Origin of the sequence: Actinoplanes couchii, from assembly GCF_016862075.1 — a bacterium.
Taxonomy (GTDB): Bacteria; Actinomycetota; Actinomycetes; order Mycobacteriales; family Micromonosporaceae; genus Actinoplanes; species Actinoplanes couchii.
Genome location: NZ_BOMG01000051.1, coordinates 57,279 through 162,389, shown reverse-complemented (window position 1 = coordinate 162,389; position 105,111 = coordinate 57,279). Strand labels below are relative to the sequence as shown.

At 70.9% G+C, this 105,111-nt stretch carries 90 protein-coding genes and 1 pseudogene (1 of these 91 cut by a window edge); 60 read left to right on the top strand and 31 right to left on the bottom strand.

Going from position 1 to position 105,111, the window contains the following annotated elements; all coding sequences use genetic code 11:
* Positions 1 to 460 precede the first annotated feature (460 nt).
* Entirely contained in the window at positions 461 to 763 is a 303-nt protein-coding gene (locus tag Aco03nite_RS20000; RefSeq protein WP_041832981.1) for a WhiB family transcriptional regulator, read from the top strand.
* Between the two features lie 18 nt (positions 764 to 781).
* On the opposite strand, the gene bagB is transcribed toward Aco03nite_RS20000, so the two are convergent.
* From bagB to Aco03nite_RS19985, 3 genes are read right to left on the bottom strand one after another with little or no spacing between them, the layout of a single operon-like run.
* Entirely contained in the window at positions 782 to 1,924 is a 1,143-nt protein-coding gene (bagB, locus tag Aco03nite_RS19995; protein WP_203796886.1) for an ArsA family ATPase, read from the bottom strand.
* Positions 1,925 to 1,961: 37 nt separating this feature from the next.
* Entirely contained in the window at positions 1,962 to 2,912 is a 951-nt protein-coding gene (gene bagA, locus Aco03nite_RS19990; protein ID WP_203796885.1) for an ATPase BagA, read from the bottom strand.
* A 23-nt stretch (positions 2,913 to 2,935) separates the two neighbouring features.
* Positions 2,936 to 3,655, bottom strand: coding sequence for an Rv0361 family membrane protein (locus Aco03nite_RS19985; RefSeq protein ID WP_203796884.1), 720 nt, complete (start codon positions 3,653 to 3,655; stop codon positions 2,936 to 2,938).
* Between the two features lie 134 nt (positions 3,656 to 3,789).
* Between Aco03nite_RS19985 and sp36 the strand changes: the two genes are divergently transcribed.
* The 5 genes from sp36 to Aco03nite_RS19960 all read left to right on the top strand — a co-directional run bounded on the left by sp36 (position 3,790) and on the right by Aco03nite_RS19960 (position 9,916).
* Positions 3,790 to 3,948: a Sp36 family protein gene (gene sp36 / locus Aco03nite_RS19980; RefSeq protein WP_203796883.1), complete on the top strand. Its 159-nt coding sequence runs from the start codon at positions 3,790 to 3,792 to the stop codon at positions 3,946 to 3,948.
* Positions 3,945 to 4,403, top strand: a complete 459-nt coding sequence (locus Aco03nite_RS19975) for a RidA family protein (RefSeq protein WP_203796882.1) — start codon at positions 3,945 to 3,947, stop codon at positions 4,401 to 4,403. Before sp36 ends, Aco03nite_RS19975 begins: the two co-directional genes overlap by 4 nt.
* Positions 4,404 to 4,498: 95 nt before the next feature.
* On the top strand, positions 4,499 to 5,293 hold the full coding sequence (locus tag Aco03nite_RS19970; protein ID WP_203796881.1) for an MBL fold metallo-hydrolase: 795 nt from the start codon (positions 4,499 to 4,501) through the stop codon (positions 5,291 to 5,293).
* Positions 5,290 to 8,886: an adenylate/guanylate cyclase domain-containing protein gene (locus Aco03nite_RS19965; protein ID WP_203796880.1), complete on the top strand. Its 3,597-nt coding sequence runs from the start codon at positions 5,290 to 5,292 to the stop codon at positions 8,884 to 8,886. The genes Aco03nite_RS19970 and Aco03nite_RS19965 overlap by 4 nt, the downstream gene beginning before the upstream one ends.
* Positions 8,887 to 8,917: 31 nt before the next feature.
* Positions 8,918 to 9,916, top strand: a complete 999-nt coding sequence (locus Aco03nite_RS19960; RefSeq protein ID WP_203796879.1) for a serine/threonine-protein kinase — start codon at positions 8,918 to 8,920, stop codon at positions 9,914 to 9,916.
* A 504-nt stretch (positions 9,917 to 10,420) separates the two neighbouring features.
* On the opposite strand, the gene Aco03nite_RS19955 is transcribed toward Aco03nite_RS19960, so the two are convergent.
* The 3 genes from Aco03nite_RS19955 to Aco03nite_RS19945 form a co-directional block, all read right to left on the bottom strand.
* Positions 10,421 to 12,427 carry an ATP-binding protein gene (locus Aco03nite_RS19955; RefSeq protein ID WP_203796878.1) on the bottom strand — a complete coding sequence of 669 codons (2,007 nt, stop codon included), beginning with the start codon at positions 12,425 to 12,427 and terminating at the stop codon, positions 10,421 to 10,423.
* Between the two features lie 11 nt (positions 12,428 to 12,438).
* A complete protein-coding gene (locus Aco03nite_RS19950) occupies positions 12,439 to 13,785 on the bottom strand; it encodes a carboxyl transferase domain-containing protein (protein ID WP_203796877.1) in 1,347 nt (448 codons plus the stop codon).
* Positions 13,786 to 13,945: 160 nt separating this feature from the next.
* Positions 13,946 to 14,623 (bottom strand): Crp/Fnr family transcriptional regulator, encoded by a 678-nt coding sequence (locus tag Aco03nite_RS19945; protein WP_014447921.1) that lies wholly within the window; start codon positions 14,621 to 14,623, stop codon positions 13,946 to 13,948.
* A 205-nt stretch (positions 14,624 to 14,828) separates the two neighbouring features.
* Between Aco03nite_RS19945 and Aco03nite_RS19940 the strand changes: the two genes are divergently transcribed.
* The 5 genes from Aco03nite_RS19940 to Aco03nite_RS19920 are packed head-to-tail and all read left to right on the top strand — an operon-like array spanning position 14,829 to position 19,294.
* Entirely contained in the window at positions 14,829 to 15,998 is a 1,170-nt protein-coding gene (locus Aco03nite_RS19940; protein ID WP_203796876.1) for a CapA family protein, read from the top strand.
* Between the two features lie 18 nt (positions 15,999 to 16,016).
* Complete coding sequence (gene nth / locus Aco03nite_RS19935; RefSeq protein ID WP_275415881.1) at positions 16,017 to 16,832, top strand: endonuclease III; 816 nt, start codon at positions 16,017 to 16,019, stop codon at positions 16,830 to 16,832.
* Positions 16,829 to 17,377 (top strand): TlpA family protein disulfide reductase, encoded by a 549-nt coding sequence (locus Aco03nite_RS19930; RefSeq protein ID WP_307837651.1) that lies wholly within the window; start codon positions 16,829 to 16,831, stop codon positions 17,375 to 17,377. The genes nth and Aco03nite_RS19930 overlap by 4 nt, the downstream gene beginning before the upstream one ends.
* A complete protein-coding gene (locus tag Aco03nite_RS19925; RefSeq protein WP_203796875.1) occupies positions 17,374 to 18,087 on the top strand; it encodes an NUDIX hydrolase in 714 nt (237 codons plus the stop codon). The genes Aco03nite_RS19930 and Aco03nite_RS19925 overlap by 4 nt, the downstream gene beginning before the upstream one ends.
* A 28-nt stretch (positions 18,088 to 18,115) precedes the next feature.
* The gene (locus Aco03nite_RS19920) at positions 18,116 to 19,294 is read left to right on the top strand and encodes a MarP family serine protease (protein ID WP_203796874.1); all 1,179 of its coding nucleotides are present in this window, start codon (positions 18,116 to 18,118) and stop codon (positions 19,292 to 19,294) included.
* Positions 19,295 to 19,909: 615 nt separating this feature from the next.
* Here the strand turns inward: Aco03nite_RS19920 and mycP are convergent.
* Together mycP and eccCa are read right to left on the bottom strand one after the other, a co-directional pair.
* Complete coding sequence (gene mycP / locus Aco03nite_RS19915; protein ID WP_239145288.1) at positions 19,910 to 21,148, bottom strand: type VII secretion-associated serine protease mycosin; 1,239 nt, start codon at positions 21,146 to 21,148, stop codon at positions 19,910 to 19,912.
* Positions 21,149 to 21,617: 469 nt separating this feature from the next.
* The gene (eccCa, locus tag Aco03nite_RS19910) at positions 21,618 to 25,565 is read right to left on the bottom strand and encodes a type VII secretion protein EccCa (RefSeq protein ID WP_203796873.1); all 3,948 of its coding nucleotides are present in this window, start codon (positions 25,563 to 25,565) and stop codon (positions 21,618 to 21,620) included.
* Positions 25,566 to 25,721: 156 nt separating this feature from the next.
* Between eccCa and eccD the strand changes: the two genes are divergently transcribed.
* Positions 25,722 to 27,149, top strand: a complete 1,428-nt coding sequence (gene eccD / locus Aco03nite_RS19905) for a type VII secretion integral membrane protein EccD (RefSeq protein ID WP_203796872.1) — start codon at positions 25,722 to 25,724, stop codon at positions 27,147 to 27,149.
* A 120-nt stretch (positions 27,150 to 27,269) separates the two neighbouring features.
* Here eccD and Aco03nite_RS19900 read toward each other — a convergent pair whose 3' ends face one another.
* Complete coding sequence (locus Aco03nite_RS19900; protein WP_203796871.1) at positions 27,270 to 27,773, bottom strand: inorganic diphosphatase; 504 nt, start codon at positions 27,771 to 27,773, stop codon at positions 27,270 to 27,272.
* A gap of 3,787 nt (positions 27,774 to 31,560) precedes the next feature.
* Between Aco03nite_RS19900 and dacB the strand changes: the two genes are divergently transcribed.
* From dacB to folE, 6 genes are all read left to right on the top strand, one after another.
* A complete protein-coding gene (dacB, locus tag Aco03nite_RS19895) occupies positions 31,561 to 32,982 on the top strand; it encodes a D-alanyl-D-alanine carboxypeptidase/D-alanyl-D-alanine endopeptidase (RefSeq protein ID WP_373872614.1) in 1,422 nt (473 codons plus the stop codon).
* Between the two features lie 60 nt (positions 32,983 to 33,042).
* Positions 33,043 to 34,083: an Rv3626c family coenzyme F420 biosynthesis-associated protein gene (locus tag Aco03nite_RS19890; protein ID WP_203796869.1), complete on the top strand. Its 1,041-nt coding sequence runs from the start codon at positions 33,043 to 33,045 to the stop codon at positions 34,081 to 34,083.
* 2 nt (positions 34,084 to 34,085) lie between these two features.
* Positions 34,086 to 35,060, top strand: a complete 975-nt coding sequence (gene tilS, locus Aco03nite_RS19885) for a tRNA lysidine(34) synthetase TilS (RefSeq protein WP_203796868.1) — start codon at positions 34,086 to 34,088, stop codon at positions 35,058 to 35,060.
* A 64-nt stretch (positions 35,061 to 35,124) separates the two neighbouring features.
* The gene (gene hpt / locus Aco03nite_RS19880) at positions 35,125 to 35,700 is read left to right on the top strand and encodes a hypoxanthine phosphoribosyltransferase (RefSeq protein WP_203796867.1); all 576 of its coding nucleotides are present in this window, start codon (positions 35,125 to 35,127) and stop codon (positions 35,698 to 35,700) included.
* Positions 35,701 to 35,984: 284 nt separating this feature from the next.
* Positions 35,985 to 38,012: an ATP-dependent zinc metalloprotease FtsH gene (gene ftsH / locus Aco03nite_RS19875; protein WP_203796866.1), complete on the top strand. Its 2,028-nt coding sequence runs from the start codon at positions 35,985 to 35,987 to the stop codon at positions 38,010 to 38,012.
* Between the two features lie 5 nt (positions 38,013 to 38,017).
* On the top strand, positions 38,018 to 38,656 hold the full coding sequence (folE, locus tag Aco03nite_RS19870) for a GTP cyclohydrolase I FolE (RefSeq protein WP_239145287.1): 639 nt from the start codon (positions 38,018 to 38,020) through the stop codon (positions 38,654 to 38,656).
* A 16-nt stretch (positions 38,657 to 38,672) separates the two neighbouring features.
* Here the strand turns inward: folE and Aco03nite_RS19865 are convergent, their stop codons facing one another.
* The 3 genes from Aco03nite_RS19865 to Aco03nite_RS19855 are packed head-to-tail and all read right to left on the bottom strand — an operon-like array spanning position 38,673 to position 42,244.
* A complete protein-coding gene (locus Aco03nite_RS19865) occupies positions 38,673 to 38,933 on the bottom strand; it encodes a hypothetical protein (RefSeq protein WP_092551607.1) in 261 nt (86 codons plus the stop codon).
* Between the two features lie 24 nt (positions 38,934 to 38,957).
* The gene (locus Aco03nite_RS19860) at positions 38,958 to 39,641 is read right to left on the bottom strand and encodes a hypothetical protein (RefSeq protein ID WP_203796865.1); all 684 of its coding nucleotides are present in this window, start codon (positions 39,639 to 39,641) and stop codon (positions 38,958 to 38,960) included.
* Complete coding sequence (locus Aco03nite_RS19855; RefSeq protein WP_203796864.1) at positions 39,638 to 42,244, bottom strand: FtsK/SpoIIIE domain-containing protein; 2,607 nt, start codon at positions 42,242 to 42,244, stop codon at positions 39,638 to 39,640. The genes Aco03nite_RS19860 and Aco03nite_RS19855 overlap by 4 nt, the downstream gene beginning before the upstream one ends.
* Positions 42,245 to 42,434: 190 nt before the next feature.
* Between Aco03nite_RS19855 and Aco03nite_RS19850 the strand changes: the two genes are divergently transcribed.
* The 5 genes from Aco03nite_RS19850 (at position 42,435) to Aco03nite_RS19830 (ending at position 45,021) form a co-directional block, all read left to right on the top strand.
* The gene (locus Aco03nite_RS19850) at positions 42,435 to 42,764 is read left to right on the top strand and encodes a hypothetical protein (protein WP_203796863.1); all 330 of its coding nucleotides are present in this window, start codon (positions 42,435 to 42,437) and stop codon (positions 42,762 to 42,764) included.
* Positions 42,761 to 43,096 (top strand): hypothetical protein, encoded by a 336-nt coding sequence (locus Aco03nite_RS19845; protein WP_203796862.1) that lies wholly within the window; start codon positions 42,761 to 42,763, stop codon positions 43,094 to 43,096. Before Aco03nite_RS19850 ends, Aco03nite_RS19845 begins: the two co-directional genes overlap by 4 nt.
* 74 nt (positions 43,097 to 43,170) lie before the next feature.
* Entirely contained in the window at positions 43,171 to 44,166 is a 996-nt protein-coding gene (locus Aco03nite_RS19840) for a WXG100-like domain-containing protein (RefSeq protein ID WP_203796861.1), read from the top strand.
* 72 nt (positions 44,167 to 44,238) lie between these two features.
* Positions 44,239 to 44,466, top strand: a complete 228-nt coding sequence (locus Aco03nite_RS19835) for a hypothetical protein (RefSeq protein ID WP_203796860.1) — start codon at positions 44,239 to 44,241, stop codon at positions 44,464 to 44,466.
* Between the two features lie 66 nt (positions 44,467 to 44,532).
* Positions 44,533 to 45,021 (top strand): hypothetical protein, encoded by a 489-nt coding sequence (locus Aco03nite_RS19830; RefSeq protein WP_239145286.1) that lies wholly within the window; start codon positions 44,533 to 44,535, stop codon positions 45,019 to 45,021.
* 2 nt (positions 45,022 to 45,023) lie between these two features.
* Here the strand turns inward: Aco03nite_RS19830 and Aco03nite_RS19825 are convergent, their stop codons facing one another.
* From Aco03nite_RS19825 to Aco03nite_RS19795, 7 genes are read right to left on the bottom strand one after another with little or no spacing between them, the layout of a single operon-like run.
* Complete coding sequence (locus Aco03nite_RS19825; RefSeq protein WP_203796859.1) at positions 45,024 to 45,611, bottom strand: hypothetical protein; 588 nt, start codon at positions 45,609 to 45,611, stop codon at positions 45,024 to 45,026.
* Entirely contained in the window at positions 45,611 to 46,729 is a 1,119-nt protein-coding gene (locus Aco03nite_RS19820; protein WP_203796858.1) for a M23 family metallopeptidase, read from the bottom strand. Before Aco03nite_RS19820 ends, Aco03nite_RS19825 begins: the two co-directional genes overlap by 1 nt.
* Positions 46,726 to 47,268 (bottom strand): hypothetical protein, encoded by a 543-nt coding sequence (locus Aco03nite_RS19815; RefSeq protein WP_203796857.1) that lies wholly within the window; start codon positions 47,266 to 47,268, stop codon positions 46,726 to 46,728. The genes Aco03nite_RS19820 and Aco03nite_RS19815 overlap by 4 nt, the downstream gene beginning before the upstream one ends.
* Before the next feature lie 3 nt (positions 47,269 to 47,271).
* Positions 47,272 to 49,266 (bottom strand): MFS transporter, encoded by a 1,995-nt coding sequence (locus Aco03nite_RS19810; protein ID WP_203796856.1) that lies wholly within the window; start codon positions 49,264 to 49,266, stop codon positions 47,272 to 47,274.
* A gap of 1 nt (position 49,267) precedes the next feature.
* Positions 49,268 to 52,744, bottom strand: coding sequence for an ATP-binding protein (locus Aco03nite_RS19805; protein WP_203796855.1), 3,477 nt, complete (start codon positions 52,742 to 52,744; stop codon positions 49,268 to 49,270).
* A 37-nt stretch (positions 52,745 to 52,781) separates the two neighbouring features.
* Positions 52,782 to 53,144, bottom strand: coding sequence for a hypothetical protein (locus tag Aco03nite_RS19800; protein WP_203796854.1), 363 nt, complete (start codon positions 53,142 to 53,144; stop codon positions 52,782 to 52,784).
* Position 53,145: 1 nt separating this feature from the next.
* Positions 53,146 to 53,409, bottom strand: coding sequence for a hypothetical protein (locus Aco03nite_RS19795; RefSeq protein ID WP_203796853.1), 264 nt, complete (start codon positions 53,407 to 53,409; stop codon positions 53,146 to 53,148).
* A gap of 364 nt (positions 53,410 to 53,773) precedes the next feature.
* Here Aco03nite_RS19795 and folP point away from each other — a divergent pair, with 364 nt between their 5' ends.
* The 8 genes and pseudogenes from folP (at position 53,774) to Aco03nite_RS19755 (ending at position 60,356) form a co-directional block, all read left to right on the top strand.
* Complete coding sequence (folP, locus tag Aco03nite_RS19790) at positions 53,774 to 54,586, top strand: dihydropteroate synthase (RefSeq protein WP_203796896.1); 813 nt, start codon at positions 53,774 to 53,776, stop codon at positions 54,584 to 54,586.
* Positions 54,587 to 54,833: 247 nt separating this feature from the next.
* A pseudogene (gene folB, locus Aco03nite_RS19785) lies at positions 54,834 to 55,190 on the top strand (dihydroneopterin aldolase); the annotation flags it as partial.
* 89 nt (positions 55,191 to 55,279) lie between these two features.
* On the top strand, positions 55,280 to 55,804 hold the full coding sequence (gene folK, locus Aco03nite_RS19780; protein WP_203796851.1) for a 2-amino-4-hydroxy-6-hydroxymethyldihydropteridine diphosphokinase: 525 nt from the start codon (positions 55,280 to 55,282) through the stop codon (positions 55,802 to 55,804).
* Positions 55,801 to 56,307, top strand: a complete 507-nt coding sequence (locus Aco03nite_RS19775; RefSeq protein ID WP_239145285.1) for a DUF3180 domain-containing protein — start codon at positions 55,801 to 55,803, stop codon at positions 56,305 to 56,307. Before folK ends, Aco03nite_RS19775 begins: the two co-directional genes overlap by 4 nt.
* 115 nt (positions 56,308 to 56,422) lie before the next feature.
* A complete protein-coding gene (locus Aco03nite_RS19770; protein ID WP_203796850.1) occupies positions 56,423 to 57,655 on the top strand; it encodes an ABC transporter permease in 1,233 nt (410 codons plus the stop codon).
* Between the two features lie 14 nt (positions 57,656 to 57,669).
* Positions 57,670 to 57,951: a hypothetical protein gene (locus Aco03nite_RS19765; protein WP_203796849.1), complete on the top strand. Its 282-nt coding sequence runs from the start codon at positions 57,670 to 57,672 to the stop codon at positions 57,949 to 57,951.
* Between the two features lie 97 nt (positions 57,952 to 58,048).
* Positions 58,049 to 58,540, top strand: a complete 492-nt coding sequence (locus Aco03nite_RS19760) for a hypothetical protein (RefSeq protein ID WP_203796848.1) — start codon at positions 58,049 to 58,051, stop codon at positions 58,538 to 58,540.
* 157 nt (positions 58,541 to 58,697) lie between these two features.
* Positions 58,698 to 60,356 carry a hypothetical protein gene (locus tag Aco03nite_RS19755; protein WP_203796847.1) on the top strand — a complete coding sequence of 553 codons (1,659 nt, stop codon included), beginning with the start codon at positions 58,698 to 58,700 and terminating at the stop codon, positions 60,354 to 60,356.
* Between the two features lie 37 nt (positions 60,357 to 60,393).
* Here Aco03nite_RS19755 and Aco03nite_RS19750 read toward each other — a convergent pair whose 3' ends face one another.
* Together Aco03nite_RS19750 and Aco03nite_RS19745 are read right to left on the bottom strand one after the other, a co-directional pair.
* Entirely contained in the window at positions 60,394 to 61,518 is a 1,125-nt protein-coding gene (locus tag Aco03nite_RS19750) for an NADH-quinone oxidoreductase subunit D (RefSeq protein ID WP_203796846.1), read from the bottom strand.
* A 59-nt stretch (positions 61,519 to 61,577) separates the two neighbouring features.
* Positions 61,578 to 62,552 (bottom strand): SAM-dependent methyltransferase, encoded by a 975-nt coding sequence (locus Aco03nite_RS19745; protein WP_203796845.1) that lies wholly within the window; start codon positions 62,550 to 62,552, stop codon positions 61,578 to 61,580.
* Positions 62,553 to 62,749: 197 nt separating this feature from the next.
* Here Aco03nite_RS19745 and Aco03nite_RS19740 point away from each other — a divergent pair, with 197 nt between their 5' ends.
* From Aco03nite_RS19740 to Aco03nite_RS19690, 11 genes are all read left to right on the top strand, one after another.
* On the top strand, positions 62,750 to 63,622 hold the full coding sequence (locus Aco03nite_RS19740) for a Rossmann-like and DUF2520 domain-containing protein (protein ID WP_373872615.1): 873 nt from the start codon (positions 62,750 to 62,752) through the stop codon (positions 63,620 to 63,622).
* Positions 63,619 to 64,452: a pantoate--beta-alanine ligase gene (gene panC, locus Aco03nite_RS19735; protein WP_203796843.1), complete on the top strand. Its 834-nt coding sequence runs from the start codon at positions 63,619 to 63,621 to the stop codon at positions 64,450 to 64,452. The genes Aco03nite_RS19740 and panC overlap by 4 nt, the downstream gene beginning before the upstream one ends.
* Positions 64,452 to 64,871: an aspartate 1-decarboxylase gene (gene panD / locus Aco03nite_RS19730; protein ID WP_203796842.1), complete on the top strand. Its 420-nt coding sequence runs from the start codon at positions 64,452 to 64,454 to the stop codon at positions 64,869 to 64,871. Before panC ends, panD begins: the two co-directional genes overlap by 1 nt.
* 148 nt (positions 64,872 to 65,019) lie before the next feature.
* Positions 65,020 to 65,940 (top strand): septum formation family protein, encoded by a 921-nt coding sequence (locus tag Aco03nite_RS19725; RefSeq protein ID WP_203796841.1) that lies wholly within the window; start codon positions 65,020 to 65,022, stop codon positions 65,938 to 65,940.
* Between the two features lie 62 nt (positions 65,941 to 66,002).
* On the top strand, positions 66,003 to 67,649 hold the full coding sequence (locus tag Aco03nite_RS19720) for an L-aspartate oxidase (RefSeq protein ID WP_203796840.1): 1,647 nt from the start codon (positions 66,003 to 66,005) through the stop codon (positions 67,647 to 67,649).
* Complete coding sequence (nadC, locus tag Aco03nite_RS19715) at positions 67,646 to 68,710, top strand: carboxylating nicotinate-nucleotide diphosphorylase (RefSeq protein ID WP_373872613.1); 1,065 nt, start codon at positions 67,646 to 67,648, stop codon at positions 68,708 to 68,710. Before Aco03nite_RS19720 ends, nadC begins: the two co-directional genes overlap by 4 nt.
* 55 nt (positions 68,711 to 68,765) lie before the next feature.
* A complete protein-coding gene (locus tag Aco03nite_RS19710) occupies positions 68,766 to 69,524 on the top strand; it encodes a type III pantothenate kinase (protein WP_203796839.1) in 759 nt (252 codons plus the stop codon).
* 67 nt (positions 69,525 to 69,591) lie between these two features.
* Positions 69,592 to 71,100: a lysine--tRNA ligase gene (lysS, locus tag Aco03nite_RS19705; RefSeq protein ID WP_203796838.1), complete on the top strand. Its 1,509-nt coding sequence runs from the start codon at positions 69,592 to 69,594 to the stop codon at positions 71,098 to 71,100.
* 121 nt (positions 71,101 to 71,221) lie between these two features.
* Positions 71,222 to 71,578, top strand: a complete 357-nt coding sequence (locus Aco03nite_RS19700) for a histone-like nucleoid-structuring protein Lsr2 (RefSeq protein WP_203796837.1) — start codon at positions 71,222 to 71,224, stop codon at positions 71,576 to 71,578.
* Between the two features lie 391 nt (positions 71,579 to 71,969).
* Positions 71,970 to 74,492, top strand: a complete 2,523-nt coding sequence (locus tag Aco03nite_RS19695; RefSeq protein WP_203796836.1) for an ATP-dependent Clp protease ATP-binding subunit — start codon at positions 71,970 to 71,972, stop codon at positions 74,490 to 74,492.
* 456 nt (positions 74,493 to 74,948) lie between these two features.
* Positions 74,949 to 75,539 (top strand): DUF4291 domain-containing protein, encoded by a 591-nt coding sequence (locus tag Aco03nite_RS19690; protein WP_203796835.1) that lies wholly within the window; start codon positions 74,949 to 74,951, stop codon positions 75,537 to 75,539.
* Positions 75,540 to 75,989: 450 nt separating this feature from the next.
* Here Aco03nite_RS19690 and Aco03nite_RS19685 read toward each other — a convergent pair whose 3' ends face one another.
* Positions 75,990 to 76,886 (bottom strand): iron-sulfur binding domain-containing protein, encoded by an 897-nt coding sequence (locus Aco03nite_RS19685; RefSeq protein WP_203796834.1) that lies wholly within the window; start codon positions 76,884 to 76,886, stop codon positions 75,990 to 75,992.
* 211 nt (positions 76,887 to 77,097) lie between these two features.
* Here Aco03nite_RS19685 and Aco03nite_RS19680 point away from each other — a divergent pair, with 211 nt between their 5' ends.
* Both Aco03nite_RS19680 and Aco03nite_RS19675 read left to right on the top strand, forming a co-directional pair.
* Positions 77,098 to 77,850, top strand: a complete 753-nt coding sequence (locus tag Aco03nite_RS19680) for an adhesin (RefSeq protein WP_203796833.1) — start codon at positions 77,098 to 77,100, stop codon at positions 77,848 to 77,850.
* A 1-nt stretch (position 77,851) separates the two neighbouring features.
* The gene (locus Aco03nite_RS19675) at positions 77,852 to 78,361 is read left to right on the top strand and encodes a 2'-5' RNA ligase family protein (protein ID WP_203796832.1); all 510 of its coding nucleotides are present in this window, start codon (positions 77,852 to 77,854) and stop codon (positions 78,359 to 78,361) included.
* Between the two features lie 520 nt (positions 78,362 to 78,881).
* On the opposite strand, the gene Aco03nite_RS19670 is transcribed toward Aco03nite_RS19675, so the two are convergent.
* Positions 78,882 to 79,448: a helix-turn-helix domain-containing protein gene (locus tag Aco03nite_RS19670; protein WP_203796831.1), complete on the bottom strand. Its 567-nt coding sequence runs from the start codon at positions 79,446 to 79,448 to the stop codon at positions 78,882 to 78,884.
* Between the two features lie 65 nt (positions 79,449 to 79,513).
* On the opposite strand from Aco03nite_RS19670, the gene Aco03nite_RS19665 reads away from it, so the two are divergent.
* Together Aco03nite_RS19665 and Aco03nite_RS19660 are read left to right on the top strand one after the other, a co-directional pair.
* Positions 79,514 to 80,269 carry an SAM-dependent methyltransferase gene (locus Aco03nite_RS19665; RefSeq protein ID WP_203796830.1) on the top strand — a complete coding sequence of 252 codons (756 nt, stop codon included), beginning with the start codon at positions 79,514 to 79,516 and terminating at the stop codon, positions 80,267 to 80,269.
* Positions 80,266 to 80,754, top strand: a complete 489-nt coding sequence (locus tag Aco03nite_RS19660; RefSeq protein WP_203796829.1) for a DinB family protein — start codon at positions 80,266 to 80,268, stop codon at positions 80,752 to 80,754. The genes Aco03nite_RS19665 and Aco03nite_RS19660 overlap by 4 nt, the downstream gene beginning before the upstream one ends.
* Here Aco03nite_RS19660 and disA read toward each other — a convergent pair.
* The 4 genes from disA to Aco03nite_RS19640 all read right to left on the bottom strand — a co-directional run bounded on the left by disA (position 80,751) and on the right by Aco03nite_RS19640 (position 85,162).
* A complete protein-coding gene (disA, locus tag Aco03nite_RS19655) occupies positions 80,751 to 81,923 on the bottom strand; it encodes a DNA integrity scanning diadenylate cyclase DisA (protein WP_203796828.1) in 1,173 nt (390 codons plus the stop codon). The genes Aco03nite_RS19660 and disA overlap by 4 nt on opposite strands.
* 87 nt (positions 81,924 to 82,010) lie before the next feature.
* Positions 82,011 to 83,423, bottom strand: a complete 1,413-nt coding sequence (radA, locus tag Aco03nite_RS19650) for a DNA repair protein RadA (protein WP_203796827.1) — start codon at positions 83,421 to 83,423, stop codon at positions 82,011 to 82,013.
* Between the two features lie 44 nt (positions 83,424 to 83,467).
* Positions 83,468 to 84,163: a hypothetical protein gene (locus Aco03nite_RS19645; RefSeq protein ID WP_203796826.1), complete on the bottom strand. Its 696-nt coding sequence runs from the start codon at positions 84,161 to 84,163 to the stop codon at positions 83,468 to 83,470.
* A gap of 138 nt (positions 84,164 to 84,301) precedes the next feature.
* The gene (locus Aco03nite_RS19640) at positions 84,302 to 85,162 is read right to left on the bottom strand and encodes a UbiA family prenyltransferase (protein ID WP_373872612.1); all 861 of its coding nucleotides are present in this window, start codon (positions 85,160 to 85,162) and stop codon (positions 84,302 to 84,304) included.
* A 15-nt stretch (positions 85,163 to 85,177) separates the two neighbouring features.
* On the opposite strand from Aco03nite_RS19640, the gene Aco03nite_RS19635 reads away from it, so the two are divergent.
* The 4 genes from Aco03nite_RS19635 to Aco03nite_RS19620 are packed head-to-tail and all read left to right on the top strand — an operon-like array spanning position 85,178 to position 88,614.
* Positions 85,178 to 85,918 carry a methyltransferase domain-containing protein gene (locus tag Aco03nite_RS19635; protein WP_203796824.1) on the top strand — a complete coding sequence of 247 codons (741 nt, stop codon included), beginning with the start codon at positions 85,178 to 85,180 and terminating at the stop codon, positions 85,916 to 85,918.
* A complete protein-coding gene (locus tag Aco03nite_RS19630; protein WP_203796893.1) occupies positions 85,908 to 87,062 on the top strand; it encodes an acyl-CoA dehydrogenase family protein in 1,155 nt (384 codons plus the stop codon). The genes Aco03nite_RS19635 and Aco03nite_RS19630 overlap by 11 nt, the downstream gene beginning before the upstream one ends.
* A 41-nt stretch (positions 87,063 to 87,103) precedes the next feature.
* The gene (locus Aco03nite_RS19625) at positions 87,104 to 88,168 is read left to right on the top strand and encodes a type III polyketide synthase (RefSeq protein ID WP_203796892.1); all 1,065 of its coding nucleotides are present in this window, start codon (positions 87,104 to 87,106) and stop codon (positions 88,166 to 88,168) included.
* Complete coding sequence (locus Aco03nite_RS19620; RefSeq protein WP_203796823.1) at positions 88,165 to 88,614, top strand: DUF6023 family protein; 450 nt, start codon at positions 88,165 to 88,167, stop codon at positions 88,612 to 88,614. Before Aco03nite_RS19625 ends, Aco03nite_RS19620 begins: the two co-directional genes overlap by 4 nt.
* 189 nt (positions 88,615 to 88,803) lie before the next feature.
* Here the strand turns inward: Aco03nite_RS19620 and Aco03nite_RS19615 are convergent, their stop codons facing one another.
* Positions 88,804 to 89,607 (bottom strand): hypothetical protein, encoded by an 804-nt coding sequence (locus Aco03nite_RS19615; RefSeq protein ID WP_203796822.1) that lies wholly within the window; start codon positions 89,605 to 89,607, stop codon positions 88,804 to 88,806.
* 350 nt (positions 89,608 to 89,957) lie between these two features.
* Between Aco03nite_RS19615 and Aco03nite_RS19610 the strand changes: the two genes are divergently transcribed.
* The 6 genes from Aco03nite_RS19610 to Aco03nite_RS19585 all read left to right on the top strand — a co-directional run bounded on the left by Aco03nite_RS19610 (position 89,958) and on the right by Aco03nite_RS19585 (position 96,483).
* Positions 89,958 to 90,443, top strand: a complete 486-nt coding sequence (locus Aco03nite_RS19610; RefSeq protein WP_014447856.1) for a CarD family transcriptional regulator — start codon at positions 89,958 to 89,960, stop codon at positions 90,441 to 90,443.
* A gap of 205 nt (positions 90,444 to 90,648) precedes the next feature.
* Complete coding sequence (gene ispD, locus Aco03nite_RS19605) at positions 90,649 to 91,308, top strand: 2-C-methyl-D-erythritol 4-phosphate cytidylyltransferase (protein WP_239145291.1); 660 nt, start codon at positions 90,649 to 90,651, stop codon at positions 91,306 to 91,308.
* 53 nt (positions 91,309 to 91,361) lie between these two features.
* Complete coding sequence (ispF, locus tag Aco03nite_RS19600; RefSeq protein ID WP_203796820.1) at positions 91,362 to 91,850, top strand: 2-C-methyl-D-erythritol 2,4-cyclodiphosphate synthase; 489 nt, start codon at positions 91,362 to 91,364, stop codon at positions 91,848 to 91,850.
* 19 nt (positions 91,851 to 91,869) lie between these two features.
* Positions 91,870 to 93,093 carry a tetratricopeptide repeat protein gene (locus Aco03nite_RS19595; RefSeq protein ID WP_203796819.1) on the top strand — a complete coding sequence of 408 codons (1,224 nt, stop codon included), beginning with the start codon at positions 91,870 to 91,872 and terminating at the stop codon, positions 93,091 to 93,093.
* A 1,110-nt stretch (positions 93,094 to 94,203) separates the two neighbouring features.
* Positions 94,204 to 94,869 (top strand): hypothetical protein, encoded by a 666-nt coding sequence (locus Aco03nite_RS19590; RefSeq protein ID WP_307837650.1) that lies wholly within the window; start codon positions 94,204 to 94,206, stop codon positions 94,867 to 94,869.
* Between the two features lie 318 nt (positions 94,870 to 95,187).
* Positions 95,188 to 96,483, top strand: coding sequence for an outer membrane protein assembly factor BamB family protein (locus Aco03nite_RS19585; protein WP_203796818.1), 1,296 nt, complete (start codon positions 95,188 to 95,190; stop codon positions 96,481 to 96,483).
* Between the two features lie 355 nt (positions 96,484 to 96,838).
* Here the strand turns inward: Aco03nite_RS19585 and Aco03nite_RS53015 are convergent, their stop codons facing one another.
* Positions 96,839 to 98,611: an ROK family transcriptional regulator gene (locus tag Aco03nite_RS53015; protein WP_239145284.1), complete on the bottom strand. Its 1,773-nt coding sequence runs from the start codon at positions 98,609 to 98,611 to the stop codon at positions 96,839 to 96,841.
* A 48-nt stretch (positions 98,612 to 98,659) separates the two neighbouring features.
* Between Aco03nite_RS53015 and Aco03nite_RS19570 the strand changes: the two genes are divergently transcribed.
* Positions 98,660 to 99,874 carry an MFS transporter gene (locus tag Aco03nite_RS19570; protein WP_203796817.1) on the top strand — a complete coding sequence of 405 codons (1,215 nt, stop codon included), beginning with the start codon at positions 98,660 to 98,662 and terminating at the stop codon, positions 99,872 to 99,874.
* Positions 99,875 to 99,937: 63 nt separating this feature from the next.
* On the opposite strand, the gene hisC is transcribed toward Aco03nite_RS19570, so the two are convergent.
* Positions 99,938 to 100,990, bottom strand: a complete 1,053-nt coding sequence (gene hisC, locus Aco03nite_RS19565; RefSeq protein WP_203796816.1) for a histidinol-phosphate transaminase — start codon at positions 100,988 to 100,990, stop codon at positions 99,938 to 99,940.
* Complete coding sequence (locus tag Aco03nite_RS19560) at positions 100,987 to 101,955, bottom strand: RDD family protein (RefSeq protein ID WP_203796815.1); 969 nt, start codon at positions 101,953 to 101,955, stop codon at positions 100,987 to 100,989. The genes hisC and Aco03nite_RS19560 overlap by 4 nt, the downstream gene beginning before the upstream one ends.
* Positions 101,956 to 102,136: 181 nt before the next feature.
* On the opposite strand from Aco03nite_RS19560, the gene Aco03nite_RS19555 reads away from it, so the two are divergent.
* From Aco03nite_RS19555 to Aco03nite_RS19545, 3 genes are all read left to right on the top strand, one after another.
* Positions 102,137 to 102,622, top strand: coding sequence for an Lrp/AsnC family transcriptional regulator (locus tag Aco03nite_RS19555; RefSeq protein ID WP_203796814.1), 486 nt, complete (start codon positions 102,137 to 102,139; stop codon positions 102,620 to 102,622).
* A gap of 62 nt (positions 102,623 to 102,684) precedes the next feature.
* Positions 102,685 to 103,986 (top strand): hypothetical protein, encoded by a 1,302-nt coding sequence (locus tag Aco03nite_RS19550; protein WP_203796813.1) that lies wholly within the window; start codon positions 102,685 to 102,687, stop codon positions 103,984 to 103,986.
* 47 nt (positions 103,987 to 104,033) lie between these two features.
* Positions 104,034 to 105,111, top strand: partial view of a fumarate hydratase gene (locus Aco03nite_RS19545; RefSeq protein WP_203796812.1) — the 5' portion only. It continues 587 nt past the right edge of the window; the window shows 1,078 of its 1,665 coding nt (coding positions 1–1,078); its start codon is at positions 104,034 to 104,036; its stop codon lies beyond the right edge, outside the window.

Here is a 105,111-nt window from a genome sequence, read left to right as displayed (position 1 = left end):
TTACCGCCCGCCTTGGCTGCCAATCCGGTCATGGCCGCGGCGGGGAAGGCGGCAGCCGCCACGACGACACCCGCTAGCAGGCCACAGACCAGTAGTGAGGTGGCGTTCGTGAAGATGTTGTGATCGCGTCTGCGAAACCAGGAGGTCACCCGAGAAGGGTACGCGACGCGCGCACGCGTATGCCCGTCGAGAAGGGCTTTCTCGACCGTTACGAGTGTGGCCTGTCACCCCTGTCGGCGGAGCGAAATTCGGCATCTGCACCAAAGATACCCCCGTTCGGCCGGTGTTCCTTGGCCGCTATGCCCGGAACTACCGGCCTATACGTATTTGAGGGACAACGTTGCGTAATCACCCAACTACAGAGCATGATGGGTCCGCGAGTACACGGACGCCGGCACCGGCCTGGGGGAACAGGGAAGCCGCCGGCGTCAGGGGGTGACAGCAAGGGGGGACGTTTACCGTGGGGATGATCAGCGATTGGCCGAGCATGGCGGCGTGTCAGAGTGGCGACCCTGACGCGTTGTTCGTGCAAGGCGCCGAGCAGAACGTGGCGAAGAGGATCTGCCGCAGCTGCCCGGTCCGCTACGAATGCCTCGCCGACGCCCTGGACAACCGCATCGAGTTCGGCGTCTGGGGAGGCATGACGGAACGGGAGCGGCGGGCACTTCTGCGCCGGCACCCGCATGTGGCGAGCTGGCGGAAGATGTTCGAGGCCGCACTGCGGGAGAAGGGCGCCGACAAGGTGCTCGTCTCCACCCGCTGATCAGGCACCGCCCGCCCATCAGGCGAGCAGTGCTCCGATCGTTCGCAGCCCGTCGACGTCGTGGACGTCGGCGGGCTGTGCCGCGACCGAGGTGGCCGGCACCGCGGGGAACGCCTCGGTGAAACCGGCCGCGACAGCGGTCTCCCGCTCGCCCTGCCGCAGCAGCGCCGCGTGGATCCGCAGCACGTCCGCGGCGTCCTGGTGATCGCCCTCGCGCTCCAGCCGCTCCGCCGCCTCCTGCGCCTCGTCGGCGGTCAGCCCGGCCGACTCGGCGCTGTGCATCCGGTTGAGCACCAGCCCGCCGAGCGGCATCCGCTCGGCCACCAGCCGCTCCGCGAAGTAGGCGGCCTCCCGGATCGCGTCCCGCTCGGGCGCCGCCACCAGCAGGAACGCGGTCTGCGGGTCCTGCAGGATCCGGTACGTCTGGTCGGCGCGCTGCCGGAACCCGCCGAACATCGAGTCCAGCGCCGCCACAAAACCGGACAGGTCAGTGAGCAACTGGGCGCCGAGGACCTTCTGCACGGTTTTCGAGAACAGTCCGAACGACGCGGTGACCAAGCTGAAAACGCTCCGGCCGCCGGTCCGCGCGGGCGCCAGGAACATCCGCAGCATCCGGCCGTCGAGGAACCGGGAGAGCCGGGCCGGCGCGTCCAGGAAGTCCAGCGCGGACCGGGACGGCGGGGTGTCGACCACGATCAGGTCCCACTCGTCACCGGCCCGGAGCTGACCCAGCTTCTCCATCGCCATGTACTCCTGCGTGCCGGAGAAGGTCGAGCTCATGGCCTGGTAGAACGGGTTGGCGAAGATCTCGGCGGCGCGCTTCGGGGTGGTGTGCTGCTCGACCACCTCGTCGAAGGTGCGCTTCATGTCCAGCATCATGGCGTGCAACTCGCCACCGCTGGCCTCCACGTCGATGCCCTTGACCTGGCGCGGGGTGTTGTCCAGCTCGGTCAGGCCCATCGACTGGGCGAGCCGGCGGGCCGGGTCGATGGTGAGCACCACGGTGCGCCGCCCGTGCACCTCGGCGGCCCGCAGCCCGAGAGCCGCGGCCGTGGTCGTCTTGCCCACCCCGCCGGCCCCGCAGCAGACCACGATGCGGATGGCCGGGTCGGCCAGGAGAGCGTCGATGTCGAGCCGGGGAGCCGTCACGTCAGCCACCATTTCAGGGTAGTGCGTCTTGATCGGACATTCCCTTCGATCAAGCTCTCATCAAGCGAACTGCCAGGTCGGCGAGACCGTCGCGGTCGACACCACCGGGCAGCTGCGGAAGCTCGATCAGCGGGCGGCCCAGCTCGGCCAGCTCCAGCCGCAGCGACTCCTCCAGCTCACGCCGGGTCAGATGCGCCTGCGCCTCGGTGGCCAACTGGTTCACCGTCGCGGCGCCGGCCGCCAGCCCGGCGGCGGTGAGCCCGCGTTTGATCTCGGCCTTGGTGATCCGGCCGCCGGCCAGCAGCGGGGGCCGGGCGCTGTTCACCACGATCCGCCCGACCGGGATGTTCAGCCCGGACAGCTCGGTGATCGCGTCCAGCGTCTCCTGGACCGGCATCTCCTCCAGCAACGTCACCACGTGCACCGCCGTCATCGGCGAGCGCAGCAGCGACGCCACCCCCTCGCTCTGGGTCTTGATCGGCCCGACCTTGACCAGCTTGCGGGTTTCCTCGGTGACGTTCAGGAAGCGGCCCACCCGGCCGGTCGGCGGCGCGTCCAGCACCACCGCGTCGTAGACCCGGCGACCGTCCTGCGAGCGGGTGGTCGCCTCCTTCACCTTGCCGGTGAGCAGCACGTCGCGCAGCCCGGGGGCGATGGTGGTGGCGAAGTCGATGGCGCCGACCTTGCGCAGCGCCCGCCCGGCCGCGCCGAGCTTGTAGAACATGTCCAGGTACTCGAGGAGGGCCTCCTCGGGATCCACGGCCAGCGCGCGGACCTCGCCGCCGCCGGTGGTGGTGGCGACCCGGCGCTCGGCGTACGGCAGCGGGTCGAGCCCGAACAGCTGGGCGATGCCCTGCCGGCCCTCCACCTCGACGAGCAGGGTGCGCCGGCCCCCGGCCGCGAGACCGAGCGCCAAGGCGGCGGCCACGGTGCTCTTGCCGGTGCCGCCCTTGCCGGTCACCACGTGCAGCCGCTCCGGCCAGTTGCGGTGTTCGCCCATACGTCCCACGTTACGGGCACGTGTCAGCCGGAGACCTCGCAGACCAGCCAGCCGTTCTTCCGGACGACCGTGAAACGCAGATCCTGAGCGGCGGCTTTCTCGTCGGCGGTGGACATGACGACCCGGACGTCGACTCGGGCGCGTTCTTCGTCACGGTCGGCCACGGCCGGGTCGTCCCAGCGGAAGACCGGACCGTCGTACCCGTCGGCGTACGCGCTGATCTGCTTCACCCGGGTGGAGAGTTTCCCCTCGTCCCGGGACTGGCTGCAGACCAGATCCCGGGCCGCGGTGGCGTCCTGCTGGGTGTAGATCGCGGTCAGGAACCGGTTGACCGCCGTCGTCGGGTCCGGTGAGCCGTTGTTGTCGACGTCCTTGAGCAGGTAGTACGCCGAGACCGCCCCGCCGCCGCAGAGCGCCAGGGTGGCGACGAAGGCCGCGGTCAGGAAGATCGTCGAGCGCTTCTTGGAGTCGCCGGCCGGCTCGACCGCCCAGATCGGGTCGGGCGGCGGGGGCGCGGGCGGCTGCTGCCACTCGTGGGTGGCCGAAGTCACCTCGGGCGGGACCGCCGGGTGCTCGGCCGTGGCGTCGAAGTCCCCGAACATCTTCATCCGCAGGGCCTGCACATGCGGCGGTTCCGGGAGTGGGATCGGCTCGTCGGGCGGGATCGGCATCGGCGGTTCCGGCTCGGGCAGCGGTGGTGGTTCCGGGTGCCCGCCCGGTCCGTTCCATCCGTAGTGCGTCATGTCATCCTCCACTCAGTCGCACCAAGTGTTGGCATGAGTACGTTAAGTACACATTTCCCGCTCAGCCTAGCCAACCCGCCGCCCGCCCGCGTCCTAAGCTGTTGCGCGTATCCGACGTGAGGAGATCGTCAGCCATGCAGAAGTGGGAATACTCCACCGTTCCTCTGCTGATCCACGCGACCAAGCAGATCCTCGACACCTGGGGCGAGGACGGCTGGGAGCTCGTTCAGGTCGTCCAGGGCCCGAACGGTCCCGAGCAGCTGGTGGCCTACCTGAAGCGGCCGAAGGCATGAGTGCGGCCGCGGAGAAGCTTGCCGAGCTGGGCATCACCCTGCCCGCCGTGGTTCCGCCGGTGGCGTCCTACCTGCCCGCCGTGCAGTCCGGCAACCACGTCTACGTCTCCGGCCAGCTGCCGTTCGTGGACGGCAAGCTGCCGCAGACCGGCAAGGTCGGCGCCGAGGTCACCGCCGAGGACGCCCAGGCCCAGGCCCGGACCTGCGCGATCAACGCGCTCGCCGCGCTCGACGCCCTGGTCGGCCTGGACCGGGTCGTGAAGATCGTCAAGGTGACCGGTTTCGTGGCCTCGGCGCCCGGCTTCACCGGTCAGCCCGGCGTGGTCAACGGCGCGTCCGACCTGTTCGCCGAGGTGCTGGGGGAACAGGGCCGGCACGCCCGCAGCGCGGTCGGGGTCGCCGAGCTGCCCCTGGGCGCTCCGGTCGAGGTCGAGGTCATCGCCGAAGTGGCGTGATCTTGCGGTGGTTCGGCAGTATTTGCTCACCGATGGTGACCGGATCGGACATCGTGTCTCGGTCAAGGTCGTCGGCCCGACGTACGATTCGGGTCATGGGGGGTGCTGAGCCCGAGTCGGCCGAGGTCGACCGGCTACCGGGTTGGGTGACGCTGTTGCTGGCGCCCAACCCGGGGCCGATGACGCTGGACGGCACCAACACGTGGATCGTGCGGGCGCCGGGTTCGGACCGGGCGACCGTGATCGATCCGGGGCCGCTGGACGAGAGCCACCTGCGCCGGATCGCCGGGCACGACGGGATCGAGCGCATCCTGATCACGCACGGTCATCATGATCACGTGGAGGGTGCCGCCCGGCTCTCCGAGCTGCTCGACGGTGTCCCGGTGCGAGCCGCGTCACCGGCGCACTGCGTCGGCGGCGAGCCGCTCCGGCCGGGGGAGTCCCTGGACGGGATCCTGGTGCTGCGGACGCCGGGGCACACCAGCGATTCGGTGTCCTTCGTGGTCGAGCGGGAGGACGGGTCAGCCGTCTTCACCGGTGACACCATGCTCGGCCGCGGCACCACGGTGGTGGCCCCGCCGGACGGCGATCTCGGTGCCTACCTGCGGAGTCTGGAGCTGCTCAGCGCGTACCCGCAGATGCTGATGTTGCCGGGCCACGGACCGGCCCGCAGCGACACCGCCGAGCGTGCCCGTTTCTATCTGGGTCATCGCCGGCAACGGCTGGCGCAGGTGGCGGCCGCGATGGCGGCCGGCGCCGAGACCCCCGCGGCGGTCGTCGACCTGGTCTATCCCGACCTCGATCCGGCGCTGCGGTTCGCCGCCGAATGGTCCGCGGCGGCCCAGATCGACTATCTCCAGCAGGAGAACAACCAGGAGAAGAAGCCGTGACCTGCCCGGTCTGCGGGACCGTTCCGGTCCCCGGCGCCCGTTTCTGCCACCACTGCGGCGCCGCCCTCCCGTCCGCCGCCCTGCTCCCGGCCGCCGAACGGCGCATCGTCACGGTGCTCTTCGGTGATCTCTCCGACTTCACCTCGTTCTCCGAGGACCTCGACCCGGAACGGGTCGGCGCGGTCACCGACCGGGTGCTGGCGGCGCTGGCCGGCGCGGTCAAGACGTTCGGCGGGCACGTTGACAAGCTCACCGGCGACGGGATCATGGCGGTCTTCGGCGCCCCGGTGGCCCACGAGGACGACGCCGAGCGTGCCGTCCGGGCCGCCCTGAGCATGCAGCGCGCGGTCCGGCGGGTCCTCGACGACGAGCGCGGCGGCGGCGCCCCGGTCGGCCTGCGGGTCGGGCTGAACACCGGCGAGGTGGTGGCCGGCATGCAGGCCGGCATCGAGTACACCGTGATCGGCGACACCGTGAACACCGCCGCCCGGCTGGCCGACGCCGCCGCGATCGGCACGGTCTACGCCGGTGAGCGCACCAGCGGCGGCACCCGGCACGTGGCCTCCTGGCGGCAGCTGCGCCCGCTGCGGCTCAAGGGCAAGCGTGAGCCGGTGCCCACCTACGAGCTGCTCGGCCTGCACGACGCCCCGGGCACCCGCTCCGGGCTCGGCGACGAGGCGCCGTACGTGGGGCGGGAGGCCGAACTGGGCCGGTTCTCCGGCCGGCTGGCCGAGGCGATCGACACCGGCACCCCGAAGATCCTGGTGATGACCGCCGAGGCGGGCATCGGCAAGTCCCGGTTCGCCGGCGAGGTCAAGCGCCTGGCCGCCGACTACTCCGGCCACGGCGCCCGGGTGCTGCGGGTGCGCTGCCGGGCGTTCGGCGAGCGCCGCCGGTACGCCCCGCTCGCCGACATCGTCCGCAAGGCCGCCGCCCTGCCCAAGGACGTCGCCACCACGGTCGCCCGGACCGTCGTCGAGGAGCGCCTGCGCAAACTCGCCGGCCGGCTGAACGTCACCCTGGACACCGACCGCCTGCTGGCCCTGCTCGGTTACAGCGACGCCCAGGACCGCCCGGTCGGCCCGGCCGCACCCGCCGACCGCCCCGGCAGCGGCCGCCGGATCGACGCCGAGGCCATCGCGGAAGCCGTCGCCGAGCTGCTCAACGCGCTCGCCGCGGAGGAACCGCTGGTGGTGATCGTGGACGACCTGCACGACGCCACCGACACCACGCTCGACGCCATCGGGCGCACCCTGAGCCTGCTGGAGGGCCCGGTCGTCGCGCTGCTGCTCGGCCGCCCGGAGCTGGTCCGCTCGGGGGCGATGAGCCGGCTCGCCGACGCCGAGGTGCACGCCCTGCCGCCGCTGCGCGGGGCCGACGCGTCCCGGCTGCTCACCCTCTACCTGCACGGCGGCAAGCTGTCCCCGGCCGACAGCGACCGGCTGCTCGCCAACGCCCAGGGCAACCCGTTCTACCTGGCCGAGATGGTCACCCTGCTGATGGAGCGGGGGGCGCTCACCCCACCGCCGGACGCCCCGGCGGCCGGCCGCTGGCAGCTCGCCGCCGGATCCCTCGGCAGCCGGCTGCTCTCCCGTGATCTGGCCGCCGTCCTGGCCGCCCGTATCGACGCGCTCTCGCCCGAACCCCGGTCGGTGCTCCGGGACGCCTCGGTGGCCGGGACGACCGTGCCCAGTGGCGTCCTGGAGGCGCTGCAGGAGCGCCGGGCGGCCGCCGACACCCGGGCCGGTGTGGTGGTCGCGGTCGAGCTGGACCGGGCCGTCGACGAGCTGCTGCAACGCCGCATGCTGCACCGCTCCCGGGGCGGGTTCCGGTTCACCACCCCGCTGATGCGGGAGGCCGCCTACGCCGGGATCGGCAAGGGCGACCTGGCCGAGCGGCACGCCTACCTGGCCGGCTGGGCCGCGCCGGAGACCGTCGACCGGCCCGGGCACGACGGCGCGGTGCGGCTCAACCTGACCGACGGCGAGCGGGACGCGTTTGTCGCCATGCACGCCGAGACCGCCGTCGAACTGGCCGACGCGGTCCGGCTGAGACCGGACGCGGCGGCCCGCGAGGTGGCCCCGCTGGGTGTCGCGGCCCTCGGCCGGATGGCCCGGCGCGCCCTGGCCGACATCGAGCCGGCCGCCGCCATCGAGTACGCCGACCGTGCCACCGCCCTGGCCGGCGGTGACCTGCCGCTGCCCGACCAGCTCGTGCTGGCCCGCGCCCAGCTGCGTCTGGGCCGGGCCGACGAGGCGCTCGCGCTGGGCGAGAAGATCTCGGCCGGATCCGCCGACGAACCGGTCTGCCGGGCCGAGGCGCTGATCGTGGTCGGTCGCGCCCACGAGGCGCTCGGCGACTACGGGCGGGCCGTCGCCGCCTGGCAGGAGGCGCTCGAGGTGGCCACCGAGGCGCAGCTGCTGCCGGAGCGGGCCAACGCGATGCGCCGCCTCGGCATGGCCGACTTCCTGAACGGCCGGCTGAGCCAGGCGAGCAGCCGGTTCGCCGCCGCCTACCAGGTCACGCTCGCCGCCGGGGACCGGCACGGGCAGGCCTGGGCGCTGCAGAACCTGGCCTGGGTGACCACCACCCGCGGGGACTTCGCCGGCACCGACGCGGTGCTGGGCCGGGCCGCGCGGCTCTTCGCCGAGCTGGGCGACCCGGTCGGCCGGTCCTGGCTGCGCGGTACCACGGCGTTCGCCCGGCTGCTGGCCGGCCGGCTGCAGGAGGCCCGGCGGCTGGCCCGGGTGTTCCTGCCGTTCGGGGACCGGGTCGGTGAGGGCTGGGCGGTCGGCACGCTGCGGGTCGTCGAGGCCTACGCCGCCGCCGAGCTGGGTGATCTGGGGGCGGCCGACGGGCAGGCGCGCCGGGCGTACGGCGAGTTCCTGGACGTCAACGACGACTGGGGCTGCGGCCTGGCCCTGGTGGTGCGGGGTGCCACCGCGCGTGGGCTGAACGAGCCGGATCACGCGTACGACCTGCTCACCGACGCCCTGTCGTACGCCGACCGGACCGGGCACCCGCTGCTGCTCGGGATGGCCGGCACGCTGCGCGGGTTCGTCGCCCTGCAACGCGGCGACCTGGAGACCGCGGAGGCCGACGCCCGCCGGGTGATGACCTCGGTCGAGCCGCACAACCCGATGGCGCCGGCCCAGGTCGGCCCGCGGGTGCTGCTGGCCGAGGCGCGGATCCGGGCCGGGGACGCGGCGACCGCGATCGGGCTGCTGGCGCCGATCGCCACCGAGAACGCGACGCCGTCGCTGCTGTTCTCCCGCCGGCACATGCTGGCGTCGTACGCGTCGGCGCTGCTCGCCGACGGCCGGGTCGACTCGGCGGTCAGCTGGATCGAGCGGGCCTGCGCCGCGCCGGCCGAGGACGTCCGCAGCGGTGTGATCTCCGCGATGGTCCGGGCCCGGGTGATGGCCGCCGCGGACCGGTGCGAGGAGGCCCGGGCGGCGGCCGAGGAGGCGGTCCAGCTGGCGTATTCGACCGAGCAGTCGAGCGAGCGGGTACCTGCCGAAGAGCTGCGTGCGGCCCTCGCGACGACCGTCGTGGAGGAAACTGTCGCGTACGCGTCTGACGTGCCCGGATGATCTTTCAGAAGGCTGGCGTATTTTCTATCTCGTGACGGAGACTCCGCCTGGTGCCATGCCCGTACCATACGTGCCGGGGATGTCCGGTTTGTCCGTCATGGCACGTGGTGGTTATGCCACCGTGTACCGCGCGACACAGGACTCCGTCGGCCGTGACGTCGCCATCAAGGTGGAGAACCGGACCCTGGACAACGCCCGCGACCAGGCCCGGTTCCTGCGCGAGGCGCGAGCCGCCGGCCGCATGTCGTCGCACCCGCACGTGGTCGACCTCTTCGATGTGGGCGTCACGGTCGATCAGCATCCGTACCTGATCATGGAATTGTGCGACGGCTCCTACCTGGACCGGATGCGCGTCTCCCCGCTGAGCCCGGTGGAGGCCCGCGACGTCGGCCTGAAGATCGCCGACGCGCTGGTCCACTCGCACGCCAACGGCGTCCTGCACCGCGACGTGAAACCGGCCAACATCCTGTACTCCGAGTTCAACGCCGCGGTCCTGGCCGACTTCGGCCTGGCCGTGCTGGGCGAGATGCGCGACTCGTCGGTGACGCTGGAGGTGCTGACCCCGGCGTACGCCCCGCCGGAGATGTTCCGCCACGACAGCCCGTCCGGCGCCGCCGACGTCTACGCCCTGTGCGCCACGCTGTACGCGGTGATGAGCGGCCGCCCGCCCCGCTGGGACAGCAACCGGAGCCCGAGCATCCTGACGCTGATGGACCTGTTCAACCACCCGATCCCGGAACTCCCCGGCGTCCCCCGGGGCCTGACCGAGGTGCTCCGCTACGGCATGAACAACGACCCGGGTTCCCGCCCGTCCGCCGAGGAGCTCCGGGACCTGCTCAACAACCTGCACCTGGATCCGTCGACACCCCAGCCGCCGCCGACGGTCTATCGCACCACCCGCCCCAACCACGTGCCCCCACCGCGGCCGCGCCCGATCCCACCGGCCACCCCCACCCTGGACGAAACCCCCACGGTGCACAACAATCCGGACCGCAAGGGGTTCTTCCAGAAGTGGTTCCTGGGAAACTGAAGATCAACCCCGCTCTTCCGGTACGAATAGCGGGGCCAGTCGCAGAGCTACCCCTCGAGCCTCGTCGACGCGGGAGAACGACGCCCTGACGGCCCCCGCGCGCCCGCCGGGCGTATGCGACCCTCCCGGCACACCCGCAACCCCAGGACATCCTCGTGCCCACCACGGTCACCAGTGGCGGCCAGTGCGGGCGACCCCTCCCGGACTGAGAAGTCGGCCCGGCCCCGCCTCTTTCCGTCCTGGTCCGTGCGGCTCTGCTCCGCGACCGTTCCGCACACTCGCTCGACACCCGGGGCTGGCTCGGGCTCGTGTGCGGGGTTCGCGGTGGGCTTCGGGTGGGCGGCTCTGGTGGGCGGTGAGTGGGGATCGGCGCCCGGCGGGCGCGGGGTGACCCGGCGCCGTGACCACGTCGCGGGGTGGCCACGGGAGGGGTAGCTCGGCGAAGTGCCCGGTAGGCGTACCAGAATATGGGTATTTTTCGGCAGTTGAAGTTAAAAAGAGGGGCTACTCGGGGTCCAGGACGGCCAGGAGTTCGCCGGTGTCGACCTTGGCTCCGGGCTGTACCGGGAGGGACGCGACGACGCCGGCCGCGGGGGCGTGGACCGGGTGTTCGAGTTTCATCGCTTCCAGGGTGAGCAGGAGTTCGCCGGCCCGGACCCGCTGGCCGGGGACCACCAGGATGCGGCGGACCGCACCCGGCAACGGGGCGATCAGTGACGATTCGACCGCCTCGGGGGCGGGCAGCGGGAAGCGCGGGATCTCCCGCAGCGCCACCGATCCCTCGGGGCTGTCCACGTAGGAGACGTCGCCGACCCGGTGCACGTGGACGGCCAGGCGGATGCCCTGCACGTTGAGGACCACCCGGTCGCTGTCGGCCTGGACCACGACCACCGGCGGGTGCTCGTCGTTGACGGGGGCGTGCCCGAGGCCGGCCAGGTCCAGTTCCTCGGGATCCACGGCCCGGACCCACCAGCCGGCCAGCTCGCCGTGCCGGTTCATCCGGTAGCCCACCTCGACTGGGCCGGTCGGGCCGTCGTAGACCGCGTTCTGCGAGCCGGAGGGCACGTTGCGCCAGCCGGACGGCAGCGAGCTGAGCACGGGTGCGGCGGCACGTCTCGCGGCGGCGCCGGCCAGGGCCGCGGCCAGGCACGACAACCGCACCGCGTCCACCGAGGAGAGCAGCGGCGCGAAGACCTCGGGATGCCGGTCCAGGAATCCGGTGTCGACCTCGCCGGCCCGGAACGCGTGGTGCCGCAGCACCCGGACCAGCAGGTCCCGGTTGGAGACGACACCGTGCAGGTGGGTACGGGCCAGCGCGGAGGCCAGCATCCGGGCGGCCTCCTGGCGGCTCGGCGCCCAGGCGACCAGTTTCGCCAGCATCGGGTCGTGGTGCATGCCGATCACCGAACCGTCGGTGACTCCGGCGTCCAGGCGCAGGCCCGGCTGGGGCAGCGGGCGGAACCAGCCGGCGATGTCCGGGACCGCGAACTTGTGCAGCGTCCCGGTGGCGGGCAGCCAGGCGTAGGCCGGGTCCTCGGCGCAGATCCGCACCTCGATGGCGTGCCCGCGGATCGGCGGCGGGCCGGGCATCGGCACACTGCCGCCCTCGGCCACCAGCAGCTGCAGACGGACCAGGTCGTAGCCGGAGACACACTCGGTGACCGCGTGGTCGGCCTGCAGGGTCGGGGTCAGCTCCAGGAACCAGAAGTCGCCGTGGTGGTCGAGCAGGAACTCGACCGCGCCGGCGCCGACAAAACCGAGGGACTGGACCGCGACGATCGCCGCCCGGCACAGGTCCTCGCGCAGCGCCGGATCGACCACCGGGGACGGCGTCTCCTCGACGATCTTCTGGTAGCGGCGCTGCACCGAGCACTCCCGCTCACCGAACGGCACCACCGCGCCCTGGGCGTCGGCCAGGATCGGCACCTCGATGTGCCGGACGTTGCCCAGGTACGGCTCACAGAACACGTCCCCGCCGACCTCGCGCCGGGTGGAGGCGACCGCCTCGGCGAGTGTCCCGGCGTCCCGCACCACCCGCAGGCCGTGGCCGCCGCTGCCGGTGGCCGGCTTGATCAGCACCGGGAACGCCGGCACCTGCTCCGGGTCGGTGAACGTCGGCAGCACCGGCACCTGCGCCTCGGCCACCAGCCGTTTCGTCTCGGCCTTGTCGGCCAGCACCCGCAGGGTGCCCGGCGGCGGGCCGACCCAGATCATCCCGGCGTCGACGACGGCCTGGGCGAACCCGGGGTCCTCGGCCAGCATCCCGATGCCCGGGTGCACGGCGTTGGCCCCGGCCCGCTGGGCGGCCGCGATCAGCGCCCCGGCCTGCAGGTAGGTCGCCGACGCGGTGTTGCCGGGCAGATGAACCGCGTAGTCGGCCTCGATCACGTGCGGAGCGTCGGTGTCGACGTCGGAGTAGACGGCGACCGTCTCGATGCCGACCAGCCTGCACGTGGCGAACACCCGGCGGGCGACCTCACCGCGGTCGGCCACCAGAAGTCGTCGGATCACTGGTCTACCTTTCAAGGTCGGAACACACCGACGTGTCCGGCGCCTTCCACGGCCGCGCTGTGCACGGCGGAGAGGCAGAGGCCGAGGACCGTCCGGGTGTCGCGGGGATCGATGACACCGTCGTCGGCCGGTGCGGCGCCGACTGCGGGCCAGCTGAATCGGAAACGGGGCTCGTCGGTGCGTTCGCCGGTGGCGTCGCCGACCGTGAGAGCCAGGTGCGGCACGGTGGACCGGGCGATGGCGTGGGCCATCGGTGCGTCGTGCACCTCGTCGGCCGTCCCGTTGAACGGCGCGCCCGCATGCCGGAGGAAGAGCATCGGGGTTGCCGTGGCGTTCGCCAGGTGCAGGAAATGCACCACCTTCTGAGCTTCGACCGCCGAACAGGAGCGGATCGGGGCGGCCAGGACACCCAGCGGATATCCGTGCAGTTCGCCCCACCCGGCCACCAGCGCGGTGCCGTGCCCGGGTTTGAACTCGTCGAAGTCGCTGTCGTCGAGGATCCGGGCGAACACCTCGCGGGCGTCGAACGCGGCCGGATCGGTGGCGGCCAGGGTGAGCAGGCCCTCCGGGTCGTGGCGGGGCGCCCGGGGCCGGGGTGTCCGCGGCGGCGGGCCGTGTTTGCGCCAGTTCAGCCGGCGCACACTCTGCCGGGCCAGCCGCAGCCCGTCCCGCTCGTCCTCGGCCAGCTGGTCGGCGGGCCCGTCCGGACCGGCCGGCACCACCGGGGTGGCCCGCACGTCGACGCTGGTGTGACCGTTTATCGGCTGCGGGTGGATGGTCAGCACCTTGGCGTGACCACGGACCCGGATGGTGTAGTCGCAGAGCGCCGGCAGATAGGCGGCGTCCCCGGTGGCGGCCCCGAAGACCACGCAGATCGAGGGCACCCGCTCCGGCGGGAAGAGGCCGCCGGCGGCGCCCGCGTCACCCGCCGACTCGACCAGGCCGACCATCGGCAGCCGGTTCGCCGAGGCGATCGTGGTCGCCCGCCGGATCTTCTCCACCGTGTACGGGTTGACCGCGCCCTCGTCCACGGTGGGATCGTTCGCCACCACCACACACTCGACGCCCTCGACCACGCCGATGCCGGTGACCACGCTCGCCCCGACCGGGTACTCCGAGCCGCGCGCCGCGACCGGGCACAGTTCCAGGAACGGGCTGTCCTGGTCGAGCAGCATCTCGATACGTTCGCGGGGCAGGAGTTTGCCGCGGGCGTGATGCCGCGTCACGTTCTTCTCGCCACCGCCGGCCCGGGCCTCGTCGAGAGCGGCCTCCAGGTCGGCCAGCAGCTCCAGAGTGGTGCTGCGCCCCTGGAGGTAGGCGGGGTCACGCGGGTCCAGCGTGGTGTCGAGCACGGTCATCTCGCCACACCCCTGCCTGCCTTCAATGCCGCGCCCTTCCCGTCCCTGCCGATGCCTCCTCGGCCACCTCCGTAACGAGTGGCTTAGGGGATGCGACACGGACCGGTCAGAGGGCACGACTCAGGGGCTGCCCTTTCGGACAGCCCCTGGAAAAGCAGTGTCAGACGCGGGCGCGACGGGCCAGGCGCTCCGGGTCCAGGATGATCACACTCTTGCCGTCCAGGCGCAGCCAGGCACGCGAGGCGAAGTCGGCGAGCGCCTTGTTCACGGTCTCCCGGGAAGCGCCGACGAGCTGCGCCAGCTCCTCCTGGGTGAGGTCGTGGGTCACCCGCAGGACGCCGCCGTCCCGGGTGCCGAACCGGCCCGCCATCTGCAGCAGGTTCTTCGCGACGCGACCGGGCACGTCGGTGAAGATCAGGTCGGCGAGCGCGTCGTTCGTCCGGCGCAGCCTGCGGGCCAGCACCCGGAGCAGCTGCTCGGCGATCTCCGGCCGGTTGTTCAGCCAGGGGCGCAGCGACGACTTCTTCAGCCGGGCCAGCCGGCTGTCGGTCACCGCGGTCGCGGTCGCCGTCCGCGGGCCCGGGTCGAACAGCGACAGCTCACCGAGCATGTCCGACGGCCCCATGATGGAGACGAGGTTCTGCCGGCCGTCAGCGGCCCGGCGCCCGAGCTTGATCTTGCCGGACAGAACGATATACAGGCTGTCGCCGGCCTCGCCCTCGTTGAAGACCACGTCGCCCTTGCGGACTTCGATCGTGTCCATCTCCTTGGCGAGCGCCTCTGCGGCTTCCGGGTCTACTCCCTGGAAGATTCCGCTGCGAGCCAGTACCTCATCCATCGCCGCACCTCCGAAAACGCGCAACGTCTGCGCTCGATCAGTCTAGGCGCACGCGGGCGGGAAACGGGCGGCCACCCCTTGATCCAGATACTGGACGGTAACAGGTTCGCCATGACAGCCGGTGACAATTCAGCGGTCCGGGCATATCAGGACGGGCCTTTCGTCTGTCGATTCCGCTTGCAGGCCGACGGTATCGTCCGCGTCGATGAATGCGCAGCCCCCCTCTCATCGCAAGAAGTCACCCGTACTAGGCGTGACAATTGCTGTTTTCGCCCTTATCGGCGCTGGTTTGGGGGGATTTGTTCTAACTCAGCGCGGAAGTGAAGAACCGGTCTGGAGCATGCCTTCCGGATCGGCGCCCGCCACCGCCTCGTCCCGGCCGCCGGTCGAGGAATCCGCCGCGGTCGAGTCGATCAGCCTCTCCGCCACCGGCGACATCATCATGGGCGATGCCCCGAACAAGCTGCCCGCCAAGGACGGCGACGGCTTCTTCGACTCGGTGGCCTCCAGCCTCACCTCCGATCTGGTGATGGGCAACCTCGAACAGCCGCTCACCGGGGACACCGGCACCTCCAAGTGCGGCACCCCGAAACGGCCCAACTGCTTCGCTTTCCGGTCGCCGCCGGCCTACGCCGGGCACCTGAAGGAGGCCGGGTTCCAGCTGCTCAACACGGCCAACAACCACTCCAAGGACTACGGGCCGCAGGGCTACCAGAACACCGTGGCCGCGCTGGAGGGCGCGGGCCTCGCGCACACCGGCGCCGAGGACCAGATCACCGTTGTCGACGTCAAGGGTGTCAAGGTCGCGGTGGTGGGCTTCTCGCCGTACGCCGGAGCCAACAACGTGAACGACCTGCCCGCCGCCGCTGCCGTGGTCTCCGCCGCCGCGGAGAAGGCCGACCTCGTCGTGGTCCAGGTGCACATGGGCGCCGAGGGCTCGGACAAGAACCACGTGAAGTCCGGCAACGAGACCTACTTCGGGGAGAACCGGGGCAACCCGATCAAGTTCAGCCGGAACGTCATCGACGCCGGCGCCGACCTGGTCGTCGGGCACGGGCCGCACGTGCTCCGGGGCATGGAGTTCTACAAGGGCAAGCTGATCGCCTACAGCCTCGGCAACTTCGCCGGGGGCGGGCGCACCCTCTCCCGCGACGGCATCCTGAAGTACTCCGGGGTGCTGCACGTGTCGCTGACCAAGGAGGGGGCGTTCACCGGCGGGAAGTTCGTCTCCACGTACCTAGACGACCTCGGCGTCCCGACCCGGGACAAGACCAACGAGCGGGGCCGGAAGATGGTCGCCGACCTGTCCGGCAGCGACTTCGGCGACGACGCGGCGGTGATCGGGGCGGACGGGAGCATCAAGGCTCCGGCGTGACCGACGTACTCTTTACCGGTGACCCGACCCAGCACAGCCGCGGAGACGGCGCTCGGGCGCAAGCGGCGGGCCCGGAAAATGGCTCGGGTGCTCGCCGACACACACCCCGACGCGCACTGTGAGCTGGATTTCACCGATCCGCTCGAGTTGGCCGTCGCGACGATCCTCTCGGCGCAGACCACCGATGTGCGGGTCAACCAGGTCACCCCACGACTGTTCCGGAAATACCGGACCGCGCCCGACTACGCCGGGGCCGATCGGGCCGAGATGGAGGAGATCCTCCGGCCGACCGGGTTCTTCCGGGCCAAGACCAACTCGCTGATCGGGCTCGGGCAGGCGCTGCTGGAGCGCCATGACGGGCAGATCCCCGGCAAACTGGACGAGCTGGTGAAACTGCCCGGCATCGGGCGGAAGACGGCGAACGTGGTGCTGGGCAACGCGTTCGGGGTTCCGGGCATCACCGTGGACACCCACTTCCGGCGGCTCACCAACCGGTTCGGCTGGGTCGACGAGCAGGACGAGGTGAAGATCGAGTTCCTGGTCGCGGACATGATCGAGAAACGCGACTGGACCATGCTGTCGCATCGGGTGATCTTCCACGGGCGACGGGTGTGCCACGCTCGGACGCCTGCTTGTGGGGCTTGCACGCTGGCCGCCCTGTGCCCCTCCTACGGGACCGGGCCCACCGAGGCCGCGCCGGCCGCGAAGCTGCTCAAGGGGCCGCGGGCGCGTGAGCTGGCGGTGGCCGCCGGGGTTTCGCCCGACCTGGTGCCCGGGGTTTCTCCCGGCCCGGTGCCCGGGAACGATGCTTCGGTGCCGGAGAACGACGCGTGATCCGACCGTTGGCGGCGGTGGCCGTGGTTCTGGCGCTGGCCGGCTGCACCGCCACGGTCGAACCGGGTGATCCGGACATTCCATCGCCGTTCGCGGCGTGTGGCAACCTGACCGGCAGTTCCGACATTTCAGAAATGCCGGAACTTGCCCTCCCGTGCTTCACCGGCGGTACCGACATCCGGCTCCGCGGTCTGCCCACCCCCGCCGTGATCAACATCTGGGGATCCTGGTGCGGCCCGTGCCGCGAGGAGCTCCCGGTCTTCCAGGGGCTCGCCGACCGCGCCGACGGCCGGTTCACCGTGATCGGCGTCGACAGCAGGGACACCCGGAACCGGGGAGCCGAATTCGCCACCGACAAGAGTGTCAGCTTTCCGACGCTCTTCGATCCGGAGATGAAGTTCGCCGGACAGCTCGGCGTGACGATGCTGCCCGCCACCGTCTTCATCGATGCCGACGGGGGAGTGAACGTGCATCGTACCGCCATGGACGTCGACGAATTGATCGAACAGGTGCGGGAGAACCTCGGCGTTACGGTGACCCGATGAGCCGGGGCGAGGTCCTGAGGCGGCCCGACGGCCTGCCGGACTGGTTCGAGCCGCTGCTCACCCGGGTCGCCGAGTGCCGTACCGAGGATTTCACCGCCCTCCGCAAACCGATCGGCGGCACCGGCCGGGCCAGCGCGGTCCTGGTGTTGCTGGGTGAGGACGATCAGGGCCGGCCGGATCTGCTGATCCTGCAGCGCGCCGCGACCATGCGTAATCACGCCGGCCAGCCCGCCTTCCCGGGCGGCGCCACCGACCCGGAGGACACCGACGCCGCGGCCACCGCGCTGCGCGAGGCCGGTGAGGAGGTCGGGCTCGACCCGTCCACGGCCGAGGTGCTGGCCCTGTTGCCGGACCTGTGGATCCCGGTCAGCGGCTTCGTCGTCACCCCGGTCCTGGCCTGGTGGCGCAAGCCGCATCCGGTGCATCCGGTGCAGGAGACCGAGGTCGCCCACGTCGCCAGGTTGCCGATCAGTGAACTCGCCGACCCGCGGAACCGTATCCGGGTGCGACATCCGAGCGGTTGGATCGGGCCTGCCTTCCAGGTCCGGGGACTGCTCGTCTGGGGTTTCACGGCGGGGGTGATCGCGGCGTTGCTGGACATGGCGGGCTGGACGATCCCCTGGGAGCCGGGTCGGGTCGTCGAACTTCCGGACGCCACCGCACCCGTTCCCGCCGCCCGGGGCGGGGCCCCCGACGAGGTGGTGCCGTGAGCTGGCAGCCGACTTCTACGCTGAGTGAGTGCCCGTGGTCGATGTACTCCTGATCTTGCTCATGGTGCTGTTCGCGATCAGCGGATATCGCCAGGGTTTCGTCATCGGCGCGCTGTCGCTCGGTGGGTTCTTCAGCGGTGTGCTGATCGGCCTCCAGCTCGGCCCGCTGCTGGCCCGCCAGTTCGAGAACGGCACCGTGCGGCTGGTCGTCGCGCTCGGTGTCATCCTCGTGCTCGCGGTCCTCGGGCAGACGCTGGCCGGGTGGCTGGGCACCAATCTGCGGCAGGTGATCCAGAGCCGCCCGATGCAGTACCTGGACGACGCCGGCGGCGCACTCGTCTCGGTGGTCGCGGTGCTGTTCGCGTCGTGGCTGGTGGCGGTGCCGTTCGGCTCGACACCGTTCCCGGCGATCAACGCCGCGGTCCGGGACAGCGCCATCCTCGGCGGCGTCACCGAGCTGATCCCCGACGAGGTGCGCGCGCTCTCCTCGGGCCTGCGCGACACCATCGACACCAACGGCTTCCCGGACGTCTTCGGCGGCCTGGCCCGCACCCAGGCCCGCGAGGTCGCCGCCCCCGACCCGGCGCTGGCCGGTTCCAAGGTGGTCAAGGACTCCCGCAGCTCGGTCCTGAAGATCCTCGGCTCGGCCCCCAGCTGCTCCCGCCGCATCGAGGGCACCGGTTTTGTCTACGCCCGCGAGCGGGTGATGACGAACGCGCACGTGGTGGCCGGCACCCGCGAGGTGGTCGTGGAGAGCGGCGACCGTCAGCTGGAGGCCCGGGTCGTGGTCTACGACCCCAAGCGTGACCTGGCGGTTCTCTACGTGCCCGGTCTGCGCGCCCCGGTGATGGACTTCGTCCCGAAGCAGGCCGCGAGCGGCGCCAACGCGATCGTGCTCGGCTACCCGCAGGACGGTCCCTACGACGCGCAGTCCGCCCGCATCCGCGACGTGAGCCGCATCACCGGCCCGGACATCTACGAGTCCGGCGACGTGACCCGCGAGATCTACACGATCAAGTCCCTGGTCCGCAGCGGCAACTCGGGCGGCCCGCTGATCGACCCGTCCGGCAACGTGATCGGCGTGATCTTCGCCGCCGCCGCCGACGACAAGTACGTCGGTTTCGCCCTGACCGCCGACGAGGCCTCCTCGGTGGCCACCGCCGGCAAGGCCAACACCCGCACGGTCCGAACCGGCGAGTGCGCCTGACGTCCTTTAACGAACCTTCACACTTTCTGCGGACGTCTGCGGGGGACCGGGTCTCTTCCGGACCTCTGCGGGGCCGGGTCTTTTCCGAACCTCTGCGGGGCCGGATCTCTTCCGGACCTCTGCGGGGGACCGGGTCGGCTGGTCGGCGTCCGGTTCCTACCGAACTTCCTTTTGTTACGAGCCACGACCCGACAACCGCAGCCGACCCAACTCGTGGCAGCACGCGAGGTCCGCGGCCCCACCAGACCGAAGCGCGACCGCCGGGCGGATGCGACCGTCACGCGACCGCCGGGCGGATACGGCCCTCACGCGAACGCCGGGCGGATGTGGCCCTCACGTGACTGCCGGGCGGATGCGGCCCTCACGTGACTGCTGGGCGGATGTGGCCCTCACGCGAACGCCGGGTGGATGCGGCCCTCACGTGACTGCTGGGCGGATGTGGCCCTCACGCGAACGCCGAGCGGATGCGGCCCTCCTGCGACTGCTGGGCGGATGTGGCCCTTATGCGACCGCTGGGCGGATGTGACAGCCGCAGCGGTGCCCCGCGCCCGCGCCGAGGCGACGCCCCGGTTCGGTCCGGGCATGCGTGAGGTGTTGTGCTCGGGGCCTGGGTGATCAATCGGTGGTGGCGAACCGCCGGATGGTGAAGGCCGCGGCTATCGCGGACAGGGCCAGCAGGGCGAACGCGATCCACCGGGCCACCGGGACGCCGCTGTCGGCCGTCGGTTTCTGCTCCGGGGCCGCCCAGCCGCCCACGTTGCCGCCGGGGACCTTCTCGGCGTTGGTCAGCGGCCGGACCGACTCCTGCGGCGCCGACTGCGCTTCCCCGCCCGCGGGCGCGCTGCCGAACCGGGCCACCCCCGCCGGTGGGGTGTTGTCCAGCGGATTGGTCACGGTGTAGGGCACGTCCGCGGTCAGCGCACCGACCGGATCGATCATGCCGAAGCCGAACTCGTCGTCGCGGCCGGGCGCACCCCGGTCCTGGGCGGTGCGGATGATCCGGTTGACCACGTCACCGGCGGGCATGTCGGGCCAGCGGGACCGGATCAGGGCCGCGGTCGCCGACACCATGGGCGCGGCGAAGCTGGTGCCCTGGACCCGCCAGTACCCACCGGGACGAGCACCGACCAGTTCGGTCGCCGGCGCGGTCACCACCGTCTCCTTGCCGCGGATGGAACCGGTCCAGAGCGCCTGACCGTCACGCTGCATGCCGCCGACGGCGATCACCCCGGGTTCGCGTGCCGGGTACCACACGCCGACCTTCGTGGTCTGCGTGGTGGAGGTGCCGGTGGAGTTCCCGGTGCAGGCGACCACGACCACGTCCCGGGCGAACGCATAGTCGATGGCGGCAGCGAGCGCGGGGCTGGAGCCGCTGCCGCCGAGCGACAGGTTCACCACCTTGGCCCCGTGGTCGACCGCCCAGCGCACACCCTTGGCGACGATCAGGGCGTCGTCGTAACGGTTCTCCTCGTCCAGGACCCGGACCGGCAGGATCTTGGCTTTCGGGGCGATGCCGACGACACCGAGCGCGTCGTCGGGCCGGCCCGCGATGATCGCCGACACGGTGGTGCCGTGCCCGACCGGATCGGTGGTGCCGTCCCGGTCGTCGTCGACCAGGTCGACGCCGGGCAGGACCTGACCCTCCAGGTCGACGTGGTGGGCGTCCACTCCGGAGTCGATGACCGCGACCGTGACCCCGGTGCCGTCCGCGTAGTTCCACGCGTCGGGCAGCTTGAGCGCCCCCAACTGCCACTGGTCGTTGCGAACCGCGTCCCCGGTGAGACTGATCGGCGCGGTCAGCGGCCGGGCCGACGCCGCTGAGGCGGGCACTCCGAACGCGACCAGGCAGGCCATGGCAGCGAACCCGACCCGCCGCCCACGCCGGGGAGGGGCCGATGGCCGGAGCCATGCGCCCGTCTCGGGGAGCCGGGACGGCTCACTGCTCGGAACTCGGCGGCTCAGCACCGGACACCACCGACGGGCTTCCCCCATCGCGGCCTGCCCGGCCTGGCCTCGCTGCTCACACTGCTCACGGGTCGGCGTCGCCATTCTGAGACGGTCGGTCGATCTGAGACGAGTCAGTCGAGTCGAGTGATCTGTTCGCGTCGGTCAGTCGAGGGTCAGTCGAATGCAGTCTGTCGAGTCGAGTGGTCGAATCGAGTCGAGTGGTCGAATCGAGCCAGGGGTCGAATCGGGTCGAGTGGTCGACTCGGGTCGAGTGGTCGAATCGGACAGCCGGGTCGGTCAGTCGATGGAGGGAGATTACTCCCCCGCACCGGCGTGTCGGTGCGATCCTCCGCGCCTAATCGCACCGGGAGTCTGTTCATTTTCCCGAATCCTGGAACGGCGGCTGGTGTGCCAACTGGATCAGTCGGGTGCCTTCACGGCGCGTGATCAGGCGGCCACGACCCGGTGGCATCGGCATCGGTTTGACGTTGCCGATGAGCGCGCCCTCCTCCGGCGAACCGGACATCACCAGGCCCGGCATCGACAGCTCGCGCAGTTTCTGGATGACCGGCTCGTAGAGCGACCGGCTCGCGCCACCGGACCGGCGGGTCAGCACCAGGTGCAACCCGATGTCCCGCGCCTGGGCCAGGTAGTTGACCAGCGGCGTGAGCGGGTTGGTCGGTCCGGAGACGACCAGGTCGTAGTCGTCGACCAGGACGAACAGCTCCGGTCCGGTCCACCAGGACCGGTCTCGCAGCTGCCGGGCGGTGACGTCGGGGCCGGGCAGGCGGCGCTCCATGTAGGCCGCCGCCGACTGGATCAGCTGGAGTGTGGGCTCGGCCTGCATGCCGTACCCGATCCGGTGTTCGGTCGGTGGAATGTCGATCAGGCTGCGCCGGTAGTCGACCAGGATGATCCGGCACTCCTCCGGCTGGAACCGGTTGGTCAGCGTGGTGACCATCGAGCGCAGGAACGACGACTTGCCGGCCTCGGCGTCACCGAACAGCAGGAAGTGCGGGTCGCCGGCGAAGTCGATCTCGACCGGCTGCAGGTTCGCCTCGGCGATACCGATCGGGATGCGCAGGCCACTGCCACGTTCCGCGTGGAGAGCGCTGTACGGCACCGACGGCGGCAGCAGGCGCACCCGCGGCGCCGGTTTGCCCTCCCACGCCGTCGCGATCGCCTTGACCAGGCCGGCGGTGTCGCCCAGCGAACCGACCTCGGGCCGGACGGTGAGCAGGTGCAGGCCCTTGGCCCGGTTGGTGGGGTGCACGATCATGCCGCGCCCCGGGGTGTCCTCGGGCACGTCCTTCGCCGCGCGGTGGTTGATCACCGAGTCGGTCGGGTCGCCCAGCCGCAGCTCCAGCCGGGAGCCGAAGAGGTCACGGACCCCGGACCGGAAGTCCATCCAGCGGGAGGACGCGGCCACCAGGTGGATGCCGTAGGACAGGCCACGGGTGGCCAGGTCGGTCAGGACCGGCTCCAGCTCGTCGAACTCCTTACGGATCGTGCTCCAGCCGTCGATCACCAGGAACACGTCACCGAACGAGTCGTTGGCCGGCCGCCGGCTCCGGTACGACGCCATCGAGTCCACCCCGAGCTCGGCGAACCGGGCCTCCCGCTCGGCCAGCAGGGTGATCATCTCGCCGGCCGTCCGCCTGATGCCCTCGGTGTCCAGCCGGGAGAACACCCCGCCCACGTGCGGCAGGTCCCGCAGCGTGCCGAGCGAGCCACCACCGAAGTCCATGCAGTAGATCTGCACCTCGGCCGGGGTGTGGGTGAGCGCCAGCCCGCAGATCAACGTGCGCAGCGCCGTCGACTTGCCGCTCAGCGTGCCACCGACCACCGCCACGTGCCCGGCCGCGCCGGCCAGCTGCAACCACATCACGTCCCGCAGCTGCTCGCGGGGCTTGTCGACGATCGCGATCGGCACCTGGAGCCGGTTGTGCACCGACGGGTTGGTGAAGGTCAGGCCCCGGCCCGGCATCACACCGACCGGGCCGAGCAGCTCGTCGAGTGTCGACGACTCCTCCAGCGGCGGCAGCCACACCTGGTGCGCCGGCGGACCCTGCCCGACGATCCGGTCCACCATCATGTCGGCCAGCTTCGGCCCGTCGTCCTGTTTCGCCGCCGGTTTCGGCTCGACCACCGCGGTCTCCAGCACCGCCACGTGCTGGGTCGACCAGGGCAGCACCCGCGGACCGTGTTGCTGCACACGCGCGCCGGACGGGCCGCGGGTGCGGACCGACCCGCTCACATAGGCCGCCTTGAACCGGACCAACGGCTCCATGCCGAACTTCAGGTAGCCGTTACCCGGGGCCTTGGGCAGCTCGTACGCATCAGGCACACCGAGCACCGCCCGTGACTCCAGAGCCGAGAACGTGCGCAGACCGATCCGGTACGACAGGTGGGTGTCCAGCCCGCGCAGCCGCCCGTCCTCCAGCCGCTGACTGGCCAGCAGCAGGTGCACACCGAGCGAACGACCGAGCCGGCCGATCTGCAGGAAGATCTCGATGAAGTCCTGCTTCTTCTGCAGCATCTCGGTGAACTCGTCACAGACGATGAACAGCGTCGGCAGCGGGGCCAGCGGGGCGCCACCGGCACGGGCCCGCTCGTAGTCGTACAGGCTGGCGTAGTTGCCCGCCTTGGAGAGCACCTCCTGGCGCCGGGCCATCTCGCCCTCGAGCGCGTCGAACATGCGGTCCACCAGCGGCAGCGCGTGTTCCAGGTTGGTGACCACGGCGGCGGTGTGCGGCAGCCGGTCCATCGCCGAGAACGCCGCGCCACCCTTGAAGTCGATCAGGATGAAGTTGAGCACCTCGGACGAGTGTGTCGCCGCGAGCGCCAGCACCAGCGTCTTGAGCAGCTCCGACTTGCCCGAACCGGTGGCGCCGATGAGCAGGCCGTGCGGGCCCATGCCGTCCTGTGCGGACTCCTTGATGTCCAGCTCGATCGGCATCCCGTCGGCGCTCACCCCGATCGGCACCCGCAGCATGTCCCGCGGCGCGCGGGCCGGCCAGCCGTTGGCGACGCTGAAACTCTCCGCGTCGGCGAGACCGATCAGCTCGGGCAGACCGGTCTCGGTCGCCGTCGACGACCCGCCCGGATCAGCCGCGACCGCCAGCCGCAACGGCGCCAGCCGCCGGGCCACCGCCTCGGCCCCGGCCACGGTCAGCCCGTCGGCCCGGCCCACCTCGCTCTCATGATCCATCGTCCAGGTGCCGAGCACCCCGTCGGTGCGCACCTCCAGCACCAGCGCCGACCGGTCCAGCAGCCGTGGGGGCGCGGTGTCCAGGTCGAGCACGGTCAGGCCGTCCAGGGCGTCGTCCAGCCGGGTGGTGGCCGGCTCCGCCCCGTCGATGACCACGAGCACGTGCGGCGTGCTGCCGGCGCTCTCCCCGGGGTGGAACCGCGGGCGGTTGCCCAGCACGTCCTCGAGCATCTCGGCCAGCTCCGGCTCGGCCCCCGCGACCAGCCGGACCGGGCCCAGAGCGTCGTTGCGCCCCGGATGCCCGGCGTGCGGCAGCCACTTGACCCACTCCCAGTGCGAACGGGCGCCCTGACCGGCGCAGACCGCGATCACCAGATCGTCCGGCGCGTGGAAGACCGCGAGCTGGGTCAGCACCGCCCGGACCAGCGCCCGCGGGCCCTCCGCGCCGGGCGCGTCACCGCGCACGTAGATCCGGGAGAAGCCGCGCAGCGACATCGCCACCGGCAGGTCCGGCACCACCGAGTAGGCGTCCAGGAACCGGCGCAGCGCACCCGCGGTCATCGGCTCCAGCTCGTCCAGCGGGCGGGTCACCGGCGGCACCAGCGGGGTGGCCAGCGTCTGCGGGCCGACACCGACCCGCACCACACCGAAGTCCGGGTCACCGGCCCGGCGCTCCCAGACCCGGTGGCTGCCGACCGTCGACCAGAGCCGCTCCGGATCGGGGTGCCGGTAGAGCAGCCCGACCCGCTGCATCCGGGCCGTCTCCCGGACCCGTTTGCGCAGCGAGGCGAGATGCCGCAGGTACTCCCGGCGGGCGGACATCATCTCCGCCTTGCGGGGTGCGCCCTGGGCACCGAACGAGGTCATCATCATGGCCAGCGAGGAGACCCCGAAGAGGCCACCGATGACGTACGAATACGCGCCGCCCCGGTTCGAGCCCATCATCATCGCCATGGCCAGCGTGCCGCCCAGCATCGGCAGCGCCATCAGCCACTGCTGCCAGCGGGCCGACACCGCCTCCGGGATCTCGGGTGGTGGCTCGACCACCAGTTGCTCGGCCGGGATCTCGGGTGCGGGCCTGCGGGCCGCCCGCTTGACCACCACGGTGCCCATTGCGCCCCCTACACTGTGCAGCTCAGCAGCCCCGAAGCTTGCGGGACGTCATGACCGGCTCATGCTAGGTAAAGTTCCGTCGATCCCGCAGCCTCGGGGGCCGGAGATGTGGATAAACCCGCTTTCCGGGCTGTGGACAACCGGAAGGATTACCTGGTGAGCGTCGGTCTGGCCCGCGTGACGATCAGCGCGCCGCAACGTCGCGTCGACGTCGCCCTCCCCGAGCAGGTCCCGCTGGCCGAGCTGCTGCCGGAGGTGCTCCGCTACGCCGGTGAGGGGCTCGCCGACGAGGGCGAACGGCACGGCGGCTGGGTGCTCCGCAAGGGCGACGGTGTGGTTCTCGCCACCGGTCAGGGCCTGCACCCCCAGGGTGTGCGCGACGGCGAGGTGCTCCATCTGGTCCCGGCCGGCGACGCCTGGCCCGAGCTGGAGTACGACGACGTGGTCGAGGCCATCGCCGAGGGCGCCCGACGCCGCGGCGGGGTCTGGACACCCGCGTCCAGCCGCACCGCCAGCCTGGCCGCCGCCGCGGTGCCACTCGCGCTCGGCCTGCCCGCCCTGCTCGCGGGCAGTGCGAAGGGCAGCTGGCCGGGGATCGCCGGGCTGGTCGTGGCGGTCCTGCTCGCCCTGGTCGGGACGGTGGCGTCCCGGGCGTTCGGGGACGGCCGCGCCGGGGTGGCCCTGGGTGGCTACGCGCTGCCGTACGCGTTCGCCGGTGGCGCGACCCTGGTCACCTCGTACGACAAGGGTGGGGTGTTGTCGCCGGTGCCCTGGCTCGGCGGCCCCGAGCTGCTGGCCGGCTCGGTCGCGATCCTGTTGATCTCCGCACTCGCCGGGGCCGGTGTGGCGGCCGGGGCCCGGTTCTTCACGGCCGGGGCGACGGTCGGCCTGCTGGGCGCGCTCACCGCCGCCACCGGGCTGTTCACCGACGCCGCCGGCGGCGCTGCCGTGCTGATCTCGGTGCTGGTCTGCGGGATCGGGGCGCTGCCGCTGCTCGCGGTCCGGTTCGGGCGTACCCCGCTGCCGCCGGTCAGCCTGCCGCCCGGCACCGACGCGCCGTCGACCGTCGAGGACCCGTTCCGGCAGGGCCTCGGCGACTCGGTGCGCCGCCTGCCGGAGCGGGCCGCGGTGTTCGCCGCCGTGACCCGGACCGACGAACTGCTGGCCGGCATGCTCCTCGGCCACTCGGTGCTCGCGGTCGGCGCCTTCGCGGTGCTCGCCACCGACGGCACCTGGGCCTCCCGGGCCCTGCTCGCGGTCGGCGCGGCCTCGCTGCTGCTGCGCTCGCGGCTCTTCGTCTCCCGGCGGCACCGGGTGCCGGTGCTCACGGCCGGCCTGGCCGGGGGTGCCGCCCTCGGCTTCGACCTGCTCACCGACGCCGGCAACGCCCTTCCGGTGGTGATCGCCGGAGCGGTCGCGGTGGCGCTGATCACGGTCGCGGCCGGAGCGCGATACGCCGAGAAGCCCCCGTCGCCCTACCTCGGCCGGGTCGCCGACATCATCGACACGCTCGTGGTCGTCTCGGTCATCCCGGTCGCGTGCGCCGTGATGGGCCTCTACACCGCCGTCTCGGGCCTCGGCTGAACTGCCCGGTTCGATCTCGCCGAGTTGTGAGATACGTCTCGTAAATGCAAAACGACCGCACCTGCGGGGCCTTGTGAGCCTCGCAGGTGCGGTCGTCAGCGGTTTTGCGGGAGCGTGTGGTCAGTGCTCTCCCTCTTCGGCCTCGGCGGCCTCGGCGCGCTTGAAGGAGGCGCGGATCTCGGCCTCCGCCTCGATCCGCCCGGTCCAGGTCGCGCCCTCGACCGACTTGCCCGGCTCCAGGTCCTTGTAGACCGTGAAGAAGTGCTGGATCTCCATCCGGTCGAACTCGCCTAGGTGGTGGATGTCGCGCAGGTGCTCCTGACGCGGGTCCTCGTAGGGAACGCAGAGGACCTTGTCGTCGCGGCCCTTCTCGTCGGTCATCCGGTACATCCCGATGGCGCGGGCCCGGACCAGGCAACCAGGGAAGGTCGGCTCCTGGATCAGGACCAGGGCGTCCAGCGGGTCGCCGTCCTGGCCCAGGGTGCCCTCGATGTAGCCGTAGTCCGCGGGATACTGTGTCGCGGTGAAGAGGGTCCGGTCCAGCCGGATACGTCCGGTCTTGTGGTCCACCTCATACTTGTTGCGCTGCCCCTTGGGGATCTCAACCAAGACGTCGAAATCCATTATTCGCTCCCCTTTTGCTTGCCCGCTTGAATAGTCCGGTCCGCCGGGCGGGAGCGGGGCATGGAAGCAGGGCCCGCAGGATCCGCGCGCAACGGTGTGCCGGATGTCGCTAGTCTCCCCTAAGTCTGACGCCACGGGCGAGGAGGGGCGTGTGACGAGGCAAGATTCACATGACGGTCCGAAAGAACACGGCGTGTCGGGTTCGCAACCCGACCCGGTAGGGGGTAGACGGGCAACCGACCCGCCATCCTCAATTCCGGCCTACCCGCATATTCCGGACAATACCCAGTCGCCATCGTCTGGTGCCGGGTCATCGGCCGGTCGTGCCACGGTTTCCCCACCAACGGGTGAGCAACGTCGCCCGTTCCCCTGGCAACACGACGACCCGCGGTCGACCACCCCTACGCCACCCGGCGGAACCTCCAACCGGCCAGGCACCTCCAACCAGGCAAGCGGACCCGGTCAGACCACCGCGCCCGGCCAGGCCGCAGCGTCGGGCCAGGCGGCCGCGGCGCGATCGTTGCTTTCCGGGTCCGGGCAACCGACCTCTCCTCAGCCCTCAGCGACATCCGCTCCGCCGGCGTCACCGACCTTTGGCCAGGCCTCCACGTCACCGGCACCGGGAGCTGTGTGGCCTGCCACACCCCAGGCGCCGGGGACCGGACAGCCTTCCGTGGCCCAGGTGTCGGGAACCGGGCAGCCTTCCGCGGCCCCGGTGCCGCAAGCTGAGCGGCCTTCCATGTCTCAGGCACCACAAGCCGGGCGGTCCTCCATGTCTCAGACGCCACCAGACGAGCGTCCCTCCACGCCTCAGACGCCGGTCGCCGGATCGTCGTCCGTGGCACCGTCCTCGCCGCCGGGCGGTGGGCAGGGGCCGGTCGTCCAGCCGACCTCCCCGGCGCAGCAGCCCGGACGAGCGGAGATTCCGTCCGCAGGCGGTCAGCCGAGTTCCGGTTTCCCGGCCGCGGGCCCCACCTTCTCCGGACCGAATCGCCCGGCCACCGTGCAGTTCTCCGCAGCCCAGCCCGACGCGACGGCAACGCCCGGTTCGGCCGCGCCAGGTTCGGCCGCGCCCCCCGGTTCGGCAGCTCAGCCCAACTCTGCGCCTCAGTCCGGCTCTGCGCCTCAGCCCGGCTCTGCGCCTCAGCCCGGCTCTGCGCCTCAGCCCGGCACTTCGGCGACTCCGGGCAGTCCGGCCACTTCCGGTGGTTCTGGCGTTCCGGTTCCCACACCCCAAAGATCAACTTCCGGCGGCGGTACGGGTATCGAGTCGCCTGAGCCCGGCCAAGCAGGCAGAGGCTCTGGAGCCAGCCCATGGTCAACCGCTCCGGGTGGATCCGGTGGGGCCACCGCCCCGGGCCCGGTCCCGCGGGCTGGTTCGGGTTCGCCGACAGCACCTACCAGCAGTTCCGGCCAGGCATCCGTGCCTCCGGCAGGCCAGGGACCGGTTCCGGCAGCAGGTCAGGGCTATGTCCCCAGCACAGGCCAGCCCGCGGCGAACCAGCCACCGGCAGGTCAGTCGCCGATGGGCCCGTCACCGGCGGGTCAGCCGACAGGAGGTCCGGCTGCTGGACGGATTCCCGGGCAGGCCGTCGGGGGGCGTAGCGCGGGAAATCAGGCTTCCGACCACGGGACGGCCTCTGCGCCCTCTGCGGCCGGGCAGTTCTCCTTTCAGCATGGATCCGGGCAGGTTTCGCCTGGTCCCGGGCAGGTCTCCTTCCAGCCGGGTTCCGGACAGGCCGAGGGACGACCGGGTTCGGGGGAGGGACTGGAAGTTCGCAAGGCAGCGATTCCGGAACAGAAAAAGCCGTCGGCATCCGAACAAGGTGAGCCGGTCGGAGCCCAGCCGTCCACAACTCCTCCGAAGACTTCTGCCGGAGCACAGAGCACCCCGTCCAGTGGCCAACAGCCCATTAGCCAACAGCCCGGATTCGGTGCGCAGAACACCCCGTCCAGTGGCCAGCGGCCCGGATCCGGTAGCCAGCAGAGCACCCCGTCCGGTGGTCAGCAGCCCGGGTCCGGTGGTCAGCAGCCCGGGCGGGCGAGCGTGCCGCAGGGTCCGACGGCACCGGGTCGGGCAACCGTCCCGCCCGCGGTGACTCCTTGGTCCAGTCCCCCTGCGGAGTCGCCACGTCCCGGTGCGGGCGGCTCTGGCACGTCATGGCCCGGATTCGGCCCTACGGGGCCAACCGCGAAAGCTCCGTCTGATCCGTCCCATTCCGAATCGGCCGGTTCGACTTACGGAGGGCCAGGTACCAGCGGCGCGAGAACAGACGGGTCCGGGACCAGCGGTTCGACCCCGGCCACGCCGAGTGCGGACGGAGCGAATCCTGGCGGTACGGGCTCTGGCCGGCCGAATTCCGACGGTCCGAGCTCGGGTGGTGCGAATTCCGGCGGCTCGGCCTCTGGCAGTACGCCGTGGGGTTCGGTCCCGGGTGGAGCTGCTGGGGGTGCGGCCGGGGCGGCGGGGCTGTTCGGTTCGGCTGGTCGTGGTGGGCAGGATGCGGGCCAGGGCGGTGGCCCGGGGCCGAACTATCCGCCGAGCGGGCCGGACCCGGTGGGGAACTGGCCGGGTACCCCGCCGGAGCAGCCCACCGTCCGGGGCGCCTGGGGGGCGGGACCGCCCGAGGTGACTGTCGCCGGTGCGGGCTTGGACCCGGGCCCGACGACTCCCTCCGGGCAGGACCGGGCGACATCGTCCGTTCAGGGACGGGCCGCGGCCTCCGGACCGGGATCCGACCAGGGGCGGGCGACTCCGTTCGGGCAAGGCAAAGGCCAGGGCCAAGGACAGGCAGCGTCGTCCGGGCCGGGGTCCGCCGATCAAGGGCGGACGTCGTCCTCCGGGCTGGGGGCTGACCAGGGGCGGACACCGTCATCCGGGACGGGAGCCGAAGAGGGGCGGACTACTCCGTTCGGGCAGGGTTCGGATCCGGGGCGGACTGCGAATCTGAACATCGATCCGGAACGTACGGCCAACATCGGCCTGCCGTCTGGTGGCACGCGGCCGGGCGGTGGTGCCGGTGGTTCGGTGCCGGCGGATTCGGGACGGGGCGGCTCGGCGGCCGGTAGCGGCGGTGGTGCGGGGGCCGGTGGCAGTGCCGGGGCCAGTGGTAGTGCCGCGGCCAGTGGTGGTGCCGGGGCCGGTGGTAGTGCCAAGGTTCCCGGAGCGTCGGGATCGGCTTGGAGCTCTGGGGCCGGTGGCTCTGCCCGGGTGCCGGGATCGTCCGGTGCCGCCCAAACGCCGGGTTCGGCTCAGACTCCTGGCTCGGCCGGGTCCGCCAAGGTCTCCGGCACGGCCATGGGTTCCAGCGGAACCTCGGCCTCCGGTGCGCCCTCGACCTTCGGGTCTGCCGGCTCGCCCTCGACCTTCGGGTCTGCCAGTTCGCCCTCGGCCTTCGGGTCCGCCGGCGCGGCCAGAGTTCCGGGGCTCGGCGGGAACGGGATCGGGAACGGAGCCGGGTCCGGAAGTGGAGCCGGGTCTGGAAGTGGGTTCGGAAGCGGAGCCGGGACCGGGAACGGAGCCGGGTCCGGAAACGGGTTCGGAAGCGGAGCTGGGACTGGAAGCGGGTTCGGGAACGGGGCCGGGTTCGGGAACGGGGCTGGGGAGCAGCGGGACGGCGGCGGTACCTATGGGCGGGCCGTCGCCTCGTCCGGGGCTGCGCGGGCGGCGGTTCCGTCGGCGTCTCCACCGCATCCGCCCGGCGGTGGCGGGTCGGTCGGGACCAGCGACGGCGAAGGGCCTTCCGAGACGGGTGCCCGGCGTAAATCCCGTACAAAATTGGTTCTGGTGGGGTTGATCGTCCTGGCCTTGGTGGTGGCCGGGGTCGTGATGCGGCCCGGACCGGTCGACGGGTGGATCACCGCGCTGACCGGGGAGACGGCCGCGACGCCCACGCCTACCGCGACCACGCCGGAACCCTCGCCGACGCCGGTTCTGGTGGCCGCGGAGTCGGACGGCGCCGCGCCCGATCCGGCAAGTGTCAAGGAGGCGCTGGATCCGCTGGTGGCCGCAGGTGCGCTCGGGTCGACCGTGCACATCCAGGTGGTCGACGTGTCCACCGACACCCTGCTCTACGCGCGGAACGCGGACAAGAAGACCACGCCGGCCTCGACCACGAAGGTGCTGACCGCGGCCACCGTGCTGGCCGCGCGGGGTGCGGCGCACCGCCTGGAGACCCGGGTGGTGGCCGGTGCCACGGCCGGTGAGGTGGTGATCATCGGCGGTGGTGACGCGACGATGGCGGTGGAGAAGGGCGACAAGGACCTCTTCCCGGGTGCGGCGCGTCTGGACGATCTGGCCGCGCAGGTGAAGAAGGCGCTCGGCACCACGAAACCGACCCGGGTGACCGTGGACACGTCGCTGTTCGAGGGGCCGGAGACGGCCACCGGCTGGGGGTCGGCGGACATCTCGCCCGGTGGGCAGGTGGCCCGGATCCAGTCGCTGATGACAAACGCGGGCCGGATCGAACCGGTGCACAACGAGTTCGGCGGGGATCCGCGGTACAACGATCCGGCCGTCTCGGTGGGCCGGCTGTTCGCCGAGATGATCGGTGCGCCGGACGCGCCGGTGAAGCGGGGTACCGCGCCCGAGGCCGCGCCGACGTCGGCGTCCGCCGGACCGGGTGCCGGGATCGCGCCCGGCGCCGAGCTGGGCAAGGTCCAGTCGCCGCCGCTGGTGCAGATCGTCGACTGGATGCTGCAGCAGAGCGACAACGTGCTGGCCGAGGTGCTCGGGCGGCAGGTGGCGCTGGCAGCCGGGGAGGAGGCCAGTTTCGAGGGCGCCGCGAAGGCGATGACCGACAAGCTGACCGAGCTGGGGCTGCCGTCCGGGCAGGCCACCCTCTACGACGCCAGTGGACTGTCCAACCGCAACGGGATCACCCCGGACCTGCTGGTCCAGACGTTGCGGCTGGCGGCCGGCGGCACCCTGCCGGAGTTGACCAACATCTTCAACGGGCTGCCGGTGGCGGGCTGGTCGGGGACGCTGGAGACCCGGTTCGCGACACCGAGCGACAACGCGACCGCGCAGGGGATCGTCCGGGCCAAGACCGGGTCGCTGAGCGGGGTGAGCACCCTGGCCGGCGTGCTGGTGACCAAGGAACGGCAGATCCTGGCGTTCGCGATCATGGCCAAGGGCGGGGCGAACGCGATCACCGCCCGGCAGGCGATCGACAAGATCGCCGCCCGGCTGGTCGACTGCGGCTGTTGACGGAGGTCTCCGGGGTTTCACCTGAGTGCGGTCTGGAACCGCGCGGGTACGGTGGGCTGCATGGCGCAGTTCGTTGACTGGGATCTGGCGGCGGCCACGGCGGGCGCGCTCGCCAAGACGGGGCCCGCGGTCTCCTACGAGGAGGCCACTCAGGTGGTGTCCGATCTGAGGGCGCTCACCGATGAGGCGGCCGGGCACGTCGCGGCTTATACGGGTCTGTCCTCGCAGGTCGAGGTGCCACCGGTCCGGGTGGTCGACCGCAAGGACTGGGCGAAGGTGAACATCGCCGGGCTCCAGCGGGTGATCGGCCCGCTGGTGGCCCGGCTGTCCGAGGGCAAGGAGCCTGGGCCGCTCGCCGACGCGATCGGTTCCCGGGTGACCGGGGTGCAGGCGGGGACGGTGCTGGCCTATCTGTCCGGCCGCGTCCTCGGGCAGTATGAGGTGTTCTCCGGCGAGCCGGGCCAGCTCCTGCTGAACGCTCCGAACATCGTCGAGGTGGAACGCAAGATCGACGCCGACCCCCGTGACTTCCGTCTCTGGGTGTGTCTGCACGAGGTCACCCACCGCACCCAGTTCACCTCGGTCCCGTGGATGCGGGGCTACTTCCTCGGCGAGGTGCAGGCGTTCGTCGACGCCTCGCAAGGCGGCGAGCACATGCTGGAGCGGATGCGCCGGGGGGTGGCGACGCTCTCCGACGCGCTGAGCAACCCGGAGAGCCGGGTGTCGATGCTCGACGTGGTGCAGACCCCGGGGCAGAAAGCCGTGCTGGACCGGCTGACCGCCCTGATGACGCTGCTGGAGGGGCACGCCGAGTTCGTGATGGACGGGGTCGGCCCCGAGGTGATCCCGTCGGTCGAGTCGATCCGGGCCAAGTTCAACCGCCGCCGGGAGAGCGGCAACCCGCTGGAGAAGGCGATGCGCCGGGTGCTCGGCATCGAGGTCAAGATGCGGCAGTACGCGGAGGGCCGCAAGTTCGTCCACGGTGTGCACGAGCGGGTCGGCATGGACGGCTTCAACAAGATCTTCGAGTCGCCGCTGACCCTGCCCCGGCTGGAGGAGCTGGGCGACCCCGACGCCTGGGTGACGCGGGTGCATCACTAACCATGGCCAGGATCCCGCCGCCGGTGGCGGCAGTGCGCATGGCGGTGCGCCGGGGTCTGGCCGATCTTCCCGAGGACGCCCTGATCCTGGTGGCGTGTTCGGGCGGAGCCGATTCTCTGGCACTCGCCTCGGCGGCCCGGTTCGCCGGCCGCCGTACCGGCCTGGTCACGGTCGACCACGGCCTGCAGGAGGGCTCCGACCGGCGGGCCCGGTCGGTGGCCGCGTGGGCACGTGACGCCGGGTTCGACCCGGTCCGGATCGAGACCGTCTCGGTCGCCGGGCTCTCCGGCGGCCCGGAGGCGGCGGCCCGCACCGCGCGCTACGACGCTCTGACCACGGCCGCCGCCGAGCTGGGCGCGGCCGCCGTGCTGCTCGGGCACACCCGCGACGACCAGGCCGAGACGGTGCTGCTGGCGCTGGCCCGCGGCGCCGGCCCGCGTGGGCTGTCCGGCATGCCGGCCCGGCGCGGTGTCCTCCGCCGGCCGCTGCTCGACGTGGCCCGGGCGGACACCCGCAAGGCCTGCGCCGCCCTGGGCCTGGCCCCCTGGGAGGACCCGCACAACACCGATCCGGCGTACGCCCGGTCCCGGGTCCGCGCCTCGGTCCTGCCGGTGCTGGTCGACGCGCTCGGTGCGGGTGTCCTGGGCAACCTGGCCCGGACGGCGGCGCTGGTGGCGGCGGACAACGCGGCCCTGGACGAACTGTCCGCGGCGGCCCTGGAGGAGGCCCGGTCCGAAGTCGGCCTCGCGGTGCCACGACTGGCCGCGATGTCGCCGGCGATCCGCGGGCGGGTGCTGCACCGGTGGGCGCGGGAGCTGGGGGCGGCCGGCGGGGCGCTGGCCTACGGGCACGTGACCGCTCTGGACGCCCTGGTGACCGATTGGCACGGTCAGGGAGCGGTGCATCTGCCCGCCGGAATCGGTGTGGAGCGCCGTTCGGATGACCTCGTTCGGGTGGTTCCGAGCCATATCAGTTGAGGGATCCGGATCGGAATCCGGCCCCGTTCGCCGAACGGTAACCTCCATGCGGCAGGCTAGGCCCATGGCTGATGGCACTTGGTATGACGCTGACATCGACCACGTGATCATCTCGGAGGAGCAGATCCGGGAAAAGATCGACGAGCTCGCTGCGAAGGTGTCCGTGGACCACGCCGATGCCGAGGACGGCATCCTGCTCGTCTGCGTGTTGAAGGGCGCGGTCATGTTCATGGCCGATTTCGCCCGCTCGCTGGCCAAGCAGGGCCCCTCGACCGAGATGGAGTTCATGGCCGTCTCGTCGTACGGGCAGGGCACCACCTCCTCGGGTGTGGTGCGCATCCTGAAGGACCTGGACCGGGACATCGCCGGCCGGCACGTGCTGGTGGTCGAGGACATCGTCGACTCGGGTCTGACCCTCTCCTGGCTGATGAAGTACCTGGAGTCGCGTCAGCCGGCGAGCGTCGAGGTGGTGGCCCTGTTCCGCAAGCCGGACGCGGTCAAGGTGCAGGTCCCGGTGAAGTACGTGGGCTTCGACATCCCGAACGAGTTCGTGGTGGGCTACGGCCTGGACTTCTCGGAGCGTTACCGGGAGCTGCCGTTCGTCGGCGTTCTCAAGCCCGAGGTGTACGCCCGCAGCTGAATCACTTTCTCAGCGGGTTCTCAGTAATGGGTCGTTATGGGCGTTTTTGCACCTAAATAACCCTGATTTTACGAGCCGTACATGTAGTCGGCCCTGCGGGCTCACGGGTTCGCAAACCGCACCTACGGTGTACCGTCGAGTGACCGATGGCGTGGTGTCATGAGCGCTGGAGGGGCTAGAGACCGGCAGCCGCCGGTCCTCGGCGGCCGCCGTTGCCGGCGGCTACGTTGAGGTGACCAGGACGCCGATCAGGAGGGTCCGGGCGCTTGGCGCCCGACAACAGTATGGAACGTACGCGTTTCTTCCGCCGCCCGGTGGTCTGGATCATTCTGGTGATCATCGGCGTTGTGGCGTTGAGCTCTTTCTTCACCAATGGTCCCAGCTACCAGAGGGTGGACACGTCCATCGCTCTCGACCGGCTGAACCAGCCGGGCATCAAGAAGGTCGTCCAGAAGGACAAGGAACAGACTCTCGAGATCGACCTCGAGAAGTCCGAGGAGTTCGCCGGCAAGCAGACCGACAAGATCGAGACGCAGTACCCGTACGAGCTGACCGATGAGGTCTGGGCTCAGGTGCTGCAGGCGAAACAGCAGAACCGGATCTCCGGCAATGTGAACGCCACGGTCTCCGGCGACAACATCCTCCTCAGCATTCTGATCAACCTGCTCCCGATCGCGATCCTCGTGGTCCTGCTGCTGCTGTTCATGTCGCAGATGCAGGGCGGCGGCTCGCGGGTGCTCAACTTCGGCAAGTCCAAGGCGAAGATGATCACCAAGGACACGCCGAAGACGACGTTCGCCGACGTGGCGGGCTCGGACGAGGCGGTCGAGGAGCTCCAGGAGATCAAGGACTTCCTGCAGAACCCGACGAAGTACCAGGCCCTCGGCGCCAAGATCCCGAAGGGTGTGCTGCTCTTCGGCTCGCCCGGTACGGGTAAGACGCTGCTGGCCCGGGCCGTCGCCGGTGAGGCCGGGGTGCCGTTCTATTCGATCTCCGGCTCGGACTTCGTCGAGATGTTCGTCGGTGTCGGCGCGAGCCGGGTCCGCGACCTCTTCGAGCAGGCCAAGTCGAACGCTCCGGCGATCGTCTTCGTCGACGAGATCGACGCCGTCGGCCGCCACCGCGGCGCCGGCATGGGCGGCGGTCACGACGAGCGCGAGCAGACGCTCAACCAGCTGCTCGTCGAGATGGACGGCTTCGACACCAAGGGTGGCGTGATCCTGATCGCGGCCACCAACCGGCCCGACATCCTCGACCCGGCGCTGCTGCGTCCCGGCCGGTTCGACAGGCAGATCCCGGTCGACAACCCGGACATGGAGGGCCGCAAGGCGATCCTGCGGGTGCACGCCAAGGGCAAGCCGTTCACGCCCGACGTCGACCTCGACTCGGTGGCCCGCCGCACTCCCGGTTTCTCCGGCGCCGACCTGGCCAACGTGATCAACGAGGCCGCGCTGCTGACCGCCCGTAACGAGAAGCGGGCGATCTCCAACGAGTTCCTCGAGGAGGCGATCGACCGGGTCATCGCCGGCCCCGAGCGCCGCACCCGGGCGATGAGCGACAAGGAAAAGAAGATCACCGCGTACCACGAGGGTGGACACGCGCTGGTCGCCTACGCTCTGCCGCACTCGGCTCCGGTGCACAAGGTGACGATCCTGCCGCGTGGCCGTTCGCTCGGTCACACGCTGGTGCTGCCGACCGAGGACAAGTACACCCAGACCCGCGCCGAGATGATCGACACCCTGGCGTACGCGCTGGGTGGCCGGGCCGCCGAGGAGCTGGTCTTCCACGAGCCCACCACCGGCGCCGGCAACGACATCGAGAAGGCCACCAACCTGGCCAAGGCGATGGTCACGCAGTACGGCATGAGCTCCAAGCTGGGCGCCGTGAAGTACGGCAGCACCGGTGACGAGCCGTTCATGGGCCGCAGCATGGGCCACGAGAAGTCGTACTCGGACGCCGTCGCCGCCGACATCGACGGTGAGGTCCGGGCCCTGATCGAGCTCGCGCACGACGAGGCCTGGGAGATCCTGGTCGAGTACCGCGACGTGCTCGACAGCATGGTCCTGGAGCTGATGGAGAAAGAGACCATCACCCAGGACGACATGAACCGGATCTGTGCCCGGGTGGCGAAGCGCCCGCCGATGTCGCCGTTCAACGGCTTCGGCAAGCGTCTCCCGTCCGAGGCCCCGCCGGTGCTCACCCCGGCCGAGCGGGACAAGCTGAAGGCTCAGGCCGAGGCGGACGGGCAGATCGCGGTCGGTAACGGCCCGACCGTGGGCAACAGCTCGAACAGCTCCGAGAGCAGCAACTGATCACCTTGCACGACGAACTGGATTACCTCGCCGCCCGTCTGGTCGACGGCAAGCTCACCGGAACCCCGGTCGAGCAGGCCGTCGACCTCGGGCGGATCGAGAAAGCGGTCCGGGAGATCCTCATCGCCGTCGGTGAGGACCCGGACCGTGACGGTCTCCAGAGCACCCCGGCCCGGGTCGCCCGCGCCTACGCGGAACTCTTCGCCGGCCTGCGAGTCGACCCGGCGACCGTCCTCACCACCACCTTCGAGGCCGACCACGAGGAACTGATCCTGGTCCGGGACATCGAACTGCACAGCATGTGCGAGCACCACCTGTTGCCGTTCAAGGGCGTGGCGCACATCGGCTACATCCCGGGCACCGACGGCCGCATCACCGGCCTGTCGAAACTCGCCCGCCTCGTCGAGGTCTACGCCCGCCGGCCCCAGGTGCAGGAGCGGCTCACCTCGCAGATAGCCGATCTGCTGATGCAACAGCTCGGGGCTCGCGGCGTCACCGTCGTCCTGGAGTGTGAGCACCTCTGCATGGAGATGCGCGGCATCCGCAAAGCCGGGGCCCGCACGGTCACCTCCGCGGTGCGCGGCGGCTTCCAGACCGACGGCAAGCTCCGCGCCGAAGTGATGGCTCTGATCAACGCGCGCTGATGTTTTCCCAAGGCCCTCAGATCATGCTGCGGAACTGGTTCGCCGAGTCCACCGCCGCGTGGGTGAGCTGAACCGCCTCGTCCAACCGGGTTCGCGCCTGCTCCAGATGCGCGATCGCGGCAGCCGCCGCCGGATGGAACGACCCCACCGCGGCCAGCCGGAGCCGGGTCAGCGCCTCGTCCAGCTGATCCGAAACGGCCTGCGCTCCGGCCACCGCCCGCTGCGCGCCGTCCACCGACGCCGCGACACTCAGCTTGACCTCTTCGACGTTCGCCATTCTCGGACTCCTGGCCTCGGACTGCTAGCTGAAAAGTGCCTGTAGACCGGTCCCCGCGCAGGTCAGCAGCACCGGGGAGAGACACGAGACGATGCCGAGCACCGGAGTCCGGTCCACCTCGACACCGTCGCCACCGTAGACGAAACCGATGGTCGCCCAGCCCAGCCCGAACGCCAGCAGCGGCATGCTCAGCCCGCACAGCAGCATGTAGGTCGACGGCGAACCCGGCGGCGCCACCAGGAACAACAGCACCTGCACCAGCAGCACCACGGCGGCGAACGGCCCGTACACCACCAGATTGCGCATCCACGGACGGTTGTCGCCGACCGGGCCCGGCCCGACGAAGGCGGCATCCGCGGCATCCGCGGTGGCCCGGGCCTCCCGCAGCGCGGCCAGCACGGCCGGCGGCCCACCGGCCACCCGTTCCATCGCCGCGGCCTGGTCCGCCGGTTGCGGTGACAGATCATTTTCCGGTACGCGGAAATCGCGGCCCAGCCTCGCCCGCTGCGGTGACAACCGGGCCCGGACCGAGCCCAGCTCCTGACGGGCGGCCTCGACCGTCGCCGCGTGCTCACCCGCCACCGCGCTCGCGGCCCGGCGGATCGCGTCCAGCTCCCGGGCCGCGGCGAGGTAGTCCTCCCATGGGCCCGGCACCGGTGGACCCGGCTGCACCGGGATCGTCCCGTGCTGTTCCGCCTGCTCGGTCACGGCTCGTCACCCTCCACCGGATCCACGAAGGGCACCACCGTCACCGTACGGTCGGCGTGGCGGTCGTGCAGCAGCGCCCGGTTGGCCCGGGGCTGCCAGTCCACCGGCCGGCCCAGCATCAGCGACACGTCGGACTGCGGCACGTTCAGGAACAGCAGCCCGGCCACGTCCTCCCGGCCCATGCTGCCGCCGGTCTCCTCACTGAACCGCCGCATCCCCCGCCACCAGGACAGCAGGTGCGAACCGCGGCTCGGGCCCTCCCGCAACAGCTGCCGCAGCCCGCTCAGACTGCCCGGAGGCGCCGCGTCCATCCCGAACACCACCCGGTAGCCGGGACGCTCCGGATCGAGCTCAGCGGCCAGCCCAGGGGCCCCGACGACCTCCACGTCCTGCCGCTGCCCGATCTCGGCGGCCAGCGCGGCCGCCGGAGCGTCACCCTCGGCCACCAGCGACACGATGACGAACCGGGCCGTCCGGGGCGGATGACACGCCGCCAGGCTCCGGGCCGCGGCCACCAGCGCGCCCGCGCCGGCCGTCTGCGACCCCAGGATCGCCAGGTGCCGGCCCGGCGACGAGTCCAGCGGGAACGCCGCGGTGGACAGCGCCACGTCGATCACCCGGCCCAGCATCGCCGCCGGCCGGGACACCCGCCCGGCCAGTGCCGCCCGGTACGTCGGGTCGTCGGCCAGGTGCTGCTCCGCGTACCCGGCGAAGATCTTCGGGGGTTGTGCCTCCGGATCCCGCGCGCCCCACAGCCGGTGCCGCAGGTCGCCCAGCAGCCGCTGATCGGCGTGCGGGTCGGGGAAACGCACCACCCGCTCGTGCGCCCGGGTCGCCCCCCGCGGGCCGCCCAGCCCGCCGGCCGTGTTGGCCACCGCGCTGCCCATCGGCAGGCCGGCCGCCGAATCGTTCGTCGGCTCCAGCACGTCACCACCGCCCGGCAGCGCGATCCGCACCGGGAACTGGCCGAAGATCGAATCGCGTTTCGCGTAGAGCGCCTCCACGCCGAGCACCGTCTGACTCGCCAGGACCAGATGGATTCCATAAGACCGGCCCTTGCGTGCCAGCGACTCCAGCAGCGCCACCGCCTCGGCGGCCATCGGGTCGTTACCCGCCAGCAGCACCTGGAACTCGTCGATCACGCACAGCACCCGGGGCAACGGACGGCCCCGGCCCTCCTCCGCCGCGACCGCCCGCAGATCGGCGAACCTGGACACACCGGCCCGCTTGTACGCCAGTGAACGGCGGCCCATCTCGGCGTCCAGCTCGCGCAGGACGGCCAGGCCGTACTCCCGGTCCGACTCGACACCGACGGCCCGCGCGTGCGGCAGCCACGTCCGGTCCCGCTGGGTCGGGACGAACTCGGCGAACGACACGCCCTCCTTGAAGTCCAGCAGGTAGAGGGCCAGTTGATCGGGGCTGTACCGGGCACCGAGCCCGTACAGCACGTTGATCAGGAACGCGGTCTTGCCGCCACCGGACCGGCCGCCGACCATCCAGTGTGGTGTCAGGTCGTTGAACCGCAGCACCAGCGGCACGTCACCGTGATGCCCGACCACCGTCTCCACACCGGCCGCCGCGTCCTGCGACCACAGCTCCTCGGCCGGCTCGGGCAGCAGATCGGACAGCGTCACCCGGGACGCCTCGGCCGAATCGGCCGCCAGCTCCCGGCAGACCGCGTCGATCAGCCGGGCCGGCGGATCCTCGTCCAGGAACACCGGCGCGTTCAACCACGACGTCTCCGGACCCGAACCGAACGTGCCGCCCGGCGGGTCGCCGACGATCGCATAGGGATTACGCACCGACAACGCGGTGGTGCGCGGCAGCGGCGCCTGGGTGGCCTCGGATGCCAGCGGAGGCGGCGGCCAGCCCGCGACGATCAGGTGCAGACCGGAATCCGGGCCCTGCTGGGCCAGCGCGGCGATCCGCCGCAGCTCCTCACCCTCGGTCATCTCCGGCAGGCTGGCGATCACCACCAGCAGACTGCGGTCCCGCCGGGCCCGCCGGTTCGCCGGGGCGCCCGTCCGGGCCGGGCGCAGCCATTTCTCCGCCTCGGTCAGCACGTCCCGCAGACCCTGCCGATCGGTCGCCGGCGGCGCCATCAGACCGGCGTCGGCCAGCTCCTCGAACGGGGCGAACACCGCGCCCCCACCCAGCCCGTCCACCGCGCGCACCAGCAACGACCCCGGCGGCGAGGCCGCCAGCAGGCGCAGCAGCAGCGACCGCAGCAACCCGAACACCCGGGGATCGGTGGCCGCCGCGTCGATCGTCAGATGGCCGGTGCCCAGCAGCGGGACCACCGCCGGGAACCGCACGTCGTCCAACGGCTGGGCCAGCCCCACCCGGACGAACTGCGGCACCGCCGGCCCGCCCAGCGGCCCGACCGGGGACAACGCGTCCAAGGTCGCACCCAGCCAGCCCGGAACCAGCTGGGCCGCCGCCATCCGTAACCGGTCGGCGAGGCGATGCTGCTCGCGTGGGTCGGCAGCGGCTGGGGCGAACGCCTCCAGCGCGACAGCGGCAGCATCCGCCGTCGCCACCGCCTGCCGGTGCAGAGCAGCGGCCTGCCGGACCCGCAGAGTCGAATCCGCCACTGCCGTCACCTCCTGTCCGCGAATAAAACCTATCCCAGACCCGTCCGGTAGCCGCGTTGCGTCCCCGGTGCGACTTTCGTGCCGGACCCGGCCGCATCCGTCCAATCTCGACCTCGAGGAAAACGCACCGTGCCGGTTTGAACTCGGAGCGTGTATCAGCGGTATGCGCAGACAAGGAACCGCGCGAGGGGAGACCGAGATGGGCGTCACCCGTGAGACGGACAACGTCGATTACATCGCCTCCACAGGTGAGGGCGCCGACGGGCTGGTCCGGATCGAACTCGACGGCGCGGGACGGCTCTGGGACGTCGTCCTCGACCCGGAGGTCACCGCACTCCCCGTCGACCAGCTCCGTACCGCCCTCTTCGACGCGATCACCGCCGCGCAGGCCGCTTTCGAACCTCCGGTGTCCTTCGAAACGGCCGTCTCGGACGCCACCGGCGCGGCCTCCGAGGCCACCGGCGCGGCCGAACGGCGGTTCGCGGAGATCTCCGAGGCGCTGCACGTCATATCCCGGAGGCGGCGATGAATTTCCCGGAGGCGGCGATGAGCGAACAGCTGAAAGTCGACCCGGACGCGGTCGCCGAGTCCGGCCGCACCCTCGCCGGGATCGCCCAGCGGATGGCCGACGACGTCGCCGTCCTGGAAGCAACCGTGCACGGCCCCGGGAACCCGTGGGGCGAGGACGAGAGCGGCAGTCTGTTCGCGGTCGCCTACCAGCAGGTTCTCGGGCACGCGCTGCAGGCTCTCGGATCGTACGTCCAAGAGGTGGGTGAGGCCGCGGTCACGCTCACCGAGACCGCCCGGGCCGTCGCGGCCACCGACGACGCCGCGGCCACCGCCATCCGGGGGCCGGCATGACCACCGCCATTTGGGGGCCGGCATGACCACCGCCATTTGGGGGCCGGCATGACTACCGCTATTTGGGGGCCGGCATGACCATCGAGCTGCCCGCCGCCCTCACCGAACCCCTCGCATGGATCGGCTTCGACTGGCCGCAGGCCGACGAGGACCGGCTCCTCGCCGACGGTCAGGCCTGGATCGAACACGGCACCCGCCTGCGCCGGCACGCCGCCGAGGCGGATGCCGCCGCCCGGCAGGTCTGGCTGGCGAACGAAGGCGCCGGTGTCGACGCCTTCGAACGCTGGTGGAACGGCGCCGACGGCCCCGGCCGGCACCTCGACGACGCGGCCACCGCCGTCGAACTGATCGGCGCCGGCCTGATCGCCATGGCCGGGGTCACCGTCGCCCTCAAAACCGCCTACATCACCCAGCTGACCCTGCTCACCTTCCAGGTAGGCCAGGCACTCGCCACCGCCGCCCCCAGCGGCGGCGCCACCCTCGCCGAGATCCCGATCTTCGTAGGCATCGCCCGGGTCGCCTGCCGCCAGATCCTGCACCGGGCCCTGCAGTCCGTTGAGGGCGAGATCGCCCAGCTCTTCAAACAGGCCGCCGACCTGCTACGCACCGCCGGCACCCGAGCCGCCGCCCAGCACGCCGGCCAGCTGGCCCGCCACTTCGGCCAGAACTCCGAATTCCACCGCTTGATGCGAGAGGTCGAAAAAGCCGACGTCCGAAGCCCTTACAACGGCGCCAACTTCTACTCCGGCAAGGCGGACGACGGAACACCGATGCGTGTCTACGCGGAGAAGCACGCCGACGGTGTCACCCGGGTGACCCTGGAACAGACGCCCGGTGGTTCGCGGTTCGACGACATGCTCCTGTTCGAGAACGGATCACCGGTCCGCCGGGACCACGCCGTGGACGTATGGGCGAGGCTTTCCGAGCGGTACGCCCAGAATGCCGGGGGCGAGGTGACAGCGTGGTCGCACAACCCGCGCGCCGACGGGATCTGGAACACCGTCGAAAAACCGGCCTTGGACCGGAACACGGCAGTGACGAAGATAAGTGTCATCGATCCCGCGGCGTGACAACGGATGGAGGCCGGGATGGGTGTTCAGGCGTTGGGCAGTCAATCGGCACGTACCAGCACCGGAGTAGTGGTGAGCAGCGTCGACCGGGAGAATCTGCGGGCCGACTATCGCGGGCGCACCATGCCGGTGCCCGTCGACCAAGGACTCGGCAGTATCGGCGTCTACCTGCACCGGACACCGCTCTGGGACGACGGGGAGCCGGTGGCGGCGGACGATCTAACCGTGATCCGGGAGGCGGTGGTCGACGTCCTCCGGTTCTGGGGATTCGACACCGAGTTCGTCGAACTGGGCGGGTGAGGCCGAACGATTACTGTCGTACACATGCGACCCAGTGAGCCAGTCGACGAACCCGAGAGTGAGCCCGTGACGATCGCGCCCTCGCCTCGTCGACGGACCGGAGCCCTCCAGAACCGCCGGGTTCGGTTGGCTCTCGCCCTGGGCAGCGGCATCCTGGCCCTGTTGTGCCTGGGTGGTATCGGCCTTTTCGTGACCCTCTACGACAAGGCCACCGAGATCAAGCGAACCGCGCCGGATGCTGTGGTCGATAGCTTCATCCGCGCCTATCTGGTCGATCGGGACGAGAACCAGGTGGCGCTGTACGCCTGCAAAAGCGGTGCGGACTTCGCCGAGATCGCCGCGTTCCGTGCTGATCTGATCGCGCGCGAGGCCAAGTATTCGGTCACCATCAACGTGACCTCGGGCAAACTCGTGGTCGCGACCGCGGGCGACCAGGGAACGGTTCAAGTGGAACTGACTCGTTCAATCGACGACAGTGAGCACCTGACGGATAGTTGGACGTTCCGTGTCGTCGATCAGGACGGCTGGCGGGTCTGCAGCGCGACGAAGGGCTAGCGTTACTCGACCCAGATGAGGTGCGCCGGGACCTCGAGGGTGCGGGGGAGCTTGCCGGACCAGCCCCATCGGTACCAGTCGAGTTCCTGGGCCACCCGCACGGTGACCGTGCCGTCGTCGCTGACATGCGACTCGGTGACGGCCCGCAGATCCCGGCGTTCCTCACCGTCGTCCAGGACCTGTGTGACCCGTCGCCCGGTCAGTGAATCGGCGTCGATCGCCGACACCGGTGGCCGTCGGGGCGGCTCGTCGAGCGAGACCAGCTGGTTGACCTTGGCGCCGGGCGTGCTGGTGCCGGCGAACCCGAGTTCCTCGACCCAGACCCGTTCGACCGGGACCAGAGCGGCGAAGACCTCGGTCCGTTCCGCCTCGGCCCGGTACCACTCGCCCTCCGGCATCACCGGGATGTAGGTCCGGCTGCCCTGGACCACCTTCTCGTCGGCCCGGAGATCACCGCGCCAGCCATAACCCGGCAGGCCGACCAGCACTCGGCGACCTCGCAGGTCGCCGGCCATCATGGCGGGTGTGGGCACGATCGGTCGGGGTGAGTCCAGTGCGCTCTCCCGGCCACTGCTGAACGGATCCGGCATCATCCCTCGTTGCCCAATGGCGCGCCCTGCTGCTGCATGAACCGCACCGGGTTGACCGCGCCGGAGCTGGACCGGTCGTTGTTCAGGTGCACCTCGAAGTGCAGGTGCGGACCGGAGGAGTTGCCGCTACTGCCGATGCGGCCGAGCACGTCGCCCGCGTTGACCTGCTGGTTCTCTCGAACGAAGGGCCGTTGCACCATGTGACAGTAACGCGTCATCACATCGCCCGCGTGAATGATCTCGACCATCCACCCGCAGCCGCCCTTGCCCGGATAACCGTCCACATTGCAGGTCTTCCGTCCGCGGAAGTCCTCATCGCACTTGACCAGCGACACGACCCCGCTGGCCACCGCGATGATCGGCCGGTACTTCTCCACGATCAGGTCGACACCCTGGTGGGTGGGCCGTTCCGGGCTCCGGAACCCGGAACCCACCGGCGCCTTCACCGGGATCGTCCAGCCGGAGGCCGCGATCTGCCCGGCCGCCGCGCACTCCAGGTTCGCCGAGTTGCCGACGGCCTGCGCCGCCCCGTCGGCAAGCGAGTTCACGATCTCGGTAGCCAGTGGCTCGTGCTTCGCGTATGCGTCGGGATAGGCGCTGATCTGGACCTTCTGCGCGGCCCGGGTCAGCGACATCGACTCCCAGCCGTCGATCGTCTTGAGCTTGTTGTAGAACTTCGTACTCGCGTAGACCGGATCCTGGACCTGCTTCGGAGTTCCCCAGCCGGTGCTGGGCCGCTGCTGGAACAGCCCGAGCGAGTCGTGGTCGTTCCGGGTGCCCAGGTGGCCGAGGTTGCTGAGCGAGGACTCCTGCATCGCGGTTGCCACGGCGATCACCCAGGCCCGCGGTGGCAGCTTCAGATCCGCGCCGACGTTGATGATGATCGCCGCATTGCGGATCTCCTCCGTGCTGTAGGGCCGGATCCGGGGCAGGCTGGAGTCGGGGTCCACGACCCCACCTTGGCCGCAGCCGAACGATGCGTTGAGAAGCCGATTGTCGTCGTTGCTGTTGAGCCCGTTGAGCAGGAGAACCGTGAGGCCGCCCCCGCAGCACAGCAGCACGAGCGCGACGGCCGTAGCGACCAGGAGGACGAGTTTGCGGGGCCGCCGGAACGTCACGCCGGCTCCCAATCGATGCCGTCGACAAGCCAGGAGCCGTCCGGGGCGACGAGCCGGAGGCCGAGCTTGCCGGTGTCCATGGTCACGGTCGCGTTCACCATGGTGTCGGTGACCGCGAGCAGGGTCGGCCGGCCGATCACCCGGTCCGCCGGAACCGCGGACGGGTCGACCTCACGCAGTTGCTCCTCGAGGTTCTTGGTCGAGTTCGGCTGCAGGCGGGTGAGCCACTTCTTCGCGGTGACGTCCTGGTGGGAGACCCAGGCCGACGCGAACGCGTAGGCGACCGCCTCGGGCTGAGCCCGGCCGGGACTGGTGCGCGGGGTGGGCGGTGGTTCCGGCGAGACCACGCTGTCGTTGTCCGACGGGTTGACGCTGATCGCTGGGAGCGGGCTCTCGCTACCCAGCGACGTGGAGTCCAGGCCGTCGGAGAAGAGCCGGCCGATCCCCACCACCGCCAGCACGATGACGGTGAGGACGACGGCGATGCCCCACCGCGACCGGAAGATCCCGGTGAGGCCACGCTCGATCAATCGGGGCATTCGTCACCTCGTCTCGGAGCGCACCCGCGGACTCGCCGGTTCCTCGGTGGTCGCGCGGGTTTCCGGACGGTAGATCGAGTACGACGTGGGCTTCTCGGTGACATCGGGCTCGGCCCAGTCGGGGCTGACCCGCGCACGCCGGGAAGCACTCCGGGCCGGCGGCTTCTCGGGGGACGACGGCGAAGAACCTTCCCGGCGGACGACGTTCTCCCGGCGGACGACACCATCCCGGACGACGGTTTCTTTACCGTCGGGCCGTGCCGTCTTTCCCGCCGCGACAACCTCGGTGCGTTCGATCCGCGACCCGGACCCGTGTGCGGGATCCTCCAGGCGCGCCTCGGGGCGGAGGTTGCGCTGTTCGAAAGTGCGGGTGCCCTTGCTGATGCCGTCCCTGCCGTTGCGTCCGTCCCGGCCGTCGCCGCCCTCAGAGTCGATCTTGGCAGCCTCCCGCACGTCTCGGAAGAAGCTTCGGCGCCAAGAGCCGCCAGTGGCTATGTCCCGTGCGCCGTCCTTGCCGCCGAGCTGGGTAATGCGCCGGTAGGGGCGGAGAAGGATCCAGCCCGCGACGCCACACAGACCGACCAGCACCACCTGGAGCCAGCCAGGTAGGCCCGAGGTATTCATGATCAGGTCGACGGCAAACAGGTAGATCGCCGCTCCGGTACCGAAGATGGCGATGTTGAAGACGGCGGCGACCACCGCATTGCCGAGACGCCGGATACCACCGCTGGCCGGACGCAGGAGACCGATCGTTCCCAGGAGCGGAGCCGCGATGACGGCCCAACGGAAGATCAGGAACCCGAGCAGGACCAGGATCGAGGCGGTGATGTCGAACAGCGCGTACATGAACGCGGCCAGCATGGCGATGAAGCCGGTGCCGATGCGATCCATGCCGTTGATGCCCTGGAGGTACTGGTAGGCCTCGGGGTCTTCGGTCTTGATCTGTGCGGCCACCGTGTGCCACTGGTCGTTCTTCGCCTTCAGGAAAGCATCTCGTGTCTCCGGGTTCGCGCGGAGCTTCTCCACCTCGTCCCACTGCAGAGAACGAGCGTCGTAGAGCGCCCGGCCGTATTTCTTGGCCGTCTCGCTCTCGGCGGAGCCGAGGATTCCGCGAAGCCAGTTGCGGTAGAGCATGGTGTCGGTAGCTGTGTCGCTGGCCCGGACGGCCGGGGGCCGCTGATCCTTGCAGGCGTCGGCTGAGCCGAGGCGGCACTCGCTCGCGCTCTGGTCCTGTGGACGTGGACCGACCGCGCTGTGTACAGCGCTGAGGCCGGTGATCAACGTCTGATCGGCGACGCTCGCAGACTTCACCGGCCAGGCCGCGATCGCGGTGACGGCGACCATCACGAGTAGCGCCCAGCCGATCGTCGTGGTGGCGGCGCCCATCTCGGCTTGGCGGGACCGCCAGATCAGGTAGACACCGATCACGGCGAGGGTGATCGTGCCGAAGACGGTGAAGACCTTCTTGTAGACGGCGTCTGTGGTCTCCTCGACCAGAGTGTCGGCCCAGCCCCACAGACTCTGTGGCTCCCAAGCACGTTCCCGGAGAGCGTTCGAGGCTCCGACGATTGCGGTGGCGATCATGAACTCGCCGTTGGCAACAGTGGTCTCGATCTTGAAGTCGGGGTCGACCAGGGTTGCGGCGCAGCCACTGTCCAGGTCATACGTGGTGTAGGTGTAGCCCGCGTAGCCGTACTTGCTGTAGATGCCTTTCGGTCCGTTCAGCGTGGAGGACGCGGGGCGTTCGGCAAACCAGCCGGCCAGACCGGAGTCAGGTGTGCTCGGGGTCGGGGCCGTCAGGCACTTGGTGGCCGAGTCGGTGACTTTCGGCAGGGCTTTGATGCAGCCGACCATGTCCTGGCCCCACTCCTCCACGGAGCAGAGCTGACCGGCTGGCGGCGCGGCGGAAGCCGGGGACGGTGATGCCACCGCCCAGGCTATCGATGCGACGACCAGGACGAACAACGTCGTGAGAAACGCCAACCCCCGCCGCACCATCTCAGACCTCCAGGTCGGACGGCAGAGGCACCACCTGCGGTGGCACCACGCCCGGTGTCGTATCCAGGTGTTCGAGCAACCCGTCGACATAGGACACGTCGACACGTACCTTCTGGACCCGGCCGTCCACGTCGCGCATCACGAACTCGCGGAAGCCGAGTCGCTGCTGGGAGGACGAGTCAACCTGGGAGAGGGACGCCAGCGTCGCCTCGTACCCGTCGTGGACCGGAACCCGCAGCAGCCGGAGCGCTTCGGAGGCGATCTCCTGGTCCTCGGCGATCCGGCCGACGAAGACGGTGGAGACGAGGTTCTGGACGTCGAGGCCGAGGATGTCGCGCGGGTTCTGTGAGGCGACGAGGGCGGCCAGGTTCCATTTACGGGAGTCGCGGGCGAGGCGTACCAGGAAGGAGCGGCCGGACCGCCAGCCTTCCATGAAGTGGGCCTCGTCCAGGCCGACCATCTTGCGGGACGTCATCGAGCCGCCGTAGCAGCGGCGGACGGCGAGCCGGTGCGCGGTGTGCAGCATCGGCAGGGCCAGGGACTCCTCGGCCGACCAGTACTCACGCTCGATCTTGAGGTCGGGCAGTCGCAGCCCGGCCATGGTGATCACGGTGAGGGCGGAGTCGGCGCCGAGCAGGTGCGGCGGCGGGTGGCCGAAGAAGAGCATCGCCAGCGGCATCTCTGCGGTGTCCAGGAGCAGGTTGGCGAGTTCGCGGCCCTCGTCGTCGAGACCCTGGAGGGTACGCACGACGTCGTCCAGCGTCGACGTCTCCTCGGCGGGCACCTGCCGGACGGCGTGCCGGAGCAGGGTCGCGGTGGACGCCTCCTTGGCGACCTGCGGCGGCACCAGCATCGAGCAGATGTCCTGGACGAGCATGCGGCGTTCGGCGCGGGCGTTGGAGACGGCGATCTCGTACTCCCGGTCGCCGGCCGGCCCGGTCGGGAACTCGGCCCGTACCGGGGTCGGGATCAGCGAGTACGGCGCCAGCGTCCCCTGTTCGGAACCGGTCAGGTTGAGCACCCGCGAGTACGGCCGGAGTTCCGGCATCTGGCACAGCCGGGCCAGCGGGCCGGACGGGTCGAGCAGGGTCACCTGGACACCTCGGCGGGCGTTCAGGTAGCCGAGGGCGCCCATCAGGGTCGACTTGCCGCCTCCGGGCTCGGCCACGAACACGCCGAGTCCGGAACGCTCGCGCACTTCCATCGGGAAGTGCAGGTCCAGGAAGACCGGCCGCCGGCAGGTTCCCGCGGTACGCCCGATCAGGTCCCCACGCCGGTCACCGACGTTGGAGGCGGCCTGTGGCAGGGCGGCGGCCAGCAGCTTGACCGGCATCCGGCGGACGTAACCGGTGTTGGCGATCGGTTCGCCGGGGATGAACTCGCGGGCCAGCTGGTCCTGGTTCTTCGGGTGCTGCAGTGAGATCCGCAGCTCGCGCGAGTAGAGCTGGATGAGCCGCCGGGCCCGTTCCAGGCATTCTTCGCGGGTGGCGCCGCCGACCGCGATCCGGTGCCAGCCGTGTGCCCGGGCCGAGTCGGTGGGCAGGCCGGTGGTCATCTCGTCGCCGATCACCAGGGCACGTTTGGCGAGCCGCTCCAGTTCCGGCGGCGCGTCGATGCCGTGCTCGGCGTAGTCGAGCTGCTGGGACCGGATCATCCGCAGCCGGTGCTCGAGATTCTTGAACGAGCTGTTGGAGCCGAGGATGTCGATCCGGGAGGAGAGTTCCATCGGCCAGGGCAGCCGCTCGTGGAAGTGCATCCACGGCTCGTGTTTCTCCGGGATCTCCAGTGGCTCCATCCGGCCGACGGACAGGACGGCGACGTGCCGTTCCTCGCCGGTCATCCGGTTGACGAGCTTCACCGTCGAGCCGTACGGCGTGCGGTACCGCTCGACCGCCTCGGTGAGCGCGAGCAGGTCGCCGGTCTCCCAGTGCCCGTTGGAGATGGGGGAGAGGAGCCCGGGCGGGGCCATGCCGAGCGCCACCGACCGGTAGAGCAACCATTCCAGTTCCTGCGGGGTGACCCGTCGCCCGCGCATGCCGAACGCGTTGAGCACCTCGTCGAACTGTTCCACGGTCCGGCCGAGTTTGCGCCGCTCCCCGTCGGAGGTGCCCTTGCCGAACGTACGCAGGATCCGCTCGGAGAGCGTGTCACCCAGCGAGCGCCGGGCGAAGGTCACGCCGAGGAACGTCTGGCCCTCGGCGTGATTGACCGACAGCAGGTGCCGCTGGGCCGCGACCAGGTGGTCCGACCAGGAGGTGGAGCCGTGCACGTCGGGCAGCGGCTTGGCGGTGAACGAGTCGACCGTGCGGGCCCACTCGTCGGCCGGGAACGGGCGCGTGGTCCGGCGCAGGTGCAGCCGGAACCCGGCCAGCCCGGCGTACTGCTCGGAGATGGCGCTGAGCAGCGCCTCGCGCTCCGCGTCCGGCCGGAAGGCCCAGCGCACCTCGGGCAGGTAGTACCAGGCCGTCACGGTGCTCTGGGTGAACGTCAGGTGCCCGGCGATCTCGCTGATCGCCAGCTCGACGCTGGGGTCGCGGTCGTTGAACTTGAGCTTCTGCGGCCGCAGCGGAGCGGCTTTCGGCTCCTTCGGCTCCTTGCGTTTCGCCGGAGCCTTCTCCCGGCGACGGGCCGGTGCCTTCTCCGGTACGGGTACCGGCAGCGGCGCGGGGGCGGTCGTGGCGGGCGCGGCGGCCAGTGGCGCGGGGGTGTCGTCCCACAGCGGCGCCGAGGTGGTCCGCCCGGCCTGCGGCGGCCAGTCCTCGAAGTCGGTCCACTCGTCGTCGGCCGGCGGCGGCTCGCCTTCCAGCGGCAGGGTGTGCCGCCCGTTCCCGTTCTCCTGGAAGAAGTCGGGTTCCGGCCCGACCGGCGCCCGGGTGAAGGACTCACGCGACCGCTCGGGCGCGGACTCACGGGGACGCTCAGGAGCGAGCGAACGGAAAGCCTCAGGAGCGGGCGACCGGAAGGCCTCGGGAGCGGGCGACCGGAAGGGCTCCGGAGTGACCGGCGCCGGAGCGACCGGGGCAGCCTGGGCCGGCGACACCGAGACGGGGCGGGCCGCAGGCTCGGGAAGCGGACGGACCGGAGGCGCCGAGACCGGGCGTGCCGGCGGCGCGGAGACGGGACGGGCCGGAGGTGTGGAGACGGGCGCGGCGGAAACCGGCCGGACCGGAGCAGAAGGCACCGGATCGGGGGCGACCGTCGGGAAAGGATCACTCTTCCGGGGAGCCGGTCCGCCACCGAAGAGATCAAGGAAGGGCGAGTCGATGTCCATGTCGCCCTCCAGGCCGGAGGGTCGCGGGCGCACCGGCTGCGGCGCCTGGAACACACCCACTCCACCGTGGCCGGGCGCGGCGACGAGTTCCTCGGCGTCGTCGAGCGAACCGGGCGAAGAGTAGTTGTCCGAACGCACACCGTTACTCTGCCTGTCCCGGGACGAGGCGTCCGCCCGGGGATGCCCGTGCGGATGGGGTCCGGTCATGCGTGGACCTCGTGTGCGCGGACGACCTGGCAACTGGTCATACCAACTCCTCCCGGACGCGGATGCGAGTGGCGACGAGTCTCGGATCGCGTTGCTCCACGGCGGGCTCGCGGGTGCGGCGCCAGTCGGTGAGCGCGGTGCGGATGACGACGCGGGCCGGGCGGTCCGGGTCGACATGGCGGAACACGTACGACGTCGACACCATGGCCAGCGATATCTCCCAGGCCGGGAACGGGTCGAACTCGAGCGTGATCAGGTAGTGGATGACCATGAAGAGCGGCACCAGGACCACGAACATCCCGTACTGCGCGTACGGCAGATGAATGGGCAGGGTGTACCCGGGCGGGCCGAGATAGACCAGGCGCGCCCGGTAGATGTCGTCGTCGGTCCGGAGCCGCATCTCAGTTGAAGATCAGGTCGATGATCGACTCGCCGACGAAGAAGAGCGTGGCCGCGCCGGCGATGAACGCCAGGCCCACGATCGCGATCGCCGAGCTGGTGAGGACCTTCGAGATCTCGCCACGGCCGGCGCGACCGATGAAGATCACGCCGAGCACCGCGAGCAGGATCGGTGCGATGTTGCTCGCGAAGAAGGTGACGATGCCTTCGGTGTTGATGCTGCCTGTCGGCTCAGCCGCCAGAATGACGAGCTCGGTGGCGATCATCGGTAAACCTCCCCGTGTCCGGTATGGGGGGTACGGACACGCTGCAGTTGTGAAGCCGTACGGCAACGCCCATATGGTGCTACCTCTGACCCACCGCGTCGAGTGAGCCGTTCGGGCACTGCCATGCTCGTCTCTGCTCTCTTCGGTCACTTCATGATGCCCAGTTCCGAAGAGTACGGCCCGTACTTGCGAGCAACAAGCGCCCGTTTCGTTACCCAAGGTGAAGGAGTGCATGAATCTCGGTCACGTGGCATCGTACACGTGTTCGAATCACCGCTGCCCCTACTCTTTCCCTGTGTCCACTTCGCCGACAGAGTCGCAGCTCACAGGGGCTGAGCTGCTCCGCCGGGATCACCCGGTCGTGATGGGTGTCCTCAACGTCACGCCGGACTCGTTCTCTGACGGTGGTAGATACACCGACCTCGAAGCCGCGGTTCAGCACGGCGTCGCACTTTTTCGGCAAGGTGCCCACGTCATCGACGTAGGTGGCGAATCGACCAGGCCGGGCGCGGGCCGGGTGGACGCGGAGACCGAGATCGCCCGGGTGGTTCCGGTGATCACCCGCTTGTTCGCCCAGGGCGTACCGGTCAGCATCGACACCACCCGGGCCGCCGTCGCCGAGGCCGCCCTCGCCGCCGGCGCCGTGGTGATCAACGACGTCTCCGGCGGACTCGCCGACCCGGCCATGGCATCGGTCGCGGCCGCCGCCGGCTGCCCCTGGATCCTGATGCACTGGCGCGGGCACTCCCGGGACATGCAGAAGCTGGCCGTCTACCAGGACGTGGTCGCCGAGGTCCGGGACGAGCTGCGGGCCCGCGCCGACGAGGCGATCGCCGCGGGTGTCGACCCGGCCATGATCGTCCTGGATCCGGGCCTCGGTTTCGCCAAGCTGCCCGAGCACAACTGGGCCCTCAGCGCCCACCTGAGTGATCTGGTCGATCTCGGTTTCCCGGTGCTCTTCGCCGCCAGCCGCAAGACCTACCTGGGCCGGTTGCTCGCCGGCCCGGACGGCACGCCGCGCCCGGTGGACGGCCGCGAGTCGGCGACCCTGGCCACCTCTCTGCTGGCGGTCGCCGCCGGCGCCTGGGGCGTCCGGGTCCACGAGGTGCGCGCGACAGCCGACGCCCTGGCGGTCTGGCACGCGACCGGCGCCCCCCGCTTCCCCGCCACCGGGTGAGAGCCGCCGCGGTCAGAGCCGCCGCGGTCAGAGACGACACGGTCAGAGACGACACGGTCAGAGACGACACGGTCAGAGGCGACGCAAAACCCGGACAAGAACCCGGACCCAAACCCGGACAAGATCAAGGACCATCTTCCGGTACGCGCCGACAACCGTACAAAAGCAAGGATCGTCTTCCGTGGCGCGGTGAGCACCGGAACGCGAACGATCATCAATACGGCGCCACCGACGACGGGGAGAACCGATGACCGGACGGATCACGCTGAGCGGGCTGCGTGCCCGGGGCAACCACGGCGTCTACGACTTCGAACGCGAACAGGGCCAGGACTTCGTGGTGGACGTGACCCTGGATCTGGACCTGGCCCCAGCGGCCGCCAGTGACGACGTAGCCGACACCGTGCACTACGGCGAACTGGCCGGCGCCCTGGTCGGCGTGCTGACCGGCGAGCCGGTGAACCTCCTGGAGCGCCTCGCCGACCGCCTGCTCGACGTCTGCCTGGCCGACCCACGGGTGACCGCGGCCGAGGTGACCGTGCACAAGCCACAGGCCCCGATCCCGCACGAGTTCGCCGACGTGGCCGTCACCATGAGCCGGAGTGCGGGGGAGAACAGCCGGCGCGCTGGAGAGAGCCGGGGCGCGAGGGAGGACAGCCGGCCCGCGGAAGAGAGCCGGGGCGCGGGGGAGGAGCAGTGACCCGCGCCGTCCTGTCGCTGGGCGCGAACCTCGGCGACCGCCTGGCCCACCTGCGCGCCGCGGTCCGCTCCCTGGGCCCCGGGCTGGTCCGGGTCTCCGGCGTCTACGAGACGCCGCCGTGGGGAGACAGCGCTCAACCGTCGTACCTCAATGCCGTGGTCCTGATGGACGACCCGGCCGCGACCGCCCGGGACTGGCTGACCCGCGCCCAGGCGTGCGAACGGGCCGAAGGCCGGGTCCGCGACCCGGACCGTCGCTTCGGCCCGCGCACCCTGGACGTGGACGTGATCGCGGTCTGGGACGGCGACCGGCCGGTGCTCGACGACGACCCCGAGCTGACGCTGCCGCATCCGCGCGCGCACCTGCGGGCGTTCGTCCTGGCCCCGTGGCTCGCCGTCGACCCGGACGCCGAACTGCCTGGTCACGGCCCGATCGCGGCGCTGCTGGACACGCCCGGCCCGGCCGCGGACCTCGCCGGGGTGCGATCACGTCCGGAGCTGTCGTTAGAGTCGATGGAGTGAGCGTCAACCCGGAACGCCAGACCGACCCGTCGCTGCGACCGACCAGTGTGTCCACGCTGGTGGTGGCCGCGTTGGCGGCAGCCGCCACCGCCTGGCTGTTGATCTCCACGAGTGACCTCTTCTACCGGATCTCGCCGCTGCCGTGGACCGGGGCGGGTGTGCTGGCCGTGCTGGCCATCGCCGAGGCCTATCTCGCGCAGAACACCAGCGCCCGGATCCAGCGCAAGCCCGGTTCGCTGCCGGTGCACGCCCTGTCGGTGGCCCGGTTCGCCGCCCTGGCCAAGGCGTCCTCGCTGGTCGGCGCGCTCTCCTCGGGGTTCTCCGCGGGGCTGCTGCTCTGGCTGGTGATGGAGCCGACCGACGAGGCCGGATCCAGCGTTCCGGTCGCCGCCACCACTCTGGTCACCGCGGTCGCGCTGATCGCCGCCGCGCTCTGGCTGGAGCGGTCCTGCCGGGTGCCGGACAACCCGGAGAACGAGGGCGACGAGACCGGCCGCCGTTGACGCATCTGTCGATGGTTGTCGAAGAGTCTTAGGCTCTGAACTGAGAACCTCTCGGATCCGTATGCTTTGCGGCGGGCGGCCACAGCGCTCGTGGAGGCGTTAGGAGGCGCGGACCATGGCGTACGACGACACGGCCTACCGCCGCACCGGTGGCGAGCAGACCGATCCCGATCCGGCCGCCTACCGACGCCGCGTGCAGTACGACGACACCACCGCGAGCACCCTCGACCAGTCGCTGCGCGCCCCGGTCACCACCGGCGCGATCCCGGCCGTCGAGGAGGACGGGCGCGACCGGCTCGGCATCCATCTCGGCTGGGAGGTCATGCTCCTGGTCGTCGCCGGGGTGATCGGCTTCCTGCTGTGGCGGGAGGACTCCGCCGCCCTGCAGCGCCCGGCGCTGGACGCCCTGCTGGTCACCGGCGCCGCGATCGGCGCGCTGACCCTCGCCGCCGGCCTGACCCTGCGCGCCGGTGTGCCGAACCTGGCGATCGGCCCGATCGCGCTGGCCTCCGCGCTGCAGTTCGCCGAGAACGGGGACGACGGCGTGCTCCAGGCGCTGGTCCCGGCCCTGATCATCGCCGCCGCCGGTGGCCTGGCCGTCGCCCTCGTGGTGGTGGTCCTGCACGTGCCCAGCTGGGCCGTGACGCTGGCCGGTTCGCTCGGCGTGATCACCTACGTCCAGTTGCGCACCGGCCCGGTCGCGGTGCAGGGCGACTGGGATCCGACCTCTCTGGCGTTCGTGCTGTTCGGCGCGTTCGCGGTGCTCGCGGTGGTGGGCGCGGCGATCGGCGCGCTCGGCCCGGTGCGCCGGTTCGTCGGCCGGATGCGGCCGGTGTCCGATCCGGCCCGCCGCCGGGGTGCCGCCGCCGCGGTTCCGGCCGTGCTCGCGCTGGTCCTGTCGTCGCTCTTCGCCACCGGCGCCGGGGTGCTGATCGCCGCCCAGTCGCCCGGCCCGATCCCGCCGGCCACCGGCCTGGAGTGGACCGGTGTCGGCTTCGGCTTGGCCCTGCTCGCCGGGACCAGCGCCTACGGGCGGCGTGGCGGCATCTTCGGCACGCTCTTCGCGGTCACCGCGCTGACCCTCTTCCTGCGGTACGAGGAACTGCGCGACCTGGACATCGCCCTGTTCGCCATCGCGGCCAGCGTCTGCACGGCGGGCCTGGTGGTGACCCGGTTCGTCGAGTCGTACGGCGCCCCGTACACCCCGGGTTCCGGCGAGGAGTGGAACGCCGCCCCGTCCGGTGGTCCGGCCTGGTCACCGACCCTGCCGGAGACCTGGAGCACCCCGGCCACCCCGGCGCCCCGCAGCGAGCGCTGGGACGACGGCCCGTGGGGAACCGCTCGCTGATCTATGCTTGTCGTATGACTTCGCCCAGCTTCGCCGAACTGGACGCACTTTCCACCGACGCCCTGCGCGAGCAGGCGTTCGCGAAAGCCCGGGAGAAGCGGGACGTCGCCTTCTTCTGGTCGGTGTTCAAGCACTTGCCGGACGCCGCCGACGCCGCCTCCCTCGACGGCGCACCGAACTCGATCGGCCCGACCGTGGACGAGGCCGTCGCCCTGTGGCGGGAGTTCGAGGGCCACGACCTGGGCGAGCAGGAGCCGCTGCTCCGCGCCGCGTTCATCGACTACCTCAGCAGGTAACGAGCGCCAGGCCCTATGTTGTGGATCCCGGCGCGCGGGATCCGCAACATAGGGCCTGGTCGTTTGAAAAACGTACCCGGCTGGGAATTTGCTGGGTATGGCTCTCGGTAACCGATACAAGTCCGCACCGGGTGCGGGCACGCTTGCCGCACTGATACTCGTCCTGGTCTTCGGCAGTCCGTGGTACGCCGAATGGGCCCAGGAGAACACGAACGCCAACACGGCCGGCGGCTGGTGGATGCGCCTGCTGTCCTGGCCGCGCTGGAGTTTCGACACCGACGACTCGCTGCGTGACGTCATCGTCGGCGACCTCAAGGCGATCCTGCTGGTCGTCCTGACCGCCCTCTTCCTCTACCTGCTGCCCGGTTCGCAGCTGGCCCGGGCGCGCGGCACGATCAGCCAGTTCCTGGCCGGCTGGGCCGCGTACGTCTTCGCCGGCTCGTTCGCCGCCCTGCTCGCCACCCTGTTCTTCACCAACCCGTCGCTGCTCGGCGCCTTCAACGCGGCCGGCTCCGGCGCCCAGTACGGCTTCTTCGTCGGCTGGATCGTCGGACTCGCGTCGCTGGGCGGCTGGCGCGGCACCCGCTGAGACACCGCGCCCCCGATATAGCGGCACCCGCTGAGACACCGCACCCCCGAAGGAGACGAAGGCCGGCCCGCTCCCCCGGGCCGGTCTTCCCCTGGTTATCGGCTGTACCCCGATCGACTGTTTTGCCGGAGACGCACTCTCGGTAACATCTGCGCCCATGCCGGAACGGGACACCCAAGCGGGACACAGCGCGCGGCTGCTGCGGGGCCTGGTGTGGGCGGGCGTAGTGCTCGCTCCCATCGCGGCCGCCGTCGTGCTGATCGGCGGAAACTCGACCTCGGTCCGGTTCGCGGTGCTGCTGATAGCCGTCAGCGTGGTGCTGATCGGGGCTTCGGTGCTGATCCGCGCGGATCCGGTGCTGCTCCGGATGGACGTCGAGGACCGCGTCGCCGAAGAGGTGGAGTCGCTGCGCCGCGAGTTGCGGGCCGAGTTCGCCGCCGCCGAGCCGGAGGCGCCGCGCCCGCCGCTGCCGATGCGCAACACCGGCCCGGGCCGGGCCCAGGTGGGCCCGCCGCCGCAGCAGCAGGTCTACGGCGGTGACCAGGGCTTCGCGCCGCAGCTGGAGTTCCAGGCGCCGGAGTACCCGGATCAGGGCTTCCAGGAGGACTTCCAGCAGGAGTTCGCCCCGCAGCCGGAGTTCGTCTCGAACACCAAGTTCGTGACCCAGCCGGCACCACCCCAGGCGGCCCCGGCCGTCTACGGGGCCGACGCCCAGGGTTACGACGAGAACGGCGGCTACGGCTACGAGGATGCCGAGTACGGCTACGACGAGCAGCAGGCGGCCGGGTACGACGACGGCTACCAGGACGAGAACTACCCGAACGGCGGTGACTACCAGCAGGTCCCGCAGCAGCAGCAGCCCGGCAACGGCCGCGCCTCGGTGCCCGGCCCCGGAATGGCTCCGCCGATCCCGGCTCAGGCCGCCCCGCCCGCCCGGGCCGGCGCCCCGGTCCCGGCCGCGGCCCGCGCCGGTGTCCCGGTCCCCGCGGCAGCCGGCCCGATGACGTCAGGTCCGATTCCGTCCGGTCCGATGACGTCCGGCCCGATGACATCTGGCCCCATCCCGTCCGGTCCGATCACCTCGGGCCCGATCCCCACCGGCCCGATCACCTCGGGCCCGATCCCGGTGGCCCGGGCAGCCGCGGGCGCGGTGATGCCGCCGGGCCCGGTGCCCCGCCCACGCGCCGCCGCGTCGGTCCCGGGCGTGGTTCCCCAAGGTCCCGGAGGTCCTGGAGGACCCGGAGGCCCCGGCCCGAACCGCACCGGCCCACAGAGCCGTCCCGGGATGCCGCCCCAAGGCATGCCGCCCCAAGGCATGCCGCCGCAAGGTATGGCCCCCCAGGGAATGCCACCGCAGGGGATGGCGCCGCCCGGCCCGAACGGCATGATGGCGCCCCCGGCCGCCAGAGCCGCCGTCCGCCCCGGCCCGCCGCCGTCCCCGCCCGCGACCCAGTACGGCCGCCCCGAGTCCCCTGACGGCGATTTCGGCGCCTCCAACGGCTACGCCGGCAACGACTACGGCGCGAACGAGTACACCCAGAACGACTACGCCCCGGCCGAGTACGGTCCGAACGACTACGACCAGACCGGTTACGATCAGACCGGTCAGCCCGGTTACGACCAGAACGGCTACGACCAGGGCGATTACGGCTCGACCGAATACGCCCAGGGCGACTACGCCGAACGCCAGCCGGCCGAGAGCACCGCCCAGTACAAGGCCCGCCGCCACCGCCCGTCCGCGAACGACACCAACGTCGGCTCACTCGCCGACTTCGCGAACATGCCCGGCTACGACAGCGGCCAGAAGAACTGGTGACCAGGTTCCGGCCAGTGGGCGACCCACGAGCCGGAACCTACTTGTCGATGTCTCCGACGACGAAGAACATCGACCCGAGGATGGCGATCAGGTCGGGCACCAGGCAGCCCGGGATGAGCGTGGCGAGGGCCTGCACGTTGGCGTACGACGCGGTCCGCAGTTTGAGCCGCCACGGCGTCTTCTCGCCCCGCGAGACCAGGTAGTACCCGTTGACGCCGAGCGGGTTCTCGGTCCACGCGTAGGTGTGGCCCTCGGGTGCCTTGACCACCTTGGGCAGCCGCACGTTGACCGGCCCGCCGATCCGTTCGACCTGGTCGAGGCACTGGTCGATCAGGTCGAGGGAGACGGTGACCTGTTCCAGCAGCACGGCGAAGCGGGCGTGGCAATCCCCGGTGTCCCGGGTGACCACGGGCAGGTCGAGCTGGTCGTAGAAGAGGTAGGGCTCGTCCCGGCGGATGTCGATGTCGAGTCCGCTGGCCCGGGCGACCGGTCCGGAGGCGCCGTACCCGGCGGCGTCCTCGGCGCTCAGCACCCCGACGCCGACGGTCCGCGCCATGAAGACGTCGTTGCGGTGGATGATCCGGTCGATGTCCGGCATCCGTTTCCGGACCGCCTCGACCGCCTGCCGGGCCCGCCTGGTCCAGCCGGCCGGGATCTCCTCCTTCAGCCCGCCGACCCGGTTGAACATGTAGTGGATCCGGCCGCCGGAGACCTCCTCCATCACCGCCTGCAGCGTCTCGCGTTCCCGGAACGCGTAGAACATCGGCGTGATCGCACCGATCTCCAGCGGGTACGAGCCGAGGAACATCAGGTGGTTGAGCACCCGGTTCAGTTCGGCCAGGGCCATCCGCAGCCAGGTGGCGCGTTCCGGCACCTCGATGCCCATCAGCCGTTCGACGGCGAGGACGACGCCCAGCTCGTTGGAGAACGCGGACAGCCAGTCGTGCCGGTTCGCCAGCATGATGATCTGCCGGTAGTCGCGCACCTCGAACAGTTTCTCGGCGCCCCGGTGCATGTAGCCGACGATCGGTTCGCACTCGACGACCCGTTCGCCGTCCAGTTTGAGCTTGAGCCGGAGCACACCGTGGGTAGACGGGTGCTGCGGCCCGATGTTGAGCACCATGTCGGCCGTGTCCAGCCCGGCACCGGTGCCGACCGTCATCTCTTGGAGATTCAGGTTGTTGTTCCGATTTTCGGGTGGCGGGTGGGGCGGTCGGATGGTCACCCCAGCATCGTGCCACGCTCTCCCAGTCCGACCTCGTGCCAGAGCCACCAGTGCCCGCCGAGTCCCGTCGGGTCGGTGAGTTCGGCGGCGGCTCCGGCCGTGGACAGCCGCCGGAGATAGCCCACCGGGTCAGTGTGGGCCAGCTCCAGCGACGGCCGGGAACCGTCCACACCGAGCGATCGCAGCGCCTCCCGCTGCCGGAGGAGATGGAACGGCGCCCCGGTCGCGGCGGCCACCGAGTCCATCGCCACGTGCGCGGTCACATCGCAGCTCCCGTCCGGCACCGGAGGCACCTGCCGCCCGTCCCGGAACCCGGTGAGCGTCCCGAACGCCGGCCGCTCCGCTTGCACGTGCCCGTAGTCGACGCAGAGTGCCACCCCATGCCGTACCGCGTCGACCGCGTCCGCCCAGGCCCGGTCCCGCGGTGTGCCGACCTCGATCCGGCCGGGCCCCGGCCACCACCTGCCGGCCCAGAACAGATCAGCCGGATCAGCAGGCGCCCCGAGCGTCTCGGCGCCGGTGGCCGGGTCCACCAGCACCTTCCGGAGCCGTCCGTGCTCGTCGGTCTCCAGCACGTCCAGCGGCACGTTGTCGAGCCATTCGGTGGCCATCAGCAGCCCGGTGACCCGGTCCGGCAGGCCCGGTCGCCAGTGCACCGCCGGATCCAGCCCACCCGGTCGCGGCGCGACCTCGACGGCTGTGGCCCGGACCCGTCCGGCCAGCCCGGACGGCAGTGCGGCGAGCATTCCGGCGATCAGCTCACCGCGCCCGGCGCCGACGTCCACCAGGTCGAACACCGCCGGATGCCCGAGCGCCTCGTCCACCCGCACGGCGAACCGCGCCAGCGCCCCGGCGAACAACGGCGACGCGTGCACGCTGGTCCGGAAGTGATCAGCCGGTTCCTCCCGCGTGAAGAACCCGCCGTCGCCGTACAGCGCCGCCTGCATGGCCGACCGCCAACCCCCACCCATAACTTCCCATTCTGGTACGTCGCGCGGCACCACAGGCGCATCGGAGCCTCCCGTGGCGGCCGCGCGAGGCCGGTCCCGGCGCCGGACCGACCCGCGACCGCCGGGCCGGATGCGGTGGGTGCGGTTCTTCACAGCCGTTGTCACGTACGTGTTACGTCGGCGCATACTGGCGCTCGACCGGTACCCCTCCACGAGGACTGGATCCACGCATGAAATCTCTGACCGTCGGCGTCGTCGGCGCCGGGCGGGTCGGTGCCGTGCTGGGCGCGGCACTGCACGCGGCCGGCCACCGGGTGGTCGCCGCCGCGGCGGTCTCCACCGCCTCCCGCGAGCGCGCCGCCCGGCTGCTGCCGCACGCCGCCGTGCTCCCCGCCGACGAGGTGACCCGCGCCGCCACCGATCTGCTGCTGCTCGCCGTGCCGGACGATCACCTCGCCGCCGTGGTCGCGGGCCTGGACCGGACCGGTGCGCTGCGCCCCGGCCAGGTGGTCGCGCACACCTCCGGTGCTCACGGTCTGGCCGTCCTGGGCGATGTGAACGGCATGGCCCTGCATCCCGCGATGACCTTCACCGGCGCGGACTCCGACCTGGACCGGCTACCCGGCATCGCCTGGGGGGTGACCGCTCCGGACCGCGTGTTCGCCACCCGGCTGGTCGCCGACCTGGGCGGGGTGCCGGAGTGGATCGCCGAGGAGTCCCGGCCGGTCTACCACGCGGCCCTGGCGCACGGCGCGAACCACCTGGTCACCCTGGTCAACGAGGCCGCCGACGTGCTGCGCGCGGCGGGTGTCGGCGAGCCCGGCCGGGTGCTGACCCCGCTGCTGACCGCGGCGCTGGACAACGCGCTGCGCCTGGGTGACGCCGCCCTGACCGGCCCGGTCTCCCGGGGCGACGCCGGCACCGTCGGCAAGCACCTGGACCGGATGCCCGCCGAGGCCGTCCCGGCGTACCTGGCGATGGCCCGGCGCACCGCGGACCGGGCGATCGCGTCCGGCCGGCTGCGCCCACAGGACGCCACCGCCCTGCTGGACGTGCTGGCCGCCCGCGCCGAGCAGAGGAGCCACTCATGACCGCCCTGGTGCACACCCGCGCCGACCTGGCCGCCGCCCTGGACGGGGCGGGCGGTGAGATCGCCGTCGTGATGACCATGGGAGCCCTGCACGAGGGGCACCGGCAGCTGATGCGGACGGCCCGGGAGCGGTCCGCTTTCGTGGTCGTGACGATCTTCGTGAACCCGCTGCAGTTCGGGCCGAACGAGGACTTCGAGAAGTATCCGCGCACCCTCGACGAGGACCTGGCGATCTGCCGTGCCGAGGGGGTCGCGCTGGTCTTCGCGCCGTCCCGGGACGACGTCTACCCGCACGGGGCGCCGTCGATCACGATGGATCCGGGGGCGCTCGGCTCGATCCTGGAGGGCGCGAGTCGTCCGGGCCACTTCTCCGGGATGCTCACGGTGGTGGAGAAACTGCTGCTGCTCACCCGGGCCGGCGTGGCGTACTTCGGCGAGAAGGACTTTCAGCAGCTGGCGCTGGTCCGGCGGATGGCCCGGGACCTGGAGCTGCCGGTCGAGATCGCGGGCGTGCCGACCGTACGGGAAATCGACGGTCTTGCCCTGTCCAGCCGCAACCGTTTCCTCTCGCCGGACCAGCGACGATCCGCCCTGGCCCTGTCCCGCGCCCTGCGCGAGGGCGCCACGCACACCGACCCCGGCGCGGTGCTGGCCGCGGCCGGCAAGATCCTGGCCGACGAACCGGGCGTGCTCGTGGACTACCTGGAGCTGACCGGCGCCGACCTGGGCCCGGTCCCGGCCGAGGGCCCGGCCCGCCTGCTGGTGGCCGCCAAGGTCGGCGCCACCCGATTGATCGACAATGTTCCACTGACGCTGCACAAGGAGGTCTGATGCTGCGGACCATGCTCAAGTCCAAGATCCACCGGGCCACCGTGACCCAGGCCGACCTGCACTACGTCGGTTCGGTCACCGTCGACCTGGACCTGCTCGACGCCGCCGACCTGCTCCCCGGCGAGCTGGTGGCGATCGTCGACGTGACGAACGGCGCGCGCCTGGAGACCTACGTGATCCCCGGCGAGCGGGGCAGCGGCGTGATCGGCATCAACGGGGCGGCCGCGCATCTGGTGCACCCCGGCGACCTGGTCATCCTGATCTCCTACGGCCAGATGGAGGACGCCGAGGCGCGCTCCTACCAGCCACGGATCGTGCACGTGGACGCGGCGAACCGGGTGATCGAGCTGGGCGCCGACCCGGCCGCCACGGTCGACGGCCTGACCGGCGACCCGGTCCGGGCGGCGTTCGCGGTCTGACCGGCGGCCTGGTGCCGGCAGCGTTCGCGGTCTGACCGGTGCGGGCCGCCGTGAGCGGCTTTGTGGAATCGGCCTCCTGAGCAGCTGATATGCCCATACAGTGGGCAAATCGGATATGGCTACCGAAGGTGCTCGGGAGGCACGGCTCATGCGTTTCCGCCTGCGTGCCCGATGGGGGCTCACGGTCGCCACCGTCGCACTGATGGCCGTCGCCGGCTGCGGCAACGGCAACGACGTGGACGGCGATCTGACCAACGACTGGGCCGCGATGGCCCCGGCCACCGGTTTTGTCCCGGCCGCGCAGACCTGCCACCTCTCCAACTTCGCCGTCTTCGGCCCGCGCGCCACCTACGAAGAGGTGGACTGTGCGGTCGCGCACCGCATCGAGACCGTCTACGTCGGCGAGTACACCGCCGCGGCCGCGGCGGCCGTCGACCCGCCGACCGGCAACACCGCCGGGGCCCGGGCCGCCTACCAGACCTGCGACGACCGGACCACCCAGTACGTCGGCGGCCGGTGGCGGGACGCCCGGCTCTGGATCGGTGTCACCCATCCGTCCCCGGCCGCGTGGGCCGGCGGCGCCCGCTGGTTCCGCTGCGACGTGGTGGAGCTGGACTCCATCGAGGACGACGGGGCCCTGATCCAGCGGTCCGGCACCCTGAAGGGCGTGCTGGCGACGGCGGTGAACACCCTCGCGCTGACCTGTTACGCCATCGAGCTGGACGCCGCCGGCGCGATCGCCGCGATGCCGCCCGCGGACTGCGCCACCAAGCACAACGGCGAGTTCGTGGGGGTGTGGAACGCGCCGGTCGGCGCCGCCTACCCGAAGGGCGACACGGCCTGGGAGGAGTTCCACTCCGGCTGCCGCAAGCTCACCGCGGACTACGTGGGCGTCCCGGACGACGCCGACCTGCAGTACCGCACCGGTGTCGTCTCGCTGCCCGGCAACACCGACGTGTGGACCCAGGGCGACCACGGTGTGCGCTGCTATCTGTGGCTGGACAAGGCCGCCCTGATCGGATCGCTGAAAGGCAAGGGGACGAAGGCCCTTCCGGTCCAGTACAAGTAATGATGAACACTGGTTTCGGCCCCGCCGTGACGTACTCGTAACCGCGGAGTGTACTGAAACACATGTCACCACTCGCGGATCTCCCGGCGCTGCCCCGCCGGCTCGCCGCCGCCGAGCCAGGCTGGACCGAGACCACCGACGTCGTCGTGGTCGGCTCCGGCATCGCGGGCCTGACCGCAGCCCTCTACCTGCGGGAGCAGGGTCTGCACGTCACCGTCGTCACCAAGGTCAACATCGATGACGGGTCGACCCGCTGGGCCCAGGGTGGCATCGCCGGTGTGCTCGACCCGCTGGACACCCCGCAGGCCCACGCGTACGACACCGAGATCGCCGGGGTCGGCCTCTGCGATCCGGCGGCGGTGCGGGTGCTGGTCGAGGAGGGCCCGGCCCGGATCCGGGAGCTGATCCGCCGGGGCGCCGAGTTCGACCGCAACCCGGACGGCTCGCTGATGCTGACCCGCGAGGGCGGCCACCGCGCCGACCGGATCGTGCACGCCGGCGGTGACGCGACCGGAGCCGAGGTGCAGCGCGCCCTGCACGAGGCGGTCCGCCGCGACCCGTGGATCCGCCTGGTCGAGCACGCGCTGGTGCTGGACCTGCTGCGCGCCGCCGACGGCCGGGCCTGCGGTGTCACCCTGCACGTGCTCGGCGAGGGCTCCGAGGACGGCGTGGGCGCCGTGCTGGCCCGGGCCGTGGTGCTGGCCACCGGCGGGATGGGCCAGATCTTCTCGTCCACCACGAACCCGTCGGTCTCCACCGGCGACGGGGTGGCGCTCGCGCTGCGGGCCGGCGCCGAGGTGACCGACGTCGAGTTCGTCCAGTTCCACCCCACGTCCTTCGTGAGCGCCGGAGTGACCTCGGTGCAACGGCCGCTGATCTCCGAGGCGCTGCGTGGGGAGGGCGCCTACCTGGTCGACGAGGCGGGCGAGCGGTTCATGCTCGGTCAGCACGAGCAGGCCGAGCTGGCGCCCCGCGACGTGGTCGCCAAGGGCATCTACCGGGTGCTGCGCGCCACCGGGGCGGACCACGTCTACCTGGACGCCCGGCACCTCGGCAAGGAGTTCCTGGAGGGCCGCTTCCCGACGATCATGGCGTCCACCCGGTCGGCGGGTGTCGACCCGGCCACCGACCTGATCCCGGTCGCCCCGGCCGCGCACTACGCCTCCGGCGGCGTCCGCACCGACCTGCACGGCCGGACCAGCATCGACGGGCTCTACGCGTGCGGTGAGGTCGCCTGCACCGGCGTGCACGGCGCCAACCGGCTGGCCAGCAACTCGCTGCTGGAGGGCCTGGTCTTCGCCCGCCGGATCGCCGACGACATCGCCCGGGAGCTGCCCCCGCGGGCCGAGCCGGTGCGGACCGCGGCCACCGGGTCCTGGGCCGTCGACCCGGCGATCCGCGCCGAGCTGCAGCGCGTGATGACCCGGGGCGCCGGGGTGCTGCGGTCGGCCGACTCGCTGGCCACCGCCGCCAAGGAGCTGACCCGGCTGGCCGAGCAGCGTTCCCGGCCGAACAACGCGGCCTGGGAGGTCACCAATCTGCTCACCGTGGCGACCACACTGGTGGCCTCGGCGAGCAGTCGCCGGGAGACTCGGGGGTGCCACTGGCGTGAGGACCACCCGACCGCGGCCGACGAGTGGCGCGGCCACCTGCTGAACGCTCTCGCCCCCGACGGTGCCCACACCCAGGACTTCCAGGAGATGGCATGACGCTCCCGCCCGGCTCCCTCCCCGACTCCGAGCTGCCCGGCCCCGCGGCCGGCACCAGCGCGCCCGGCTCTCTTCCCGACTCCGAGCTGCCCGGCTCCTCGGCCGGCGCCAGCGCGCCCGGCTCTCTTCCCGACTCCGAGCTGCCCGGTCCCGACGCCGGCACCATCGCGCCCGGTGAACCCCTGCCCGAGCCGGACGTCGAGGTGGCTGAGATCGGGCTGGACCTCGGTGAGGTCCAGCGGATCGTGCTCACCGCGCTCGCCGAGGACCTCGGCGTCCCGCCCCGCGACGTGACCAGCGAGTCGACCATCCCGGCCGGCCAGACCGACACCGCCGAGCTGGTGGCCCGCGCCGACGGCGTGGTGGCCGGGCTGCTGGTGGCGGCCGAGGTGTTCGCCGCGACCAGCGGCGGCACGGCCACCTTCGAGGCGGTCGCCGCCGACGGTGACCGGGTGCGCCGCGGCGACGTGCTCGCGGTGGTCAGCGGCACCACCCGGGCCCTGCTGACCGCCGAGCGGACCGCGCTCAACCTGCTCTGCCGGATGTCCGGCGTCGCCACCCACACCCGCAAGTGGGCCGACCGGCTCGAGGGCACCGGCGCCACCGTCCTGGACACCCGCAAGACCACGCCGGGCCTGCGGGTGCTGGAGAAGTACGCGGTACGGGCCGGCGGCGGCACCAACAAGCGCATGGGCCTCTACGACGTGGCCATGATCAAGGACAACCACAAGCTGGCCGCCGGCAGCATCACCGCGGCGTACGAGCTGGTCCGCTCGACGTTCCCGGACGTGACCGTGCAGGTCGAGGTGACCACCCTGGCCGAGGCCGAGGAGGCGGTCGCCGCGGGTGCGGACTTCCTGCTCTGCGACAACATGACGCCGGAGCTGCTGACCGATGTGGTCCGGGCGGTCGGTGACCGGGTGGAGCTGGAGGCGACCGGCAACCTGACCCTGGAGACGGCCGCCGCCTATGCCGCCACCGGCGTGAACTACCTGTCGGTGGGCGGGTTGACCCACTCGTCGCCGATTCTCGACATCGCGCTGGACCTGCGTCCACGGTGAGCCTCTCCCGGCGTACACAATGAGGAACTTGATTTCCGGTTTTTAGGGGCCTGGCGTGCTGCTCTGCATTGACATCGGTAACACGAACACCGTGCTGGCGACCTTCGACGGCGACAAGCTGGTGCACAACTGGCGGATCAAGACCGACGCCGCGTCGACCGCCGACGAGCTGGGCCTGAAGATCCGGGGCCTGCTCGCCGGCGACGCGGTGGAGATCACCGGGGTGGCCGCCTGCTCCACCGTCCCGGCCGCGCTGCGCAACCTGCGGACCATGCTGAAGCGCTACTACGACGACGTGCCGAGCGTGATCGTCGAGCCGGGGGTGAAGACCGGGGTCCAGCTCGCCATCGACAACCCGAAGGAGGTGGGCGCCGACCGGGTGGTCAACACCCTGGCCGCGCACGCCCTCTACGGCGGGCCGTCGATCGTGGTCGACTTCGGCACCACCACCAACTTCGACCTGATCAGCGCGAAGGGCGAGTTCCTCGGCGGTGCGTTCGCGCCGGGCATCGAGATCTCCTTCGACGCGCTCGCCGCCCGCGCCGCCCAGCTGCGCAAGGTGGAGCCGACCAAGCCGCGGTCGGTGATCGGCAAGAACACCGTGGAGTGTCTGCAGGCCGGGCTCTACTTCGGTTTCGCCGGCCAGGTCGACCGGATCGTCGAGCGGATGGTCGAGGAGATCGGCCCGGTCCGCGCGGTGATCGCCACCGGTGGACTGTCCTGGCTGGTGAAGGACGAGTGCCGGACCCTGACCGCGCACGAACCGATGATCACGCTGATCGGCCTGCGGATGGTATATGAGCGGAACGTCTGAGCCGCTCTGAGTACGCTTTCAGGGCCCCATCTCCAGGGGCTCATCGTAGCCAACAGGAAGTCGTGCCGTGACCGAGCAGAACACGCCAGCGATCGACCCCGCCGAGGACCTTCCCGAGCAGATGCGGGTCCGCCGGTCGAAGCGGGACCGGTTGCTCGCCGAGGGCCTGGCGCCCTACCCGGTCGAGGTCCCGCGGACCATCGAGCTCGCCGAGCTCCGGGAACGATACGCGGAACTGCCCACCGACACCGCCTCCGGCGACACGGTGTCGATCACCGGCCGGGTGATCTTCGTCCGGAACGGGGGGAAGCTCTGCTTCGCCACGCTGCGGGCCGGTGACGGCACCGAACTGCAGGCGATGTTCTCACTCGACAAGGTCGGCGAGCAGGCCCTCGGCCTCTGGAAGACCGTGGTGGACCTCGGCGACCTCGTCGCGGTCACCGGTGAGGTGATCACCAGCCGGCGGGGTGAGCTGTCCGTTCTCGCCGATTCCTGGGCGATGAGCGCTAAGGCTCTGCGTCCCCTTCCGGTCGCGCACAAGCCGCTTTCCGAGGAGACCCGGGTTCGGCAGCGTTATGTCGATCTGATCGTCCGCCCGCAGGCCCGTGACGTCGTTCGTACCCGGGCCACCGTGGTGCGCAGCCTGCGCGAGTCGCTGTTCCGCCGGAATTATCTCGAGGTGGAAACGCCGATGTTGCAGTTGCTGCACGGCGGCGCCGCGGCCCGGCCGTTTGTGACGCACAGCAACGCGCTGGATATGGATCTTTATCTGCGGATCGCTCCGGAACTGTTTTTGAAGCGTGCCGTGGTCGGCGGCATCGAGCGGGTCTTCGAGATCAACCGCAACTTCAGGAATGAGGGCATGGACTCCACGCACTCTCCGGAGTTCGCCATGCTCGAGGCGTATCAGGCGTATGCCGACTACAACGTGATGCAGGCCCAGGTTCGGGACTGGATTCAGGAGGCGGCGTTCGCGGTCTCCGGATCGCATGTGGTCACCCACCACGACGGCACCGAACTCGACCTGGGCGGCGAGTGGGCCGAGATCACTCTCTTCGGTGCCATCTCCGACGCGCTCGGCGAAGAGGTGACGATCGACACGGACATCACCCAACTGCAGGCGTACGCGGAGAAGGTCCAGCTCTCGGTCGACCCGAAGTGGAGCGCCGGCAAGCTCGCCGAGGAAATCTTCGAGCACCTGGTGACCGATGATCTCCAGCAGCCGACGTTCGTCCGGGACTTCCCGGAGGAGACCGCGCCGCTCACCGCACCGCACCGGAACACCCCCGGACTCACCGAGAAGTGGGACCTCTACGTCGGCGGATTCGAACTCGCGACCGCATATTCCGAGTTGGTCGACCCGGTGATCCAGCGCGAGCGGTTCCACGCTCAGTCGCTGCTCGCAGCGGGTGGAGACGTCGAAGCGATGCAGCTGGACGAGGATTTCCTACGGGCCATGGAGTACGGAATGCCGCCCGCCGGTGGCATGGGAATGGGAATCGACCGGCTGTTGATGGCGCTCACCGGCCTGGGCATTCGGGAAACGATCCTCTTCCCCTTGGTCCGGCCCGAGTAACGACCGCCGGGAGTAACGGCTCTGCAATTATCCACCCCCGCCATTGACGGGCGATGCGCCCCTGGCGTTATTGTCTTCCCATTGCTGGGGAGAGAACCTGTGTTCGGGAGGATAACGGCGCGTGGCCAAGCAGATCATTCACAAGCTGGTCGATGACATCGATGGTGTCGACGCCGACGAGACCGTGAAGTTTGCGCTCGACGGCATTCAGTACGAGATCGACCTCTCGGAGAAGAACGCCGCGAAATTGCGGGAGGTCTTCGAGCCCTACCTGACAGCCGGTACGAAGGTGGCCCGGGGCGGTGTCGTCGTCGGTGGTCGTGCGGCGCGCGGCCGCGGTGGGGCCACCGCCGACCGCGAGCAGAACAAGGCGATCCGCGAGTGGGCCAAGAAGGCCGGTAAGGACATCTCCGACCGGGGTCGTATCCCGCAGGAGATCGTGGACGAGTTCCACTCGAAGGGCCCCGGCCGGGGCTGACAACCCGGCGCGACTCCACGGAGAGGGCGTGCCGGCCGAGACCGCTGCGAAACCGCAGCCGCCTCGGCCGGTGCGCCCTCTCCGCGTTTGGCCACCCGGCCAGGCCTGTGCTCACTACGGTTATCCACAGGAGCGGACAGCGTTGTCCACAGGCTGTGGATCGGCAGGATTTCGCTGTACGCGTACACGTTCGGGTGGGGGAACAGCCGCTGAGCGTGCGAAGTTGGCTAAATCAACGTTGCGGATCGTTTCGAGGGGCAGCGAGGGCCCAGCGGAGAGCTTCAGCGGCGATAGAGTTACAGCACGGGCATCACCGATGCCCGTGCGCTGGCCCCGCCAGCTGTTGAGACAGGCTCAGCATTGGCGCACGGCACGTGAGGAGCACGAGGGCATGTTCGAGCGGTTCACCGACCGAGCGCGACGGGTTGTCGTCCTGGCCCAAGAAGAGGCCCGGATGCTCAACCACAATTACATCGGGACAGAGCACATCCTGCTCGGCCTGATCCACGAGGGCGAGGGCGTCGCCGCCAAGGCTCTGGAGAGCCTGGGCATCTCTCTCGAGGGGGTCCGGCAGCAGGTCGAGGAAATCATTGGCCAGGGCCAGCAGGCGCCGAGCGGGCACATCCCGTTCACGCCGCGCGCCAAGAAGGTTCTGGAGCTCTCCCTGCGGGAGGCTCTCCAGCTCGGCCACAACTACATCGGCACCGAGCACATCCTGCTCGGCCTGATCCGCGAGGGCGAGGGCGTCGCCGCCCAGGTGCTGGTCAAGCTCGGCGCCGACCTCAACCGGGTCCGCCAGCAGGTCATCCAGCTGCTCTCCGGCTACCAGGGCAAGGAGCCGGCCGCCGCCGGCACCGCGACCGGCGAGGCCGCACCCTCCACGTCGCTCGTGCTGGACCAGTTCGGCCGCAACCTGACCCAGGCCGCCCGGGAGGGCAAACTCGACCCGGTCATCGGCCGGGAGAAGGAAATCGAGCGGGTCATGCAGGTGCTCTCCCGCCGCACCAAGAACAACCCGGTGCTGATCGGCGAGCCCGGTGTCGGCAAGACCGCCGTTGTCGAGGGCCTGTCCCAGTCCATCGTCAAGGGCGAGGTGCCCGAGACGCTGAAGGACAAGCAGCTCTACACGCTCGACCTGGGCGCTCTGGTCGCCGGCTCGCGTTACCGCGGTGACTTCGAGGAGCGCCTGAAGAAGGTGCTCAAGGAGATCCGCACCCGCGGCGACATCATCCTGTTCATCGACGAGATCCACACCCTCGTCGGTGCGGGCGCCGCCGAGGGCGCGATCGACGCCGCCTCGATCCTCAAGCCGATGCTGGCCCGTGGCGAGCTGCAGACGATCGGCGCGACCACTCTGGACGAGTACCGCAAGCACCTGGAGAAGGACGCCGCGCTCGAGCGCCGCTTCCAGCCGATCCAGGTCGGCGAGCCGTCCCTCGCGCACACCATCGAGATCCTCAAGGGCCTCCGCGACCGCTACGAGGCGCACCACCGGATCAGCATCACCGACGCCGCGCTGGTGGCGGCGGCGACGCTGGCCGACCGCTACATCTCGGACCGCTTCCTGCCGGACAAGGCGATCGACCTGATCGACGAGGCCGGGGCACGGATGCGCATCCGCCGGATGACCGCGCCGCCGGACCTCCGTGACTTCGACGAGCGCATCGCCCAGGTGCGCCGCGACAAGGAGTCGGCGATCGACGCGCAGGACTTCGAGCGTGCCGCGCAGCTGCGCGACAAGGAGAAGACCCTGCTCGGCCAGAAGGCGCAGCGGGAGAAGGAGTGGAAGGCCGGCGACCTGGACGTGGTGTCCGAGGTCGACGACGAGCAGATCGCCGAGGTCCTGGGCAACTGGACCGGCATCCCGGTCTACAAGCTCACCGAGGAGGAGACCTCCCGCCTGCTGCGCATGGAGGACGAGCTGCACAAGCGCGTCATCGGCCAGGAGGACGCGGTGCAGGCCGTCTCCAAGGCGATCCGGCGTACTCGTGCGGGTCTGAAGGACCCGAAGCGTCCCAGCGGCTCGTTCATCTTCGCCGGCCCCTCCGGTGTCGGTAAGACCGAGCTGTCCAAGGCCCTCGCGGAGTTCCTGTTCGGCTCCGAGGACGCGCTGATCCAGCTCGACATGTCCGAGTTCCACGACCGCTACACGGTGTCCCGCCTGGTCGGTGCCCCTCCCGGTTACGTCGGTTACGACGAGGGTGGCCAGCTGACCGAGAAGGTGCGCCGCAAGCCGTTCTCGGTGGTCCTCTTCGACGAGATCGAGAAGGCCCACCCGGACGTCTTCAACACGCTGCTGCAGATCCTGGAGGACGGTCGCCTGACCGACGGCCAGGGCCGGATCGTGGACTTCAAGAACACGGTCATCATCCTCACCACCAACCTGGGCACGCGTGACGTGGCCAAGGCGGTGTCGCTGGGCTTCCAGGCCTCCGAGGCCGAGGAGTCGTCCTACGAGCGGATGAAGATCAAGGTCAACGACGAGCTGAAGCAGCACTTCCGCCCCGAGTTCCTGAACCGTATCGACGACACGATCGTCTTCCACCAGCTGCGTGAGAAGGAGATCCTCCAGATCGTCGACATCTTCACGGCCCGCATCGAGGGCCAGCTGAAGAACAAGGACATGGGCCTGGAGCTGACCGACAACGCGAAGAAGTACCTGGCGGCCAAGGGCTTCGACCCGGTGCTGGGCGCCCGCCCGCTGCGCCGGACCATCCAGCGCGAGCTGGAGGACACCCTGTCCGAGCAGATCCTCTTCAACGAGCTGCGCCCCGGCCAGATCGTCGTCGTCGACTGCGAGGGCGACCCGGCCAAGGTGGAGAAGGCGAAGCTGGTCTTCAACGGCTCCGAGAAGGGCGCCGAGGTGCCCGACGCGGTGCCGGCCGACCTCGCGGTGCCGACCACCGAGGAGTGAGCAGTACCTGACGAGTCGAGGCCCGGTCGCGAATGACGCGACCGGGCCTCGCCCGTTGAGACACCTGCCCGCCTGTCCCTGTCCGCCTGCGCCTGCCCGCTTGCGCCTGCCCGTCTGCGCCTGCCCGTGTGTGGTCAGCCTGTCCGTCTGCGCCTGGCCGCGTGCTGGCCTGCCGGCCTGCGCCTGCCTGCCTGTGGGCTGGCCGCGTGCCAAGCCTCCCTGCGGCTGCCTGCCCTCGCGGCTGTCTGTCTGTCAGCGCCTTGTCTGTCTGCCAGCGATTGTCTGCCCGCCTGAGTCTGCTGCTAGCCCGCGGCTGCTTGCCACGGCTGCTCGTTGCAGCGGTTGCCTGCTCGCGGCGGTGACGCGGCCCGGCCGCCGCAGCCGCGACGGCGGGCGCTGCGGCGGCGGTGGAAATGCGGTCGCGGTTTGTGGGGGGTGCGGCTGATCATTGCGGGTATGCAACGTCAGATCAGGGCCGTTTTCGACGACGAGACGGTTACCGTCTATCAGGCCTATTCGTCGGCCATCGCGGTGCCGGCGGCCCGGGCGGGGCGGTTTGTGCCACCGTTCAAGGTTGATCGGATGACGTGGATCAAGCCGTCGTTCCTGTGGATGATGTACCGCTGCGGCTGGGCCACCAAGCCGGGCCAGGAGCATGTGCTCGCGGTGTCGATCACCCGGTCCGGGTTCGAGTGGGCGTTGGCCCACTCGGAGCTCAGCCATTACGTGCGGGACGTGCATCCGGATCGGGCGACCTGGCAGCGGCGGCTCAAGCGGGCGCCGGCCCGGGTGCAGTGGGATCCGGAGCGGAGTCTGCGGCTGGGTGAGTTGCCCTACCGATCACTGCAGTTGGGGCTGGGTGGGGCAGCGGTGCCCCGATACGTCGACGAGTGGACCACCGGCATCACCGACGTGACCGGGCTGGTCCGGGAGATCCGTGGCCTGCTGGACACCGGGGACGAAGCCGCCGCGAGCGCCCTGCTGCCGGCCGAGCGGCCCTACCCGCTGCCGGCCGACGTCGCCGAGCATCTGGGAGCCACCGCCTGAGCCCGGGATGGGCGCGGATCGAAGCGGTAAGCCCGGCGTAGGCGCGGTTCGAGGCGGTGCGGATCGAGCGGTGAGTCCCGCATGGGCGCGGTTCGAGGCGGTGCGGATCGAGCGGTGAGCCCGGCATGGGCACGGTTCGAAGCGGTGAACCTGGCGCGGCTACCGACCGAGCCGGTGAGCCCGGCATGGGTGCGGACTGAACCGGTGAGCTGAGGTAGACACGGTTCGAAGCGGTGAGTCGGCGTGGGTGCGGTTCGAAGCGGTGAGCCGGCGTGGGTGCGGACCGAAGTGGTGAGCCCGGCATGGGTGTGGGGCGGGCCGGGGGTTGTTGGGCGAGGTGGGGCCGGATTGCGGTTACCACCGCATCCGGCCCGGCGGTCGCGGGTCGGTCTTGAGTGTCGCCTGCCTTGCGGGACGGGGCGGGGCTTTTGACGGGCGTACAAAAAAGGGTCAGAGGGTTTGGATCTCGCCCTGTGGAGCGTCGCCGGCCAGGACGAAATCGTCGGCGCCCAGGGTTTCGATCAGGCCGTCCTCGACCAGGCCGGCCAGCGCCCGGGCCCGCTGCACCTCGTCCTGCCAGACCATGTCCAGCCGCTGGCGGGGGACCGGGCCGCTGGTGTGCCGGAGCACCTCCAGTAGCAGGCCGCGGACCTGCCGGTCGGTGCCCGCGTAGCGCTGCGGTTTGCGGCTGGGGCCCTCGGGCAGCGGCAGGCCGGTGAGGCGCCACGCGCACACGTCGTGGAACGGGCAGTCCACACATTTGGGTGAGCGCGCGGTGCAGACGATGGCGCCGAGTTCCATGAAGGCGATGCTGGCGCGGGCCGCGGTCGGGGCGTCCGGGGGCAGCAGGGCCTCCATCGCGACCAGGTCGGCGGTGGTGGTCGCCGGGCCGGCGTCGGGTTTGCCTTCGACGGCGCGGCAGACCACCCGTCGCACGTTGGTGTCGACGACCGGGTGCCGCTGGCCGTAGGCGAACGTCGCCACCGCCCGCCCCGTGTAGGTGCCCACTCCCGGCAGGGCGAGCAACTCGTCCAGGTCGGAGGGTACGCGCCCACCGTGCCGTTCGACGATCGCGACCGCGCAGGCGTGCAACCGCATCGCCCGGCGCGGGTAGCCGAGCCGCCCCCACATCCGGATCGCCTCGGACGGCGGATCCTCGGCGAGCGCGGCCGGCTCGGGCCAGCGGGTCATCCAGGAGCGCCAGGCGGGTTCGACGCGCACGACCGGGGTCTGCTGCAGCATCACCTCGCTGACCAGTACTCCCCAGGGGGTGCTGTCCGGCTGCCGCCAGGGCAGATCGCGGGCGTTGGCGTCGTACCAGGTGATGGCTTCGTGGGCGAGAGTCATAGCCTCTTCACTCTAGGGCCTGTGCGAAGTCCGGCCGGGGCGGCGGCATCCGGGCCTGTTCGGAGCCCGGCCGGGGTGGCGGCGGCTCGGTCGAGGGGCAGAAACAGGCCCGAGCGGATCTTTGAATAACGACTGATACCCGAGTTGGTGTCGCATGTCCGGCGTGCCGTGCACATAGCGATGGGCATGCGGGTCTAACGTAAGCGGCATCATGCGTGCGACGGTTGGTCCCCTCCCATCCGCTGTCTACTGGCGGCGGCGTCTGGTCGTGCTGGGCGCGGTGTTGCTCGGCGTCATCGTGCTGTTCGTGTCCTGCTCCGGCGGGGACGATCCGGACCCGAAGAAGACGGCCGGGCAGGACAGCCCGTACCCGACGCCCGCGGCGGGTGATCCGTCGGCCGCGTCGCCGACCCCGTCGTTCGAGGCGAGTGCTCCGGGGGTGGGCCCGGCGCTGCCGGATCCGGCCGACCTGTTGTCGCAGAAGCCCGACGACGAGGAGTTGCCGCCTCCGGCGAACGCTTCGGCTCCCGTGGGTGGCACCGGGACGAACCCGGGGACGAACACCGGCACCACGTGCGCGGACACTGAGATTCAGCTCACACCCGTGCCGGATGACACGTCGCCGCAGAAGGGCGCCCCGACCGACATCCAGATCAAGATTAAGAATGTCGGTGGCCGCGCCTGCAGCCGGGATCTGGGTTCCAGCGCGCAGGAGCTCTACATCGAGCAGGGCGCACAGAAGTTCTGGTCCTCCGACCAGTGCACCACCGCCGCCGACAACGATGTCGTGAGCCTGGCCGCCGGCGCCGAGAAGATCTTCAAGATCACTTGGAACGGCCGTTCGTCCACCCAGTGCGCCGACAACGCCCCGTCCGGCCCGTCCCTGGCGACCGGCCCGTACGCGTTGCGCGCCCGCCTGGACACCAAGGTCAGTGACCCGGTCGTGCTGACCGTAGTCAACTGAGTTGGTAGCCGCGCTCGAGCTCTACCTGGACGTCGACACGACCCGCCGGATCCGGACCCTCTGGCGGGCTCTGGACGCCGAGGGCATTCCGTCGCTGGGTTCACTGCACCAGAAGCATTGCCCGCACATCTCGCTGGCCGCCGCCCACCGCATCGACCCGGAGGCGGTGGTGAAGGCGTTGGACGGTTTCCCGGTGGGCCAGGGTCTGACGGTGGGCATCGACTTCGTAGGCCAGTTCGTCGGCCGGGTCCTGTGGCTGGGCGTGACGATGACCCCGCAGTTGCTGGACCACCACCGCCAGGTCCACGACCGGCTGTCCGCCGGCGGCGTGGAGATCTGGGAACACTACCGCCCGGGCCGCTGGGTGCCACATTGCACGATCTCGCTGCGAGTCCCGAACCCGGTGATGGCCCCCGCGATCCGCCGCTGCCTGGAGTACCTGCCGATCACCGCCACCATCACCGGCGCCGCGGTGGCGGACCACGTCAACGACATCAGTCAATCCCTCTGATTTTGTACGCCAGGGAAAGGCCCTGCCCCGTCCCGCCAGGCAGGCGTCAACCCAGGACCGACCCGCGACCGCCGGGCCGGATGCGGTGGTCACCGTCCACGGTCACGCGGTAGCCGGGGATTCGGCCCGACCCGAGTCCACCCCACCGTCCCGCCCCACCCGCAGGGTTCGCACCTCGGCCCGATTTCACCGTGTTCGGCGATTCCTGCTCCGCGCGCAGCATTTCCCGGCTGAGCCTCCTGCCCGTCTTTACGCCCGCGCCCCACATGGCCTTGCTCCGGGGTCTCCTACCTCGCCGACGCGTGCTGGCCCTGCCCGTCCCGTCTCGCCTTGCGATGTCGTGCCGCCTCGCCTCACACCGTGCCCGTCCGGCCTCGCACCGTGCCGTCCCGCGCTGTTCCGTCCTGCCTTTGCTCTCCCGCACGGCCTCGGCCCGGCTCGCTGCGTGGAGCGGGCCTTTTCCGGGCGGACGCCAGCCTGTCTTGGAGCTGGGGCAGGGATGGATCGTGGCTGAAAGTGGTCAGGGGTGGGTCGGGGACAGGTGGGCTCGTTCGCCCTGTGCGCTGAACAACGTCAGCAGTTCGGCCGGCTGGCTGTCCGCGCTGCCGATCCAGTGCGGCAGACCGGTGTCGAATTCCGCCGCCTCGCCGGGCCCCAGCTCGAACTCCTGGTCGGCGAGCACGAACCGCACCCGGCCGTTGAGGACGTAGAACCACTCGTACCCCTCATGGGTCTGGGGTGTCGTGGTGGACGCCTGCCCGGCCGGTGGATAGATCACCTTGTAGGCCTGGACCCCGCCGGGCCGCCGGGTCAACGGCACCACGATCAGCCCGTGCCGTCGCACCGGGCGCAGATGGATCCGCGGATCACCGGTCGGCGGTGCGGCCACCAGGTCGTCGAGCGGCACCCCGTGTGACCGGGCCAGCGGCAACAGCTGCTCCAGGGTGGGCCGTAGCTTCCCGGTCTCCAGCCGCGACAGTGTGCTCCCGGTCAGCCCGGTCTCGACCGCCAGATCGGCCAGGGTGAGACCACGCGCCTGCCGCAGCGCCCGCAGTCGGGTCCCGACCCCGGCAAGAACATCTTCCATCACCCCATCATGCGGATCCGCAATATTTCTTGCAAGACGGCGAAGTCCCTGGTGATGCTGGTTCCATGAGCACCGAAGCCGAACAGTTCTGGAACGACCTCTACCGCACCAGGGATTCGTGGGGCGGCCGCCCCAACCCGCTCCTCACCGAGATCGTCACCCCACTGACGCCCGGTACCGCCGCAGACCTGGGCTGTGGCCCCGGCGGCGACACGATCTGGCTGGCCCGGCGGGGCTGGCAGGTGACCGCGGTAGACGTCTCCGGCGCCGCAGTGGAGGGCGTGCGGGCACACGCCGCCGCCCAGGGACTGACCGCCGAGACCCCCACCAGCAAGGACCGCACCGGCACCGGCAACCCGAGTGAGGAGCCCGCCAGCCCGGCTCAAAGGAGCGAGGACCGGTCCGACACGGGCAGGCCCGGCGCCCCATCGCCCGGCCGGGTGACCGCCGAACGGCACGACCTGGCCGAAAGCTTCCCGGCGGGAACATTCGACCTGATCTCCGCGCAGTACCTGCACACCCCGATCGGTCTGGACCGGGCCCGGCTGTTCCGGACCGCGGCGCACGCCCTGAACCCCGGCGGCCTGCTGCTGATCGTCGACCACGGTTCCATCGCCCCCTGGTCGTGGAACCAGGACCCGGACACCCACTTCCCGACCCCCGCCGAGACAGCCGCCGAGATCGGCCTGGACCCGGCCCGCTGGCCGGTCCTGCGCGCCGACATGCCACGCCGTCAGGCCACCGGCCCCGGCGGCCGGATCGCCACGGTCACCGACAACGTGCTGCTGATCCAGCGCGCTCCCGAGAAGGAGTCCGCATGACCCGCCGCCGCACCAAGGATCTCGGCCCGTCCTGGACCGCCCCGGGGGAGAAGGCCACCCTGCTCGGCGTCCTCGACCACCTCCGCGAATCGATCATCGGCAAGGTCGACGGTGTCCCCGAGCCACAGATCCGGGCGGGCGGTGTCCCGTCCGGAACCAACCTGCTGGGCCTGATCAAGCACCTGACGTACGTCGAACGCTTCTACTTCCTCAGCGAACCGATCGAGAATCTGCGCGCCACCATGCGCCCGGCCCGGAACGAGACTGCCGAAGACCTGCTGACCCGCTACCGGGAGACGACCGCCCTGGTGAACGCGGTTGTCGACGCGTGCCCCGACCTGGGCGGCCCGGCGCCGAAGGTCCCCGGCCGGGGGCTGGCGCCGACGATGCGCTGGGCGCTGACCCACATGATCGAGGAGACCGCACGGCACGCCGGCCACGCCGACATCATCCGTGAACAGCTCGACGGGCTGACCGGGCGCTAGACGTACCGCTCCAGGATCGACGCCTCGGCCAGCCGGGACAGGCCCTCGCGAACACCACGCGCCCGGGCGTCCCCGACTCCCTCGACGGCCTGCAGATCCTCCACCGTGGCGCCGAGCAGCCGCTGCAGGCTGCCGAAGTGGTCGACCAGCCGGTCGACGATCTGGGCCGGCAGCCGCGGCACCTTGGCGAGCAGCCGGAACCCGCGCGGCGAGACCGCCGAGTCCAGCGAGTCGGAGGCCCCGGGGTAGCCGATCGCTTTCGCCACCGCGACCAGGTCGATCATCTCGGTGGCGGTCAGCAGGTCCAGCTCGACCAGCGCCTCGTCGAGTGTGCGCGCCTTGCGGCCGGTCGGCAGGTAGTCCCGGATGACCAGGGTGCGGTCGGCGTCGACACCGGCCATCAGCTCGTCCAGCTGGAGGGCGAGCAGCCGCCCGTCGGTGCCGAGCTCCACCACGTAGCCGGAGATCTCGTCGGCGATCCGGCGCACCATCTCCAGCCGCTGCACCACGGCCACCGCGTCCCGGACCGTCACCAGGTCCTCGATCTCCAGGGCGGAGAGCGTGCCGGACACCTCGTCCAGGCGCAGCTTGTAACGCTCCAGGGTGGCCAGCGCCTGGTTGGCCCGGGACAGGATGGCGGCCGAGTCGTCGAGGACGTGCCGCTGCCCGTTCACATACAGCCCGATGATGTGCATCGACTGGCTCACCGAGATCACCGGGAAACCGGACTGTTTCGCCACCCGCTCGGCGGTCCGGTGCCGGGTGCCGGACTCCTCGGACGGGATCGACGGGTCCGGCATCAGGTGCACGGCGGCCCGCACTATTCGCGTGCCGTCGCTGGACATCACCACCGCGCCGTCCATCTTGCACAGCTCACGCAGCCGGGTCGCGGAGAACTCCACATCGAGCGGGAACCCGCTGCCGGTGCAGATGGTCTCCACCACCGCGTCGTAGCCGAGCACGATCAGCGCGCCGGTGCGGCCGCGCAGGATGCGCTCCAGGCCGTCGCGCAGCGCTGTACCCGGCGCCATCAGGGCCAGATTGGCACGTAGCGGATCACTCGCGCCGCCGGTCAGGGCCGGGGTCATCGCGCGATGACCCGCGCCGTTGACGCCGGGACGCGGCGTTGAACTGGCGGCGGACTTGGAACCATCGCGGTCGAGCGGCACCCGGACATTCTACGGACTGTCATCCACGCCAACGAGGTATGGCTCAATGAATGCTCCGTAGCGTGATGAAACGTGACGCACCGTCGATCATGACGAGGCCGATGCCCGGGCCGCACTCTGCAGTGCCGCCTGCAGATTGCCCACTTCGACGACCTCCATGCCCTTGGGTGTCCCGTCGGCGCTGTCCGGTCCGCAGCCCGGTGGCACCAGCGCGACCCGGAACCCGAGCCGGGAGGCCTCGGCCAGCCGCCGGCCGACCGCGCCCACCCGGCGGATCTCGCCGGTCAGGCCGACCTCGCCGATCGCCACCAGATGCGGGGCCATCGCCAGATCGAGGCCACCGGACGCCACCGCCAGGGCCATCGCCAGGTCGGCCGACGGCTCGGTCAGCCGGATGCCGCCCACAGTGGCCGCGAACACCTCACGGTTGTAGAGCTTCAACTGTTTGGTACGCCGCTCCAGCACCGCCAGGACCATGGCCAGCCGGGCATGGTCGAGACCGGACACGGTGCGCCGTGGCGAGCCCTGCACCTCCGCCCCGATCAGCGCCTGCACCTCGGTCACCAGCGCCCGCCGGCCCTCCATCGCCACCGTGACACAGGTGCCCGGCACCGGCTCCTGGTAGCGGGTCAGGAACAGCCCGGACGGGTCCGGCAGGCTGGTGATGCCGCCCTCGCCCATCTCGAAACAGCCCACCTCGTCGGCCGCGCCGAACCGGTTCTTCACCCCCCGGACCAGGCGCAACGACGAATGCTTGTCACCCTCGAAGTGCAGCACCACGTCGACCAGGTGCTCCAGCACCCGCGGACCGGCCACCGAACCGTCCTTGGTGACGTGACCGACCAGGACGGTGGCGATGCCCCGCTCCTTGGCGAGCGCGACCAAGGCGGCGGTGACCGCACGGACCTGGGTGACACCGCCGGGCACACCCTCGGTGCCGGGCGCGGAGATGGTCTGCACCGAGTCGAGCACCAGCAGCCCGGGGCGGACCGCGTCCAGATGACCGATCACCGTGCCCAGGTCATTCTCCGAGGCCAGGTAGAGCTTCTCGTGCAGGGCGCCGAGCCGCTCGGCGCGCAACCGCACCTGGCTGACCGACTCCTCACCGCTGACCACCAGCGACGGGGTGCCCGAACCGGCGGCCCACTGCTGGGCCACGTCGAGCAGCAGGGTGGACTTGCCCACCCCCGGCTCACCGGCGAGCAGCACCACCGCGCCGGGCACCAGGCCGCCGCCGAGAACCCGGTCCAGCTCGCTGACACCGGTCGCCACCGCTCGCGCCGGGGCGGCGCTGATCTGTGCGATCGGGCGGGCCGGCTCGGCCGGCATGCGGGAACTGACCACCCGGCCGGACACCGGAACGGTCACCGTGGACTCGATGATCGAGCCCCACTCTCCGCACTCCGGACAGCGGCCCAGCCACTTGGGAGGCTGATGGCCGCATGCGTCACAGACGTATGCGGCCCTGGGTGCCTTGGCGGCGGAACGGGAGGACGTCACCCCGACAAGCTAGCTCGCCGGTACGACAAAGCCGCCCGGACGGGTCAGTGACCGCCCTCGGACTCCTCGGCGATCTCGGCCGAGCCACGCGGCGCCGGGGTCAGCGGCGAGGCGACCGGGGCCTCCAGGTCCAGCGCGGCGTCGCCGTTGCTGAACTCGAAGGTCAGGCCGACGGCCATGCCCGGCTTGAGCTCCTCGCGGAGACCGAGGATCTGCAGCTGGGCGGCGTCGGTCGGCCGGTACAGCGCGGAGCCCTGCGGGGCGAGCTTGATCGTGGCGAGTTTCACCGAGGCGGCCGGGGTGCCGGTGACGGCACCCGTGCTCGCGCCGGTGCTGGCACCTGGCTCGGCGGACGCGGCGCCGGTCGACGCGCTGACCTGACCGGGCGTCGTCACGGTCGCGGTGCTCACGAAACCGACCTGCGTGCCGGCGACGACCTGGGGCCGCTCCACCGACGACGGGCTGATCGTGACGGTGACCGCCTCGTTGCTCTGGTTGTAGAGGCTGACCTCGAACGGCGCGGCCTCGCCGGAGGCGTAGCCCTCGACCCCGTTGTACTCCACCTGCAGGTTGCGGACGAGCACGCTGCCGTTCTCGGACTGGGCGTTGACGCCGGCGATCGGCGTGTCCAGGATGGCGGTTTCGGCGACCTGACCGGCCGAGCATCCGCCCAGAGCCAGGGCAGCGACCGTGGCGGCACCCGCGACCAGTGCGGCGCGACGGGTTCCCAGCGAGCGCATCACGATCCTCCAAATAGAGACACCAAGGTGTTAGATCAGCCTAGTGGGCGCCGATCGGCCGCGTGCGGGGACCCATCCATCAGGCCCGGATCGCCTCCGCCCGCCTCCTGCGGAGCCCCCGCCGGACCGGTGCCGGGATCAGGTCACCCGGCCGCTGACGACCAGCAGGATCACGTCGATCAGGGCCACCACGATGACCGCCCGGAAGAGCGCGACCGGCCGGCCCTCGGTGCGCCGGGCGGCGTACCAGCCGATCGGAAGGACCACGACGGCGGCCGCGCCCGCCGCCAGACCCGGCCACGACGGCGGCCCGGGCGGCCCGAGCACCAGCGTGACCGTCGCGCCCAGCAGGAGCGCCGCCGCGGCCAGCTGGGAACCGGCGGACCCGATCCGGTGCGGCAGCCCGCGCACCCCGGTCGCCGCGTCGTCGGCCAGGTCCGGCAGCACGTTGGCGAAGTGGGCGCCACCGCCGAGCAGCGCCCCGGCCGCCACCAGCCAGACCGGCGGCGCCGGGTGGGCGGGCAGCGCGAGCACCACAAAGGCGGGCAGAAGACCGAAACTGATCAGGTACGGCACGACCGAGAACGCGGTGTTCTTCAGCGGCCAGTCGTAGAGCAGGGCGGACCCGAGCGCCACCGAGATCGCCACCGTGGCCGGCAGCCCCAGCGGCAGCGCGAGCAACGGCACGGCCAGCGCCGCGAGCACCCCGGCCACCCCGACCGCCCGCGCCGGGATCGCGCCCGAGGTGATCGGCTTGTCCCGGCGGCCACTGGCCCGGTCCCGGTCGGCGTCCAGCCGGTCGTTGACCCAGCCGACCGCGAGTTGACTGGCCGCCACCGCCGCCGCGACCGCCGCGAGCCGCCACCCGCGGTGCCCCACTCCGGCGGCCAGCAGCGTGATGGCCAGGGTGACCGCGGCACCCGGCTCCGGATGTGACGATCTGAGCAGCGCGAGAGCACGGGACATGCCTCGCAAGTGTGGCCGCTTCGCGGAATCCATGCCAGTGTCGATCGCATGCGATCGATGGCGCGTAACGATCCACGCCAGTACGACGACCTCGCCGCCGCATGGTGGCGCCCCGCCGGGCCGTTCGCGCTCCTGCACTGGCTGGCCGCCGCCCGGGCCGCCCTGATCCCACCCGCCACGGCCGCCGGCCGGATCCTGGTCGACGCCGGCTGCGGTGGCGGCCTGCTCGCCCCGCACGTGCGTGCCAAGGGCTACCGGCACATCGGCGTCGACCTGCGCCGGTCCGGTCTGCGGGTGGCCGGCCCGCGCGGCGTGACCCCGGTGAACGGCGACGTGACCGCGCTGCCGCTCGCCGCCCGCAGCGCCGACGTGGTGGTGGCCGGCGAGATCCTGGAGCACGTCACCGACCTGCCCGGGACGGTCGCCGAACTGTGCCGGGTGCTGCGTCCCGGCGGTCTGGTGGTGCTCGACACGGTCAACGACACCGCCGTCAGCCGCCTGATCACGGTGACCCTGGGCGAGCGCCTCGGTATCGCCCCGGCCGGGCTGCACGATCCGGCGCTGTTCGTCGCACCGCGGACGCTGGTGGCCGAGTTCGCCCGGCACGACGTGGCCCTGACGGTCCGCGGTGTCCGCCCCAGCCTGCCCGGCCTGTTCCGCTGGCTGGTCCTGCGCCGGGCGGTGTCCGGCCGCGGCATCCTGCCGACCTTCTCCACCGCGATCCTCTACCAGGGGACCGGCCGGCATTCCGGAGCGTTCCCGACGGGGGTCAGCCGTGCTGCTGCCTGAGGCCCGACGGCTGGCCCCGCGGTTCGCCGCCCGGGCCGGCGCCTCCGACCGGGACGGCACCTTCCCCGCCGACGACTTCGCCGAACTCCGGGCCGCCGGATTCTTCGGCCTGCTGGTCCCGGCCCGGCTGGGCGGTTCGGGTGCGGGTTTTGGTGAGTACGCCGAGATCGCCTACGAGCTGGCCCGCGGCAACGGCGCCACCGCCCTGATCTTCAACATGCACGCGTCGGTGACCGGCGCCCTCGGCGGGATCACCGACGAGTTGGCCGAGGCGCTCGGACTGCCCGCGGAGGCGCTCGCCGCCCGGGACGGATTCCTCCGGGCCGCCGCCGAGGGCTCCTGGTACGCGGTGGCGATGAGCGAACGGGGCGCCGGCTCCCGGCTGTCCCGGATGGCCACCACCTACGAGCCGGTCGACGGCGGCTACCGGATCAGCGGCGCCAAGACGTTCTGCTCCGGGGCCGGGCACGCCGACGGCTATCTGGTCGCGGCCCGCAGCACCGACGATCCCGGGCGGGTGTCCCAGTTCCTGGTGCCCGCCGGTGACGGCCTGAAGGTGGAACCCACCTGGGACGCGCTCGGCATGCGCGCCACCGGATCACACGACCTGCACGTGGACGTCACGGTCCCGGCGACCGCGCTGCTCGGCGGCCTGGAGGGGCTGGCCCTGGTGGCGGCCCAGCTCGCGCCGCACTGGATGGTGGCCAGTTACGCCGCCGTCTACGTGGGGGTGGCCCGGGCCGCGGTGGACGCCGCGATCGAGCACGTCAACAACCGTGGCCTGGGCGGGCTCCCGGCGGTACGGGCCCGGATCGGCCGGGCCGACGCCGCCGTGTCGGCTGCCCACCTCACCGTCCGGGAGGCGGCCCGCCGGGTCGACGAGGCGCCCGGCGAGGCGGAGACGAACCGCTGGGTGTGGCGGGCCAAACTGCTGGCCGGCACCACCGCGGCGGAGGTGGCCGCATCGATGCTGGAGGCGGCCGGCACGTCCGCGATGCGGCGCGGTCATCCGCTGGAACGGCTCTACCGGGACGCCCGGGCCGGCTCGCTGCAACCCGCCACCAGCGACGTCTGCGCCGACTGGCTCGGTGTGGAGGCACTCGGCGGAGACCCGGACACCGACGGTGTGGCGCCCCGGTGGTGACCGCCCCGGAACCAGGGCCGTCCGGTGGCCCGTTCGCCGGGCTGCGGCCCGGGGCGGCGATCACCGGGATCGGGGTGGCGCTGCCGCCCTCGGCCCGCCAGGACGATCTCTGGGACGGCTTCTTCAGCGGCCACTACGCCGGCCCGCGTGCGGCGCTCGCCCGGCGGATCTTCGCCAACTCCGGGGTGCGCACCAGGCAGAGCGTGGTGAGCCCACTCCTCGAGGACGTCTCCGGCTGGTCCACCGAGCAGCGGATGCTCCGCTACCAGGCCGAGGCGATCCCGCTGGGCAAGGCCGCCGTCAGCCGGGCCCTGGAGAGCGCCGGACTGGCCGCGGGCGATCTGGGCTTTTTCGCGGTCTGCTCGTGCACCGGCTATGCCACCCCCGGGCTCGACATCCTCCTGGCCCGTGATCTCGGCATGTCACCGAGCGTGCAGCGCCTCTTCATCGGGCACATGGGCTGTTACGCCGCGTTACCCGGTCTCGGGACGGTCGGTGACTACGTGACGGCGCGCGGCCGGCCCGGGCTGCTGCTCTGCGTCGAGCTCACCAGCCTGCACCTGCAACCGCCCGCTGCGCGGACGGACATCCAGCAGATCGTCTCCCACGCGTTGTTCGCGGATGCCGCGGCCGCCGTCGTGGTCACTCCACAGACCGATTCGGGGTACGTCGTACGAGAGGTTGCCGCGATCACCGACACCTCCACGGCCGACCACATGACCTGGGACGTCACTGATCTGGGGTTTCGGATGGGGCTGTCGCCGAAGGTGCCGTCGGTGCTCGCCGCCCACGTCCGCGAGCTGGTTCTCGAGGTCCTCGGGCGGCACCGGCTGGGTCTGGCCGACGTCGGCGGCTGGGCCGTGCACCCGGGCGGGCCGAAGATCCTCGACGTGGTCCAGGACCGGCTCGGGCTCGACGACACGGCGCTCGCGGACTCCCGTGGGGTTCTCGCCGCGTACGGGAACTGTTCCTCACCGACCGTACTGCTGGCGCTCGATGAACTGCTCCGCGCGCCGGATCCGCCGCGATCGATCGTCATGCTCGCTTTCGGACCGGGCCTCACCCTCTATGTCACCCTTCTGGAGGCCTCTACTCTCGCAGCGTGAGCGGCGAACGGGGACGCGGTGCGGTGCTGTACGCGCTGACCGCATTGAGCGTGGTGATCGGCCTGATGTGGTGGTGGCGTGCCGCCCCGCGGCAGGTTGTCGACGAGCGCCTGACCAGGTGGCGCCTCACCGCGGAGCAGTTGCTGCCGGACGTCGGTGAACAGGAGGCGGTCAGCACCGTCGCCCTGGAGGCCGCCGCCGAGCACGAGGAGTCGGTGAAGGTCACCCCGGGCAGCTTCCTGGTCTCGGTGGTCTGCGCCGGTGACAACGGCAGCCGGATCCGGGTGAGCCTCGGCATCGGGGACTCGGGCCGGGGGCTGCGCTGTTCCGGCTCCCGGACGCCCGAGGTCTTCACCGTCGGTCTGGCCCGCGAACTGCACCTGACGGTGACCGTCGAGTCGGCCACCCCGGTCGTCTTCCGCTACTCCCTCCAACGGGACTCGTAGCCCACGCGAGGTCGGGGCATCGGGGCGTCACTCGTCCGGGGGAATTTCGGGGTCGGGGGTGACCTGGTGGGCCGCCCCGGGCCCGGCGGTCGGGCGGTGGCCTTGCGCCGCGCGGACCTCGCGTGTGGCCACGGGAGGTGCCGATTTGGCAGGACTCGTCGGTCCGTACCGCAAAAGGGTCTTTGGTCTTTATAGACGTGCCAGGTCGGGGCGGATCGTCTCGATCGAGGCGGTGCGGGCGTGGATCCGGACTATGTCGCCGGTCCGGTTGACCAGGATTGCCGCGGCGGTGCCGTCGGGGTCGGAGAGATCCAGTTGGGTGCGGAGGGTGTCGGTGCGGTCCTGGAGGAACGTGACGTTCTTACCGTCGGCCCGGGGGGTGCGCGTGGTGGGCAGGACGCCGGTGGCCGCCGACGGACCCGCCGAGACACCTGTCGAGACGTCGGCCGAGACGCCTGCCGTGGTGATCGCCAGAACCGTGACACCGGGGTCGATCGCGGCCACCGTGTCGTCGAGCAGCCTCGCGCAGTCGCAGCCGTCGGTGAGCAGCAGGACCGCGGGAAGGCTGCTCAGGATCGAGACGCTCTGGCCGTCGGTGCCGATCATGTCGAGCGCGGGCAGCTTGCCGGCCGGGCTCGGTGTGGTGCCGGCGGTGCGCTGGGTGGCCGGCTGCCGGGCGGGGCCGGGCCAGGCCGAGGCGAACAGGCTCGCGACCGTGACCAGGACCGCGACCGAGACGATCAACGCCGGAGTGCGCATCAACAGGGTGCCGAAGCGGCGGAGCCGGCGGACCCCGGGGCGGCGGACGAACAGCTGCCAGCCGGTCAGCGGCGGGCCGGTGCGCAGCTCGGCACGAACCGCCTCGACCTCGTCGGCCAGCTCCGAGAGGTCGTCGGGAATGACGATGACCCCCCACTCCTCGGGGAAGTCCGGGAGGTCGTCGGGGGATCCACCCCCGGGCGGCCTGCCGCCGTTGTCGCTCGCGCCAGCCATGACTCAACCTCCCCCCTGGCCGACCAGATCTTGCTTCGGTCGGGGAACTTCCGTCCAGCCTCCACTACGAGGGCCCACATCGCCAGTGCTGCACTGATGCGGACCTTAGCGATAAGCTTGATCTCACAAAGCCATCAGGTCCGGAATTCCCGACTTGGTTCACGCGGGTCGGCCGGTAAAGCCGGTGACAGTGCTGTCACTTTGCGTTACTTAGGCAGCTTCTCGCTTTGCTGTCAAGCGGTAGAAAGCCCCGTCACAGGGCCTCTGAGCTGCACTAACAGTGACCGTCAGGGCGAGACAGAGCCGCCTGAGCGTGTTACCCTAGACACAGCGAAAGGGGTTTCGAACCTATGGTTTTCAGTGTCGGCGAGACCGTTGTTTACCCCCACCACGGGGCCGCACTCATCGAGGCAATCGAGACTAGGGTCATCAAGGGCGTTGAAAGGCAGTATCTCGTTCTGCGTGTCGCCCAGGGCGATCTGACTGTTCGAGTGCCCGCTGAGAACGCCGAGGAAGTCGGCGTGCGCGAAGTGGTCGGCGAGGAAGGCCTGGGCAAGGTCTTCGACGTCCTCCGTGCCCCGCACACCGAGGAGCCGACCAACTGGTCGCGGCGCTACAAGGCGAACCTGGAGAAGCTCGCTTCCGGTAACCCGCTCAAGGTCGCGGAAGTTGTTCGTGACCTTTGGCGTCGTGAGCGTGAGCGTGGTCTTTCGGCGGGTGAGAAGCGGATGCTCGCCAAGGCCCGTGACATTCTGGTCGGTGAGGTTGCCCTCGCTGAGAAGAGCACCAAGGATGAGGCCGAGGTCCTGCTCGACAAGGTCCTCACCGAGGCCTGATCCACCGACGCCATCCCTCTTCACTGTGTCTGACTCACCACGTGTGTCTGGCGACAACGACGGCGACGTGACCGCGAAGCTCCATGCTCGCGGTGACGTCGCCGTCGTCGTTCCGTCTGGCCTTTCTGTTCCTGCTGCTGCTTCTGTTCCTGCTGCCGCTTCTGTTCCGTCTGCCCTTCATCCGGCCGGTGACGTCGCCGTCGTCATTCCGGCGGCGGGCGCCGGAGTGCGGTTGGGGCCCGGCGCTCCGAAGGCGTTGCGCCTGCTCGGCGGTGAACCGTTGCTGGTGCACGCCGTCCGGCGGGCGGCCGCCGCCCCGTCGGTGCGCATGATCGTCGTGGCCGCGCCACCGGCCGACGTCGATGCCGTGCACGCCCTTCTCGCCCCGGTCGCCCCGGTCACCGTGGTGGCCGGCGGTGCCGAACGACAGGACTCGGTCGCGGCGGCGCTCGCCGTGGTGCCCGATGACGTCGGCATCGTCCTGGTCCACGACGCCGCCCGGTGTCTCGCTCCCGCCGAACTTTTTGAGCAGGTTGCGGCTACCGTGCGTGACGGGGCTGGAGCGGTCATCCCGGCACTCCCGGTGACCGACACGATCAAGGAGGTCGATCCCGGCGAACGGGTGCTCGGTACGGTCGACCGCTCGGTCCTCCGCGCCGTGCAGACCCCGCAGGGATTCAGCGCGCCGCTGCTCCGGGCCGCCCACGCCGCGGCCGCCGACTCGCACACCGACGACGCCGGCATGGTCGAGAAACTCGGTCACCGCGTCGTCTGCGTGCCCGGCTCGGACTTCGCGCTGAAGATCACCCGGCCGATCGATCTCGCCGTGGCCACCCATCTGCTGACCCTGCCGCCGCCTGCCTAGGCCTCCCGGGTGGGGATCCGCCGGGATCCCTGCCGGGGCCTAGGGTGGTCGGCGTGATCATTCCGCGGGTGGGTATCGGCACCGACGTTCATGCCTTCGACCCGGAGCGGCCCTGCTGGGTCGCCGGGCTGGAATGGCCCGGTGAGCCCGGTCTCGCCGGGCACTCGGACGCCGACGTCGCCGCGCACGCCGCCTGCGACGCGCTGCTCTCCGCAGCCGGTCTCGGTGACCTGGGCAGCAACTTCGGCACCAGCCGTCCCGAGTGGGCCGGCGCCGCCGGGGTGACGCTGCTCACCGAAACCGCCCGCCGGGTCCGGGCCGCCGGTTACGAGATCGGCAACGTCTCGATCCAGGTCATCGGCAACCGCCCGAAGATCGGCAAACGGCGCGCGGAGGCCGAGAAGACCCTCACCGAGGCGGTCGGCGCCCCGGTCACCGTGGCCGGGACCACCACCGACGGGCTCGGGCTCACCGGTCGCGGCGAGGGCCTGGCCGGGACAGCGGTCGCCATGGTGTACGCCACACAATCTTCATCCAGCTAGACCGCCTACGCTCGGTGTCGTGCCCGCCCCCTTGGAGCCCGACACCACCCCGGAAGAACACCGGCAGCGCGCCCTGCTCTTCGCTGACCTCGGTCGATACGACGAGGCCGCCGACGAGATCGCGGCCGGCCTGACCACCGCGCCACAGGAGACGGCCCTGCTCTCCACCCTGGCCCGGATCCATCTCGCCGCCGAGCAGCCGGCCGAGGCGCTGGCCGCCGCCCAGCGCGCCGCCACCGCCGACCCGCAGGCGCTGCCCGCCCTGGTGGTCCACGCGATGGCCCTGGTCGACAGCCGGCGATATGCCGACGCCGCCCGGATCGCGACCGCCATCCTGCGGACGTGGCCCGAGGATCCGTATGCGCAGCGCACCGGCGCCGCCCTGCTCAGCGAGTCACGCAACGGGCAGGAGGCGCTGAACGCCGCGTGGAACGGGGTGCGGGTCGCCCCCACCGACGCCGAGGCGCACCTGGTGCTGGCCGTGGTCGCCGCCCGGCTGCGGTTGTTCGACCTGGCGCAGCGGGCGTACGGGGAGGCGCTCGACCTCGACTCCGCCATCGGCGACGCGAGCCGCGACACCGGAATCGTCCGTTTCGAGCGGCGGCGGTGGGCGCGGGCGCTCGAGGACCTGGCGGAGGAGGCTTCACTCGGGGCCGTCGCGCCGCCCGATCCGCAGTCTTCGCCCGCTGATCCGTCGTCGTCTTCCGATTCGTCGTCCGCTGACCCGTTGTCCTCCGATTCGTCGTCTGCCGATTCGTCCGGTCGGTCTGATTCGTCCGGTCAGTCGCCGGGGGCTTCGGTGCCCGGCTCGGTGGCTGATCCGGTAGCCGTTCCGATCAGCCGGCCGACTCGGTCGGTGCTGGACATCTCCGACACTTCGGCGATTGCGGTCCGGGAGAGCGCTCAGTACGGCGCCGGCGGCACGATGATCGCCGCGGTGCTGGCCGCCGCGATGACCATGGTCAGCCCCGGCATCTCCCGGGTGTGGGCGGGCCTGATCGCCGTACTGATCTTCGGCGCGGTGGTCTTCTGGTTCCGAAGCCGACTACCGGAACCGGTCGGTGTGGTCCTGCCCCGGCTGAGGTCCACCGACCGCCAACTCGCAACAGCCGTATATCTGACATTCGCGGCCCCGCTGTTCCTCCTGGCGTACGCGGTGGTCGGCGGCCCGATCCCCCTGGTGGCCGGAATCGTGGTAGCCGCAGCGGCAGAACTGCTGGCGGTGCTCTCCCGCCGAACCTGACCGCCGCCTCACCCCGGCCCTGGTCCTGGTCCCGGTCCTGGCCCCTGTTCCGGCCCCGGCCCTGTTCCGGCCCTGATCCGGCCCTGGTCCGGTCCTGGTCCTGGTTCCGGTCCTGGTCCCGGCCTTGGCCCTGGTCTCAGTCGCGGTCCTGGCCCCAGTCCCGGTCCCGGCCTTCGCCCCGGTTTTAGTCTGGGTCCTGGCTTTGACCCCGGACGGAGCGGGCCCTCTTGCCTTTCCGTACCGCGGGTCCTCCGCGCCGTCGGCTTGCGGCTTTCCTGGAGCAGGTTGTCCGACGAAAGCGCACGTCATCGGCACTGCGGTGCCCGACGGGGCGGGGCCGCGGCCGGGCTGTGGGTGGCTCGTTGTCCGCGCCGGCTCGCGGTTTGTTCTCTCTGCTTTCTAGCTGGTCTGTTGGCTCGCTGGCCGGTGGCTTTCCTGGCTTGCTCGTGATGGTTCGGTGGCCTTGCTGGTTTAAAAGTGACATTTCGGACGTGGTTGTCCGATTATCCGAGCGTCTATTAGGTTCGGAACGTGTCAACGCAGGTGCCTCCGCTCTACGCCGGACTGGTCGATGACGCCTCCCTGCTCCCGCCCAGCCCGGTCGGTCTGTCCGACGCCGCCGCAAAACACCACGAGCACGCCACGTCGTGGTACCGGGGGCTGATCGGCACTCTGCTCGTGCCCGCATCGGTCATCGGCACACTCGTGATCCCCGAGCCGACCGCCACCCCACGCACCACACCCGACCCGTCACCCAACACCAACCCGCCTCGCAGCGCCTACGCGTCCCCCAATGCCAACTCGCGTTCCGGCGGCGAGCCGCTTCCCAGCGCCGACCCGTCCAGCAACGCTGACCCGTCTCGCAGCGCCGACCCATCTCGCAGAGCCAACCCGCGTTTCGACGGCGAGCCGCTTCCCAGCGCCAACCCACGTCCCGGCAGCGAGCCGCTTCCCGGAACCGGGAGGTTTCCGGGCGCTGGACCGGCCTCTGGCGTCGAACGGCTTTCTGACGTTGGGCCGGGCTCTGGCGACGGGTCGGGTGCTGGCAGTCGGTCGGGTCATGGCGCCGGCTCTACTCCTGGAACCGGCTCGACTCCTGGAACCGGGGCGGTGCCCTGGCTGTCCGTTGGACTGATCGGTGACGTGCCGGCCGCCTCTCTGCCCGCGACCGTGGAGAAGCTGCGGGCCTCCGGCGTGGCCGTGCAGCACGTCGAGGCGGCGGTCGCTCGCCGGGGCGAGGATCCACAGCCCGGCCTGGCCTCCCTGCGCTCGTTCGCCGCCATTCAGACGAGCCTGCCGCTGTACGCCGAGATCCCCCTCAGTTGGGGCCTGCTCGCCGCCTTGGACACCGTCGCCGAAGCTCGTGCCGACGGACTGCCGATCACCCCCAAGTTCCGGGTCGGCGGCCTGGCCGCGGAACTCTTCCCCACCCCCGTGGAACTGGCCGCCGTGATCTGCGCCTGCCGTGACCGAGGGCTGCCGTTCAAACTGGCCGCCGGCCTGCGCCACGCCACCCGGCACACCGACCCGGAGACCGGCTTCACCCATCACGGCTTCCTCAACGTCCTGGTGGCGACGGTGACCGCGGCCAACGGCGGCGAGGTGGCAGAGGTGGCCGAGGCACTGGCCGCCACCCACCCGGTCCCGCTGGTGGAACCGGCCCGCCTGCACCGCGACGGCCCCCGCCCACTGTTCGTGGGCTTCGGAGCAGCCAACGTCGTCGAGCCCCTGACCGAACTGGTCCGCTTGGGCCTGATCAACGGCGGCTACGAGTAACCACCCTCCGCTGTCCGGTGAACCCGTCCTCCTCTCCGGTATCCGATTCCTGTCGGTCGCCCGGTCGCTCGCCCGGTCGTCCGGTCGCTCGCCCGGTCGCCCGGTCGCTCGCCCGGTCGCCCGGTCGCCCGGCCGGTCGGCTGCTTTTCGCCGTCGTGGTGGGTGCTGGGGCGGGTGAATCGCCGGTTGTCCTCGTTATTCCGACGGCTCGTGGAATGAGTGGATCTGCTGGTCGAAGTGGGCTGAGCTGGGAGTGATCCGGAGCACGAGCCGGACCGGTGCGGGGGCGTCGTGCGTTGATTTGGAATACTTCACCCCGTGACCCGGGTGCTGCTGCGAATCCTGGCGGCCGCACTACTGCTGGTGGTGAGCGGCCTCATCGGCTGGCGTGTGCTCGCGCCCACCGAGCTTTCATCGACGGCTACCGAGCCCTATCCGTCGGCGTCCGCTCCGATTCAGGGCGTCACCAGTCGCCTCAATGTGGCTCCGCTGATCGTCGACGGCCGGGTGCGTGTCTATGCCGCGAAGAACCAGGTCCGCGCCGACGGGCCGGTCACCGCGGAGCAGGTCTACACGGCGCTCTGGTCGTACCGGCGCTGGCCCGAACAGCTCAACGCGGTGGCCGCGAGCGGCACCACGCTCGTCAGCCGGTGGTCCGACGGCAAGATCGTGGCGTTGAACGGTCTCACCGGCGAAGTCGTCTGGCGTGCCGACGGGCCGGAGGCTCCCGGATTCGCCGGACACCGGACCGGCGCCGCGACGGTCTGGGATCCGCCCGGTCTGCGCCTCGCCGCCGGCACCGTCGTGGTCACCCAGGATCAGGACCTTGCTGGGTACGACCTCAGCACCGGCTCAGTCCTCTGGAAGACCTCCGTCCCGGCCGGGTGCTCGGAGGGCTTCACCACCACGGGCGGCGCCTATGTGTGCGCGACCGGTGCCTATGACGTGTCGTCGGGTGCTCCGGTCGACGGGTGGCCGACCGCTCCGTACCAACCGGTGGGTTGTGTGACCTCTGGTTGTGCGGCTTTCCGCGATGGCGCGGGGCAGGGCTGGCTCGCCACCTCCGCCAAGCCCCGCCGGGCTCCGGCCCTGGACGACTCCGGCGCCACCATCGCCGCTGGTGTGATCATCACGGTCTCCTCCTCTGCCTCGGAATCACCGTCGCCGAGCTCCTCGACGGCGCCCTCTCCGGTGGTCGTCTCGCCCGGTCCTGGTCCCTCGTCTCCGTCCGGGGTGTCTTCGTCTGGGGCGTCTCCGTCCGGGGTGAGCCCATCGTCCGCTTCTTCGGAGTCGGTCGTCGGGCGGGCTGTGGACGGAGCGGCATTGTGGATAACTTCTGGGCCGGCTCGGGTTCTGGGAGAATCATCGGGAACGGTTCTGCTGCTGAGCCCGGAGAACCAACTGACCGGGGTGGACGCGCGGACGGGCTCGGTCCGGTTCGCGTTTCCGCTGGCGATGAAGAAGGACAGCACCGACTGGAAGGCCGGGCTGTACCACGTCACCGACGGCTACCTGGCGATCGAACGGCTCAACGAGGACGGGCCCGACGATCCGGAGTCGCCGCTGTACTACCACACGGTCGACACGGTCCTGGTCGCCGTGCTGCCCGCCTGACCAGCCGAGGCCCGGTCGCGGGCCCGGAGCCGGGAAACAGGCCCGAAGCCAGATAGAGATAGTAGGCCGGCGCTCGGCAACCCGCCACGAAGCCGGCCCGGCACGAAACTGGTCTGGCACGAAGCAGGTCTGGCACGAAGCAGGTCTGGCACGAAGCAGGTGCTGAACAAAGCAGGTCCTGCACGAAGCAGGTGCTGAACAAAGCTGGCCCGGCATGAAGCAGATTCGGGGTTAGGCAGGGCGGGGCCAGGCAGAAGGTCCGGGCTAGGCAGAGCACACGCCCTTCCCGCTTTGGCCTGGAGTAGGTGCGGGCCGGCAGTTGGGTCGGTGTTGGGTCTGGGCCGAACCATGGCTGCTAGGCCAAGCGGGGGAACAGGGCGGTCCATGCCTCCTCCGCTGCGCCGGTGATGGGGCCCTCGTCGTCGGGGAGGGTGGCGGGAAGGATTGGTGGCGGGGAGTCGCGGTGGGTTGCCATGAGGCCGTTGCGGTAGGCGGTGGTGATCGCGTCGGGGACTGCGGCCAAGAGGTCGGGGCCGATTCCGCCCAGCGTGACCAAGTCGGGGTCGAGGGCGTTGACCAGGCCGGCTATGCCTCGGCCCAGGGCGATCCCGACGGTTTTTACGGCTTCGAACGCCGCTTCGGGATCGATGTCGGGGCCGGCTTGGCCGGAACTGTAAGAGCTGGTGGAGACGGATGCCCTACCGAGAGCGGTGGCGGGTGTTCCGGAGGGAGCGGTCGCTGATCTGCCGCCGAGAGCGGTCGCCTGGGTTCCGGCTGACGTGATGGCCGGCATTTCGCTCGGAGCGGTGGCGGGCGTCGCGCTGGTTGTAGCGGGCTGTGTCGCGCTCGCAGCGGTGGCGGGTGTAGCGGGCTGTGTCTCGTTCGGAGGGGTAGTGGGCGGTTCGCTTTGGTTGGTGGTGGGTGGGGGGAGGCCTGCCAAGTCCTGGCGGGCGCGTTGGGAGCGGGTGGCTGTGGCGATCACCCGGCGGGCGTACGTGACCGGATCTCGGGGTGGGGTGTCGTTCAGTAGGCGGGCCAGGGCGGTGCCGTCGATGGACGTACCCCAGCAGCCGTTGGCGCCGCAGGCGCATTTGATCTTGGGGTTTCCGAAGGGCATGTGGCCGAACTCTCCGGCTGTGTTGCGGGCTCCGATGATGGGGCGGCCGTTTTCGATCAGGGCGCCGCCCAGGCCGGGTTCGATGTGCAGGTGCAGGGCCACCGCTGCGGTGGCGCCTCGGAGGTGTTCGGCGGTGGCGGCGAGGGTGGCGTCGTTGCCCGCTACCAGCAGGTCGGCTTCGGGCCAGAGTTCGGTGAGGTCGATGTCGTGCCAGTCGGAGGTGACGGTGTCCAGGCGGAGGCTGCTCACGGCGGGTCCGCGAAGGCTACCCACTGCTGGTTCGCGGAGGCTGTCCACGGCTGGTTCGCGGAGGCTGTCCATGGCCGGTTCGCGAGCACTACCCACTGCTGGTCCGCGGCTGCCCACTGCTGGTTCGCGGAGGCTGCCAGCTGCTGGTTCAGGACCGAGAGGAAGGGCGGCCGGGGGGAGCGCGCCTGCGGGGAGGTGGGCGGCGGGGGAGCCGGGCCCGCGGTTGTCGGTCAGGTAATGGGGAGGGGTAGCGCCGCGGTTGTCGGTCAGGTGGTCGGGAGGGATGGGGTCGCGGTTGTCGGGCAGGTGGCGGTGAGGGGTGGGGCGGCGGCTGTGGGGCACCGGGCCGGGTACGGAGATGCCGATGGCTCGGAGGCGTGGGCCGTACCGGCTGTGCAGTTGTTTGACGGCGGCCGCCACCGCGACCCGGACCTCGGCCCACGGGCCGTGTTCGTGGCGTTCGGAGCGGGATGTCACGGTGGCGCCGCCCAGCTCGACCACGTCCAGGCGCCACGCCTCGTTGGTGATGGCCAGGGCCAGGACCAGCGGGCCCTCGGGATGTGGCAGCAGGATCGTGGTCGGGCGGCCCCGGGTGCCGCTCGGTGTGGCGGGCGCCTGGGTGAGCAGGCCGGCGCGGCTGAGTTTGGTGACCAGTTCGGTGGCGGCGCCGGTTCCGATTCCGATCAGGCGTGCGGCGTCTGCTCGGGTGATGCCGGGGTGCCGGTGGACGGCCCGGAGGAGTTCGGTGGAGCGCGTCGTCACAGACGTGGTCCCTTCTTTTGCTCTACCCAAGAGCTTATTGTGCGAGGTGTGCGACTCAACCGCCCGGCGCTCGTCGTCCTCGGCACCTCCACCTTCTGCTACGTCACCGCGGAGACCCTGCCCGTCGGTCTCCTCCCGCAGATCTCCGCCGGTCTCGGCGTCACCGAGGCGCAGGTCGGGCTGCTGCTCACCAGCTATGCCGTGGTCGCCGCGGTCAGCACCATCCCGCTCACGGCTCTCACCATGCGGCTGCCCCGGCACACGCTGCTCGCCGCCACCGTAGCGATCTTCGTCGTCGCCCAGGCGGCAGCCGCACTCGCACCCACCTTCCTGGTCCTGGTGCTGTCCCGGCTGGTCTGCGCCCTCGCCCACGGCGTCTTCTGGTCGGTGATCGGGCCGATCACCGCCCGCCTGGCGCCGCCGGGGCAGGTCGGCCGGGCCACCTCACTGGTCTTCATCGGCAACTCGCTGGCCATCGTGCTCGGGGTGCCGCTGGGCACGGCGCTCGGGCAGTGGCTGGGCTGGCGGCTGTCGATCGGCCTGATGGCGGTCGCCGGGGCGATCTGCCTGATCGCGCTGATCACCCTGCTGCCGGCGATGCAGCCGCTGCCGCGCGACCGGGAGGCGTCACTCGGCAGGCAGCTGCGGAGCGCGGTCACGATCCTGCGCAACGGCAAGGTCGCCGGGCTGTGCGTGATCACGGTGGTGCTGGTGGTGGGTCACTTCACGACCTACACCTACATCGCCCCTCTGGTACGCCGGGACGCCGGCCTGGACGGGGCGGCGCTCAGTGCGTTGCTGCTCGGGTACGGCGCGGTCGGTCTGGCCGCCAACTACGTGGTGGGCCGGTTCGTGGACCGCCGGCCGGGACCGTTCGTGATCGGGTTGTCCGCGCTGGCCGCGCTGTCGATGGTGCTGCTCGCGCCGGTGCTGGGGCCGGCCGCCACGATCGCCGTGGTGCTGGTCTGGGGCGGGGCGTTCAACGCGCTCCCGGTCTTCCTCGGGTCGGCGCCGATGCGGGTGGCGCCGACCGCCCGGGACGCGGCGTCGGCCGTCTACGTGGTGGCGTTCCAGATCGGCATCGGCAGCGGGTCGTTCGCCGGGGAGCGGCTGGTCGGCGCCGGGCAGCTGGGCTCGTTGCCGCTGCTCGGTGCGGGCCTGGTGCTGGCCGGATGCCTGCTGGCGGTGATCTGGCGGGGCGTCTTCCCGAACCGGATCACCGCCGAGGACCACGAGCGGATGGAGGCCGCGGCCAGGTCCTGACCGGATCGCCCCGAGGACCACGAGCGGATGGAGGCCGCGGCCAAGGGTTGAGCGACGGAGGAGCTAGGACCGGAACGCGGCGGCCGCGGCGAGGAACAGGTCGTTCTCCGCCGGGGTGCCGATGGTGACGCGGACACCCTCCGGGTGGAAGGCCCGCACGATGACGCCCCCCTCCTCGCAGGCCGCCGCGAACGCCGAGGTCCGCTCACCGAGCGGCAGCCACACGAAGTTGGCCTGGCTGTCCGGCACCTCGAGGTCGAGTTTGCGCAGCTCGGCGGTGACCCGGTCGCGCTCGTCGACGACCAGGGCGCAGCGCCGCCGCACCTCGTCCTCGGCGTCCAGGGCGGCAAGCGCCGCGGCCTGCGCGACCAGGTTGGTGGAGAACGGGGTGACCACCTTGCGCAGGGCGGCGGCCACCTCCGGCGGGGCGACCAGGTAACCCATCCGCAGCCCGGCGAGCCCCCACGCCTTGCTCATGGTGCGCAGCACGACCACGTTGGCCCGGTCGCCGTAGACCTCGACGCCGTCCGGCACGTCGGCGTCGGTGACGAACTCCTTGTACGCCTCGTCCAGCACCACCAGCACGTCCGACGGCACGCCGGCGAGGAACCGGTCGAGCTCGGCCTTGCGCAGGTAGGTGCCGGTCGGGTTGTTCGGGTTGCAGACGAAGATCAGCCGGGTCCGGTCGGTGATCGCCTCGGCGATGGCGGTCAGGTCGTGCCCGTGCGCCGCGGTGTTCGGGATCCGGACGCTGGTGGCGCCCACCCCGGCGGCGATGATCGGGTACGCCTCGAACGACCGCCACGAGTAGATCACCTCGTCGCCGGGCAGGCAGGTGGCCTTGACCAGGATCTCGGCGAGCGCCACCGACCCGCAGCCGGTCACCACCCGGGCCGCATCGACGCCCAGCCAGGCGCCGATCCGGTCGCGCAGCGCGGTCACGCCCATGTCCGGGTACCGGTGCGAGGTCCGCAGCGCCTCGGCGGACGCCTCGACGACGCCGGGCAACGGCCCGTACGGCACCTCGTTGCTGGCGAGTTTGACGGCCCCGGCGACGGTGCGACCGGGCACGTAGTCGGGCAGCGCGTCCAGGTCGGGGCGGGTCAGCCGGGTCATCGCTCTCCTCCGGGTTGGTCGCCGCCGGGTGCGGCTTCGGTCATGATCGGGGACACGCCGGGCGGCAGGGACACCACGACGGTGCCGGCTGCCTTGTCGTGCCAGGCCTGCCGCATCCGGGTGTCGAACAGCGGCGAGAGCGCGAACAGGAACTGGATCACCAGGCCGATCCCGCAGTACCAGAACAGCGTCCACATGCCGAGGCGTGCCCAGCGGGTGAAGGCCCGGGCGAAGCCGATCTGGCCGGGTTTCTCGATGCCGACGACCTGGATCCGCATCAGCCGCTTGCCGAGGGTCTGCCCCCGGCTGCTGATCGACGGCGCCTCGTAGGCCAGCCACAGCAGGGTGGCGATCATGACGATGGCCACCGACAGCGTCGACATCCGCGGCGTGGCCTCCTGGATGACCGGGTTGGCGGCGCCCGCCATGACCTGCGCGTAGTACTCGCGGAAGATCGGCCGGAAGTCCTCCATGTACAGGTACACGAAGTAGCCGTTGACCACGACGTTGAGCAGCAGCACGACCAGGATGTCGATGAACCGCGCGACCAGCCGCTGCCCCAGCCCGGCCAGGGCCAGCCCATGCGGCCGGACCTCCGGCACCGGATAGGGGTAGGCGTAGGCGCCCATCGGCTGCGCGCCGGGTTGCGGTTGCCAGCCGGGCGGCGGCTGCATGCCCGGCGGGGGCTGCCAGCCGGGCGGAGGCGGTGGTTGCGGTGCCCACCCGGGCGGCGGGCCGGGCGGTCCGGCGGGTTGACCCGGTTGCTGGTACGCCGGGGGAGCGGCCGTCTCCGGGACGGCGGGCGTCTCCTCTACGACGGGTTCCGGCTCCTCCGGCGGGGGCGGGCCGTCCGGGGGAACGGCGTCGGCCGGGATGGCCTTGCCCACCCAGCCGTCACCGTCCCAGTAACGCTGGGTGCTGGGGTCGGCCGGGTCCTTGTACCAACCCGCGGAAACGGAACTCATGCGCAAACCTTTACCACGACAGCCTGACACTTCCCTGCGGCCCGGTCGCCCGGCCGTCAGGGTGTGATCACAGTGTCACAGGGCCGCCGTATGCGGGTGACAGTGGCGTACCCCACCGGCTCGGGCAACCGTCGACGACGAGGATGGTCAACCTGTGCAATCGGTGCGATAGGTTCGCCGCATGGGTGAGCAGACTGTCCAGCTCGATCCGCTCGACGCGCGGCTCATCGCGATGTTGGCGGCCGAGCCCCGGATCGGTGTGCTGGAGCTCTCCCGGCGGCTGGCGGTGGCCCGCGGCACCGTGCAGGCGCGGCTGGACAAGCTGATCGCGCGGGGTGCGATCAAGGGTTTCGGGCCGGAGGTGGCGCCGGACGCGATCGGTTTCGGGGTGATGAGCTTCGTGACCCTGGAGATCGGCCAGCGGTTCGGGCATGCCGCGGTCGCCGATCACCTGGCCGAGATTCCCGAGGTCCTGGAGGCGCACACGATCACCGGCGGCGGCGACATCCACTGCCGGATCGTGGCCCGGTCGAACGCCGACCTGCAGCGGGTGATCGATCAGATCGTCGGCTACGAGGGGATCCGGCGGGCGCACACGATCATCGCGCTGGCCGAGTTGATCCCGTACCGGACCGTTCCGCTGGTGAGATCGGCAACCCACCCATAACCCCGCGACACGGACATCCCGCGCTGGGTGCTTCCCGCTTCGAAGGTCATTACCCTGCCCGAATGGCCTCCGGCGGCACCTCGTGGAAGGGACTCTCGGTGGTCGCCGCCGCCACGGTCGTGATCACCGTGCTGGCCGCGACCAACGTGTGGAACCCGTTCCCGCAGCTCTGGTCGTGGATCACCACGAGCGGGCCGATCGCGGCCGGCACCCGCTGGCAGCAGTCGCTGGGCGGCTCACCGCAGAGCGTCGCGATCGCCGGGGAGTCGGTGATCGTCGAGTACCGGACGTCGGTCGAGGCGTACTCGCTGAGCGCCGCGGTGAAGATCTGGTCGTCGGACGCCGACTGGGCCGAGGTGGCCGGCAAGGGCGCCAACGCCGTGGTCGTCACCGGCCGCCTGCTCACCAAGGGCTACCAGGTCCTCGACCCGTCCACCGGCACGGTCCGGCGGGCCGACACCACCGCGTCCGCGGTCTGGGCGTACCAGGACGCGATCGTGGACCTCGGCTGCTCCGGCGGCGACGACTGCCGGCTCACCGCCTGGGACCCGCGCTCGAACAAGCAGCTCTGGACGGTCGGCGCGGGCAGCATCGGCTTCGTCCTGGACGCGGCCAACCCGGACCTGCCGGACACCCGCCGGCTCATCTCCGGCGACGTGGACGACGACCTGCCCGGCCCGCCGGCGCTGCCCGGCCTGCTCGGGCTGCCGCACGACACCGAGGTCCGGGTGATCGACACCGCGAGCGGCCGGCTGGTGCAGACCGTGAAACCGCCCCGGGACCAGCGGGTCGTGGTGGTCGGCGGCCGGGTCCTGACGATCACCGGCACCTCCCGGGACGGCACCTGCTACTACGGCGTGGTCGCGTCAAACCCGCAGGCCTCCGGCAAGGTGGTGTGGCAGCGCGACGGGCTCAACCTGCGGACCGCGGGCAACGGCTCCAACTGTTCCCAGGACCGCGATCCGTCCGGCGGCTACAGCGTGGTGCTCGGTGTCGACCCGTACGGCCGCGAGGTCCTGATCAACGGCTATGACGGGCGCAATCTCTGGTACGGCGACAAACAGTCCGAGGTGCTGACCCTCAACGACGCGTACGCGGTGATCCGCAAGGGTGATGTGATCCGGGGGTTCTCGTTCGGCAAGGACAAGGTGGTCTGGCGCCTGGACGGACGGGGCGAGGACGTGGGCGCCGCGCTCACCCCGCACGCCGTGATCGTGACCTCGGACGACCGGGTGACCGCGCTGACGCTCGGGGCCGGGGCGGTCCGTGCCGATGTGCGTACCGACGCCAAGGTCTTCGCCACGAACCCGGACGGCATGATCATCGTGTCCGGGCGGGAGATGGCGTTCGTCCCGTTCGCCTGACGCCCGGGTTCGCATCCCGCCACCCCGCTGGCATAGGCTGAGCGTTCATGAGCAGAGGCGCCGATTTCAGCTATTCGCCGCTCCTCCCCACCGGTGCGGACCAGACCGAGTACCGCCTGGTCACGGACGAGGGAGTGGACGTCGTCGAGGGCCCTGGCGGGCGACGATTCCTGACCGTGGAGCCGGCCGCTCTCACTCAGCTCACCGCGGAGGCGATGCACGACATCGCCCACTACCTGCGCCCGGCCCACCTGGCGCAGCTGCGCGGCATCATCGACGACCCGAAGGCCTCGGCGAACGACCGGTTCGTCGCGATGGACCTGCTGCGCAACGCGAACATCGCGGCCGGTGGGGTGCTGCCGATGTGCCAGGACACCGGCACCGCGATCGTGATGGGCAAGCGCGGCCGGCACGTGCTCACCGACGGCACCGACGAGGCGGCCATCGCCCTCGGCGTCTACCAGGCGTACACCCGGCTCAACCTGCGGTATTCGCAGCTCGCCCCGCTGACCATGTGGGACGAGAAGAACACCGGCAGCAACCTGCCCGCGCAGATCGAGCTGTACGCGGAGGACCCGGGCGGCCAGCCGGACGCGTACAAGTTCCTGTTCATGGCCAAGGGCGGTGGCTCGGCCAACAAGTCGTACCTCTACCAGGAGACCAAGGCGCTGCTGAACCCGCAGCGGATGATGCAGTTCCTGGACGAGAAACTGCGCCTGATCGGCACGTCGGCCTGCCCGCCGTACCACCTGGCCGTGGTCATCGGCGGTACCAGCGCCGAGCACGCGCTGAAGACCGCGAAACTCGCCTCCGCGAAGTACCTCGACAACCTGCCCACCGCGGGTTCGATGCTCGCGCACGGCTTCCGTGACCTGGAGCTGGAGGCCGCGGTCCTGGAGCTGACCCGCGACTTCGGGATCGGCGCCCAGTTCGGCGGGCGGTACTTCTGTCACGACGTCCGGGTGATCAGGCTGCCCCGGCACGGCGCGTCCTGCCCGGTCGCGATCGCCGTCTCCTGCTCGGCGGACCGGCAGGCGGTCGCCAAGATCACCCCGTCCGGCGTCTGGCTGGAGCGGCTGGAGACCGACCCGGCGCGCTACCTGCCCGAGGTCGACCTCGAAGAGT

Excerpts from the sequence above, each read along its gene's own strand:
- bagB (WP_203796886.1), bottom strand. The coding sequence starts at position 1,924 with ATGGTGGCTGACGTGACGGCTCCCCGGCTCGACATCGACGCTCTCCTG.
- bagA (WP_203796885.1), bottom strand. The coding sequence starts at position 2,912 with ATGGGCGAACACCGCAACTGGCCGGAGCGGCTGCACGTGGTGACCGGC.
- Aco03nite_RS19985 (WP_203796884.1), bottom strand. The coding sequence starts at position 3,655 with ATGACGCACTACGGATGGAACGGACCGGGCGGGCACCCGGAACCACCA.
- sp36 (WP_203796883.1), top strand. The coding sequence starts at position 3,790 with ATGCAGAAGTGGGAATACTCCACCGTTCCTCTGCTGATCCACGCGACC.
- Aco03nite_RS19975 (WP_203796882.1), top strand. The coding sequence starts at position 3,945 with ATGAGTGCGGCCGCGGAGAAGCTTGCCGAGCTGGGCATCACCCTGCCC.
- Aco03nite_RS19970 (WP_203796881.1), top strand. The coding sequence starts at position 4,499 with ATGGGGGGTGCTGAGCCCGAGTCGGCCGAGGTCGACCGGCTACCGGGT.
- Aco03nite_RS19950 (WP_203796877.1), bottom strand. The coding sequence starts at position 13,785 with ATGACCGTGCTCGACACCACGCTGGACCCGCGTGACCCCGCCTACCTC.
- Aco03nite_RS19945 (WP_014447921.1), bottom strand. The coding sequence starts at position 14,623 with ATGGATGAGGTACTGGCTCGCAGCGGAATCTTCCAGGGAGTAGACCCG.
- Aco03nite_RS19940 (WP_203796876.1), top strand. The coding sequence starts at position 14,829 with ATGAATGCGCAGCCCCCCTCTCATCGCAAGAAGTCACCCGTACTAGGC.
- Aco03nite_RS19925 (WP_203796875.1), top strand. The coding sequence starts at position 17,374 with ATGAGCCGGGGCGAGGTCCTGAGGCGGCCCGACGGCCTGCCGGACTGG.
- mycP (WP_239145288.1), bottom strand. The coding sequence starts at position 21,148 with ATGGCCTGCCTGGTCGCGTTCGGAGTGCCCGCCTCAGCGGCGTCGGCC.
- eccCa (WP_203796873.1), bottom strand. The coding sequence starts at position 25,565 with ATGGGCACCGTGGTGGTCAAGCGGGCGGCCCGCAGGCCCGCACCCGAG.
- Aco03nite_RS19900 (WP_203796871.1), bottom strand. The coding sequence starts at position 27,773 with ATGGATTTCGACGTCTTGGTTGAGATCCCCAAGGGGCAGCGCAACAAG.
- Aco03nite_RS19890 (WP_203796869.1), top strand. The coding sequence starts at position 33,043 with ATGGCGCAGTTCGTTGACTGGGATCTGGCGGCGGCCACGGCGGGCGCG.
- tilS (WP_203796868.1), top strand. The coding sequence starts at position 34,086 with ATGGCCAGGATCCCGCCGCCGGTGGCGGCAGTGCGCATGGCGGTGCGC.
- hpt (WP_203796867.1), top strand. The coding sequence starts at position 35,125 with ATGGCTGATGGCACTTGGTATGACGCTGACATCGACCACGTGATCATC.
- ftsH (WP_203796866.1), top strand. The coding sequence starts at position 35,985 with ATGGAACGTACGCGTTTCTTCCGCCGCCCGGTGGTCTGGATCATTCTG.
- Aco03nite_RS19865 (WP_092551607.1), bottom strand. The coding sequence starts at position 38,933 with ATGGCGAACGTCGAAGAGGTCAAGCTGAGTGTCGCGGCGTCGGTGGAC.
- Aco03nite_RS19850 (WP_203796863.1), top strand. The coding sequence starts at position 42,435 with ATGGGCGTCACCCGTGAGACGGACAACGTCGATTACATCGCCTCCACA.
- Aco03nite_RS19845 (WP_203796862.1), top strand. The coding sequence starts at position 42,761 with ATGAATTTCCCGGAGGCGGCGATGAGCGAACAGCTGAAAGTCGACCCG.
- Aco03nite_RS19840 (WP_203796861.1), top strand. The coding sequence starts at position 43,171 with ATGACCATCGAGCTGCCCGCCGCCCTCACCGAACCCCTCGCATGGATC.
- Aco03nite_RS19825 (WP_203796859.1), bottom strand. The coding sequence starts at position 45,611 with ATGCCGGATCCGTTCAGCAGTGGCCGGGAGAGCGCACTGGACTCACCC.
- Aco03nite_RS19815 (WP_203796857.1), bottom strand. The coding sequence starts at position 47,268 with ATGCCCCGATTGATCGAGCGTGGCCTCACCGGGATCTTCCGGTCGCGG.
- Aco03nite_RS19810 (WP_203796856.1), bottom strand. The coding sequence starts at position 49,266 with ATGGTGCGGCGGGGGTTGGCGTTTCTCACGACGTTGTTCGTCCTGGTC.
- Aco03nite_RS19805 (WP_203796855.1), bottom strand. The coding sequence starts at position 52,744 with ATGACCGGACCCCATCCGCACGGGCATCCCCGGGCGGACGCCTCGTCC.
- Aco03nite_RS19800 (WP_203796854.1), bottom strand. The coding sequence starts at position 53,144 with ATGCGGCTCCGGACCGACGACGACATCTACCGGGCGCGCCTGGTCTAT.
- Aco03nite_RS19795 (WP_203796853.1), bottom strand. The coding sequence starts at position 53,409 with ATGATCGCCACCGAGCTCGTCATTCTGGCGGCTGAGCCGACAGGCAGC.
- folP (WP_203796896.1), top strand. The coding sequence starts at position 53,774 with ATGGGTGTCCTCAACGTCACGCCGGACTCGTTCTCTGACGGTGGTAGA.
- Aco03nite_RS19770 (WP_203796850.1), top strand. The coding sequence starts at position 56,423 with ATGGCGTACGACGACACGGCCTACCGCCGCACCGGTGGCGAGCAGACC.
- Aco03nite_RS19765 (WP_203796849.1), top strand. The coding sequence starts at position 57,670 with ATGACTTCGCCCAGCTTCGCCGAACTGGACGCACTTTCCACCGACGCC.
- Aco03nite_RS19760 (WP_203796848.1), top strand. The coding sequence starts at position 58,049 with ATGGCTCTCGGTAACCGATACAAGTCCGCACCGGGTGCGGGCACGCTT.
- Aco03nite_RS19755 (WP_203796847.1), top strand. The coding sequence starts at position 58,698 with ATGCCGGAACGGGACACCCAAGCGGGACACAGCGCGCGGCTGCTGCGG.
- Aco03nite_RS19750 (WP_203796846.1), bottom strand. The coding sequence starts at position 61,518 with ATGACGGTCGGCACCGGTGCCGGGCTGGACACGGCCGACATGGTGCTC.
- Aco03nite_RS19745 (WP_203796845.1), bottom strand. The coding sequence starts at position 62,552 with ATGGGTGGGGGTTGGCGGTCGGCCATGCAGGCGGCGCTGTACGGCGAC.
- panC (WP_203796843.1), top strand. The coding sequence starts at position 63,619 with ATGACCGCCCTGGTGCACACCCGCGCCGACCTGGCCGCCGCCCTGGAC.
- panD (WP_203796842.1), top strand. The coding sequence starts at position 64,452 with ATGCTGCGGACCATGCTCAAGTCCAAGATCCACCGGGCCACCGTGACC.
- Aco03nite_RS19725 (WP_203796841.1), top strand. The coding sequence starts at position 65,020 with ATGCGTTTCCGCCTGCGTGCCCGATGGGGGCTCACGGTCGCCACCGTC.
- Aco03nite_RS19720 (WP_203796840.1), top strand. The coding sequence starts at position 66,003 with ATGTCACCACTCGCGGATCTCCCGGCGCTGCCCCGCCGGCTCGCCGCC.
- nadC (WP_373872613.1), top strand. The coding sequence starts at position 67,646 with ATGACGCTCCCGCCCGGCTCCCTCCCCGACTCCGAGCTGCCCGGCCCC.
- Aco03nite_RS19695 (WP_203796836.1), top strand. The coding sequence starts at position 71,970 with ATGTTCGAGCGGTTCACCGACCGAGCGCGACGGGTTGTCGTCCTGGCC.
- Aco03nite_RS19690 (WP_203796835.1), top strand. The coding sequence starts at position 74,949 with ATGCAACGTCAGATCAGGGCCGTTTTCGACGACGAGACGGTTACCGTC.
- Aco03nite_RS19685 (WP_203796834.1), bottom strand. The coding sequence starts at position 76,886 with ATGACTCTCGCCCACGAAGCCATCACCTGGTACGACGCCAACGCCCGC.
- Aco03nite_RS19680 (WP_203796833.1), top strand. The coding sequence starts at position 77,098 with ATGCGTGCGACGGTTGGTCCCCTCCCATCCGCTGTCTACTGGCGGCGG.
- Aco03nite_RS19670 (WP_203796831.1), bottom strand. The coding sequence starts at position 79,448 with ATGGAAGATGTTCTTGCCGGGGTCGGGACCCGACTGCGGGCGCTGCGG.
- Aco03nite_RS19665 (WP_203796830.1), top strand. The coding sequence starts at position 79,514 with ATGAGCACCGAAGCCGAACAGTTCTGGAACGACCTCTACCGCACCAGG.
- Aco03nite_RS19660 (WP_203796829.1), top strand. The coding sequence starts at position 80,266 with ATGACCCGCCGCCGCACCAAGGATCTCGGCCCGTCCTGGACCGCCCCG.
- Aco03nite_RS19645 (WP_203796826.1), bottom strand. The coding sequence starts at position 84,163 with ATGCGCTCGCTGGGAACCCGTCGCGCCGCACTGGTCGCGGGTGCCGCC.
- Aco03nite_RS19640 (WP_373872612.1), bottom strand. The coding sequence starts at position 85,162 with ATGGATTCCGCGAAGCGGCCACACTTGCGAGGCATGTCCCGTGCTCTC.
- Aco03nite_RS19635 (WP_203796824.1), top strand. The coding sequence starts at position 85,178 with ATGCGATCGATGGCGCGTAACGATCCACGCCAGTACGACGACCTCGCC.
- Aco03nite_RS19615 (WP_203796822.1), bottom strand. The coding sequence starts at position 89,607 with ATGGCTGGCGCGAGCGACAACGGCGGCAGGCCGCCCGGGGGTGGATCC.
- Aco03nite_RS19610 (WP_014447856.1), top strand. The coding sequence starts at position 89,958 with ATGGTTTTCAGTGTCGGCGAGACCGTTGTTTACCCCCACCACGGGGCC.
- hisC (WP_203796816.1), bottom strand. The coding sequence starts at position 100,990 with ATGACCCGGCTGACCCGCCCCGACCTGGACGCGCTGCCCGACTACGTG.
- Aco03nite_RS19560 (WP_203796815.1), bottom strand. The coding sequence starts at position 101,955 with ATGAGTTCCGTTTCCGCGGGTTGGTACAAGGACCCGGCCGACCCCAGC.
- Aco03nite_RS19555 (WP_203796814.1), top strand. The coding sequence starts at position 102,137 with ATGGGTGAGCAGACTGTCCAGCTCGATCCGCTCGACGCGCGGCTCATC.
- Aco03nite_RS19550 (WP_203796813.1), top strand. The coding sequence starts at position 102,685 with ATGGCCTCCGGCGGCACCTCGTGGAAGGGACTCTCGGTGGTCGCCGCC.